Annotated in this window: 102 protein-coding genes, 1 tRNA gene and 1 riboswitch (2 of these 104 cut by a window edge); of the genes, 54 read left to right on the forward strand and 49 right to left on the reverse strand. The window is 62.6% G+C overall.

Translation table 11 applies throughout. The features are described 5' to 3' along the window. Both ACODTY_RS00250 and ACODTY_RS00255 read right to left on the reverse strand, forming a co-directional pair. Positions 1-713, reverse strand: partial view of a hypothetical protein gene (locus ACODTY_RS00250; RefSeq protein WP_488992293.1) — the beginning only. It extends 1,114 nt beyond the left edge of the window; 713 of the gene's 1,827 nt are visible here — the first part of the coding sequence; its start codon is at positions 711-713; its stop codon lies off the left edge, out of view. Position 714: 1 nt separating this feature from the next. Then, positions 715-3,087 carry a hypothetical protein gene (locus ACODTY_RS00255; RefSeq protein ID WP_488992294.1) on the reverse strand — a complete coding sequence of 791 codons (2,373 nt, stop codon included), beginning with the start codon at positions 3,085-3,087 and terminating at the stop codon, positions 715-717. 338 nt (positions 3,088-3,425) lie between these two features. On the opposite strand from ACODTY_RS00255, the gene ACODTY_RS00260 reads away from it, so the two are divergent. Then, complete coding sequence (locus tag ACODTY_RS00260; protein WP_488992295.1) at positions 3,426-4,109, forward strand: Crp/Fnr family transcriptional regulator; 684 nt, start codon at positions 3,426-3,428, stop codon at positions 4,107-4,109. Between the two features lie 11 nt (positions 4,110-4,120). On the opposite strand, the gene ACODTY_RS00265 is transcribed toward ACODTY_RS00260, so the two are convergent. After that, positions 4,121-8,389 carry a cytochrome P450 gene (locus ACODTY_RS00265; RefSeq protein ID WP_488992296.1) on the reverse strand — a complete coding sequence of 1,423 codons (4,269 nt, stop codon included), beginning with the start codon at positions 8,387-8,389 and terminating at the stop codon, positions 4,121-4,123. 75 nt (positions 8,390-8,464) lie between these two features. Next, positions 8,465-10,243: an adenylate/guanylate cyclase domain-containing protein gene (locus tag ACODTY_RS00270; protein WP_488992297.1), complete on the reverse strand. Its 1,779-nt coding sequence runs from the start codon at positions 10,241-10,243 to the stop codon at positions 8,465-8,467. A gap of 417 nt (positions 10,244-10,660) precedes the next feature. Here ACODTY_RS00270 and ACODTY_RS00275 point away from each other — a divergent pair, with 417 nt between their 5' ends. From ACODTY_RS00275 to ACODTY_RS00315, 9 genes are all read left to right on the forward strand, one after another. Continuing rightward, positions 10,661-11,770 carry a transporter substrate-binding domain-containing protein gene (locus ACODTY_RS00275; RefSeq protein ID WP_488992298.1) on the forward strand — a complete coding sequence of 370 codons (1,110 nt, stop codon included), beginning with the start codon at positions 10,661-10,663 and terminating at the stop codon, positions 11,768-11,770. 25 nt (positions 11,771-11,795) lie between these two features. Beyond that, positions 11,796-12,467 (forward strand): ANTAR domain-containing response regulator, encoded by a 672-nt coding sequence (locus ACODTY_RS00280; protein ID WP_488992299.1) that lies wholly within the window; start codon positions 11,796-11,798, stop codon positions 12,465-12,467. Between the two features lie 314 nt (positions 12,468-12,781). Next, positions 12,782-13,819, forward strand: a complete 1,038-nt coding sequence (locus tag ACODTY_RS00285; RefSeq protein ID WP_488992300.1) for an alpha/beta fold hydrolase — start codon at positions 12,782-12,784, stop codon at positions 13,817-13,819. An 89-nt stretch (positions 13,820-13,908) separates the two neighbouring features. Then, positions 13,909-15,147, forward strand: a complete 1,239-nt coding sequence (locus ACODTY_RS00290; protein ID WP_488992301.1) for a transporter substrate-binding protein — start codon at positions 13,909-13,911, stop codon at positions 15,145-15,147. A 73-nt stretch (positions 15,148-15,220) separates the two neighbouring features. Continuing rightward, positions 15,221-16,087, forward strand: coding sequence for a branched-chain amino acid ABC transporter permease (locus ACODTY_RS00295; protein ID WP_488992302.1), 867 nt, complete (start codon positions 15,221-15,223; stop codon positions 16,085-16,087). Further along, entirely contained in the window at positions 16,084-17,118 is a 1,035-nt protein-coding gene (locus ACODTY_RS00300) for a branched-chain amino acid ABC transporter permease (protein WP_488992303.1), read from the forward strand. The genes ACODTY_RS00295 and ACODTY_RS00300 overlap by 4 nt, the downstream gene beginning before the upstream one ends. Beyond that, positions 17,115-17,828 (forward strand): ATP-binding cassette domain-containing protein, encoded by a 714-nt coding sequence (locus ACODTY_RS00305; protein WP_488992304.1) that lies wholly within the window; start codon positions 17,115-17,117, stop codon positions 17,826-17,828. Before ACODTY_RS00300 ends, ACODTY_RS00305 begins: the two co-directional genes overlap by 4 nt. Beyond that, positions 17,821-18,513, forward strand: coding sequence for an ABC transporter ATP-binding protein (locus ACODTY_RS00310; protein ID WP_488992305.1), 693 nt, complete (start codon positions 17,821-17,823; stop codon positions 18,511-18,513). The genes ACODTY_RS00305 and ACODTY_RS00310 overlap by 8 nt, the downstream gene beginning before the upstream one ends. Before the next feature lie 48 nt (positions 18,514-18,561). Beyond that, positions 18,562-19,014 carry an urease accessory protein UreE gene (locus tag ACODTY_RS00315; protein ID WP_488992306.1) on the forward strand — a complete coding sequence of 151 codons (453 nt, stop codon included), beginning with the start codon at positions 18,562-18,564 and terminating at the stop codon, positions 19,012-19,014. Between the two features lie 25 nt (positions 19,015-19,039). On the opposite strand, the gene ACODTY_RS00320 is transcribed toward ACODTY_RS00315, so the two are convergent. Continuing rightward, positions 19,040-20,896 (reverse strand): DEAD/DEAH box helicase, encoded by a 1,857-nt coding sequence (locus ACODTY_RS00320; protein ID WP_488992307.1) that lies wholly within the window; start codon positions 20,894-20,896, stop codon positions 19,040-19,042. A 423-nt stretch (positions 20,897-21,319) separates the two neighbouring features. Between ACODTY_RS00320 and ACODTY_RS00325 the strand changes: the two genes are divergently transcribed. Next, on the forward strand, positions 21,320-22,354 hold the full coding sequence (locus tag ACODTY_RS00325; protein ID WP_488992308.1) for an aspartate-semialdehyde dehydrogenase: 1,035 nt from the start codon (positions 21,320-21,322) through the stop codon (positions 22,352-22,354). A gap of 258 nt (positions 22,355-22,612) precedes the next feature. Here the strand turns inward: ACODTY_RS00325 and ACODTY_RS00330 are convergent, their stop codons facing one another. The 4 genes from ACODTY_RS00330 to ACODTY_RS00345 all read right to left on the reverse strand — a co-directional run bounded on the left by ACODTY_RS00330 (position 22,613) and on the right by ACODTY_RS00345 (position 26,407). Next, the gene (locus ACODTY_RS00330; protein WP_488992309.1) at positions 22,613-23,911 is read right to left on the reverse strand and encodes a L,D-transpeptidase family protein; all 1,299 of its coding nucleotides are present in this window, start codon (positions 23,909-23,911) and stop codon (positions 22,613-22,615) included. Positions 23,912-24,263: 352 nt separating this feature from the next. Continuing rightward, entirely contained in the window at positions 24,264-25,214 is a 951-nt protein-coding gene (locus ACODTY_RS00335) for an acetyl-CoA carboxylase carboxyltransferase subunit alpha (RefSeq protein WP_488992310.1), read from the reverse strand. A 95-nt stretch (positions 25,215-25,309) separates the two neighbouring features. Next, the gene (locus tag ACODTY_RS00340) at positions 25,310-26,227 is read right to left on the reverse strand and encodes a site-specific tyrosine recombinase XerD (protein WP_488992311.1); all 918 of its coding nucleotides are present in this window, start codon (positions 26,225-26,227) and stop codon (positions 25,310-25,312) included. A gap of 30 nt (positions 26,228-26,257) precedes the next feature. Next, entirely contained in the window at positions 26,258-26,407 is a 150-nt protein-coding gene (locus ACODTY_RS00345; RefSeq protein WP_488992625.1) for a histidine kinase, read from the reverse strand. A 142-nt stretch (positions 26,408-26,549) separates the two neighbouring features. On the opposite strand from ACODTY_RS00345, the gene ACODTY_RS00350 reads away from it, so the two are divergent. The 3 genes from ACODTY_RS00350 to ACODTY_RS00360 are packed head-to-tail and all read left to right on the forward strand — an operon-like array spanning position 26,550 to position 29,169. Further along, the gene (locus tag ACODTY_RS00350; RefSeq protein WP_488992312.1) at positions 26,550-27,161 is read left to right on the forward strand and encodes a shikimate kinase; all 612 of its coding nucleotides are present in this window, start codon (positions 26,550-26,552) and stop codon (positions 27,159-27,161) included. Continuing rightward, a complete protein-coding gene (aroB, locus tag ACODTY_RS00355; protein WP_488992313.1) occupies positions 27,158-28,273 on the forward strand; it encodes a 3-dehydroquinate synthase in 1,116 nt (371 codons plus the stop codon). The genes ACODTY_RS00350 and aroB overlap by 4 nt, the downstream gene beginning before the upstream one ends. Continuing rightward, the gene (locus tag ACODTY_RS00360) at positions 28,270-29,169 is read left to right on the forward strand and encodes a transporter associated domain-containing protein (RefSeq protein ID WP_488992314.1); all 900 of its coding nucleotides are present in this window, start codon (positions 28,270-28,272) and stop codon (positions 29,167-29,169) included. The genes aroB and ACODTY_RS00360 overlap by 4 nt, the downstream gene beginning before the upstream one ends. Here the strand turns inward: ACODTY_RS00360 and ACODTY_RS00365 are convergent. Next, on the reverse strand, positions 29,126-29,827 hold the full coding sequence (locus ACODTY_RS00365) for an aquaporin (protein ID WP_488992315.1): 702 nt from the start codon (positions 29,825-29,827) through the stop codon (positions 29,126-29,128). The two genes, ACODTY_RS00360 and ACODTY_RS00365, sit on opposite strands and share 44 nt — an antisense overlap. 4 nt (positions 29,828-29,831) lie before the next feature. Next, positions 29,832-30,134, reverse strand: a complete 303-nt coding sequence (locus tag ACODTY_RS00370; protein ID WP_488992316.1) for a BolA family protein — start codon at positions 30,132-30,134, stop codon at positions 29,832-29,834. A 146-nt stretch (positions 30,135-30,280) separates the two neighbouring features. Here ACODTY_RS00370 and ACODTY_RS00375 point away from each other — a divergent pair, with 146 nt between their 5' ends. From ACODTY_RS00375 to ACODTY_RS00390, 4 genes are all read left to right on the forward strand, one after another. Beyond that, the gene (locus ACODTY_RS00375) at positions 30,281-30,898 is read left to right on the forward strand and encodes a J domain-containing protein (RefSeq protein ID WP_488992317.1); all 618 of its coding nucleotides are present in this window, start codon (positions 30,281-30,283) and stop codon (positions 30,896-30,898) included. 181 nt (positions 30,899-31,079) lie between these two features. Beyond that, on the forward strand, positions 31,080-32,066 hold the full coding sequence (cobS, locus tag ACODTY_RS00380) for a cobaltochelatase subunit CobS (protein ID WP_056239510.1): 987 nt from the start codon (positions 31,080-31,082) through the stop codon (positions 32,064-32,066). 11 nt (positions 32,067-32,077) lie between these two features. Beyond that, the gene (gene cobT, locus ACODTY_RS00385; RefSeq protein WP_488992318.1) at positions 32,078-33,976 is read left to right on the forward strand and encodes a cobaltochelatase subunit CobT; all 1,899 of its coding nucleotides are present in this window, start codon (positions 32,078-32,080) and stop codon (positions 33,974-33,976) included. Then, positions 33,973-34,995 carry an esterase-like activity of phytase family protein gene (locus tag ACODTY_RS00390; RefSeq protein WP_488992319.1) on the forward strand — a complete coding sequence of 341 codons (1,023 nt, stop codon included), beginning with the start codon at positions 33,973-33,975 and terminating at the stop codon, positions 34,993-34,995. The genes cobT and ACODTY_RS00390 overlap by 4 nt, the downstream gene beginning before the upstream one ends. A 21-nt stretch (positions 34,996-35,016) precedes the next feature. Here ACODTY_RS00390 and ACODTY_RS00395 read toward each other — a convergent pair whose 3' ends face one another. Both ACODTY_RS00395 and ACODTY_RS00400 read right to left on the reverse strand, forming a co-directional pair. Beyond that, positions 35,017-36,147, reverse strand: coding sequence for a CobW family GTP-binding protein (locus tag ACODTY_RS00395; protein ID WP_488992320.1), 1,131 nt, complete (start codon positions 36,145-36,147; stop codon positions 35,017-35,019). An 11-nt stretch (positions 36,148-36,158) separates the two neighbouring features. After that, entirely contained in the window at positions 36,159-37,274 is a 1,116-nt protein-coding gene (locus ACODTY_RS00400) for a D-alanyl-D-alanine carboxypeptidase family protein (RefSeq protein ID WP_488992321.1), read from the reverse strand. 218 nt (positions 37,275-37,492) lie between these two features. Between ACODTY_RS00400 and ACODTY_RS00405 the strand changes: the two genes are divergently transcribed. The 7 genes from ACODTY_RS00405 to ACODTY_RS00435 all read left to right on the forward strand — a co-directional run bounded on the left by ACODTY_RS00405 (position 37,493) and on the right by ACODTY_RS00435 (position 44,111). Beyond that, on the forward strand, positions 37,493-38,656 hold the full coding sequence (locus ACODTY_RS00405; protein WP_488992322.1) for a M20 aminoacylase family protein: 1,164 nt from the start codon (positions 37,493-37,495) through the stop codon (positions 38,654-38,656). A 92-nt stretch (positions 38,657-38,748) separates the two neighbouring features. Beyond that, positions 38,749-38,825 (forward strand) — tRNA-Arg (locus ACODTY_RS00410). A 203-nt stretch (positions 38,826-39,028) separates the two neighbouring features. Continuing rightward, complete coding sequence (locus ACODTY_RS00415; RefSeq protein WP_488992323.1) at positions 39,029-40,303, forward strand: flavin-containing monooxygenase; 1,275 nt, start codon at positions 39,029-39,031, stop codon at positions 40,301-40,303. A 216-nt stretch (positions 40,304-40,519) separates the two neighbouring features. Next, positions 40,520-40,936 carry a RidA family protein gene (locus tag ACODTY_RS00420; protein WP_488992324.1) on the forward strand — a complete coding sequence of 139 codons (417 nt, stop codon included), beginning with the start codon at positions 40,520-40,522 and terminating at the stop codon, positions 40,934-40,936. A 5-nt stretch (positions 40,937-40,941) separates the two neighbouring features. Then, on the forward strand, positions 40,942-41,616 hold the full coding sequence (locus tag ACODTY_RS00425) for a DUF1028 domain-containing protein (RefSeq protein WP_488992325.1): 675 nt from the start codon (positions 40,942-40,944) through the stop codon (positions 41,614-41,616). A gap of 21 nt (positions 41,617-41,637) precedes the next feature. Further along, positions 41,638-43,128, forward strand: coding sequence for an aldehyde dehydrogenase (locus tag ACODTY_RS00430; protein ID WP_488992326.1), 1,491 nt, complete (start codon positions 41,638-41,640; stop codon positions 43,126-43,128). A 50-nt stretch (positions 43,129-43,178) separates the two neighbouring features. Further along, positions 43,179-44,111 carry a LysR family transcriptional regulator gene (locus ACODTY_RS00435; RefSeq protein ID WP_488992327.1) on the forward strand — a complete coding sequence of 311 codons (933 nt, stop codon included), beginning with the start codon at positions 43,179-43,181 and terminating at the stop codon, positions 44,109-44,111. 3 nt (positions 44,112-44,114) lie between these two features. Here ACODTY_RS00435 and argE read toward each other — a convergent pair whose 3' ends face one another. Then, positions 44,115-45,281, reverse strand: coding sequence for an acetylornithine deacetylase (gene argE, locus ACODTY_RS00440; protein ID WP_488992328.1), 1,167 nt, complete (start codon positions 45,279-45,281; stop codon positions 44,115-44,117). Positions 45,282-45,548: 267 nt separating this feature from the next. Between argE and ACODTY_RS00445 the strand changes: the two genes are divergently transcribed. Beyond that, entirely contained in the window at positions 45,549-47,618 is a 2,070-nt protein-coding gene (locus ACODTY_RS00445; protein WP_488992329.1) for an oxidoreductase, read from the forward strand. Between the two features lie 69 nt (positions 47,619-47,687). Here the strand turns inward: ACODTY_RS00445 and ACODTY_RS00450 are convergent, their stop codons facing one another. The 6 genes from ACODTY_RS00450 to ACODTY_RS00475 form a co-directional block, all read right to left on the reverse strand. Beyond that, complete coding sequence (locus ACODTY_RS00450) at positions 47,688-49,289, reverse strand: GMC family oxidoreductase (RefSeq protein WP_488992330.1); 1,602 nt, start codon at positions 49,287-49,289, stop codon at positions 47,688-47,690. A gap of 75 nt (positions 49,290-49,364) precedes the next feature. Beyond that, positions 49,365-50,402 (reverse strand): extracellular solute-binding protein, encoded by a 1,038-nt coding sequence (locus tag ACODTY_RS00455; protein ID WP_488992331.1) that lies wholly within the window; start codon positions 50,400-50,402, stop codon positions 49,365-49,367. A 128-nt stretch (positions 50,403-50,530) separates the two neighbouring features. After that, on the reverse strand, positions 50,531-51,232 hold the full coding sequence (locus ACODTY_RS00460; protein ID WP_488992332.1) for an ABC transporter ATP-binding protein: 702 nt from the start codon (positions 51,230-51,232) through the stop codon (positions 50,531-50,533). After that, a complete protein-coding gene (locus ACODTY_RS00465) occupies positions 51,225-52,010 on the reverse strand; it encodes an ABC transporter ATP-binding protein (protein ID WP_488992333.1) in 786 nt (261 codons plus the stop codon). Before ACODTY_RS00465 ends, ACODTY_RS00460 begins: the two co-directional genes overlap by 8 nt. After that, positions 52,007-53,182: a branched-chain amino acid ABC transporter permease gene (locus tag ACODTY_RS00470; RefSeq protein WP_488992334.1), complete on the reverse strand. Its 1,176-nt coding sequence runs from the start codon at positions 53,180-53,182 to the stop codon at positions 52,007-52,009. The genes ACODTY_RS00465 and ACODTY_RS00470 overlap by 4 nt, the downstream gene beginning before the upstream one ends. A 1-nt stretch (position 53,183) precedes the next feature. Continuing rightward, positions 53,184-54,101, reverse strand: a complete 918-nt coding sequence (locus ACODTY_RS00475) for a branched-chain amino acid ABC transporter permease (RefSeq protein WP_488992335.1) — start codon at positions 54,099-54,101, stop codon at positions 53,184-53,186. Positions 54,102-54,320: 219 nt separating this feature from the next. Here ACODTY_RS00475 and ACODTY_RS00480 point away from each other — a divergent pair, with 219 nt between their 5' ends. The 4 genes from ACODTY_RS00480 to ACODTY_RS00495 all read left to right on the forward strand — a co-directional run bounded on the left by ACODTY_RS00480 (position 54,321) and on the right by ACODTY_RS00495 (position 58,321). Continuing rightward, complete coding sequence (locus ACODTY_RS00480) at positions 54,321-55,427, forward strand: branched-chain amino acid ABC transporter substrate-binding protein (protein ID WP_488992336.1); 1,107 nt, start codon at positions 54,321-54,323, stop codon at positions 55,425-55,427. A gap of 106 nt (positions 55,428-55,533) precedes the next feature. Then, complete coding sequence (locus tag ACODTY_RS00485; RefSeq protein ID WP_488992337.1) at positions 55,534-56,625, forward strand: ABC transporter ATP-binding protein; 1,092 nt, start codon at positions 55,534-55,536, stop codon at positions 56,623-56,625. After that, positions 56,622-57,536, forward strand: coding sequence for an ABC transporter permease (locus tag ACODTY_RS00490; protein WP_488992338.1), 915 nt, complete (start codon positions 56,622-56,624; stop codon positions 57,534-57,536). Before ACODTY_RS00485 ends, ACODTY_RS00490 begins: the two co-directional genes overlap by 4 nt. Then, a complete protein-coding gene (locus ACODTY_RS00495) occupies positions 57,533-58,321 on the forward strand; it encodes an ABC transporter permease (RefSeq protein ID WP_488992339.1) in 789 nt (262 codons plus the stop codon). Before ACODTY_RS00490 ends, ACODTY_RS00495 begins: the two co-directional genes overlap by 4 nt. 20 nt (positions 58,322-58,341) lie before the next feature. Here the strand turns inward: ACODTY_RS00495 and ACODTY_RS00500 are convergent, their stop codons facing one another. Beyond that, positions 58,342-60,498 carry an Ig-like domain-containing domain gene (locus ACODTY_RS00500; protein ID WP_488992340.1) on the reverse strand — a complete coding sequence of 719 codons (2,157 nt, stop codon included), beginning with the start codon at positions 60,496-60,498 and terminating at the stop codon, positions 58,342-58,344. Between the two features lie 579 nt (positions 60,499-61,077). Between ACODTY_RS00500 and ACODTY_RS00505 the strand changes: the two genes are divergently transcribed. Beyond that, a complete protein-coding gene (locus tag ACODTY_RS00505) occupies positions 61,078-62,280 on the forward strand; it encodes an aromatic ring-hydroxylating oxygenase subunit alpha (protein WP_488992341.1) in 1,203 nt (400 codons plus the stop codon). Positions 62,281-62,404: 124 nt separating this feature from the next. On the opposite strand, the gene ACODTY_RS00510 is transcribed toward ACODTY_RS00505, so the two are convergent. From ACODTY_RS00510 to ACODTY_RS00540, 7 genes are all read right to left on the reverse strand, one after another. Then, positions 62,405-62,926 carry an RNA pyrophosphohydrolase gene (locus ACODTY_RS00510; RefSeq protein ID WP_488992342.1) on the reverse strand — a complete coding sequence of 174 codons (522 nt, stop codon included), beginning with the start codon at positions 62,924-62,926 and terminating at the stop codon, positions 62,405-62,407. A gap of 21 nt (positions 62,927-62,947) precedes the next feature. Next, positions 62,948-64,126 (reverse strand): divergent polysaccharide deacetylase family protein, encoded by a 1,179-nt coding sequence (locus ACODTY_RS00515; protein WP_488992343.1) that lies wholly within the window; start codon positions 64,124-64,126, stop codon positions 62,948-62,950. Between the two features lie 88 nt (positions 64,127-64,214). Then, positions 64,215-65,540 carry a S41 family peptidase gene (locus ACODTY_RS00520; RefSeq protein WP_488992344.1) on the reverse strand — a complete coding sequence of 442 codons (1,326 nt, stop codon included), beginning with the start codon at positions 65,538-65,540 and terminating at the stop codon, positions 64,215-64,217. A gap of 1 nt (position 65,541) precedes the next feature. Continuing rightward, a complete protein-coding gene (locus tag ACODTY_RS00525) occupies positions 65,542-66,825 on the reverse strand; it encodes a murein hydrolase activator EnvC family protein (RefSeq protein WP_488992345.1) in 1,284 nt (427 codons plus the stop codon). A 112-nt stretch (positions 66,826-66,937) separates the two neighbouring features. After that, positions 66,938-67,420 carry a 23S rRNA (pseudouridine(1915)-N(3))-methyltransferase RlmH gene (rlmH, locus tag ACODTY_RS00530; protein ID WP_488992346.1) on the reverse strand — a complete coding sequence of 161 codons (483 nt, stop codon included), beginning with the start codon at positions 67,418-67,420 and terminating at the stop codon, positions 66,938-66,940. A 121-nt stretch (positions 67,421-67,541) separates the two neighbouring features. Continuing rightward, positions 67,542-67,913, reverse strand: coding sequence for a ribosome silencing factor (gene rsfS, locus ACODTY_RS00535; protein WP_488992347.1), 372 nt, complete (start codon positions 67,911-67,913; stop codon positions 67,542-67,544). 160 nt (positions 67,914-68,073) lie between these two features. Further along, entirely contained in the window at positions 68,074-68,457 is a 384-nt protein-coding gene (locus ACODTY_RS00540) for a fimbrial protein (RefSeq protein WP_488992348.1), read from the reverse strand. Positions 68,458-68,483: 26 nt separating this feature from the next. Between ACODTY_RS00540 and ACODTY_RS00545 the strand changes: the two genes are divergently transcribed. After that, positions 68,484-69,524, forward strand: a complete 1,041-nt coding sequence (locus ACODTY_RS00545; RefSeq protein ID WP_488992349.1) for an RluA family pseudouridine synthase — start codon at positions 68,484-68,486, stop codon at positions 69,522-69,524. A 298-nt stretch (positions 69,525-69,822) separates the two neighbouring features. Further along, entirely contained in the window at positions 69,823-70,734 is a 912-nt protein-coding gene (rpoH, locus tag ACODTY_RS00550; RefSeq protein WP_488992350.1) for an RNA polymerase sigma factor RpoH, read from the forward strand. 116 nt (positions 70,735-70,850) lie between these two features. On the opposite strand, the gene ACODTY_RS00555 is transcribed toward rpoH, so the two are convergent. The 3 genes from ACODTY_RS00555 to ACODTY_RS00565 form a co-directional block, all read right to left on the reverse strand. Next, a complete protein-coding gene (locus ACODTY_RS00555) occupies positions 70,851-71,510 on the reverse strand; it encodes a peroxiredoxin (RefSeq protein WP_488992351.1) in 660 nt (219 codons plus the stop codon). A gap of 214 nt (positions 71,511-71,724) precedes the next feature. Then, positions 71,725-72,090, reverse strand: coding sequence for a cell division protein ZapA (locus ACODTY_RS00560; protein WP_488992352.1), 366 nt, complete (start codon positions 72,088-72,090; stop codon positions 71,725-71,727). A gap of 16 nt (positions 72,091-72,106) precedes the next feature. Then, positions 72,107-72,379: a DUF4164 domain-containing protein gene (locus ACODTY_RS00565; protein ID WP_056237915.1), complete on the reverse strand. Its 273-nt coding sequence runs from the start codon at positions 72,377-72,379 to the stop codon at positions 72,107-72,109. Between the two features lie 249 nt (positions 72,380-72,628). Here ACODTY_RS00565 and tkt point away from each other — a divergent pair, with 249 nt between their 5' ends. From tkt to ACODTY_RS00605, 8 genes are all read left to right on the forward strand, one after another. Then, positions 72,629-74,623 carry a transketolase gene (gene tkt, locus ACODTY_RS00570; RefSeq protein WP_488992353.1) on the forward strand — a complete coding sequence of 665 codons (1,995 nt, stop codon included), beginning with the start codon at positions 72,629-72,631 and terminating at the stop codon, positions 74,621-74,623. Between the two features lie 143 nt (positions 74,624-74,766). Next, positions 74,767-75,777 carry a type I glyceraldehyde-3-phosphate dehydrogenase gene (gap, locus tag ACODTY_RS00575; RefSeq protein WP_056237920.1) on the forward strand — a complete coding sequence of 337 codons (1,011 nt, stop codon included), beginning with the start codon at positions 74,767-74,769 and terminating at the stop codon, positions 75,775-75,777. A 197-nt stretch (positions 75,778-75,974) separates the two neighbouring features. Then, positions 75,975-77,927, forward strand: a complete 1,953-nt coding sequence (locus ACODTY_RS00580; RefSeq protein WP_488992354.1) for a potassium/proton antiporter — start codon at positions 75,975-75,977, stop codon at positions 77,925-77,927. A 100-nt stretch (positions 77,928-78,027) separates the two neighbouring features. Continuing rightward, positions 78,028-79,224 carry a phosphoglycerate kinase gene (locus ACODTY_RS00585; RefSeq protein WP_488992355.1) on the forward strand — a complete coding sequence of 399 codons (1,197 nt, stop codon included), beginning with the start codon at positions 78,028-78,030 and terminating at the stop codon, positions 79,222-79,224. A gap of 132 nt (positions 79,225-79,356) precedes the next feature. Continuing rightward, complete coding sequence (locus tag ACODTY_RS00590; protein WP_488992356.1) at positions 79,357-80,247, forward strand: fructose bisphosphate aldolase; 891 nt, start codon at positions 79,357-79,359, stop codon at positions 80,245-80,247. A gap of 438 nt (positions 80,248-80,685) precedes the next feature. Further along, entirely contained in the window at positions 80,686-81,819 is a 1,134-nt protein-coding gene (locus ACODTY_RS00595; RefSeq protein ID WP_488992357.1) for an efflux RND transporter periplasmic adaptor subunit, read from the forward strand. A gap of 9 nt (positions 81,820-81,828) precedes the next feature. Then, the gene (locus ACODTY_RS00600; RefSeq protein WP_488992358.1) at positions 81,829-85,002 is read left to right on the forward strand and encodes an efflux RND transporter permease subunit; all 3,174 of its coding nucleotides are present in this window, start codon (positions 81,829-81,831) and stop codon (positions 85,000-85,002) included. A gap of 98 nt (positions 85,003-85,100) precedes the next feature. Continuing rightward, entirely contained in the window at positions 85,101-85,259 is a 159-nt protein-coding gene (locus ACODTY_RS00605; protein WP_488992359.1) for a DUF3309 family protein, read from the forward strand. A gap of 15 nt (positions 85,260-85,274) precedes the next feature. Here ACODTY_RS00605 and ACODTY_RS00610 read toward each other — a convergent pair whose 3' ends face one another. From ACODTY_RS00610 to ACODTY_RS00620, 3 genes are all read right to left on the reverse strand, one after another. Beyond that, positions 85,275-86,456, reverse strand: a complete 1,182-nt coding sequence (locus tag ACODTY_RS00610) for an MFS transporter (protein WP_488992360.1) — start codon at positions 86,454-86,456, stop codon at positions 85,275-85,277. Positions 86,457-86,564: 108 nt separating this feature from the next. Continuing rightward, positions 86,565-86,873: a DUF1244 domain-containing protein gene (locus ACODTY_RS00615; protein ID WP_488992361.1), complete on the reverse strand. Its 309-nt coding sequence runs from the start codon at positions 86,871-86,873 to the stop codon at positions 86,565-86,567. 15 nt (positions 86,874-86,888) lie between these two features. Then, positions 86,889-87,686 carry an N-formylglutamate amidohydrolase gene (locus ACODTY_RS00620; protein ID WP_488992362.1) on the reverse strand — a complete coding sequence of 266 codons (798 nt, stop codon included), beginning with the start codon at positions 87,684-87,686 and terminating at the stop codon, positions 86,889-86,891. A 288-nt stretch (positions 87,687-87,974) separates the two neighbouring features. Between ACODTY_RS00620 and ACODTY_RS00625 the strand changes: the two genes are divergently transcribed. Both ACODTY_RS00625 and pyk read left to right on the forward strand, forming a co-directional pair. After that, positions 87,975-88,421 (forward strand): DUF1036 domain-containing protein, encoded by a 447-nt coding sequence (locus ACODTY_RS00625; RefSeq protein WP_488992626.1) that lies wholly within the window; start codon positions 87,975-87,977, stop codon positions 88,419-88,421. Then, a complete protein-coding gene (gene pyk / locus ACODTY_RS00630) occupies positions 88,418-89,833 on the forward strand; it encodes a pyruvate kinase (RefSeq protein WP_488992363.1) in 1,416 nt (471 codons plus the stop codon). The genes ACODTY_RS00625 and pyk overlap by 4 nt, the downstream gene beginning before the upstream one ends. On the opposite strand, the gene ACODTY_RS00635 is transcribed toward pyk, so the two are convergent. The 5 genes from ACODTY_RS00635 to purE form a co-directional block, all read right to left on the reverse strand. After that, entirely contained in the window at positions 89,830-90,894 is a 1,065-nt protein-coding gene (locus ACODTY_RS00635; protein WP_488992364.1) for an alpha/beta fold hydrolase, read from the reverse strand. The genes pyk and ACODTY_RS00635 overlap by 4 nt on opposite strands. A gap of 71 nt (positions 90,895-90,965) precedes the next feature. After that, a complete protein-coding gene (locus ACODTY_RS00640; protein WP_488992365.1) occupies positions 90,966-91,565 on the reverse strand; it encodes a tetratricopeptide repeat protein in 600 nt (199 codons plus the stop codon). A 109-nt stretch (positions 91,566-91,674) separates the two neighbouring features. Beyond that, positions 91,675-91,800: a type B 50S ribosomal protein L36 gene (gene ykgO / locus ACODTY_RS00645; RefSeq protein ID WP_035022199.1), complete on the reverse strand. Its 126-nt coding sequence runs from the start codon at positions 91,798-91,800 to the stop codon at positions 91,675-91,677. A 144-nt stretch (positions 91,801-91,944) separates the two neighbouring features. Continuing rightward, complete coding sequence (locus ACODTY_RS00650; protein WP_488992366.1) at positions 91,945-93,027, reverse strand: 5-(carboxyamino)imidazole ribonucleotide synthase; 1,083 nt, start codon at positions 93,025-93,027, stop codon at positions 91,945-91,947. Beyond that, positions 93,027-93,524 carry a 5-(carboxyamino)imidazole ribonucleotide mutase gene (gene purE, locus ACODTY_RS00655; RefSeq protein WP_488992367.1) on the reverse strand — a complete coding sequence of 166 codons (498 nt, stop codon included), beginning with the start codon at positions 93,522-93,524 and terminating at the stop codon, positions 93,027-93,029. Before purE ends, ACODTY_RS00650 begins: the two co-directional genes overlap by 1 nt. A gap of 170 nt (positions 93,525-93,694) precedes the next feature. Continuing rightward, a riboswitch (cobalamin riboswitch) is annotated at positions 93,695-93,890 on the forward strand. 171 nt (positions 93,891-94,061) lie between these two features. Between purE and ACODTY_RS00660 the strand changes: the two genes are divergently transcribed. From ACODTY_RS00660 to ACODTY_RS00675, 4 genes are read left to right on the forward strand one after another with little or no spacing between them, the layout of a single operon-like run. Further along, positions 94,062-95,957, forward strand: coding sequence for a TonB-dependent receptor plug domain-containing protein (locus ACODTY_RS00660; RefSeq protein ID WP_488992368.1), 1,896 nt, complete (start codon positions 94,062-94,064; stop codon positions 95,955-95,957). Positions 95,958-96,001: 44 nt separating this feature from the next. Beyond that, on the forward strand, positions 96,002-96,868 hold the full coding sequence (locus tag ACODTY_RS00665; protein ID WP_488992369.1) for an ABC transporter substrate-binding protein: 867 nt from the start codon (positions 96,002-96,004) through the stop codon (positions 96,866-96,868). Further along, positions 96,865-97,866: a FecCD family ABC transporter permease gene (locus tag ACODTY_RS00670; RefSeq protein WP_488992370.1), complete on the forward strand. Its 1,002-nt coding sequence runs from the start codon at positions 96,865-96,867 to the stop codon at positions 97,864-97,866. Before ACODTY_RS00665 ends, ACODTY_RS00670 begins: the two co-directional genes overlap by 4 nt. Continuing rightward, positions 97,863-98,654, forward strand: a complete 792-nt coding sequence (locus ACODTY_RS00675) for an ABC transporter ATP-binding protein (protein WP_488992371.1) — start codon at positions 97,863-97,865, stop codon at positions 98,652-98,654. The genes ACODTY_RS00670 and ACODTY_RS00675 overlap by 4 nt, the downstream gene beginning before the upstream one ends. Before the next feature lie 3 nt (positions 98,655-98,657). Here ACODTY_RS00675 and ACODTY_RS00680 read toward each other — a convergent pair whose 3' ends face one another. Beyond that, entirely contained in the window at positions 98,658-99,785 is a 1,128-nt protein-coding gene (locus ACODTY_RS00680; RefSeq protein WP_488992372.1) for a patatin-like phospholipase family protein, read from the reverse strand. A gap of 23 nt (positions 99,786-99,808) precedes the next feature. Then, positions 99,809-100,591 carry a 3-hydroxybutyrate dehydrogenase gene (locus ACODTY_RS00685; RefSeq protein WP_488992373.1) on the reverse strand — a complete coding sequence of 261 codons (783 nt, stop codon included), beginning with the start codon at positions 100,589-100,591 and terminating at the stop codon, positions 99,809-99,811. Positions 100,592-100,825: 234 nt separating this feature from the next. Here ACODTY_RS00685 and ACODTY_RS00690 point away from each other — a divergent pair, with 234 nt between their 5' ends. The 3 genes from ACODTY_RS00690 (at position 100,826) to ACODTY_RS00700 (ending at position 104,644) form a co-directional block, all read left to right on the forward strand. After that, entirely contained in the window at positions 100,826-101,830 is a 1,005-nt protein-coding gene (locus tag ACODTY_RS00690; RefSeq protein ID WP_488992374.1) for an iron ABC transporter substrate-binding protein, read from the forward strand. 145 nt (positions 101,831-101,975) lie between these two features. Beyond that, positions 101,976-103,559 carry an ABC transporter permease gene (locus ACODTY_RS00695; RefSeq protein ID WP_488992627.1) on the forward strand — a complete coding sequence of 528 codons (1,584 nt, stop codon included), beginning with the start codon at positions 101,976-101,978 and terminating at the stop codon, positions 103,557-103,559. After that, positions 103,556-104,644 (forward strand): ABC transporter ATP-binding protein, encoded by a 1,089-nt coding sequence (locus ACODTY_RS00700; protein WP_488992375.1) that lies wholly within the window; start codon positions 103,556-103,558, stop codon positions 104,642-104,644. Before ACODTY_RS00695 ends, ACODTY_RS00700 begins: the two co-directional genes overlap by 4 nt. Before the next feature lie 69 nt (positions 104,645-104,713). Here ACODTY_RS00700 and ACODTY_RS00705 read toward each other — a convergent pair whose 3' ends face one another. Continuing rightward, the gene (locus ACODTY_RS00705; protein ID WP_488992376.1) at positions 104,714-105,931 is read right to left on the reverse strand and encodes an argininosuccinate synthase; all 1,218 of its coding nucleotides are present in this window, start codon (positions 105,929-105,931) and stop codon (positions 104,714-104,716) included. A 257-nt stretch (positions 105,932-106,188) separates the two neighbouring features. Between ACODTY_RS00705 and ACODTY_RS00710 the strand changes: the two genes are divergently transcribed. Next, positions 106,189-107,454, forward strand: coding sequence for a Glu/Leu/Phe/Val family dehydrogenase (locus tag ACODTY_RS00710; protein WP_488992377.1), 1,266 nt, complete (start codon positions 106,189-106,191; stop codon positions 107,452-107,454). 118 nt (positions 107,455-107,572) lie between these two features. Further along, complete coding sequence (locus tag ACODTY_RS00715) at positions 107,573-108,214, forward strand: LysE family translocator (RefSeq protein ID WP_488992378.1); 642 nt, start codon at positions 107,573-107,575, stop codon at positions 108,212-108,214. Here ACODTY_RS00715 and ACODTY_RS00720 read toward each other — a convergent pair. The 3 genes from ACODTY_RS00720 to ACODTY_RS00730 all read right to left on the reverse strand — a co-directional run bounded on the left by ACODTY_RS00720 (position 108,195) and on the right by ACODTY_RS00730 (position 110,701). Further along, complete coding sequence (locus ACODTY_RS00720) at positions 108,195-108,674, reverse strand: hypothetical protein (protein WP_488992379.1); 480 nt, start codon at positions 108,672-108,674, stop codon at positions 108,195-108,197. The genes ACODTY_RS00715 and ACODTY_RS00720 overlap by 20 nt on opposite strands. Further along, positions 108,674-109,909, reverse strand: coding sequence for a dual-specificity RNA methyltransferase RlmN (gene rlmN / locus ACODTY_RS00725; protein WP_488992380.1), 1,236 nt, complete (start codon positions 109,907-109,909; stop codon positions 108,674-108,676). The genes ACODTY_RS00720 and rlmN overlap by 1 nt, the downstream gene beginning before the upstream one ends. A gap of 75 nt (positions 109,910-109,984) precedes the next feature. Next, positions 109,985-110,701 carry an HAD family hydrolase gene (locus tag ACODTY_RS00730; protein WP_488992381.1) on the reverse strand — a complete coding sequence of 239 codons (717 nt, stop codon included), beginning with the start codon at positions 110,699-110,701 and terminating at the stop codon, positions 109,985-109,987. Between the two features lie 117 nt (positions 110,702-110,818). Between ACODTY_RS00730 and ACODTY_RS00735 the strand changes: the two genes are divergently transcribed. Beyond that, complete coding sequence (locus ACODTY_RS00735) at positions 110,819-111,130, forward strand: DUF1294 domain-containing protein (protein WP_488992382.1); 312 nt, start codon at positions 110,819-110,821, stop codon at positions 111,128-111,130. A gap of 11 nt (positions 111,131-111,141) precedes the next feature. On the opposite strand, the gene ACODTY_RS00740 is transcribed toward ACODTY_RS00735, so the two are convergent. The 3 genes from ACODTY_RS00740 to ACODTY_RS00750 form a co-directional block, all read right to left on the reverse strand. Beyond that, the gene (locus ACODTY_RS00740) at positions 111,142-111,645 is read right to left on the reverse strand and encodes an invasion associated locus B family protein (protein ID WP_488992383.1); all 504 of its coding nucleotides are present in this window, start codon (positions 111,643-111,645) and stop codon (positions 111,142-111,144) included. Positions 111,646-111,890: 245 nt separating this feature from the next. Then, the gene (locus ACODTY_RS00745) at positions 111,891-112,253 is read right to left on the reverse strand and encodes a YkvA family protein (protein WP_488992384.1); all 363 of its coding nucleotides are present in this window, start codon (positions 112,251-112,253) and stop codon (positions 111,891-111,893) included. 89 nt (positions 112,254-112,342) lie between these two features. After that, a complete protein-coding gene (locus ACODTY_RS00750; RefSeq protein ID WP_488992385.1) occupies positions 112,343-112,639 on the reverse strand; it encodes a 4a-hydroxytetrahydrobiopterin dehydratase in 297 nt (98 codons plus the stop codon). Positions 112,640-112,692: 53 nt separating this feature from the next. Between ACODTY_RS00750 and ACODTY_RS00755 the strand changes: the two genes are divergently transcribed. After that, complete coding sequence (locus ACODTY_RS00755; RefSeq protein WP_488992386.1) at positions 112,693-113,211, forward strand: low molecular weight protein-tyrosine-phosphatase; 519 nt, start codon at positions 112,693-112,695, stop codon at positions 113,209-113,211. Here the strand turns inward: ACODTY_RS00755 and thpR are convergent. Continuing rightward, on the reverse strand, positions 113,115-113,435 hold the 3' portion of the coding sequence (gene thpR, locus ACODTY_RS00760; RefSeq protein WP_488992387.1) for an RNA 2',3'-cyclic phosphodiesterase. The gene runs 276 nt beyond the window's last position; 321 of the gene's 597 nt are visible here — the last part of the coding sequence; its start codon lies beyond the right edge, outside the window — the gene reads right to left on this strand; the stop codon is at positions 113,115-113,117. The two genes, ACODTY_RS00755 and thpR, sit on opposite strands and share 97 nt — an antisense overlap.

The following is a 113,435-nucleotide window of genomic DNA, read 5'->3' on the forward strand; positions in this document are numbered from 1 at the left end:
GCCAGCGCAAGACGGCGGCGCAGCACCGCATCGTCGGCAAAAGGCTCGCCGCTCAACTGTTCGCAATGGAACGGCGAATGCGTCCCGGAGATGGCCGACAGGAATGCGGCCTCGATGGCGTCATAGCCGACGCCTTCGGCCAAAAGGTAGGCAGGCGCGCTCGCCTGCAAAAGTGTGGCGACCACCGCAAGCTCGGCGCTGACCAGCACCGGCAAGGGTTGTTCGAGCCCCTCGTAACGTGCCTCGACCTCGACTTCGATATCGCCGGCATCCGATGACAGAAGCGCGTCGAGCATCTGCGCCGTGTTGGTGTCAAAGAGATGATCCTCGACCAGCAGCGTGCGGCTGGAGAGCCTGGCCTCGCTCCACGGTCCCAGCGGGCTATCGTCGGTAAGGCCGGGGACATGGCTTCGCAGCCGCGCCCTTGCCGCGCTGAAACCGGCAAGCCTGAGGTCCCAGCCATCGGTCGCGGCAGCGCCGATCAATTCAGGATCGAGCGTGGCGAAATCGAGCTCCAGATGCATCATGCCGCCAGCTGCGCCGATGGTCGTGTCCCGGAACCGGCTGAGCGCAAAGCGGGCCGTGCCGTCGGCCTCGCGCACCGGGGCAAGACCGCGCGGCAGCACATGCAACAGGCGCGCCGCCTCGTGATCGGGGAAGCCTTCTCCAGGCAGGATCGGCGCAAGCGGCGGAGGGTCGATGAACATGATCACGTCACGCCCCCGCCGGAACGATTGCGAGCGCGCCCGCGCCGGACCCTTCGATCCACGCACCGACGCTGCCGGTGACGTCTGCGCCGGCACCGAGAAGATTGGTGACGCGGTAGGAATAACGCTCGGATTCGGGCTGCTTCAAAAGCCAGCCGAGGATCGGCAGCCTGAGATCGATCTCGTCGGTCGGACCAGCAGCGTCGAGGACGACGGTGGCGTCGTCGGCAAACTCCACCAGCACGGCGGTCAACGCCTGCGCATCCCCCGGCATGGTCTGCCCGAAATAGATCGGATCGACCGATAGCGAGATCCGGAAGGTCTTGCTGGCATAGCCCTTGTTGACCATGATCTTCGGCAGCAGCGCCGGCAGGTCGGGATCGATCGTCATGCGCAGGACGGGGTCGATGTCGGTGACGACGAGGCTCGGCGGATCGAGCCGATAGTCGATGTCGGCCAGCGCACCCGATGCGATCTGCAGGCCGGGCGCAGTTTCGGGAAAGGCGAAGCCCGTCCCCGCCGGCGTCGCCAGCAACTCGCCGATCCTGAGCGGGCTTTCGATCCGGTTGCGCAAGGTGATGCGCACGCGTCCGTCACTGATCGAGCCGCGATAGCTGCGGTCGAGAATGGTGCCGTTGGCATCGTGCAGCGACAGGCGGATCGGGATCGACGTGTCGGCCTGCCCCGGCAGCGACGCCTTGACCTGTCCGGTCAGGCCGCCGGTCTGGAGCGCGGTGATGACCGCCGCCAGCGCTTCCGGCGTCAGCTGCACTTCATCGACGATGCCGTCGTCGAGGTTGATGGTCGCCTCGGGCCGCTCGACATCGACAAGAGCCGATCCGGCCTCGTCGGGCAGCCGCAGCCGAAGTGTGGCCTGTTCTGGAACCAGTGCCGAAAGCACCGCATTGCCGCCGCCAGCTTCCAGCGATTGCCTTAGCCTAGCCAGCACGACGCGGTCGAGATAGGGCACGGCGCGGTAGGCCAGATGCGCCCGGTAGAGGATCGCGCCGTCGCCGGCATCTGGAGCCTGCACCACGTCGAAGAAGGCGATGTTGAGCGCCGGCAGATAGGGTGCCTCGTCGCGGCGCGGGATGCGGAATTCCTGCGGCTCGTAGTAGTAGTGATTGGGGAAGGCCGAGTCCTGGTAGTAGACCACCGGCGGGCGTCCCTCGCCGGCATCGAACTCCGCCCGCAAGAGCACATGCGTCATGACGTGACGCAGGTCTCCCGGGACATCGAACATATAGGCGTTGAGCCCGACATCGAAGCCGAACGGGACCGACTGGACGGCCTCGGCGTTGATCCGTATCAGCGCTGGCCTGCCCTTCTTGTCGATGATGGCGCGGATTGGCAGCACGCGCTTGCGGTCAACCAAAAGGTCGCTGACCTGAACCGCTTCCGCCATCTCCGGGCGAAACACGTCGTGCAGGGCGCGGCGGGACGCAACGGGCGTCAATTCGACCGCCGGGCTATCCGCAAGCACCGACAGCGGCGTGGCGACATCGCGCAGCATCATCGCGGTATCGAGCGTACGGACCGCCCTCATGCGCATCGGCCCTGCATTGATGACCAGCGGCGACGCCGGCTCCGTCAGCACGCCGCGACGAAAATCCGGCCTCAACTCGCGCACCGGCGGCCTGCGCCAAGGTGGCCTTTGCGGCTCGACCTGGATCAGCGGCGGCGGCTTCACGATATGGGTCAGCAACACGCCGCGCTCGTTCAGCAGGCTCATCTGGTCGAGCAGCCCGACGCGGTCTGGAATGACCTGCCGCCACGTCCGCCGGCCGATGGTTGCAAAGCACCGCAGCTCCAGCCTGCCCTTTGCCGCGGGGTTGGTCATGGCCGACCAGAGCCGGTCGAACTCCGCCTTGGTGTTGACGTCGAGCGCAAGCTGCGACGCCTGTTCGTCGAGACGGTTGACCGCGCCAAGCGGGATCGACAGCCAGCTCTCGCTGGCATCGCCGGCGGTACTCTCGACCGGAACGGCATAGACCAGCCGGGCTGAAATCTCATGCGCGATTTCTTCGATCGACCCCCCTGTCGGGGCCACCGGCAGGGTCCGCGAAAGGCCGATGGTGAGCCGTGCGATCGCGCCGCCGGGCTGGGTGGTTTCCAGCCATTTGAGGCTGGTCGCGTAGCGGCCGGCGGTTTCCTGCAAAGTGTAGGTTGGAAGCGCGAAGCTGCGCGCGGACCCATCCGACGCCGAATAGGCGACGCCTGCCTCGAGCGTGCCTGAGGGGCTTAGCGCAAGCGCATCGTCCTGCGTCTCTTCGACATGAGGAAGCGGGAACGGCAGCACCTTGAACGGGCGCACCGCGTCCTTCAATGTCCTGACCGACATATCCTTGCTGATGACGTATAGTTCGTCCGCCCGGGGCATTGATCAGCGTCTCCATCGCCGTCGAATGACCGACCATGGTTGCTATCGGGCGCACCCACCGTGATCTAGCTCACAGTATCAAGGTTAACGGGCAACGATTTACGCCGGACGGGTTATGCTCGGCGTTCATCATCTTCAAAGACAGGGGTCCATACCGGGCAATGACGGCTTGTCTGGCAGGGTCATCGTCTGGCAATGTTACCTTGGGTCAGCTCCTGCTTCGTCGGGCTGCGGCTCAATCGTCAGGAAGGACCGCGCCTTTTATGGGCAAGAAGAATTTCACTGCCGACAAGATTGTCTGGCTGGATTCCCACCGGCCGGCATCGAGGCGTGCAAGCATGACGAAACAGAACCGTCCGGTCGAGGCAGCCGCCGCGTTCGACCAGAGTTTTTCCGACCGCGACCTGTTCGAGCTTCTGTTCGACAATTGCGTTGCCGACCGTGTGCCGGCGGGTCGCCATCTGTTCCTGCAGGAAGACCGCTCAGACCGCATCTTCGGCCTCGTCGATGGCTCGGTCGAGATTTCGATCTACTCGATCGACGGCCAGAAACTCGTCGCCAACATGCAGACGTCGCCTAACATCATCGGCGAGATCGGCGCGCTCGACGGCGGCCTGCGCACCGCCACCGCGATCTGCCGCACCGACTGCATGATCGTCTCGCTCGACCGCACGCAGTTGATGCGGCGCATCGAGGAAAGTCCGCTTCTGGCCCGCTCGATGCTGCGCCTTATCTGCCGGCGGGTGCGCTGGGTGAGCGAATCGCTGGGCGACCAGGCGTTCCTCAACGTCGAGGCGCGGCTTGCCAAGCGCCTGCTGCTGCTCGACAGGCTTCTCGCCGACGACGCGGGCTGGATCGCCATTTCACAAAGCGAGATCGCCGAATTCCTCGGCGCGACGCGTGAGTCGGTCAACAAGCTCATCAACGCCTGGCGAAGCCGGTCGCTGATCGACATCAAACGCGGCCGCATCAAGGTCGCCAATGCGCGCAGCCTGCGCCAGATGGCGACCGACGAAAGCTGAGGTAGCAATCGTCATCCCATTCGGGACAGCATGTAGCGCAGGGCCGATTTGCTCGGCAAAAAGAAATAGCCGCCGCCGCGCGTGGTGATGAACGACGGCATGCCCTGCAGCGCAAGCGAGCCTTCCCATCTGGGGATCGCGTAACGCCCAACTGGATCGCCGGCCTCATCCACCGTCTGGCTGCCGATCAACGGGTCCTTCTCACCGCGCAATCCGTGGAAACTCCCCGATGCCATCCAGGTCTGCTGGATGAATTCATACTGGCGCTCGATGCTGGCGTTGACGCACATGAAGAGCAGCCCCTTCTCGGCCTGCCCGTCTTCGCTAGGTGCCGAATAGGTCCGCCCCACCCGCAAGATGCGGTGGCGCTTGGTGATACGGATCTGCGTGTCGAGATCGGGGCTGAGCGACGCGCGCGGATTGGAGCGGCGCACATGCGCGCCGAGCGGGCAGCGAAGGCCCTGCGGGTCTTCCGCGCCAAAGGTGAACTGGTTGTCGGGAATGCCGCCATCCGGCCGATGCGGATTGCGGATCAGGGACGAGCCATCCTTCCAGCGCCCGACGATGCGCGCGGCCACCCAGTCGGGCGTCACCGCATCGCGCGTCAGCTTTGAAACATCGTTCGCGGCGCTGCGGCAATAGTCGTTGAAACGCTCGATATGCTGCTGCAGCTGCCGAACCACGACGAAGGTGCCGTTGCGGCCGAAATCGTGCTCCGGCGAATCCCCGACGGTTATGCTGCCGTCAGGTCCGATGGCGCGCAGTATGCCGAGCGGATCGGCCTTTCCCGGCACGGTCGGCGTCGGCGGATAAAAGCCATGCTCGTCGCGGTAGCCGAACAGGAATTCGCCCGGATTGAGCAGGTGCATCGAATTGGCCGCGCCGCTTGATTCCCGTCCGCTGCCGCGGATGATTGGCTGCGAAATACCGTCGGCGAAACCGAACTGGTCCTGCGCCTTGGCGCGGCGACCATCCGGATTGGCTGAAGATGCGGGAAGGATCGAAAGGTCGAGTTTGTGGATGATGGCGACGCCGGCATCCTGCGATGCCTGCTCCAGCGCTCCCACCATTCCCGCCAGAAGCTCGGGCGTATCGGCATAGCAATTGACGATCACATCGACCGGGTTTTGACCCGAGCCCCAGAGCCACGCCTCGGGATCGTTCGAACCGGAATCGTCGAGGATGCGGCTGCGATAGGGGTTCGACATGCCTTGCCTGAACGCCAGCGGAAAGCTGGCGAGCGGATCGCCACCACCGGCTTCGTCCAGCCCAAGGCGATGCAACCCGTCAGGACCGAACAGCGCGATCATGGCGCTGCGGGCTGGCGGGCTGTCGCCGAAGGAAAGGTTTCCCGCGACATAGCTCAGCCATTGCTTGCGGCGGGCCGCGTCGAGACCGTCCGGTATGTGGAAAGCCAGCATCCGGGCTTTCGACAGCCGCCCCATCGGGCCGAACACGATCGACTGGATTTCGCCTTGCTCCAGCATTTCGGATGGAGCCTCGTCAGGCAAAAGCAGCCGCTGCACGGCGTTGAGCTTGGTCCATGGCTGGCGCTCGGTGGAGGAGAATAGGCTGACCCAATCGCGCGCCTCGCTCAACCTTGCCGAGCAGATGCCCTGCCGGATCAGCGCGTTGGTGCGGATATGCGCGGTGGAGAGGTGCGGATAGGCGCTGTACCAGAAGTCGGTCGGCACCTGCTGCGTCCGTGCCCAGCGCTTGAAACGGTCGCCGTCACGGGCCCCGTGGAAGAACAGGAACTTGGTCGATGGAAAGCCTTCGGTGTTGCTCCACACACCGGTCAGGCCCTTCGAGGCCTTGGTGATGAAATCCTCCAGATAGCTTTCCCAGCTGCCGCCGTAGTTGCTGAAGAACACGACCTTGCTGGTGCCGGGAATACAGACCCAGCGCGCGAAATGAATGGTGCCGATGCTGGACAGGAACCCCGGCCTGAAGATGTGCGTGGCGGCAATCGAGATGACGTAGAAGGTGAAGCGCAGCAACCCGCGCCGAAAGCGCCCCTCCTTCAGTGTGGACACGGCAGTCATATGGTTTTGCAGCCCGCGATCCTCGCATTTCTGCAACGCCGCCAGACGATCGAGCGAGATGGAGTCGGGCGATGGCAGCGATGCCGTCTCGATCTTGCGCAGCCAGACCAGCGCCAGCCCGACCGCGAACGACAGCAAGGTCAGGATGCCGAGACCGGAAAGCACGAAGGCGGTGCCGAGGCGCAGCAGGAACTGCGGCCATGTTTCGGTTGGATAAAACAGCAGGTAGTATGTCAGCGCCCAGCAAAGCGCGTAGATAATGCCGGCGGTGAGATAGACGGGCTTGGCCAGAAGCGTCCGCTTCAGCGCGCTCCAGCCGCCCTTGGGCGGATCGTCCAGTGAGTTGGCGGCAGGGATGAACGCCCAGTCGAACGACCTGTCGAGTCTCAGCCTGTCGCGCACTTCCTGCAACACGGCGGCGGCATCGCTGCCGGGTTTGGCCGAATGCTCCTCGACAACGCGCATCGCGGTCTTGGCCAGCCGATCCTCGCGCAGGATGCGATCGACGGTGTGGCCGGGCGTGCCGCTGAACACCAGCCCGTTGAGGCTTCCGAAATAGGGCGAAACGTCCTGCGTATGCCTGTCCATAAATTTGACGAGATCGATCCCGAGCGGATCGGCGGAAGCCTCCTCGAGGATTTGCCGTGCCTCGACGCCGAGCGCCCGGTCGAATGCGGCGAGAACGCTTTGCCGGTTACCGTCGCCGCTCATCTCGATGACGAGATGATGGCTCGCATTTCCATCCGCGCCGACGCCGGTTGCGAGGATCGACAGGGTCGCGAAATGGATGGTGCGCACCGCATCGAATTTCTGCCTGATCTCGGCGCGGGACGGATTGCCGAGCGCTTCGATCTGCTCGCGCACGGCATCCTTCTGCACCCCCGGCTTGACCGGCACGATGACGGTGACCATCGACTGCTGGCCGGCCGGATCGAATTCGACCATGAGTTTATCTGGATAAGGGCCAAGCCTTTCGAGCTTGCCCTTCTTGCCCGCCGCACGGCGGAAACCGGGCCGCGAAAACAGCGCTCGAAAGCATTCGGCCGTTTGCACGCGCGCCAGCATCGCGCCGATGCATTTATGAATGCCGTGGCCGAAAATCAGCGATTGCTGGTCCGGGCGATCCGGGCGGAAATCCCACGGGTCTTTCACCGCGCGATTGTCGAACATTGCCGAGCGCGTTGCCGGCCAGATAACCGTGTCAGCTTTGATCGTGTAGGGCTTGCCTGAGCCGGCGCCGATCTTCTGCTCGTTGCGTGCATAGCGCCAGGGACTGATCCAGATCGGCTTGAACCGCATCGCCTCGACGATGGCCCTGTCCAGCCTGTTGCCGTCATTATCGGCAATCGCTGCCGCTACTTCGTCGAAGATCTCCGGGCGGGAAAGCACGACGTCGAGACAATTGCCGCCGCCAAGCAGCGTCGTCGGCCCAAAGCCAGTAATCATGCCGAGCATGATGGCGTGGATGTCGCCTTTGCCGATGCGCCCCTGCTGCATCGCCCCGACCAAACGGTCGAGCGGCCTGTCCTGAAGCGCGCCGTCGGCAAGCACGGCATCGATCGACTGATCGATTGCCGCGCGCATGTTCCGCGATGCGGAAATCGCCAGTTGGCGAACCGTTTCATTGGCGGTCGGATCGCCGAAGAAAAGCGTGCTGAGCGCAAGCCCCCAGTCTGCGAAGGCGCCTTCGTCATAGACCTTTACGCCGTAATATTCACGGCAGATGGTCGACGACACGATGCGGAAAAGATCATGCGCTGCGTTGAGCTGCGTATCCGCCGCATCGACGATTTCCTTGGCGCGCCGCTCTGCAATCGAGCGCACGCGCGCCTCGACCTCCAGCGGCGGAAAAGCACCGAGGACGACCGACTTCAGCCGCCTGTAGTCTTCGCCATCCGTCATTCCGAGAATGAAGTTGGCGCCGCCGGCAAACTCGATCATTTCGGGTCCGTAAGGAGTTTCGAAATCTGCCTGTCGCTCGAGCACTTCGCGCACGTCGCTGTCGCGTGTCAAAAGCACGAACCGCCCGCAATGTGCTCGCGGCAGAAATGTCCTGAACAGCGAAAGCCACCAGTCCGGATGTTCGAATAGAAACCCAACCGCGCGCGCGGCAAATCCTTTCGAGCGTATTCGCTCGAGATCGAAGGCCGGAACCTCGCCATCGACGGGAAGCGAGGCCTGAACCTGCTTGATACGCTGAAAGTATTTCGGGCTGCACTTGAACACTTTCGACACCCCATGGATCCTGACTGGCCTAGCAATCAGCTTTCCGTCGTCCCGCCTCTGTGAAATGCTTCACAATCGATCCATTCACCTCGCGGCCAAGCTGAAATTCTCGATCATTCCTTCGTTGACCGACTTGTCGCGGAAGGGAATCCACTCGATCCACTTGCTCTCGAATTCCGGATGGCGGGCGCGGAAAAGTTCGACCTCCTGCCGGGCTTCATTGCTGCGCCCGCTGCGTGCCAGCGCTCCTGCCTTGAGGTAGCTGGCGTAGAAATAGTTGGGCGCCAGCGACAGCGAGCGATCCGCCGCTTCGATGGCTGCCGGCCAGTTTCCGTCAACGGTGTAAGCGGCGGCAACCTCACCCAGATTGTGGAACAGATAGGCCTCGAACGGGCTGAGCCGCATGCCTTCCTTCAGCTGCAGGATGGCCTCGCGCGTTTCCAGCAACAATCCGTTGGCGCTGCCCAGTCCGGTGCGGGCGAGCGAGAAAGACGGATTGATGTCGATTGCCTGGCGAAACAGGTCGATGGCCGATTGCGGCCGCGCCTCGAGGATCTCGACAAAGCCGAGGTAACAATAGCTGCGCGCATCGAGGCTATCCATGAGCGAGGACCGCCTGGCGTAGTTGGCCACGATCTTGAGTTCGTCGCGGTCGGCGAAGTTCAGCCACGCCTTCCACAGATGCCACCAGGCCAGTTCGTTCAGCACCGCGCTCGAATTGGGGTCCTCGTCATAGGCCTGCTTGAAATAGGCGAAGGCCTTGGCGGTGTCTTCGGACGAGCGCCGCTGCATGTGCCAGCGCCCGCGCCGCAAAAGCTGCCATGTCGAGAGCGCTTCCGGCGGCACCTGGAATGTCCTGATCTGCTCGACGCGGTCAACCTCGCGCTCGAGACGCGTTACGATCTCGCCGCCAAGCTCCCGTTGCAGGCGCTGCACCTCTTCGAGGTCGCGCTCGAATCGCCCCGCCCAGATGACGCGCGAATTGGAGCTGTCGGCAAGAGAGGCGTTGAGGATGATCCGCCTCGGATCGCCCGATACCGAGCCGGAGACGATGTAGCGCGCGCCGAGAAGATGGCCGACGGTGGCGGTGGTGAAGGAGGGTTCGCGGAACTGAAAACTGGAATCGCGCGCAATGACCGGGACCGAGCGCGTATTGGCAAGCCCCAACAACACGTCGTCGGCAATGCCGTCGCATAGGTAGGCAAGCGCAGGGTCGCCGGTCAGGTTCTGGAACGGCAGCACGGCAAGGGCTGGAAGATCGCCCTCGGCGGCCAAGACTGACGGGCCGGCATGGCTCGCCCGCATGTCCATCAGCGCGGTAGGCGCAAGGCTGCGCCCAAGCCGGTCCGACACGAACACGCGCACCGGCACCGAAATGTTCTTGAGCTGGAAAGGCCCAAGGTCGGTGAAGTGAAGCTCGAACTGTTCCTCGAGCTGGGAATAGGCGGTCTCGGCAAGCGCCACGCCGCCATAAGGCGAAAATTCCTGCACCCGCGCGGCGATATTGACCGCATCGCCGAACACGCCGTCGCTGCGGATCACCACCGGGCCGGAATTGATGCCGGTTCGAAACGGCATGACCTGATGCGGCTCGACCGCTGCGTTGACCTCGGCAATGGCCTCCTGGAACTGCAGCACCGTGCGCAGCGCAATGATCGGATTGCCGAACACCGCCATGATGCTGTCGCCGGCTGCGCCGAAAATGTTGCCGCCCGCCCGGTCCACCGCCTCCACGATCAGGGCGCGGCGCTCGTCGAACAGGCGCAGCGCCGCCCGGTCATCCGCATGCATCAGCTTGGAAAAGCCGACGGCATCGGCGGAAACGACCGTCGCGATCTGCCGTGGATGGTGTTGTTCAAGCATTAGAACAAGCTCATGCCCGTGCCCCAAAATCGAATGTAGCGAAAAATGTTTCCGGCCGCAGTATACAGATCGACCTTTTGCGTTGATGCTGGTGAAGCACTATGGATTGCAGGCAAAATGCTTTGATCGTTAATTTTTCCCGTATTGTTATGTATGGCGTTTACCAGCGCGCGGATATGGGTAGAGTTTGCGATGGTGACGTCGCTACCGCAATTGTCTAGCCCCGGTTAGCCGGTTTTAATGTTGTGCGGCAAAGGTTCCATGTTACATTAGCAGTTCGCATTTTACCTGAAGGGTGATTTCTGGCAGCAGCAGGATAGGCCGCAGCATCGATAACGGCCATAAGGTGTCGGCAACCGAACCAGACCGTGGAGAATCGCATGTTCGCATTCAATGCTGGCTTGGGCTGTAGGTGAGATGGGATCGACCTGCGAACCCTGGCGCGTCGGCGTCCTCTTTTCGCAATCGGGCGTGACCGGCGCTATCGAGGAAACCCAGCTCAAGGGCACGATGCTTGGCATTGCCGAGATCAATGCGGCCGGCGGCATCAACGGGCGCGAGATCATCCCGATCATCTATGACCCGACATCGAGCACCGAGCTTTATTCCCACTATGCCCGGAAGCTTTTGATCGAGGATCGCGTCACCACCATCTTCGGCTGCTATACCTCCACCAGCCGCAAGGCGGTGCTGCCGCTGGTGGAGCGCGTGAACGCGCTGTTGTGGTACCCCACCCGCTACGAAGGCTTCGAGTTCTCGCCCAACATCATATATACCGGCTCTTCGCCGAACCAGAACACGGTCGAGCTGATCAACTATCAGGTGGCGACGCACGGCAACCGCTTCTACCTCATCGGCACCGACTACTGCTACCCGCGCCGCACCAACCGCATCGTGCGCGACCTTGTCTGCGGCCAGGGCGGTTCGATCGTGGCCGAGGAATACCTGGATTTCGATGCTGGCCCCAACGAAATCCGGCCGATCATCAACGCCCTTCGCGACCGCAAGCCCGACGTCATCTTCTCGACCGTCGTCGGCCAGGCCATCTCGCATTTCTACCAGGCCTATGCCGATGCCGGCTTCACCCCGGACAACATGCCGATCGGCAGCCTGAACACCTCCGAAGCCGAATTGAGCCTGATGGGCCGCGACGTCGGCGCCGGACACATCACCGCCGCAGCCTATTTCGACAGCGTCGCCAACGAGGAGAACACGCGCTTCGTGCGTCTGTTCAAGCAGCGCTTCGGCGAAAACGAGACCACCAACATGTGCGCCGAGGCCGCCTATTTCCAGGTCCACCTGTTCGCGCAGGCGGTCGCCGAAACCAATACGATGGAGACCGACATCCTGCGTCCGGCAGTGCTCGGCCGCGAGATCGCGGCTCCGCAGGGCAGGATCGGCATCGACTACAAGAACAGCCATGCCGAATTGTGGACCCGCATCGGCAAGGCCACGGATGCCGGCAACTTCGACATCGTGCGTGAATCGATGGTCGCCTTGCGGCCCGATCCGTTTCTGGTCACCTGATGCCGTCTGATATCCAGGAGCATGCATGAACAGCTCGGATCCACCTCGCGGCTTGAGCGGCAACAACGCCGACAGCCTGAACCGGGCGAGCAGCGCGCCGCCGCGTTCGGCGCGCGCCCGCGCCAAGGCGATGACCGAGCTACGCCAGTCGACCGTCCTGCTCGCTCATCCCAATGACAGCCAGGGCGAGGCGCTGTTGCGCGAGGTCCGCCGCACCGGCTGCCGCGTCGAGACGGCATGGCCGCCGCCGGTGCTGCCGCCGCTCGGCTTCGATTTCGCCATCGTTGCCATCGATACCGATGCGCTTTTGGCAGCCCCCTGGCTGTCGGGTGCCCCTCCCGTCCCGGTCGTTGCCGTGGTCGATGGCGAAAGGGGCCTGCCGGACGACGTGCTGAGGCTTTCCAATGCGCAGGCCGTGCTGGTCAAGCCCTGCCAGCCTGCGGCGATCCTCACCAACCTTGCCCTGGCGAAGCAGATCTTCAACTATGAGCGACGGCTCCTGAACAAGGTCGCCAAGCTCGAAGAAACGCTGCACGCCACGCGGCAGATCGAACAGGCCAAGCTCATCTTGATGCAGCAAAAGAAGCTGCGTGCCAACGAGGCCTACGACTATCTGCGCCAGCAGGCGATGAGCAAGCAGAAGTCCGTCGCGGCAATATCGGCAGCCCTGGTTGACGCCTACGGCTTGATAGAGTAACCTTTGCAATATCCGTGACAGTTAATGGTCACGTTGGTTCCTAGGGAACCGGAATTCGCGGCAAAATTGCTGCGCTCCATAGAGGATCGAAATTGAGCCTCGCGCAAACTCAGGTTTCCTGAGTGCGCGGGGCTTTTGCTTTTCTGCTGCCTGCAACAATTCTGGGAGGAAATACAGGCTCGGAAGTAACTGACATCCAACCGACCCCTTTGGGAGCGGACGGGTAGTCTTTGCCCAAAGTACAAAACGACACAACGGCAAGTCCAAATGGATTCGCCGAACGCCAGACCCATGTCTAACGGAGGATATAAGCTGTGGCACCGTGGAAAATCAACAAGGAAGTCGATTACGAAATCTTCGAGCTTGGCGATCTCAAGCTGCAGAAGGGAATGACGCTTCCTAACGCAAAGCTGGCCTACAAGACTTTCGGCAAGCTGAATGCCGATAAGAGCAATGTCATCGTCCTTCTGACCTACATGGCCTCCACCCACTACGACAACCAGTGGGTCATCCGCGAGGGCGGCGCGCTCGACCCGAGCAAGTATTTCATCGTCATCCCGAACATCTTCGGTAACGGCCTTTCGTCGTCGCCGAGCAACCAGCCCCCGCCCTACAACAAGGCGCGGTTCCCGCTCGTCACCTACTACGACAACATCAAGGCCCAGCACCGCCTCCTCACCGAGAAGTTCGGCATCAAGAAGATCAAGCTGGTCACCGGCTGGTCGATGGCCGCGGCGCAGACGTTCCAGTGGGCGGCAACCTTCCCCGACATGGTCGAAAACATCTGCCCGACGGCGGGATCGGCCAAGACGGCGCGGCACAACCACGTCATGCTCGAAGGCGTCAAGGCCGCCCTTACCGCCGACGACGCCTTCAAGGAAGGCTGGTACGACGACCAACCCTACAAGGGCCTGCGCGCCATGGGCCGCGTTTATGCGGGCTGGGGTTTTTCGCAGGAATTCTTCCGCAAGCAGGAGTATCTTGAGATCGGCTACCAGTCGGTCGAGGACTTCATCGTCGGCTACTGGGAAGACTGGTTCAACATGCGCGACGCCAACAACATGGTGGCGATGATCGCGACATGGCAGGCCGGCGATATCAGCGACAACGAGCTCTACAAGGGCGATTTCGTCAAGGCGCTGAACGCAATCAAGGCGAAAGCCATCGTCATGCCGGGCAATTGCGACCTCTACTTCCCGCCGGAAGACAGCGAGTTCGAGGTTGCGAACATGCCCAACGCCGAGCTTCGCCCCTTCATCTCCAGCCACGGCCACTTCGCCGGCGGTTCGGGCCTACGGAAAGCCGACGTCGATTTCCTCGACAAGGCCTGGCGCGAACTGCTGGGCGACTGAAACACCGACACAGGACAACTTTCTCGCATGAAGCAACGGCCGATCGATCCCGGTCGGCCAAACAAAAAGGGGATCTGAAAATGACAATAATGACGAACATGAATCGCAGGTCATTTCTGAAAACAAGCGCCGGCGCGGCCACCAGCCTCGGCCTTATCGGCGCGGGAGGAAAAGCATTCGCGTCTGACGAGACGATCCGCATCGCCAGCCTGCTCGACCTGTCCGGCGGGCTCGACGCCCTCGGCAAGCCGATGCAGGACACCATGACCTTTGCCGTCGAGGAGATAAACGCTGCCGGCGGCCTGCTCGGCAAGCAGATCGAACTGGTCACCTACGACACGCAATCCGACATGCGGCTTTACCCGCAATATGCGCAGCAGGCCGTAATGAAGGACAAGGTCGCCGCTGCCTTCGGCGGCATCACCTCGGCATCGCGCGAGGTGATGCGCCCGGTCTTCCGGCGCCTGAACACGCTCTATTTCTACAACACCCAGTACGAAGGCGGCGTCTGCGACCGCAACATCTTCTGCACCGGCATCACGCCCGCGCAAAAGCAGTCCAAGCATGTGCCCTACGCCATGAACAAATGGGGCAAGAAGATCTACACGCTGGCCGCCGACTACAATTACGGCCAGATCACCGCCGACTGGACCCGCAAATACTGCATGGACAATGGCGGCCAGATCGTCGGCCAGGACTTCTTCCCGCTCGACGTCACCAATTTCGGCTCGACCATCCAGAAAATCCAGGAAGCAAAGCCCGACTTCATCTACACCGTTCTGGTCGGCGGCGCGCATCAATCCTTCTATCGCCAATGGGCTGCGGCCGGCATGAACACGCGCATTCCTCTGGCCTCGACCACGATGACCATCGGCGGCGAGCAGAAGTTCCTGGCGCCGGAGGAAACCAACGGCATCCTGCTCTGCTTCAACTATTTCGAAGAGCTGGACACGCCCGCCAACAAAGCCTTCCTTGAGCGGTTCCACAAGCGCTTCGGCGCGGACTACCCCTATGTGACCGAGCTGGCGATGGCGACCTACCAGTCGGTCTATCTGTGGGCCGAAGGCGTCAAGAAGGCCGGCACGGCCGAACGGATGCCCGTCATCGAGGCGTTGGAATCCGGCATCAGCCTCGACCTGCCGAGCGGCAAGTTCTCGATCGATCCGCAGACCCATCACGTGATCATGGATATCAACATCGGCCAGATCCAGGATCGCAAGATCAACATCCTCGAGAGCTACCCGCAGCAGCATTCCCTCGACACTTCGGCGGTATGCGATCTCAAGAAGAACCCTGACGACAACACCATGTACGTCATCAAGGTTTGACGATCCGGAAAACGGCGAGGGCGTTCGGCCACAAACGGTACCGGACGCCCCGCAACCATCTCGAGGCTAGACCATGGACCTGCTCGTTGTACTTTCCATTGAGGCCCTTCGGGCCGTTGCCAGCCTGGCGCTGATAAGCGTCGGCCTGGCGATCATTTTCGGCATGATGCGGGTCATCAACCTTGCGCATGGCGAATTCCTCATGCTCGGAGGTTATGCCGCAATCGTCGCGACGAAGGCCGGCATCAACATCTGGGTGGCAACCCTGATCGTCGCCCCGCTGGTGGTCGCAATCATCGGCATCATCATCGAGCGGACCGTGATCCGCTTCCTCTACGGACGTCCGCGCGACACCATGCTCGCGACATGGGGGCTGAGCCTGTTCCTCGTCGGCATCACCACGACGATCTTCGGCAACACCACCGAAGGCATTTCCGCGCCAGCCGGCTCGCTCCAGATCGGCAACTACTACATCGCGGCCTACTCGCTGATCATCGTTTTGATCGCCATTGCGGTGTTCGCCGCGATCTGGGCCGTGTTCCGCTTCACCCGCTACGGCCTGATCGCGCGCAGCACCATGCAGAACCCCGAAATGGCCGCCGCACTGGGCGTCAATCCGCCTGCCGTCTATGCCGCCACCTTCGGTATCGGCGCAGGTCTTGCCGGCCTGGCCGGCGGCGTGATGGCCCCGATCACCGGCATCGTGCCCACCATTGGCGCGGCCTATGTCGCCAAGGCCTTCATCACCGTCATCGGCGGCGGACCTGCCGTGCTGGCCGGCACCGTTTCGGCATCCGTCCTGTTCGGCGCGATCGACCAGATCATCACCTACCTATCCACCCCGGTCATCGGCGAGGTCGCGCTGCTCGCGGCTGCCGTCATCCTGTTGCGGTTCATGCCGCAGGGCGTCACCGGAAGTTTCTTCAGGAGAGCATCATGACCGCGGCCTGCAACGGAGCCGGCGGCATCATAGCCGCCATCATCATCGGCCTCGCGCTCTTGATCGTCGTGCCAATGCTTGTCGATTCGATCTTCCTGATCGAGCTGACCTCCTATGTGATCCTGGCCATCCTGGCGCTCAGCCTCGGCCTGATCTGGGGCTATGGCGGCATCCTCTGCTTCGGCCAGTCGGCCTTCTTCGGCATCGGCGCCTATGCCTACGCCATCGCAGTCATCAACATGGGCGACAGCACCATCCCGCTGATACTGTCCATCGTGGTGCCGGCCCTGTTCGCCGCGCTGCTGGGCTACTTCCTGTTCTATGCCCGCATCACCGACGTCTATTTCGGCGTCATCACGCTGACCGTAACGCTGATCCTCTACAAGTTGATGGGCACGACGTCGGGGTCGGCCTACACGATCGGCAATGCGGCCATCGGCGGCTATAACGGCATCCCCGCCATTCCCCCGCTCAATCTGCCCGGTTCGCCGACCACCTTCCTGTCGCTCGACGGACTTTTCTACGCCGCCGGGCTGACGCTGCTGGCAGTTTATGTCGGCCTGCGGCTGATGTTGAAAAGCCGGTTCGGGCAGGTCGTCGTCGCCATTCGCGAGAACGAGCGCCGCGCCGAGCTGCTCGGTTACGATGCCCGCTTCTACAAGCTGGCCGCCTTTACCATCGGCGGTGGCATTGCCGGCCTGTCAGGCTGCCTGTTCGCCAACTGGGGCATGTTCATCAGCCCCGATGTGTTCGGCCTCGCCCAGTCGGCGCAGGTCATCATCTGGGTCATCGTCGGCGGCACCGGCACGCTGCTCGGACCGATCGTCGGCTGCTTCCTCGTGCAGTGGATCGCAACCCAACTCGGCACCCAGCAGGTGCTCAACGCCAATCTCGTCCTCGGCACTATCCTGATCGGCTTCGTCCTGCTGGTTCCCAAGGGCATTACGCCGACCGTTCTCGATCTCATCGAGCGAACCTGCCAGCGCCGTTCCTATGCAAAACCGCTGGTCGAAAAAAGGAGCGTCTCATGAACGCCGAATGCGTCCTCCAGACCAAAGGGCTTGAAAAGCGGTTCGGTGGCGTCGTCGCGATCTCCAGCGTCGACTTCAACCTGAAGCAACGTGAACTGCGCTGCCTGATCGGCCCCAACGGCGCCGGCAAGAGCACCTTCTTCAAGATGCTGACCGCGCAGATCAAGCCGACGACCGGCCAGATTCTGTTCGAAGGCGTTGAGATCACCAAGGCGCAGCCGCACCAGGTCAGCCAGATGGGCATCGGCATCAAGAACCAGGTGCCGGATGTCTTCAACAACCTGACGGTGCGCGAAAACATCTCGGTCGCGGCACGTTCGCGCCACGGCAAGGCGCGCGCCGCCTCGATAGCCAGCGAAGTGACGGAGCGTCTCGGTTTGACCGGCCTCGTCGGCGAGCTTGCCCACGGCCAGCGCCAGTGGGTCGAGCTCGCCATGGTGGTGGCGCTGGAGCCGAAGCTGATCCTGCTCGACGAGCCGGCCGCCGGCATGACGGCGGACGAGACCAACCGCACCGCCGAACTGATCCGCGAGGTCAACAAGAGCGCCGCCATCGTCGTGGTCGAGCACGACATGCAGTTCATCAAGCAGATCGCCCACACCGTCACCGTTTTCCACCAGGGCCGCGTGCTGGTCGAGGACACGATGGAAAACATCCAGGGCAACGAACTGGTTCGCGAAATCTATCTTGGGAAGACCGACGATGATTGAGGTCACGAATCTTCATTCCGGCTATGGCCGCATCCCGATCCTGCACGGCATCGACTTCAAGATGAAACCCGGTGAAGTGGTCGGCATCCTCGGCCACAACGGCATGGGCAAGACCACGCTGCTGCGCACGCTGGTCGGCAACATCAAGGCGACCAGCGGGCGAATCGAGTTCGCCGGCCACGACATCACGCGCGCCAGCACCGCCGAGCGTTCCCGCACCGGGATCGGCTATGTGCCGCAGGGCCGGGACATCTTCCCGCAGCTCTCCGTCATGGAGAACCTGAAGATGGGCGAGATCATGCGTGGCGGCGAAAGCGCCGTGCCGGAGATGCTCGACCATTTTCCTGTGCTGAAGGATTTGCTGGAACGGCCGGGTCGCGGCCTGTCCGGCGGCCAGCAGCAGATACTGGCGCTTGCGCGCTGCCTTGCCGGGCGGCCGAAACTGATCCTGCTCGACGAGCCGACGGAAGGCATCCAGCCGTCCATCGTGGACCTGATTGCCGAAAAACTGGGTGAGCTCAGGGCCGCGCTCAACCTTGGCATCATCCTCGTCGAGCAGGACATCCGCTTCATCCGCCAACTCGCCGACCGGGTGCTGATCATCCAGAAGGGCGTGTTCGTCGCCGAGATTTCGCCTCAACAGCTCTATGACCGCGAGGCCGTCGACGCGCATCTCGGAATTTGAGGCAATAGCCCGCCAGCCTGTCCAACCTCTCAACCGGTAGGGAATTCGATGCTCAGATTGAATGCCATTGTGGGCTTGTCGGCCGACAGGGAAATCGCTGCGCGGCTTCATCTGCTCGACCACGAAGGACGCATCGAATTCATCCTGCTCGATACGGTCGAGATCGCCCGCCGCCGCATTTCGGTAACCACCGACCGCGGCACCGAATGCCGGATCGAGCTGCCGCGCACCCAGCGCCTGGTCGACGGGGCCGTGCTTCTTCTGGAAGACAAGCGCGCCATCGTCGTCAAGGCTGAGCCGGAACGGTGGCTGGTGTTTGACGCGGCAGATGCCGCGGCCGGGCTTGAGCTGGGATATTGCGCCGGCAACATGCACTGGCCGGTGCGTTTTTTGGGCAACCGGCTTTATGTCATCGGCGAACTTGGATCGGGCTACGTGCTGGATCGTCTCCAGCACATCCTGCATCGTGGAACCGTCAAGTTCCTCGGAGAAAGCAAATAGGCTTCTCGCTTCCGAAGCACGGGCGTCAGCCGGGTTTCTTGCCACCCTTCTTGGGCTTCGGTGCCCAAGCCTTGTCGGACTTGGGCTTGTCCTGCTTCGCCGCCCACGGCTTCTGGTCGGCAAACTGTCTGTCCGCCTTCGGCTTGTCACGCTTTTCGAACTTGCGCTTCGGCGCGTTGGCCTCGAACCCGCCCTTGCCACGATGCGGCTTCTTGTCCGGCTTGGGCGGATTGTAGCCGGCTCGCGACAAATCGGGCTGCCCGTCAAGGCGCTTCACCGCGATGTTGCCCTGTACCTTGTGATCCGGTCCGATCGCCGCAAAGAAGCGATCGGCGCTGTCGGCGGCGATCTGCACGAAGCTTTCTTCCGGCTGCATCCTGATCGCGCCGATCTCGCGCTTGGTGAGGTTGCCGGTGCGGCACAGCATCGGGATCAGCCAGCGCGGCTCGGCGTTCTGGCGACGGCCGACCGAAAGCGAGAACCAGACGCTGTCGCCAAAGTCGTCGCGTCGGCTGGGCTGTTCGTCTCGATGACCGCGCTCGCCCCTTTCGGTTGAAGGCTTGAACGGCACCGGCTCGGACAGGTATTCCGGCGCGGAGCGCCCTGCGCGGGCAAAGCGCAGGAAGGCGGCCGCCACCTGCTCCGCGCCGTGCTTTTCAAGCAGGGTGGCGACGAAGGTCCGCTCTTCGTCATTGATCGGCTGGGCGAAGGCGGGATCGGCCAGCATGCGTTCGTTGTCGCGCTGGATGACCTCGTCCGCCGAAGGCGGGCTTGCCCATTCGGGCTTGATGCCGGCGTTCTGCAGCAGGCGTTCGGTGCGCCGCCGCGCGTGGTTTGGAATGATTAGCGCGCTGACGCCCTTGCGCCCGGCACGGCCCGTTCGCCCGCTGCGATGCAAAAGCGTCTCCGGGTTGGTCGGCAGGTCGGCATGGATGACCAGTTCGAGATTGGGCAAGTCGATGCCGCGCGCCGCAACGTCGGTCGCGATGCACACCCGCGCGCGTCCGTCGCGCATCGCCTGCAGCGCGTGGCTGCGCTCGTTCTGGCTGAGCTCGCCAGACAGCGCCACGACAGAGAAATTACGGTTGTTGAAACGGGCTGTGAGATGGTTGACGGCAGCGCGCGTGTTGCAGAATACGATGGCGTTGCGGGCCTCGTAGTAGCGCAGCACGTTGATGATGGCATTTTCCCGGTCGGCAGGGGCGACGCAAAGCGCGCGGTACTCGATGTCGTGGTGCTGCTTTTCCTCGCCGGACGCGCTGATGCGCACGGCGTCGCGCTGGTAGCCCTTGGCGAGCGTCGCGATTGCGCGCGGCACCGTTGCCGAAAACATCAGCGTGCGGCGTTCGACCGGGGCCGCGTCGAGGATGAATTCCAGGTCCTCGCGAAAGCCGAGATCGAGCATCTCGTCGGCCTCGTCCAGCACCACCGCCTTCAACTCAGCCATGTCGAGTGCATGACGCGTGATGTGGTCGCGCAGGCGGCCGGGCGTGCCGACGACGATGTGGGCGCCTCGTTCGAGCGCCCGCCGCTCGCTGCGCATGTCCATGCCGCCGACGCAGGTTGCAACGGTTGCGCCGGTGAATTCGTAGAGCCATTCAAGCTCGCGCGCCACCTGAAGCGCGAGTTCCCGCGTCGGTGCAACGGCCAGCGCCAGTGGTGCCGAAGCCTGCGCGAAGCGCTCCGAATTTCCCAAAAGCGTCGGCGCCAATGCGAGGCCGAAAGCAACTGTCTTGCCCGATCCGGTCTGTGCCGAAACCAGGGCGTCGGCCTCTCCGAGCTCAGGTCCGAGTACCGCCTTCTGCACCGAGGTCAGTTCGGAATACCCCCGCTTTTCCAGCGCTTCTGCGAGCGCGGGAACGATACCTTTGAACATGGTCATTTTCGTCTTTCGGAGTTTGGGGTCCGGGCGCGCAAGGTGCGCGGCCACGCCGCTGCAATTTCGCCGTCGGCCTTTTGGTTGCGCGTTCCTACTTCGCCAGACCTTTGTTGTACAGCCTGCGCGATTGACTCTTCGGCGAAACCGCGTAAAAGCCGGCACCGAACAGGACGTATCCGATGCGCGGCCTCTTGATGGCGCTCTTTGCATTCGACTTCCCCGGCCATGGAACTGACGTTCCGGGCGGGCGTCGGCGCTCGCTCCTGTCCTCGACCAAAACCACGGCCAAAAAAACGACCGCTACCACGGTCTGATCTCCCTTGGCCTCTCCGCCCTCTCCCCGGGTTCGGCCCGAGGGAGGCGGGACCCGCACCGGCCGGCGGGTTCTCCAGAAAACAAGCGGAGAGCGACAGGAGAATGATTTCGATGGGTTTCAAGGTTGCGGTAGTCGGCGCCACGGGCAATGTGGGCCGCGAAATGCTGAACATTCTGGAAGAGCGCGGTTTTCCGGTGAGCGAAGTGGTGGCCTTGGCCTCGCGGCGCAGCCAGGGCACCGAGGTCTCGTTCGGCGACAAGACGCTCAAGGTCAAGGCGCTCGACACCTATGACTTCTCCGATACCGACATCGCACTGATGTCGGCCGGCGGCAACGTTTCCAAGGAATGGTCGCCGAAGATCGGCAAGCAGGGCTGCGTCGTCATCGATAATTCGTCGGCCTTCCGCTACGACCAGGACGTGCCGCTGATCGTGCCGGAGGTGAACCCCGATGCGATTTCCGGCTACACCAAGAAGAACATCATCGCCAATCCGAACTGCTCGACCGCGCAGATGCTGGTGGCGCTGAAGCCGCTGCATGATGCCGCCACCATCAAGCGCATCGTCGTCTCGACCTATCAGTCGGTTTCGGGCGCCGGCAAGGAAGGCATGGACGAGCTGTTCACGCAGACGCGCGCCGTGTTCGTGGCCGACCCGGTCGAGGCCAAGAAGTTCACCAAGCGCATCGCCTTCAACGTCATCCCCCATATCGACGTGTTCATGGAAGACGGCACCACCAAGGAAGAATGGAAGATGGTGGCCGAGACCAAGAAGATGCTCGATCCGAAGATCAAGGTGACGGCGACCTGCGTGCGGGTGCCGGTGTTCATCGGCCACTCGGAAGCGATCAACCTCGAGTTCGAAAAGCCGATCACCGCCGACGAAGCACGCGAGATCCTGCGCGAAGCGCCGGGCTGCCTCGTCGTCGACAAGCGCGAGAACGGCGGCTACATCACCCCGATCGAATCGGCGGGCGAAGACGCCACCTACATCTCGCGCATCCGAGAGGACTCGACCATCGACAACGGCCTCAATCTCTGGGTTGTCTCGGACAACCTGCGCAAGGGCGCAGCGCTCAACGCCGTTCAGATCGCCGAACTGATGATCGAGCGCGGCCTGATCAAGCCGAAGCAGAAGGCGGCCTGATCTCGCCCGAGCACGGAGAACGGCTCGTCTCTACGGGCCGTTCCAGAGCGTTTCATGGATGTCTTTATACTGAAATCGGACCCACTTTCGGGAAAGATGCACTAGCGGAAACTGCCGCCAGAGCGAAATGCCGTTTCCTTGAATCGGGCATCTCGCTCTAACTCCTTGTTCTGTCGCATAATGTTTTCCGAAAAGTCCGCAACTTTTCGGCATCCTGCTCCAGGCGCGGAAAAGGTTTGGTATACGAGCGCTGGAAACTCACCCGCCGAACATGCCGAGCAGGCGCTTCTTCAGCTTGGACACCGTGCCGTCCGACTGCGCGGTCTGCACCTCTGCGGCGGGCGCTGCTTCGGCCGGCGGCTGGGCAGCCACCGCGGCGGGCTGTTCCTTGGCAGCCTTGGCTGCGGCCTTTTCGGCGGCGAGCTGCTGCTGCGCCAGCTCCTTGGCTGCCTTCGCCGCTGCGGCTGCTGCTATCTTTTCTTCCTCGGCCTTTTGCTTTGCGGCCTTCTCGGCGTCGAGTGCTGCCATCTTTCGCCCTGCCGGTGAATCGATGCGCCCCATGCGCGTTGTCGTTTCCGTAATCGAGCCGTCGGAATTCAGCGACGGCGGCTCCATCGTCACGCGCTCGCCGCGAGCCCGCTTGCGCGTCCAGTCCGAGACGATGTTTGCTTCCTTGATGCCGGCAATGGTCGGCTTCGGTGCCGGTATCGACGAATTGACGGCGCTGTTGAAGGCTGCCTCATAGGTGCTCTGATAAGCGCCGTAAGCCATCTTCAGCGAATCGGGCTGCGTGCTTGCGGGGCACGTGCCGGAGGGATTGAAGCTCTGGCCTTCCGCCGCCACCTGATTGAAGACGTAGCGCTTCTCGCACACGTCCACTTTCGGCGGCACCTTGGTCACTTCGAAATTGTCGTAGCCAACCTTCAGCATCTTCCAGAACTCGTAGTTCGGGTCGCTGCGGTAGCGCGCCATGTTGGCGGCGGTCATGCGGAACGGAAACGCCTGGATCTGGAACTCGGTCTGTCCGCCCTTGAAGGCGTCGCGGCCGAACGCATAGATCTCCTCGATCTGCGGATCGGTCATCGAATAGCAGCCGGACGACGAGCAGGCCCCGTGCACCATAAGGTTCGAGCCGGTGCGGCCGTTGGCGCGGTCATAGGCGTTGGGATAGCCGATGTTGAAGGCCAGGTGATATTGCGAGTTCGGCATCATCTGCGCCGGACGCACCGTGTAGAAGCCTTCCGGGGCCTGGCGGTCGCCCTCGGTGTATTTCGGCCCGAGCTTGCCCGACCATTTGCAGATGTCGTAGCTGGCGACGATATCGTAGCGCCCGTTGCTCTTCTGCTTCCAGATTTCGAGCTTGCCCTCTTCCTTGAAGATGCGGGCCATCACCGGCGACGTCCGGCTCATGCCCTTCTTGCTCATCTCGGCAAGGATTTTCGGCGAAAGCTGGCGGTTGGCGTGCTGGGGTGCGAAATCGCCGACGGACGATTCGGTGCAGCCGGCCACGCCGAGCGCTGCAACCAGAAGTCCAGCCTGAGCAATTTTGGCGAACAAGGATGCCGTTTTCGTCATTTTTCCCATGCCCCGGCTTCAAGCCGGGCCGACCCACTGAACATTGGCGGACCCTAAGCCCGTTAACCTTGAAAATTCCTTACCGCAAGTGGGGCGAAAAACCTCTCACTGCTTTGTCACTGGGCCAAACCGGCGGCATTTTTGTGGCGCAACTGCGCCGAAGGCTTTGGCGCTCTCGACGTATTTACGGTGGAGACCGTTTGGAAATTCGCTCTGGCGAGGCAAATGGTGCGGTTTTTGAGAACCGGAGCGGAGCGTACGTTAAGGTACGTGAGCACCGGAAGCGCAGAAAGCCGCATCAGTTGCCCGCCGGAGTAGAATTACCGAAGGTCTCCTAGAGGCTGCGGCCCATCGCCAGATACTTCTCCCGCCGCTGCTCGCGGAAGTCGGTGTTGGTGCCGGCAAATTCCTTCATCGTCTTCGCGATCAGGTCGCCGGTCGAGGCGATCACCGTCTCCGGCGCGCGGTGCGCCCCGCCGAGCGGTTCGGGAACGATGGCGTCGATGATCTTGAGGCCAAGCAGATCCTGCGCGGTGATCTTCATGTTGGTGGCGGCATCCTTGGAGCGTGTGGTGTCGCGCCACAGGATCGAGGCGGCGCCTTCCGGCGAAATCACCGAATAGATCGAGTGCTCCAGCATGTAGACCTTGTTGGCGGTGGCAATGGCAATCGCGCCGCCCGAGCCGCCTTCGCCGATCACCACCGAAATCGACGGCACCTTGAGCGCAAGGCAGGCCGAGGTGGAGCGGGCGATGGCCTCGGCCTGGCCGCGTTCCTCCGCGCCGACGCCGGGATAAGCGCCCGCCGTATCGACCAGCGTGATCAGCGGAATGGCGAAGCGGTCTGCGAGCTCCATCAGGCGCACCGCCTTGCGGTAGCCTTCCGGCCGCACCGAGCCGAAATTGTGCTTCAGCCGGCTTGCTGTGTCGGAGCCCTTCTCCTGGCCGATAATGGCCACCGGTTCGCCCTTGAAGCGGGCAAAGCCGCCGACGATGGCCTGGTCCTCGCCGTAGAGGCGGTCGCCGGCCATGGTGGTGAAGTCGGTGAAAAGGGTCTTGATGTAGTCGAGGCAGTGCGGCCGGTCGGGGTGACGCGCCACCTGCACCTTCTGCCACGGGGTGAGCGCCTTGTAGGCGTCGCGTAGCGCGTCGCGGGAGCGCTTTTCCAGCCGGGCGATCTCGTCGGCGACATCGACCGCCTCGCCGCTTTCCGCCAGTTTCTTCAGTTCGAGGATCTTGCCTTCGAGATCGGCAACCGGTTTTTCGAAGTCGAGATAATTGTACATTCGTGAGCTGACCAGTGCGCCGGAAACGACGAGGGTTGATGCCCGCCGCTGGATGAGCGGGCGCTAAACATCGTCCTCACATAGCCGCATGAGGGCTAGTCGGCAAGCGGATGGTGGTCATTGACCAGCCGCACAAGCCGCTCTTCCAGCACATGGGTGTAAATCTGCGTGGTCGAGATGTCGGCATGGCCAAGCAATTGCTGGACGGCGCGCAGGTCGGCGCCATTCTGCAAAAGATGGCTGGCAAAGGCATGGCGCAGCACGTGCGGCGAGACTTTCGCAGCCGATATGCCGGCGCGCGCGGCAAGCCCCTTGAGGTCGCGGGCAAACACCTGCCGGGCCAGAAATCCGGTATCGGACGCCGCTGGAAACAGGAACGGGCTGTCGGCGAAGGCGGGCAATTTCCTACGTTCCGCCAGCCACGCCTGCATCGCTTCGCGCGCCTTGCCGGACAGCGGCACCATGCGCTCCTTGTCGCCCTTGCCGCGCACGACGAAAAAGCGCTCGTCGCGCAGCGCCACCGTCACCGGCAGGCTGACCAGTTCGGAGACGCGCAGGCCCGTCGCGTAAAGCACCTCGACCAGCGCATGCAGCCTCTGCGCCGCCAATTGGCCGGCTTTGCCCTGCGAAGCGTTGGCAGCTTCGGCTGCTGCGCGATCCAAAAGCCGCCCCGTCTCGGCCTCGCTCATCGTCTTGGGCAGAGGTCGGCCCCTTTTCGGGCTGTCGAGCGTGCCGGTCGGGTCGTCGCCGCGCAGGCCCTCGGCATAAAGGAACTTGAAAAACTGGCGCAGTACCGAAAGCTTGCGCGTATGCGAGGTCGGCGCAAAGCCTTGCGCGGCCACGCCGTCGAGATAGGCGCGTATGTCGGAAGCTCCCGCTTCGGCCAGTCTGCCAGTCATCTCGCCAGAGGCGTCTTCCAGGTCGCGGCGATAGGAGTCCAGCGTGTTTTTCGCTGCGCCCCGTTCGGCGCTCATCATCTCGAGGAAGGCTTCGATGCGGGCCGCGCTGTTCATTCGATCTAGGTCCCGACCCTCGGTTCCGCGCTATTTTTTCGGCAACAGCTTTTCCGCCGGAACGCGCACGCTCAATTCCGCCTGCTTCGGCTCGACGAAAATCACCAGCGCGAACATCGCGCCGTAGACGATGCCGGCCAGCACGGCGATGGTAATGATGAAGCGGAACAGTGTCGGCATGAGCTCTGGTGAATCCTGACCCTGTTTTTGCTTGCCGCCCGAATCTGTCTCCTTATGGGACGCCGTTTCCGGCATTTCAAGTCTACAGCAAAGCAACACGCAAGCTTGACGCAACCGGGCTTTTCATGTCGATACGCCAGCAATGAACGCTCAATCCGCAGTCGAAACCGATGTCGACCAAGCCGCCTTGCTGGAAAAGCTGGGGCAACGCTCCATCGTGCTGGTTGGCCTCATGGGCGCCGGCAAGACGGCGATCGGCCGCAAGGTCGCAACCGCCCTTGGCCTGACTTTCATCGACAGCGACCAGGAGATCGAGGACGTCTCGCGCATGTCGATCCCCGAGTTGTTCGAGCTTTACGGCGAGCCGGAATTCCGCGCGCTGGAGCAGCGCGTCATCGCCCGTGTGCTCGAAGCCGGTCCGCAGATCCTGTCCACAGGCGGCGGCGCCTACATGAATGCCCACACGCGCGAGGCAATTGCGTCCAGTGCGGTTTCGGTCTGGCTGAAGGCCGACCTCGACCTGTTGATGGAGCGGGTGTCGAAGAAGCAGAACCGGCCGCTGTTGAAGAACGACAACCCGCGCGCCGTGCTGGAGCGCCTGATGAACGAGCGCTATCCGGTCTATGCCCTTGCCGACCTGACGGTGGTGACGCGCGACGAGCGCAAGGAAGTCATCGCAGCCGAAGTCATCGAGGCGCTCGACAGGCATCTTTCCGCGGCCAATGAAGCCGAGCCCAACGAGATCAGACCATGAGCGCAGCCGTCACCGTCGAAGTAGGTCTGGGCGAGCGCGCCTATGACATTCTCATCGGCCCCGGCCTGCTCGGGCGTGCCAGCGTGGAGATCGGCAAGCGCCTGCCGGGAACGCGCACCGCCATCGTTACCGATGAAAATGTTGCGGCAGCTCATCTCGACACGCTGAAAGAAAGCCTTGCGGCAAGCGGCGTCACGCCGGCGGTCATCACGCTGCCGCCCGGGGAAAAAACCAAGAGTTTTGACGCCCTGCAAGAGGTGGTCGACGGCGTTCTGGCGGCGAAGCTGGAGCGCGGCGATGCCGTCATCGCGCTTGGCGGCGGCGTCATCGGCGACCTTGCCGGCTTTGCCGCCGGCATCGTGCGGCGCGGCATGAATTTCGTCCAGCTTCCGACCTCGCTGCTGGCGCAGGTGGACTCCTCCGTCGGCGGCAAGACCGGCATCAACAGTCCTCGCGGCAAAAACCTCGTCGGCGTTTTTCACCAACCCAAGCTGGTGCTGGCCGATACCGCCGTCCTCGACACGCTGCCCTTACGCGAATTCCGCGCCGGCTATGCCGAGGTGGCCAAATACGGATTGATCGACCGGCCTCGGTTCTTCGCCTGGCTGGAGGAAAACTGGCAGGACATTTTTGCCGGCGGTCCCGCCCGCATCGAGGCGATTGCCGAAGCCTGCCGCGCCAAGGCAGACGTGGTGGCGCGCGACGAGTTCGAAACCGGCGACCGGGCGCTGCTCAATCTCGGCCACACCTTCGGCCACGCGCTCGAGGCCGCAACCCGCTACGACAGCGCCCGCCTTGTCCACGGCGAGGGCGTTGCCATCGGCATGGCGCTGGCGCACCGGTTCTCCAGCCGCCTCAACCTTGCCAGCCCCGACGACGCGGCACGCGTCGAGGCCCATCTCAAGGCCGTCGGCCTGCCTTGGCGCATGGCCGATATTCCGGGCGATTTGCCGGATGCCGAGGCCCTGCTCGGCTTCATCGCCCAGGACAAGAAAGTGCAGCGCGGCGCGCTCACCTTCATCCTGACGCGCGGCATCGGCCAATCCTTCATCGCAAAGGACGTACCGACCTCCGAAGTGCTCTCCTTCCTCAAGGAGAACCATCCGGCATGAGCGAGGCTGGCTGGATCGTTGCAGGCATGCTCGCGGCCACCGGCCTCGCCGCTTTCCTCTTGCGCGACCGGCTCGCACGCGCGGCAGGCTATGTTCCTGTCGGGCAAACCACGACAGCCAATGGCGAACGGCGCGAGGAAATCCAGCGCACCGTCAACGGCAACCGGAACGAAGAACGCAAGCTCGACGACCGCTTCGAACTCGATGAGCTCGAAGTCTCGGACGTTATGGTCCACCGCACCAACATGCGCTCGGTCAACGCCGACAACGCGCCTGAGATCGTGGTGCGCGAGATTCTGCAAAGCCCGCACACCCGCATGCCGCTCTGGAAAGGTTCGCTCGACAACATCGTCGGCGTGCTGCACGCCAAGGACCTGCTGCGCGCGCTGAACGACGTCGGCAACGACTTCACCCGCATCGACGTGATGAAGGTGGCCGACAAGCCGTGGTTCGTGCCCGACACCACCACGCTTCAGGAACAGCTCAACGCTTTCCTGCGCCGCAAGGCGCATTTCGCCATCGTCGTCGACGAATATGGCGAGGTCGAAGGGCTGGTGACGCTGGAAGACATCATTGAGGAAATCGTCGGTGAAATCGCCGACGAGCACGACATCGACATGCAGGGCGTCAAGCAGGAGGCCGACGGTTCCGTCGTGGTCGAAGGCACTGTGGCGATCCGCGACCTCAACCGCGCGCTGGACTGGGACCTGCCCGACGCGGAAGCGACCACCATTGCCGGGCTCGTCATCCACGAAACGCAGTCGATCCCGGAGGAGAAGCAGGCCTTCACCTTCCACGGCAAGCGCTTCGTGGTCATGAAGCGCGACAAGAACCGCATCGCACGGCTGAGAATCAGGCCGGTGAGCGTTGAGGCCGAGCCTCCGCGGAAAGAGTAGTCCGCGGCCAGAAGTAGCGCGCCGCGGCGATCGCGACCGCCGCCCCGATCAACTGGGCGATGACGAAGCCGACGACATGCTGCGGCAGTATGCCGGCAGGCGTCGCAGTGAATGCGCGCATCACCGTCATCGCCGGATTGGCGAAGGCGGTCGAGGCGGTGAACCAGTAGGCCGCGCCGATATAGAGGCCGACCGCCACCGGCACCACCGTCGGAGCGCGGGCAACGCAGCCCAGGATGACGAGGATCAGGCCGAAAGTGGCGATCCCTTCCGCCAGCCATTGGCCGGACCCGGAACGGGCCGTGACCGCAATCTGCAGGACCGGCAGCTCGAACATTGCGTGCGCCGCCCATACTCCGACCAGGAAGCCGGCAAGCTGGGCGATGCAATAGGGGCCGACATCGCGCCATTTCAACTGGCCGTTTGCCGCAAAGGCGAGGCTGACCGCAGGGTTGAGATGCGCGCCCGACACCGGGCCGAGCAGCCAGATCAGCACGACCAGCATCGCGCCGGTCGAGGTCGAGGTGACGAAAAGGGCAAGCGCCGCCGATCCGGGCGACAGTTCAGTGCCCATGATGCAGGAGCCGACTATGGTGGCGAGCAGGAAGGCCGATCCGAGCGCCTCAGCGACCAGCCGTTTGAAAAGCGGTTCGCTCATCGCCTCACCACCTTGTCGCTTCGCCGGGCGTCGCCGCCTCGACGGCCAGCGCATGCAGACCTGCCTTGAATTCGGCATCAAGGGCAGCGTTGACGGCGCGGTGGCGATCGACCCGGCTCATGCCGGCAAAGGCGGGTGCGACAATTCGTACCCTGAAATGCGTTTCGCCCTCGCCGTCGAACTCGGCGACGTGGCCATGCTCGACATGGTGATGGCCCGCATGCAGGTGGCTTTCGTTGATCACCACCAGCCGATCCGGCGAAAAAGCCTTGGCCAGTTTCGCTTCGATGGTCGCCTGTATGGACATCGCCGTTATCCCTCACCACATAGGCGTTACCGCCAAAAAAGAATCCGCCGCTGCCAGCATTAAGCCGTGATTCAGCGGTTAGGGGGAACAATCGCGAAAATGTCAATTCTTGTTTCGCACCGGCGATCGGCTCATACATCGGTCAAATGAAAGCGTACCCGAAATATTTCGAGAAGATTCGAATCCGCCCCGAGAAGGATGCGGAATTGAAGTCTCGCGCGCCGGCCTGCCAGTGGGACGGCTGCAAGGAGCCCGGCACCCATCGCGCGCCGGTCGGACGCCTCAAGGAAGGCGAATATTTCAAGTTCTGCTTCGACCACGTTCGCGAATACAACAAGGGTTTCAATTACTTCTCCGGCGTCACCGACAACGAGATCGCCCGCTTCCAGAAGGAAGCGATGACCGGCCATCGGCCGACCTGGAAGATGGGCGCCAATGCCGGCGCGCGCTCGGCGCCGGATTTCGCGCAGGCCCGTTCCGGCCGCGCCGGTTACCACAACCGCATGCGCGACCCCTTCAACCTGTTCAACGACCCGCGCGACCACGGCGCACCTCGCGAGCGCAAGACCAAGCCCTTGGAAACCAAGGCGCTCGAAACGCTCGGCCTCGACGCGAAGGCGACCGGCAAGGATATCAAGGCGCGCTACAAGGAACTGGTGAAACTCCACCATCCGGACGCCAATGGTGGTGACCGGGGCTCGGAAGACAGGTTCCGCGACGTGCTCCAGGCCTATCGCGTGCTCAAGCAGGCGGGCCTGTGCTAGGCCGTTGACGCGGGTCGGGCTGAGCCGCGCCGGCCCGTATCGCGGGCACAGTCGAGCCTAAAATGCGGTCCAGCCCCATTTCCAACTTTCATCCGGTTGGAAAAGGCTCTAAACCCGCCCGCGAGGAAAATTTGTTGCCGGCGAAGCGCGCGCATTCGCCTTCGGGAGACTATAAGACGTTATGAACAAGGTCGATCGCGATATTGCCAACCTGCCGGACACGACGGTGTCGGTGAAGGACAAATTCGGCTTCGATTCGAAGATGGTCGTGCCTGCCTATTCGGCCGCCAGCGAGCATGTGCCGGACATTGATCCCGACTACCTGTTCGACAAGGCCACCACGCTCGCGATCCTGGCCGGCTTTGCCTACAACCGCCGCGTCATGGTCTCCGGCTATCACGGCACCGGCAAGTCGACCCACATCGAGCAGGTCGCCGCCCGCCTCAACTGGCCGTGCGTGCGCGTCAACCTCGACAGCCACGTCTCGCGTATCGACCTCGTCGGCAAGGACGCCATCGTGCTGCAGGACGGCCAGCAGGTCACCGAATTCCGCGACGGCATCCTGCCCTGGGCTTACCAGCACAATGTCGCGCTGTGCTTCGACGAATACGATGCCGGCCGCCCCGACGTGATGTTCGTCATCCAGCGCGTGCTGGAATCGTCCGGCCGCCTGACGCTGCTCGACCAGAGCCGCGTCATCCGCCCGCACCCTGCCTTCCGCCTGTTCGCCACCGCCAACACGGTCGGCCTCGGTGACACCACCGGCCTCTATCACGGCACCCAGCAGATCAACCAGGCCCAGATGGACCGCTGGTCGATCGTCACCACGCTGAACTACCTGCCACATGACAACGAGGTTGCCATCGTGCTGGCCAAGGCCAAGCACTATCGCGACGCCAAGGGCAAGGACATCGTCAACAAGATGGTGCGTGTCGCCGACATGACGCGCTCGGCCTTCGTCAATGGCGACCTCTCCACCGTCATGAGCCCGCGCACGGTCATCACCTGGGCCGAAAACGCCGAGATTTTCGACAATGTCGGCATGGCCTTCCGCCTGACCTTCCTCAACAAGTGCGACGAGCTTGAGCGCGCCCTTGTGGCCGAGTTCTACCAGCGCGCCTTCGGCGAGGACCTGCCGGAAAGCGCCGCCAACGTCGTGCTCGGATAGTCAAGACGCCAATGGCGGGACCGGGCGACAACACACGCAGCAAGCCGAAAACGGGCTCTGAGGCAGACAGCTTCAAGCGCGCCATAACGGTGTGCATGCGCGCCATTTCCAATGACAAGGAGATGGAAGTCGCCTTCGCCAAGGACAAGCCAGCCCTGGCCGGAAACCGGGCGCGGCTGCCGGAACTGCCGAAGAAGGCCTCGAAGACCGATATTGCCGTCACCCGCGGGCTTGGCGATTCCATGGCGCTGAAGCGCGCCTGCCACGACCAGCGCATCCACACCCGCCTTGCCCCGGAGGGCAAGCTTGCCCGCGCCATCTACGATGCCGTCGAGCAGGCCCGCGTCGAGGCGATCGGCTCGCGCGCCATGGCCGGCGTCGCCGACAATATCGGCGTCATGCTGGAAGACAAATACGCCAAGGCCAATCTGGCCGAGGTTCGCGAACAGGCCGACGCTCCGCTTGAGGAAGCGCTGGCGCTGATGGTGCGCGAAAAGCTGACCGGGCGCGCGGTGCCGAAGAGCGGCGAACGCATGGTCGAGCTGTGGCGCGACTGGGTCGAGGAAAAGGCCGGCGCCGACCTCGAGGGGCTTTCCGACAAGCTTGGCGACCAGCAGGCTTTCGCCCGCGTCGTGCGCGACATGCTGGCCTCGATGGAGATGGCCGAGGAACTCGGCGACGACCAGGAAACCGAGGACACCGAAGACAGCGACGACGACCAGCCGCAGGGCGAGGACCAGAGCGAGGAAGGCGGCGAGGACGATTCCGGTTCCGAGGAGTCCGAACCCGAGGATGCGGACTCGTCCGACGACGACGATGAGGCCTCGGAGACCGAAGCGTCCGACGCAACGTCCGAAGACCTGTCCGATGAAGACGAGGACGACGCCGAGACACCGGGAGAAGCGCGGCGCAACGACAACCCCTTCAACAATCTGTCGAAGGATGTCGACTACAAGGTCTTCACCACCACTTTCGACGAGACCGTCGGCGCGGACGACCTCTGCGACGAGGAGGAACTGGACCGGCTGCGCGCTTTCCTGGACAAGCAGCTTGCAAATCTTTCCGGCGTTGTCGGCCGCCTCGCCAACCGCTTGCAGCGGCGCCTGATGGCGCAGCAGAATCGCTCGTGGGATTTCGACCTCGAGGAAGGCTATCTCGATCCGGCCCGCCTCGTGCGCGTCGTCATCGATCCGATGCAGCCGCTTTCCTTCAAGCAGGAGCGCGACACCAAGTTCCGCGACACGGTCGTGACGCTGGTGCTCGACAATTCCGGTTCCATGCGCGGCCGCCCAATCACCGTTGCCGCCACTTGCGCCGACATCCTTGCCCGCACGCTCGAGCGCTGCGGCGTTTCGGTCGAAATCCTCGGCTTCACCACCCGCGCCTGGAAGGGCGGGCAGGCGCGCGAGAAATGGCTGAAGGACGGTAAGCCAGCCAATCCGGGCCGCCTCAACGACCTGCGCCACATCATCTACAAATCCGCCGACGCACCATGGCGCCGCGCCCGCCGCAACCTTGGCCTGATGATGCGCGAAGGGCTGTTGAAGGAAAACATCGACGGCGAAGCCCTGCTTTGGGCGCATCAGCGCCTCATTGCCCGGCCCGAGCAGCGCAAGATCCTGATGATGATCTCCGACGGTGCTCCGGTCGATGATTCGACGCTTTCGGTGAACCCCGGCAATTATCTGGAGCGGCATTTGCGCGCCGTCATCGACCTGATCGAGACGCGCTCGCCGGTCGAACTGCTCGCCATCGGCATCGGCCACGACGTCACCCGCTACTATCGCCGCGCCGTCACCATTGTTGACGCGGAAGAGCTGGCGGGCGCCATGACCGAGCAGCTTGCGGCGTTGTTCGAGGAAGAACATTCGCACGACCGCAGGGGCGGCGGCCTCAGGCGGGCTGGATGATCAGGGTGCAACGGCTGCTGGCAGCCGCATTGCTGTGTGTCTTTGTCGGTTTCCATTGCCAGGGTTCGGCATTTGCAGACGAACGCACGCCCGTCGAAGCCATCAAGCTATCCACCCGTCCGGTAACGCAATTCCGCATCGGGCGCGACGAGAAGAATTTCGGACCGCTGGAATTTGTCGGTGGCCTCGAGATGACCGCGCCGGCGCGGATCTTCGGCAGCATGTCGGCCATGCGTTTCCTAACGCCGGGCAGCGATTTCATCGGTGTCGCCGACACCGGTTTCTGGTTCTTTGGCAGCGTCGTCCACGATGCCGAAAAGCGTCCTTCCGGCATCGGCAACTTCCGCATGCAGCAGATGGTCGATCGCAACGGCAACCCCGTCGACATCAAGTGGGAAGTCGATGCGGAAGGCCTCGGCGTCAAGGATGGCGTGGCGACCGTCGGGTTCGAGCGCGATCATCGCGTCAGCCAGTTCAAGATCGCGCCTGACGGCATGGGCCCGTCCTTTGCGGATCTCGATTTCATCGTTCCGGCACGCGAACTGCGCCAGAACCGCGGCTTCGAAACCGTGGCATGGTCCAGCCCGACCAGCCCTTTGCAGGGCGCGCTGGTGGTGGTCTCGGAAAAGAGCCTCGACAAGGCGGGCAACATCTTCGCGGCGGTGCTCTCCGGTCCGCGCAAGGGGGTTTTCACCGTCAGCCGTGAAGGCGATTTCGACATCACCGACGGCGCTTTCCTGCCCGGCGGCGACCTGCTTTTGCTTGAGCGCGGTTTTTCGATAGCCAACGGCGTCAGGATGCGGCTGAGACGCATCGCAGGCGACAGCATCGCCAAGGGCACGCTCGTCACCGGAACCGTGTTGCTGGAGGCTGACATGTCCTACCAGATCGACAACATGGAGGCGCTCGACGTGTGGACCCGCGATGACGGCGCGACCGTCATCTCGCTGATGTCGGACGACAACCAGTCGATCCTGCAGCGCAATCTCTACCTGGAATTCGTCCTGCACGACGATTGAGTGGTCGCAGCTTTCTCGCTGTTACCGGCCGGCGATGGCGAGTGGGTTGTTTTCCAGCGCAGCGCGGTCCGGCGTGTCGATGGCCGGCTTGTTGGTGAGCGCCGCGAAAAGCCGCTGCACATAGTCCTGCGGCATATCCATGGTGATCAATACCAGACGGGTGCCGCGCCGGTCGTCCGGCCACGCGGGCAGGCGGGCCGGCGGATGCAGGATCTTCTGGACGCCATGCACCACCAGGGGTTGCGACGGGTCGTCGGTCAGCTCGATGATGCCCTTCATGCGCAAGAGATGCTCGCCATGGGTGGAGCGCAACAGGTCGAGGAACATTTCGATGGACGAGAAAGGCAGCGGGCCGTCATGGACCAGTGTATCGGTGCGCACGCGCGAATCATGGCGGTGATGGTGGTGCGCATGATCGTGGTGCTCGTGGCTATGATGATGGTCATGGCCATGGCCATGGTGGTCGTGATCACGGTCGTGTTCGTCGGCGGCCTCGCCCAGCCAGCGGCGCACGTCGGCTGACTTGGTGGCCGGGTTGTAAAGGCCGCAGTCGAACAGTTCGGCAATGCCGGCCTTGCCGACATCGAGCAGCGGCGCGCCGGGATTGAGCTGGCGCAGGCGGGCGTGCAATGCCGCCAGTTCGCTCTTTTCGGCAACAAGATCGGTCTTGGTGATGACGATGCGGTCGGCGACGGCAGCCTGCTTCACCGCCTCCATATGGGCGTCGAGCGTGGCTTCGCCATTGACGGCATCGACCATGGTGACGACGCCGTCCAGCCGGAACGCCTGCACCAGAACGGGGTGCGCCATGATCGACTGCAGGACGGGCGCGGGATCGGCAAGTCCGGTGGTTTCGATGATAACGCGCGAAAGCCGGGTGATGCGGCCGGTCTGCAGGCGGTCGATCAGTTCGGCCAGCGTGTCGACCAGTTCGCCGCGCACCGTGCAGCACAGGCATCCGTCGGACAGTTCGATGATGCCGTCCGATGCTTGCTCAACCAGAAGATGGTCGATGGATACATCGCCGAACTCGTTGATGATGACGGCGGTGTCGACAAGCGCCGGATCTTTCAGCAGGCGGTTGAGCAGTGTCGTCTTGCCGGCGCCGAGGAAGCCGGTGATAACCGAGACAGGTATCGGGAAAGTGGCCATTTCAATGATGCTCAGCCGCCCTGCGCGGTGGTTTCAGTGCCTGCCGGCGGCGGCAAGTCGGGTCGCCAGCTCGGCACCGGTACGTCGGAATACTCGACCTTGCCGATCATGGCCTTGGGCAACGGGCCGGTAGCGCCGCCCAGCCCGACCGCGACCAGCGTGGGGTTGACGAGCTTTTGCCGGAAGACCGACTTCGGCGCGTCCTTCTTCTCGGCGGGCGCGGCCTCGGAGAGCTCCGCCGCCGGCTTCTTCTCGCAGATTTCGGCGCGCATATCGGTAAACGAGGTGGTGTCACCATAGCTCGGCAGCGCGGCAAGCGTGGTGGTGCCGCCCTGTGCGGCAAAACCGTCGTCGAGCATTTTGGCGACCTTCTCAGCGCGGGTAATACCGGACTGTTCGCCCAGCACCACGGCCACCAGGGTGCGGCCGTTGCGGGTGGCGGAGCCGATCAGGTTGAAGCCCGATTCGCAGACAAAGCCGGTCTTCATGCCATCGGCGCCGGGGTAGCGGCCGACCAGCAGATTGTAGTTGGGGATGGCCTTCTTGCCGACGGCGAGGCCCTCGATGCCATACCAGGAGGTGTATTGCGGGAAATCCCGGCGCAAGGCCGTGACGAGCATGCCGAGGTCGTGCGCGGTGATGTACTGGTCGGGCGAAAACAGGCCGTTGGGATTGACGAAATGGCTGTTGACCATGCCGATGCGGGTGGCTTCCGCGTTCATGCGCTGGGCAAACTCGGCCTGCGAGCCGCCGATATTTTCGCCGATGGCCATGGCGACGTCATTGGCCGACTTGACCAGCATCATCTTGAGCGCGTTGTCGAGGCGCATGACCTGGCCAACCTTGAAGCCCATCTTGCTGGGCGGCTGGTTGACGGCGGTCCTGGTCATCCTGATCGGCGAATCCAGTGCCACTTCGCCCGCTTCAAGCGCCCGGAAGGTGACATAGGCGGTCATCAGCTTGGTCAGCGAAGCCGGATACCAGCGTTTGAACGCATCCTCATGCTTGAGGACATGGCCGTTGTTCAGGTCGAACAAAAGGGTGGGATTGGCGAGTGCCGGCGCAGCGGACGCAGCCAGCACAAGCGCGCCGAACAGTGCGCGTTTCAGGAAATGCGTGCTTGTCATCGTGAAATTCGAAATCGCCTCTTGCCGTAGCCGCCTGCGGCTTCCTAAGATTTCCGTGCGGAACTGCCAGCCTGCCGTTGGAGCCGCCCGGCAGCTTTCGCGCAGTTGCTATTTAGCCTATGTGACATCAACATGGCAAAGGTTGAGCCTTTCACAATTATGGCAGGCTCCTCCCAACTGTTTAAAACTCGCTAAAACCACCAACGAGTGTGACAATCATGCCGATCCTGAACCGCGCCGCCGAACTGCAGGACGAAGTCGCCGGCTGGCGCCGGCACCTGCACCAGACGCCCGAACTGAACTTCGACGTTTTCGAGACGGCGGCTTTCGTTACCGCCAAGCTGAAGGAATTCGGCTGCGACGACGTGGTGACGGGGCTGGGCAAGACCGGTGTCGTCGGCATCATCAGGGGAAATCTCGGCAACGGCTCCACCATCGGTCTGAGGGCCGACATGGATGCGCTGCCGATCAGCGAGATCACCGGCAAGCCCTATGCTTCGACCGTTCCCGGCAAGATGCATGCCTGCGGCCATGACGGGCACACGGCTATGCTTTTGGGTGCGGCCAAGTATCTTGCCGAAACGCGCAATTTCGCCGGATCGGTTGCGGTGATCTTCCAGCCGGCGGAGGAAGGCGGCGGCGGCGGCAATGAGATGGTCAAGGACGGCCTGATGGACCGTTTCGGCATCGCCAAGGTGTTTGGCATGCACAACATGCCCGGCCTGCCGGTCGGCCAGTTCGCCATCCGCCCCGGCCCGATCATGGCGGCAACGGCGGAACTCACCATCCGCATCAAGGGGCGTGGTGGTCACGCGGCGATGCCGCACGGCACGCTCGACCCCATCGTCATCGGCAGCCAGCTCGTCGGCGCGCTGCAGACCATTGCCTCGCGCAATGTCGATCCGGTCGAGGCGGTGGTGGTGTCGATTACCAAGTTCCATGCAGGCGACGCCTATAACGTCATTCCGGAACAAGCTGAGCTGGCCGGCACGGTACGCACTCTGAAGAAGGAAGTAGCCAAGCTTGCCGAGGCGCGGGTGCGCGCCATCTGCGACGGCGTGGCGGCGACCTATGGCGTGACGGTGGAGCTCGATTTCGACGCCAACTACCCGGTGACCTTCAACCACCCGGACGAAACGGCCTTTGCCAGCGACATCGCCGCAAGCGTCGCCGGCGAAAGCCAGGTGCACCGCGCCATGCCGCCGGTGATGGGCGGCGAGGACTTTTCCTATATGCTGGAAGCGCGGCCCGGCGCCTTCATCTTCATCGGCAACGGCGCGACCGCCGGCCTCCACCATCCAGCCTACGATTTCAACGACGAAGCGATTGCGCATGGCGTGAGCTATTGGGTGAAGCTGACGGAGACGGCGCTGGCGGCGTAAGGCGCGGCCGTTTCATTTTTTAGAGTGGCCGGATTTTTCGGCCGGCTTCGGCTTGGCGAAGCGGCGTGAAGCCGCTATGTGTCTGGCCGAGTGGTCCCGTAGCTCAGTAGGATAGAGCGGCAGATTCCTAATCTGTAGGTCACAGGTTCGATTCCTGTCGGGATCACCACTTTCCGCATTTGAAAGCGATGCAGTCCCGTCTGGCCGTAGTCGGGCAGTGCGTCTGCGCATGCCCGATCGCCCGCGTTTAGGGACAAGCTAAGCAGTGCAACATGAAATCGTAATTTTCGCATTCCGGCCCCTCGGCTAAACCAGCGTCAGACCTCCATCGGACCCGCAGGAGCCCGTGGAGAGCCAAAAAAGGACGCAAAAATGCCGGTTGAAAAAATAGACACGCTTGTTGTTGGTGCTGGCCAGGCAGGGGTGGCTATGAGCGAGCACCTGACCAAGGCAGGCGTGCCGCACCTTGTGCTGGAGCGGGCGCGCATCGCCGAGCGCTGGCGCTCCGAACGGTGGGATTCGCTGGTCGCCAACGGGCCGGCCTGGCACGACCGCTTTCCGGGCATGGAGTTCCAGGGCGACGGGCCCGACGACTTCGTCGCCAAGGAAAAGGTGGCCGATTATTTTGTCGCCTATGCCGACATGATCGCAGCCCCCATCCGCTGCGGCGTGGAGGTGAAGGAGGTGCGCAGGCATGTTGGGCGTCCCGGCTTCCGCGTCGAGACTTCCGAAGGCGTGATCGAGGCCAACAGCGTCATTGCCGCGACAGGTCCGTTCCAGCGACCGGTCAGCCCGGCGCTGGTTCCGGAAAATTCCGGTCTTTTGCAGATGCACTCCAATTCCTATCGCAACCCGGAGCAACTGCCTGAGGGCGCGGTGCTGGTGGTGGGCGCCGGATCGTCCGGCGTGCAGATCGCGGACGAACTCTTGCGCTCCGGCAAGCGCGTCTACCTTTCGGTCGGGCCGCACGACCGGCCGCCGCGGGCCTATCGGGAACGCGATTTCTGCTGGTGGCTGGGCGTGCTCGGCAAATGGGACGCCGAAACGCCGGGACCGGGCACCGAGCACGTCACCATTGCGGTGAGCGGCGCGCGCGGCGGCGAGACGATCGACTTCCGGCGGCTTGCCGCGCAAGGCATGACGCTCGTCGGCCGGACGCAATCCTACAAGGACGGCGTGATGAGCTTTGCGCCTGACCTTGTCGAAAACGTTTCGCGCGGCGATGCCAATTTGATGTCGCTGCTGGACGAGGCCGACGCCTATGTGACCCGCAACGGCCTCGATCTTCCGCTGGAGCCCGATGCGCGCAAGATATTGCCGGACCCGGACTGCATGACCAATCCGATCCTCGAGCTGCACCTGCTCGATGCCGGGATCACCTCGATCATCTGGGCAACCGGCTATGCTGCTGATTATAGCTGGCTGAAGGTCGATGCCTTCGACGACAAGGGCAGGCCGCAGCATCATCGCGGCGTGTCGGCGGAACCCGGTATCTATTTCCTTGGCCTGCCGTGGCAGTCGCGCCGGGGCTCGAGCTTCATCTGGGGCGTCTGGCACGACGCCAAGCACTTGGCCGACCGCATTTCGACGCAGCGCAAGTATCTCGCCTACCACGCGGCCGCCAAACGCCAGACCGAAGTGGCATAGGTCGCTGAACTGGATTACAGGCAGCGCCGCCCGGCCTGCCTGTTGTGCTTCGTGCTCCGATTAGGAGCGTCCTTAGCAGCGATGAGAAAGACACTTCTTTCAAAGCCTGCCCGCCTTATGAAAACATGACTTCACATGCAGCCTGCGGTCCTTGCGCCATCGATGACAAGTGGTGCAGGGGCCGCATGCCGTAGCCTGACCCGATGGAGACCAAAGATGGCGCATACCCGTATCCGCAAGTTCAACACCAAGGACACCTATCCCGAGCAGAAGCTCGACAACGATCTGTGTCAGGCGGTGGTGACGCAGGGCGGCAGGACCATCTACCTGCGCGGCCAGTGCCCACAGGATCTCGACACGGCCAAGGATATCGGCAGCCACGACCCCGTGGAGCAGACCCACAAGGTGATGCAGAACATCAGGCAGCTCATCGAGGAATGCGGCGGCAAGATGGAGCATCTTGTGAAGGTAGTGGTCTACATCACCGACGTCCGCCATCGCGAGGCGGTGTACCGGACTATGGGCGAATATATCAAGGGCGTGCACCCGGTTTCGACCGGACTGGTGGTAAGCGCGCTGGCCCGTCCGAGCTGGCTGGTCGAGATCGACGGAACAGCCGTCATTCCGGACTGAGAGCCATGACATTCTCCATCGTCGCGCGTTGCGCGAAAACAGGCATGTTCGGCGTTGCGGTGTCGTCTTCTTCACCGGCGGTTGCGGCACGTTGTGCCTATGCGCAGGCCGGCGTCGGCGCGATCGCCAGCCAGAACGTCACCGATCCGACGCTTGGCACACGCGGGCTGGAACTGATGGCGCGCGGCGCTTCCGCTGCCGAAGCTGTCGCCATCCTGAAACGGACCGGCGCCTATCCCGAATACCGGCAAGTGCTTGCCGTCGATGCCAAGGGCATCACCGCCATCCATTCCGGCCCGAAGGCGCTCGGCACCTGGGCCGAGGCGCGGGCGGAGAACGTCGCCTGCGGCGGCAACCTGCTCGCCAATGACGGTGTTCCGCAAGCGATGGTCGACGCGTTCCTGTCGTCCGAAGGCCATCTCGGCGACCGCATCATCGCCACCATGCGTGCTGCGCTGAAGGCCGGCGGCGAGGCCGGGCCGGTGCGATCCGCGGGGATGAAGCTGGTGCGCGAGGTGGCATGGCCGGTGGCGGACCTGCGCTGCGACTGGACCGAAGAGTGCCCGATCGAGCATCTGGCCTCGGTCTGGCAAATCTACAAGCCGCAGCTCGACGCCTATGTGACGCGCGCACTCAACCCGACCGATGCGCCGAGCTACGGCGTGCCGGGCGACGAATAGACAACCAAGCAGGAGCCGATGATGAGCGAACTCAGCCACAAGGACTGGATCAGCAAGGCATCGGCGATCCGCTTTCGCGACAAGGCGTTTATCGACGGCAAGGCCGTGGCTGCGCGCTCGGGCCGGACGTTTGCCAGCATCAATCCGGCGACCGGCGAGACGCTTGCGCAAGTGGCGCTGGGCGGCGAAGAAGACATCGACCTTGCGGTCGCCGCCGCTCGGCGCAGCTTCGAATCCGGCGCATGGTCAAGGGCCAGCCCGGCACACCGCAAGGAAGTGCTGTTGCGGCTTGCCGGCCTGCTGCGCGAAAACCTGCACGAGCTTGCGCTTTTGGAATCGCTCGACATGGGCAAACTGGTCAACGATGCCGTGACCGTCGATGTGCCGGGCTCGGCGGCGATCTTCCAGTGGTACGCCGAAGCCATCGACAAGGTCTACGACGAGGTTGCGCCGACGGGCGAAGGCGACCTCGTGCTGGTGCGGCGCGAGCCGCTCGGCGTCATCGGCGCAGTGGTGCCGTGGAACTTCCCGCTCGACATGGCGACGTGGAAATGCGCGCCGGCGCTGGCGGCAGGCAATTCGGTGGTGCTGAAGCCGGCGGAGCAGTCTCCGTTCTCGGCGCTCCGGTTGGCCGAACTGGCGATGGAGGCCGGCCTGCCGGCGGGCGTGCTCAACGTGGTGCCGGGTCTCGGCGAAACGGCCGGGCAGGCGCTTGGCCGCCACATGGACGTGGATTGCCTTGCTTTCACCGGCTCGACGGCCGTCGGCAAGATGTTCCTGCAATATTCCGGGCAGTCGAACATGAAGCAGGTGTGGCTGGAGACAGGCGGCAAGAGCCCGAACCTCATCTTTGCCGATTGCTCCGATCTCGACGCGGCAGCCGACATGGCCGCCTTCGGCATTTTCTTCAACCAGGGCGAGGTCTGTTCGGCCAATTCGAGGCTTCTGGTGCAGCGCGAGATCAAGGACGCGCTGGTGGAAAAGCTGGCCGAGCGCGCTGCCGCCACCCAGCCGGGCGATCCGCTCGACCCGGCCTCGAAGATGGGCGCCTTGGTCGATGCGAACCACACGGCCAATGTCATGCGCTTCATCGAGGCGGGCAAGAAATCGGCGCGGCTGGTGGCAGGTGGCGGGCAGGTTAGCGTCAACGGACGCGGCAGCTTCGTGCAGCCGACGATCTTCGACAATGTCGGCCATGGCGATCCGCTGGCGCGCGACGAAATCTTCGGCCCGGTGCTTTCGGTCATCGCCTTCGATGACGAGGAGCAGGCGGTGCGCATGGCCAATGACAGCATCTACGGGCTGGCCGCATCGCTGTGGACCGACAGCCTGTCGCGCGCGCACCGCATTGCCGGACGCCTGCGCGCCGGCACGGTTTCGGTCAATACCGTCGATGCGCTGAGCCCGATGACGCCGTTCGGCGGCATCAAGCAATCCGGCTTCGGGCGCGACCTGTCGCTGCATTCGTTCGACAAGTACACGGCGCTCAAAACGACCTGGATCAAGTACTGAGAGGCGGCGGAGACTTGATCCAGACCTTCAAACGGGCAACATAGCTGCCCATGCCGCTACGCTTCACGCTCAGACAGCTGGAATATTTCGTTGCCGTGGGCGAAGCCGGCTCGATTGCCAAGGCCGCCGAGCAGGTCAACGTGTCGCCGCCGTCGATTTCGGCTTCGATCGCGCAACTGGAAGCGGAGTTCGGCGTCCAGCTTTTCGTGCGCAAGCATTCTCATGGACTGTCGCTTACCGCAGGCGGCCGGGTGTTCCTCAAGGAAGCGTCGCGGCTGCTCGCCAATGCCGACGCGCTGCACGACATTGCCGGCGATATCGCGGAAAAGGTGCGCGGTCCGCTTGCGATAGGCTGCCTTTTGACCTTCGCGCAGATCGTGCTGCCTTCCCTCAGGCGGAAGTTCGAAGCGACCTATCCGGACGTGCGGGTTAGGCAATTCGAGCGCAACCAGGGCCAGTTGCTGGAAATGCTGCAGCGGGGCGAAATCGATGTCGCGCTGACCTACGATCTCGAACTCTCGCAGGATTTCGCGTTCGAGCCGCTGATGCTGGTTCCGGCCTATGTGATGCTGCCGCAGGATCACAAGTTTGCCGGCAAAGCAGCGATCACGCCGGAGGAACTGGTCGACGAGCCGATGGTGCTGCTCGATTTGCCGTTCAGCCGCGAATACTTCCTGTCGGCCTTCCACCAGCGCGGCATCCGGCCCAACATCGCCGAGCGCACGGGCGATATTGCGGTGATGCGCACGATGGTGGCGAACGGGTTCGGCTACGGCATCGCCAATATGCGCCCGCTAAATACACTCGCCCCCGACGGCAAGCCGATGGCATTTTTGCCGCTGGCCGGCGATCTGCGCCCGCTGACCCTTGGCATCGCACTGCCACACGCCGAGCACCGGACGCAAACGGTGCAGGCCTTCATCGAGCATTGCCGGCGCTTCGTCGTCGAACAGGGCGTGTTCGGTACCGAGCGCCTGGCTTAGCGGCTATATCGCCAAAGGCGCGGCCTCGGTCAGCCGCTGCAGCAGCTTTTCAAGCATGTCGTCGCAGCGGCGAAGCTGTTCGATGCTGACGAATTCGTCCGGTTTGTGACCCTGCGCCATCGAACCCGGTCCGCACACCACGGTTGGCGTGCCGACGTCGCGGCTGAAAAGCCCGCCCTCGGTGCCGAAGGCGACCTTGATGGTGCCGTTGGCGCCGGTCAGCGACTTGACGAAGGCGACCGCTTGCGAGGCAGCGGGCGTATCGAGGCCGGGATAGGTGTTGAAGACCTCGATGTCGATCGCCGCTTCGGGCGCGATGGATTTGGCCGCGTCGGCGATGCGGGCAGCTTCGGCGCGCAAACCGTCCAATATGTGCTCCGGGTTGTCGGCCGCGACGTTGCGGATTTCGAAATCGATCTGGCAGAGGTTGGGCACGATGTTGAGGGCTACGCCGGCATTCATCTTGCCGACGTGGACGGTGGTGTAGGGAATGTCGTAGTCGCCGTCGCGCGCGCCTTCGCTAGCCAGCCTGTCCTGTTCGCTGCGAAGGGCCGAAACGAAATCGCAGCCGAGATGGATGGCGTTGAGCGCGAGCGGGGCCAGCGCCGAGTGACCTTCGCGCCCTTTGCAGAAGGCGCGCGCGCCGATCTTGCCCTTGTGGCCGGTGGCCACCTGCATGTTGGTCGGCTCGCCGACGATGCACAGAAGCGGCTTTTGCGGCGCGCCTTGCAGCATTTCGACAAGGCTGCGGACGCCGATGCAGCCGATTTCCTCGTCGTAGGAAATGGCAAGATGAAGCGGCGTGCGCAATTGCATCGTCGATGCCTTGATGCAGGCGGCAAGCGCCGAAGCGATGAAGCCCTTCATGTCGGCTGCGCCGCGGCCATAGAGCTTGCCGTCGCGCTCGGTCATGGCAAAGGGCGGCAATGTCCAGTCCTGTCCGTCGATCGGCACGACATCGGAATGGCCGGACAGCATGACACCCGGACGGTCGGCCGGACCGACGGTGGCGTAGAGGTTCGCCTTGTGGCCGTCCTCGCTGTGGATGATGGTGGAGGCTATACCGTTCTGGCCGAGCAGGTCGGTGACGAAGCCGATCAGGTCGAGGTTGGAGTCACGGCTGACCGTTGCGAAGCCGAGCAGTTTTTCCAGGATCGGGATAGTGTTCATTGGGGGTCTGCCTCATCGTGTTGGCGCTTGATAACACCCCAGGTCCGTTGAGTAGAAGTCGCATTTGGCTTTGCCTTGCATCGGTTCTTTGTGGGTCTTTGGCAAGGCTGGTTAGGCGGCTCCTAATCGGTGGAGAAGAAATCAGTAATTTTCCAAGCCGAGCTTCGACCTATGACTACAAGCACGGCACCAACCCAATGGCTGAGGGCCAGACCGCGTGTGCGCCCGTGAGGCGCTTCAGGATGCGGTCGCAGGAAGGGGACTTGAATGCGCGATCCACGCTACGACATCCTGTTCGAGCCGATGAAGATCGGCCCTGTAACGGCCAAGAACCGCTTTTACCAGGTGCCGCATTGCAATGGCGGCGGCTATCGCGATCCTTCGGCAGCAGCGGAAATGCGGCGCACCAAGTCGGAAGGCGGCTGGGGCGTTATCTTCACCGAGCAGACCGAGATGCATCATACCTCGGAGATCACGCCGTTCATTGAACTCAGGCTCTGGGACGACGCCGACATTCCGGCATTGGCCAAGATGGCCAAGGCGATGCACCAGCATGGCGCGCTGGCCGGCATCCAGCTTGCCTATTCCGGCATCAACGGCCCGAACCTCTACACCAAGGAAGTGCCGCGCGGGCCGTCGGCGCTGCCGATCCGCACCTTCACCAACGATCCGGTGCAGGCGCGCGCGATGGACAAGGAAGACATTCGCGACCTGCGCCGCTGGCACCGCAACGCCTTCAAGCGGGCCAAGCAGGCGGGCTTCGACCTCGTCTGCCTCTACGGCGCACATGGTTTCGGCATCATCCAGCATTTTCTTTCCACCGCCACCAACCAGCGCACCGATGAGTATGGCGGCTCACTGGAGAACCGCTCGCGGTTGATGCGCGAGCTGATCGAGGAAGGGCGCGACGCCATCGGCGAAACCTGCGGGTTGACGCTGCGGCTTTCGCTGGACGAGATGATCGGCGAACTCGGCTTCGCCAACTCCGAAGTGCGCGACATGATCGAGATGCATGCCGACCTGCCAGACCTTTGGGACCTGGCGCATGGGGCGTGGGAGGACTGTTCGGGGCCGTCGCGGTTCAAGGAGGAAGGGGCGCAGGAAAGCCTCGTCTCCGGCATCAAGAAGCTGACTTCGAAGCCGGTGGTCGGCGTCGGCCGCTTTACCTCGCCCGACGTGATGGTGAAGATGATCAAGTCCGGCACGCTCGATTTCATCGGCTGCGCTCGCCCTTCGATCGCCGATCCGTTCCTGCCGAAGAAGGTCGAGGAAGGCCGCATCGAGGACATTCGCGAGTGCATCGGCTGCAACATCTGCATCACCGGCGACATGACCATGTCGATTTCGCGCTGCACGCAGAACCCGACCTTCATGGAGGAGTGGCGCAAGGGCTGGCACCCGGAGCGGATGCAGGCGAAGGGCGAAAGCGAGAGCGTGTTGATCGTGGGTGCCGGACCGGCGGGACTGGAGGCGGCGCGGGCGCTTGGCGTGCGCGGCTACCAGGTGGCGATTGCCGAAGCCGGCACCGAACTTGGCGGGCGCGTGGCGCGCGAATGCCGCCTGCCGGGGCTTTCCGCCTGGGGACGGGTGCGCGACTACCGCCAGTACCAGATCAGCCAGATGCCGAATGTCGAGGTCTATTTCGACAGCCGGTTGTCGGCTGACGATATCCTCGCCTTCGGCTTCGAGAACATCGCAATCGCAACCGGGGCGACGTGGCGGCGGGATGGGGTAGCCCGCGCGCATGTCGTGCCGATGCCGATGGACCAGGCGATGCCGGTCTACACGCCGGACGATTTGATGGCGGGCAAGGTGCCATCCGGCAATGTCGTGCTGTTTGATGACGATCACTATTACATGGGCGGTGTGCTGGCCGAGCTGATGGCGCGGCAGGGTGCAAAGGTGACGCTGGTGACCGCGTCGGCCTATGTGTCTGACTGGACGCGCAACACGCTGGAGCAGGGCGCGATCCATCGCCGGCTTGCGGAACTCGGCGTCGAGATCGTGCTCAACCGCGCCGTCACCAGCATTCGCGCCGATGGCGTGGTGACGGCCTGCGCCTATACAGGTGCGGAGCAGGTGCTTGGCGCGGATGCGGTGGTGCTTGTCACCTCGCGCAGCCAGGACGACGGCGTGTGGCAGGAACTGAAGGCGCGCCGTGCTGAATGGGCCGATAATGGCATCCGCTCGATCAAGGTGATCGGCGACGCCGAAGCGCCGGGGCCGATCGCCTGGGCGACCTATGCCGGCCATCGCTTCGCGCGCGAACTCGACGAAGCCGATATCGGCGATGCGCTGCCCTTCCGGCGCGAGGTGACGGCGCTGGCTGCGGAGTGACGGCCTGAGCAACAAGGGCGAACCCGTTGGACAGGTTCGCCCGCTTTTGGTGCCAAATCAGGCGACCGGTCAGCCCTTGAGGATCATGTCGGCGGCGCGCTGGCCGATCATCATGGTCGGCGCGTTGGTGTTGCCGCTGATGAGCATCGGCATGATCGAGGCATCGGCAACGCGCAGCCCCTCGACGCCGCGCACTTTCAGCGTGGCCGGATCGACGACCGCCATCACATCGGTGCCCATCTTGCAGGTGCCGACCGGGTGATAGACGGTCAGCGCCTCGGCCTTCAGGTAGGCGAGGATTTCGTCGTCGGTGCGTACGTTCTTGCCGGGCAGCATTTCCGCGCCACGGATTTCATCGAACTCGGATGAGGCGAAAATCTGGCGGGCGATCTTGATGCCTTCGACCAGGACCCCGGCATCGTGATCGTCGGAGAAGAAGCGGTGGTCGATGAGGATGTTGCGGTGCGCGGCATCGTTCGACAGCCGGATCTCGCCGATGCTTTTTGGCCGTAGCACGCAAGTGTGGATGGCGTAGCCGTGGCCATATTCGACCAGCCGGCCGCGATGGCTGCGGTAGCCGGGGACGAAGTGGAACTGGATGTCGGGCTGGCCGTCCGAATATTTCGTCCTGGCGAAGCCGCCGGCCTCGACATAGTTGGTGGTGAGCATGCCTTTGCGGCGCGCAAAATACTGGAACGGGGCGGCGATCATGCTGGGCAGGTTCGGGAGAGAAAGGCCGAGCGTCTTCGTGCTGGACGAGCGCACCGTGATCATGCCGTCGACGTGATCTTGCAGGTTCTTGCCGACGCCGGGGAGGTCGATGACGGGATCGATGCCGATTTCTTTCAGTTCGGCAGCCGGGCCGATGCCGGAACTCATCAGGATCGCCGGCGAGGCGATGGCGCCTGCCGACAGAACGATTTCGCGCGCTGCGCCAAGCGTCTTTGTGGCGCCTTCATGGCGGACCTTGACGGCTGATGCGCGGCCTGCGGTAACTGCAAGGTCGATCACCTCGCAATTGCTGAGCACGGTAAGATTGGGGCGGTTTAGCACCGGGCGGATGAAGGCGCTGTAGGCGCTGAAGCGCTGGCCGCGATCCTGGGTGACATTGTAGATGCCGAGGCCGAACTGGCTTTCGGCGTTGAAATCGCTGTTGGCGGGAATGCCGGCATTGGCGCCCGCCTTGACGAACATTTTCGACAGGATGTTGGGATCGCGCGGATTGTCGACCAACAGTTCGCCGCTGGCGCCGTGGTAGCGGTGGTCCTGGCCGAGCCGATTGCGTTCGAGTTTTTTGAACACCGGCAGCACGTCTTCATATGACCAGCCGTTGCAGCCGAGCGCGGCCCACTGGTCGTAGTCCTGTGCAGAGCCGCGAATATAGACCATCGAATTGATCGAGGTCGAACCGCCGAGCGCCTTGCCGCGATTTACCGGAATGCGGCGATTGTTGAGGTTGGGCTGGGGAACGCCGACATAGCAATAGTCGTAGTTCGGATTGCCATAGAGCGAGAGGATGCCGGCCGGGACCCTGACGCGCACGCTGTCGTCGCTGCCGCCGCCTTCGACAAGGCAAACGCGGACGGACGGATCGGCGCTGAGGCGATTGGCAACGACGCAGCCGGCTGAGCCGGCTCCGATGACGATGTAGTCGAAGCTGTCTTGCGGCATGGTCACTCTGCGATGGGAGAAAGGAGCCGGGACGCGAACGCCCCGGCTGACATGGTGACTGTTACTAGGCGGCTGTTACTGGAGTAGCTGCGTCCAGACCTTGGTGACGAGTTCCTGCGCCGCCGGCGAGCAGGCCTGGCCCATCTTGACCGGGACGGTCGGGAACAGCTCAGGCGCGTTTTCCTTGTTGTAGAGGGCCTTGGTCTCGTCGATCTTCACCGGCGAGGAATGGCCGTAATAGTTGTACTGGTCGGTGGCGTTTTCGAGTGAGGCCATGAAGTTGATGAACTTCTTGGCGTTGTCGATGTTGGCCGCACCCTTCGGCACGACATAGGAATCGAGCCAGCCGACGAGGCCTTCCTTGGGCATGGCGTATTCGACGTTTGCCTTGTCGTTGCGGCGCACGCGCATGGTGTTGCCGTCCCACCAGAAATGCGCTGCGACTTCGCCGCTGCCGATGCGGTTTTCGATGTTGTCGCTGGAATACACCGCGACATAGGGTTTCTGGGCGAGCAGCAGGTCGAGAACCTGCTTCATCTTCTGTGGGTCTTCGCTGCAATATTCGATGCCGAGATAGTTCTGGGCGGCCGGGATGACTTCATCGGGCTGGGCCAAGCTGGCGATCTTGCCCTGCAGTTCCGCCGGCGGCTCGAAGTAGGTTTTCCAGCTGTCGACCGGGCCCTTGTAGATGTCGCGGTTGACCGTGTAGCCGGCGTTGCCGAAAGCGAGCGGGATGGAGTAGTTGCCGGTCGGGTCCCACCATGGCTTCTGCCATTCGGGCAGGATCTGCTGGTAGGCTTCCATCGATGTCGCGCCGATGTCCTCGAGCAGGCCCGAATCGATCATGATCTTCACGAAGTGCTGCGACGGCGTGACGATGTCATAGCCGGACGATCCGGCCTGCAGCTTGGTTAGAAGGTCTTCGTTGGAGGAAAAGGCATCGACGGTGACCTTGATGCCGGTTTCTTTCTCGAATTTCGCGACCACGTCGGGCGCGATTGAATCGGCCCAGGCGTAGATCGACAGACTGCCGTCGGCATGTGCCGACACGGTCAAGGCCAGACCGAGAGCGCACGCGCCAGCAAGCGCCTGCATGCGGTTTTTTATCGACATAGCATTCCCCTGTGAGTTTTTCCCGGGGGCAACGATAACAAACCACTGTCGGGGATAAATTTGATTCACCCGACGCGCTGATTAGGAAAAGCCTTTTCCTGCACGGATACGTCCGGCAGGTGACGCCGCTAAAGGTAAAGGCTCTTGGCCGCCTTGGAGGACAACAGTTCCTTGGCGTCGCCTTCCTGCGCGACCTTGCCCTTGACCAGCACATAGCCGCGGTCGGCGATGCCGAGGCCCATTTCGGCGTTCTGCTCGATCAAAAGGATGGTGGTGCCGCGGCGATGGATTTCCTGCGTGATCTCGAAATACTCGCTGATCAGCTTCGGCGACAGGCCGAGCGAAGGCTCGTCCATGACGACGAATTTGGGTTCGCCGATGAGCGCGCGGGCCAGCGCCACCATCGCCTGCTCGCCGCCGGAAAGCGTGCCGGCAACCTGGCGCAGCCGCTCGCGGATGCGCGGGAACAGGTTGGACATCTTGTCGAGCTGGGCTTCGAAGTTCGGCCCGCGTCCCGAAACGGCGTCGTAGCCGAGGCGCAGGTTCTCGATGACAGTCAGACCGGGGAAGAGGCGGCGGCCTTCGGGGACGAGGCCGACGCCGAGTGCGGCAAGGTTCTCGGTGCCCAGTTTGCCGATGTCCTTGCCCATCACTTCGACTGCGCCGCGCAAGGCGCGGACGACGCCGCAAACGGCCATGAAGGTGGTGGTCTTGCCGGCGCCGTTCGGGCCGAGCAGGCAGACCAGTTCGCCCTGCCGCACGCTGAGGGTGAGGCCGCGCAGCATCGGCACGGAGCCGTAGGCGGTATCGACGTCTTTCAGCTCAAGCATGGGCGGCCGCCTTTCCAAGATAGGCTTCCTGCACACGCGGATTGGCCCTGACCGAGGCGAAATCGCCCTCGGCGATGCGGCTGCCATAGTCGATGCACATGACATGGTCCGGGAAGGCGTCGACCACCTGCATGTCGTGCTCGATGAGAATGACGGAGAGATCGGGATGGACATCGCGCAGGCGCACGATGTCGGCGATCAGCGCCTGCGTCTCGGTCTCGTCCATGCCGACGGAAGGCTCGTCGAGCAGGAGCAGTTTCGGTTGCGAAGCCAGCGCGCGGGCGATCTCCAACCTGCGCCGGTCTGCCTGGGCGAGCGCACCGGCCGGGCGATAGCGCTGTTCGTAAAGGTCGCCGGAACCGCTCTTCAAAAGGGCTTCGGCCTTTTCGACGCAAGCGGCCATTTCGCGGCGGGACTTGCCCGGCCGGAACAGCGCATCCAGCACGCCGGTGGTGGTGCGGGTGTGCATGCCGATGATGACGTTGTCGAGGACGCTCAAGTCTGAGAACAGGCGCGACGACTGGAAGGTGCGGCCGATGCCGCGTTCCACCACCTCGTAGGACGGCTTGCCGGTGATGTCGGCTCCGTCGAACAGAACCTTGCCGGATGTCGGGCGGTAGACGCCGGTGACAACGTTGAACAAGGTTGATTTGCCGGCACCGTTCGGGCCGATGACCGCAAGGACCGAACCCTTGTCAATGGAGAAGCTCACATCGTTCAGCGCGACCAGTCCGCCGAAGCGCATGGTCGCGTTCTCGACCTTGAGGAGGACGCTCATGGCTCGCCTCCATAGCGGCGCATGCGCTGCGGGAACAGTCCCTGCGGGCGGATCATGAGGAAGCCGATGATGACGACGCCGAAGAACAGCAGGCGGTAGTCTGCGAAGGCGCGCAGCTTTTCCGGCAGGACGGTGAGCAGGAAGGCGCCGACGATGACGCCGAAGATGTTGTCCATGCCGCCGACGATGACCATGGTCATGATGGTGACGGAGACGAGGAAGGTGAAGTTGTCGGGCGAGATGTAGCTGACATAGAAGGCGTAGATGGTGCCGGCGAAAGCGGCGAGAAAGGCATCGACGGCGAAAGCCAGCACCTTGTACCAGGCGACGTTGATGCCCTGCGCCTTGGCCGCGATTTCGTCGGCGCGCAGCGCGTTCCATGCCAGCCCGATACGCGAGCCGTGCAGCCGGTGCGCGGTGATGATGGCAACGACGACGAGCGCCGCCGACAGATAGTAGAAATTCGCCTGGCTCGGCAGCTTCCAGCCGAAGACGACGAGCGGGTCGGCGAAGGAGTGGCCGAACAGGCTGGGAGCCGGAATGCCGACGAGGCCGTTCGGACCGCCGGTCCAGTCGAAATTGTTGAGCAGTTGCTGGACGACGACGCCGAAGGCGATGGTGACGAGCGCGAGATAGGTGTCGCGGGTGCGCATCGAGGGAATGCCGATGACGAAGCCGAACAAGGTGGCGGCGAGTGCGGCGAGCGGCAGCGTCAGCCAGAAGCTCAGGCCGAAATTGATGGCCAGCAGGGCCGAGACATAAGCGCCGATGCCGTAGGAAGCGCCGGTGGCGAAGTTCGGGATGTTGGCGCTGCCGAGCTGGAAGTTGAGCGCCAGCGCGAGAACGGCATAGAGCTGCGCCACGATCAAAAGATGCAGGACATAGGTGTTGGAGCCGACCACAAACGGGAAGCCGAGTACGACGACGGCTGCGGTAACCAAGGTCACCAAAGGCACGCGGGCCATGCTGGCCATTGCGTAGTCGGTGATCCAGGGCAACCGCTCCAGCAGGTAGAAACCCGCGCCAAGCAGGGCAAGCAGGCCGACGATCTGCCAGCCGCCTTCGGCTTTCAGCACGAAATAGAGGAAGGCCGCGCCGGCAAGTTGCGACAGGACGGTGAAGGCGATCGCCTGCCCGATGCCGGGCGCTGCTGATGATGCGGGAGCGTGCATGCTACACCTTCTCCATTACTGGCCGCCCCAGCAAACCGGCTGGACGGAAGATGAGCACGACGATGACCAAAAGGAAGACGAAGACCAGCCGGTAGGAAGCGCCGTCCGGCACAAAGGTCTGCGCGAGCACCTCGATGCCGGCGATGATCAAGCCGCCGAGGATCGCGCCCGGCATGGAGCCGAGGCCGCCGATGACAGCGGCGGAGAAGCCGAGCAGGCCGGCCATGACGCCGAAGTCGAACCGCGTGACGCCGGCATAGCTGGCGAACAGGAGGCCGGCGATTGCGCCGATGGCGGAGGCGATGAAGAAGGTAGCGCGGAAAACGCGCGTGTCGCGAATGCCCATCATGCGGGCGACGACGCGGTCTTCGGAGGCGGCGCGAATGCGCAGGCCGAGAGGCGTCATCTTGAGGAAGAAGAACAAGAGGGCGACAAGTGCTGTGGTGAGCAGGACCACCAAAAGCGCGAACCAGCTTATCGGCACGGTGCCGACATCGAAGGCAACGCCCGAGACAAGGCGCGGGAAGGCGTGCGGATTGGAGCCTTGCGGATAAAGATGGCGGATCAGCTCGCGGATGACGATGCCGAGCGCAACCGTTGCGACCAGCGCCATCATGGCAGGGGCATCGCGGAAGCGGCGGATCACCACCTTGTCCAGCACGATGCCGATGATGCCAACCGCCAGCACCGCTGCCAGAACGGCGATAATCAGCCACAGTGGCCCGGACACGCCGACGGCGGTCGCCAGTAGTTGGGCCAGCGCCAGCGAGATGAAGGGTGCGGTCATGGCAACATCGCCATGGGAAAAGTGGATGACGTTGAGCACGCCGAAGATCAGGCTGAAGCCGATCGCCAGCAAGGCGTAGATGCAGCCAAGGGTTATCCAGTTCACCAATTGCTGGACAAGCAGTTCCGCCATCTGACCCTTCTTTCGATTGGAGCGGCACGATTTACCAGCGCCTTCCGGGCGCGCACATAATGAATCTCCGAAGTCACAGATAGCAATTTCCGAATTTCGTGAGCAGTCACGCATAAATACACTTCAAGTCAGCCGACGATCGGGATCGGCCGGGCCGCTACGACGGCGGCAGACAATTCTATTGAGGTGGAACCAATGCTAAACAGGCGCACAGCATTCATGCGCGTATCGTCAATCTTGGCCGGATCACTGCTTGCCGTCGCGCTCGGCGCTGCCCAGGCCCAGGCCGACCAGATCAAGCTCGGCTTTATCGGCCCGCTCTCCGGCGGCAATGCGCAACAGGGCCTCGGCGCCCGCAACGGCTTTCTGTTGGCCATCGAAGAGGCCAATGCCAGCGGCTACCCGCATCAGGTCGAAGCGGTTGTGCTGGACGATGCTTCCGATCCGGCGGTCGGCGTTTCGGCAGCACAAAAGCTGATCAACGATCCGGCTGTGATCGCGGCAAGCGGACACTGGAACAGCTCCGTGGCGCTGGCCACCATCCCGGTCTTCAACCGCGCGCAGATGCCGTTCATCGTCTGGGGTGCGGTCAGCCCGAAGATCACAGAACAGAACCTGCCCAACGTAACCCGCGTGACGCCGACGCTGGTCAATGAGAACAAGCCGCTGGCCGAAGCGATTGCCAAGGACGGCAAGGTCAAGAAGATCGCCATCATCTCCGACACGACCGACTATGGCGTGGCCAACACCAAGTGGTTCGGCGATTTCTTCAAGGCAGCCGGCGGCGAGATCGTCGCTTCGGATGCGGCTGCTGTCGGCACCACCGACTTCCGCGCCATGCTGACGACGGCAAAGGCTGCATCGCCGGATGCGATCTATTTCGGCGGCGTGGTGACCGAAGCCGCGCTGGTGCGCAGCCAGATGGCCGACCTCGGCATGGGCTCGCTGCCGATGTACGGCATTTCGGGCATCTACGATCCGAAGTTCATCGAGATCGCGGGTGCTGCTGCTGAAGGCACCATCGTCGGCACGCCTTCGGTGCAGAGCAACCCGAAGCTGGAAGAGTTCGACAAGGCCTATGCGGCCAAGGGCTACACCGACCCTGCCGGCTCCTACGCCAAATACGCCTATGAGGCCGCGCAGATCCTTCTCGAGGTCATCAAGGAGAAGGGTACGGAAGACAAGGAAGCGCTGAGCAAGGCGATCCGCGAAATCCATCACAACGGCATTCTGGGCGAAGTTTCCTTCGACGAGAACGGCCAGACCAACATGGCCGTCGATATCGACCTGCACGTCGTTCGCGACGGCAAGTGGGTGGATATGTAAGCACAGGCGAGGATCTTACGCGTCGCCCTTGACCGGGCGGCGCGTTGCCTTTTGGACCGCGGCGTATTTTATTCAAACGACTTCAACGACCCTTCCGGAGCAGCCCATGGATCGCAACAGTCCGCATCGGCAAGGGAAAGCGGTCGAGATCAAGGGTGTCTCGAAAGTCTTCGGCACCTTCCAGGCGCTCAAGCCGGTTACCTTCGACATTTACGAGAACGAGTTTTTCACGCTGCTTGGCCCGAGCGGCTGCGGCAAGACCACGTTATTGCGCATGATCGCCGGCTTCGAGCAGCCGACGACGGGTGAAATCGCGCTGCGCGGCGCGAACATCCAGGGACTGCCGCCGCACCGGCGGCGCGTCAACACGGTGTTCCAGAGCTATGCGCTGTTTCCGCATATGACGCTGGAACAGAACATCGCCTTCGGGCTGGAAAATCTAGGCTGGGAGAAGCAGCGCCGTGAGGCGCGCGTGGCCGACATGCTGCGGCTGGTGCACATGGAGAAGTTCGCGGCGCGCAGGCCGCAACAGCTCTCCGGCGGCCAGCGGCAGCGTATTGCGCTTGCCCGCGCGCTGGCACCGGAGCCTGAAGTGCTCTTGCTCGACGAGCCTTTGTCGGCGCTCGACCTGAAGCTCAGGCAAGCGATGCGCGATGAATTGCGGACGCTGCAAAGGCAGACCGGCATCACCTTCGTCTTCGTCACGCACGACCAGGAAGAAGCGCTCGATATGTCGGACCATATCTGCGTTCTGGGCGACGGCGAAATCCAGCAACTGGGAACGCCGGCCGAAATCTACGAGGAGCCGTCAAACCGCTTTGTGGCCGACTTCATCGGCGAGACCAATTTCCTCGACGCGGATGTCGTTTCTGTCGAAGGCGAGCGAGCGACGGTAAAGGTGTCGCTCGGGATGACGCTTAACGCGCCGCAGAAGAAGGCGGAAACCGGCCGCCCGGCCGTGATGTCGATCCGGCCGGAGAAGATCAGCATTCCCGCGCAAGACGGGCAGATTCCGATGGAAGGCACCATCGTCGGGGTCAACTATCTCGGCGGCTACACCTACTACATGGTGGAGACGGGCAAGACGAAGCTGCGCGTTTCGCTGCGCAACAGCTTGTCTCGAAGCGGCATGTTCGAGGTTGGCCAGCCGATCAAGGTGAGCTTCGCCGCCGATTCCGCCAGGGTGCTGGGCGCATGACGCCGCGCCACGAAACCTCCGGCTGGAAAAATCCGGGCTGGAATGTGTGGGGGCTGTTGCCGACCCATCTGATCATGCTTTGCACGCTGATCATTCCGATCGGCATCATCATCCTCGTCTCGTTTTCGACGCGCGGTCCTTATGGCGGGTTCGACTATGTGTTCACGACCGCGCCCTACAAGCAGATCCTGTTCAATGAGGGCTGGAGCGGCGAGCTCGAGTTCAATCCGCAATACCTGATCGTGGTTGGGCGCACGCTGGTGCTGGCCACGGTGACGACGCTGATCTGCCTGCTGTTGAGTTTCCCGGTTGCCTATTTCATCTCGCTGCAGAAGGCATCGCTGAAGGTGGTGCTGATCTATCTGGTGACGCTGCCGTTCTGGGTGTCGATGATCGTGCGGGTCTATTCGTGGATCATCATTCTGGGCAATGACGGGGTGATCGAGAAGACGTTGCGCTTCCTCGGCGTTATCGATGACATGGACAGCCTGCTGCATGGCGACTTCGCCATGCTGGTCGGGCTGGTCTATAGCTATATCCCGCTGATGATCCTGCCGATCTTCGCCTCGATCGAGAAACTAGACGGCGCCTTGGTGGAGGCCTCGCACGACCTTTACGGCAGCCGGTGGACGACCTTGCGCCGGGTGATCGTGCCGCTCAGCCAACCCGGCATGCTCGCAGGCTCGATCCTGGTCTTCGTGCCCTGCCTTGGGGCGGTGCTCGAACCGATGATTCTCGGCGGCGGCAAGACGATGATGATGGGCAATCTGATCCAGCTGCAGTTCGGCCCGGCCCGCAACTGGCCACTGGGCGCGGCCATCTCCATCGTGCTGATGGCTTCGGTGCTGATATTCCTGTTGTGGCGCGGCCTGCGGGCGGTGCGCAAGGAAAGCCGGGAGCTCGCGGCATGACGGCAAAAAGCGATGTCAGGCGCTATCCGGGCTTCGGCCTGTTCAGCATCCTGTTCTTTGTCTATCTCTATCTGCCGATCTCTGTGGTGGTCTTCTATTCCTTCAACGCCAACCGGATCGTGTCCAACTGGGGCGGGTTCTCCCTGCACTGGTATACGGCGGCTCTCTCAAACGCGGCGCTGGTCAATGCCGTCAAGACCTCGCTGTTCGTTGCCACGATCGCCACGGTGGTCTCGACCATCGTGGCGTTGATGGCGGCGCTGGTGCTGGTGCGCGGCAAGCAGGTGCGCTACCGGCGCGTTTCGGAAACGGTGGTGAACCTGCCGCTTTTGCTACCCGAAATCGTCGTTGCCGTGGCGGTGCTGATCCTGTTTTCGGAACTTGGAATTTCCAACGGCCTGCTGAAGCTGACGATCGCGCACACCACCTTCTGCATTCCGTTTGCCTTCCTTCCGATCCGGGCACGGCTGCAAGGCATGGACAGCGACCTCGAGGACGCCGCCCGCGACCTCTACGCGTCAAGCTGGACGGCCTTCCGGCGGGTGACCTTTCCGCTGATCCTGCCGGGCGTGTTCAGCGGCGCGATGCTGGCCTTCGTCATCTCGATGGACGATTTCATCACCAGCAATCTTTTGAACTCGGGCGGCGCGACGACCTTGCCGGTCTATATTTTCTCGCTGATCAAGCAGGGCGTCTCGCCCCAGCTCAACGCCATTTCAACGCTGATCATGATCGCGTCTGTGGTGCTGGCGACAGCGGCGTTCCTGGTCCAGCGCAAGAAGTGATCCAAGAAACGCTCCGGCCGTCAGTTCGAAGCCGACGTCTGCGAATAGACGGCGCGGTAGCGGCCAGAGGTGCCCGGGAATAGGGCGTACTCGACGCCCTTGCGGGTTTCCGCCGTGAAGGCAATTTCCTCGCCGTTGTGCCGCAGCTCCACCAGCCGCCCGCTTGCCGAGTGCAGCGGTAGCATGCCCTGCAGCATGCCGGCGGTGCGTCCGTCCGCCTTCAGGTCGAAGGCTAAAACACCACCCTGCCAGCTCGCAATGTTGAAGGAGGAGGCATAGCGGCCATCGGCCCAGTCGAGCATCTGCTGGACGGAGACCATCGGAACGCCGCGCTTGGTGGCGATCTCCATCAACTGGATGTCGAAGTCGTTGTGAAAGTCGTAGTGGGTGCCGAATGCGCCATAGTAGCCCTCTGGGCCGGTGGCGCGGTCGAGCAAGGCGGCAACGGCGTCCGGCGCGGACGCGAAGACCTCGTCAACCAGATGGGTCTCCTGCTGATAGACGTTGATCAGTTCGCCGTCGGTGTCGCTGAAGCGCATCGGCAGGCCGGAGCCGGTCATGAAACCGGTCTGGCCTTTTATCCAGTCCGTGGGCCAGTAATAGTAGTTCATGTCATAGCGGATGCCCCAGCTGCGGCCAATCTTCGGCTGGCTGGCATAGTCGCTCCAGACGATGCAATGCAGCCGGCTTCCCTGTTGCGGCGACAGGCTCGGGAAGGTCTGGCGAAATTTTTCAAGGTCGCGCGAAAAGGCCAGGTTCAGCGACTGTTCCGACCAGTTGTGGCAGTAGGTGCTGACGTGCGAGCCGATGTCGAAGCCTTGGGCCGCGTAGTTCGCCGCCTGGCGATCCACCATGCCCGATGTCTCGTACATCCATGACGTCGCGCGGACGCACTCCCATTTTGTGGGGTCGCACCCCCTCGGGCTCAAAGCCAGCATGCGGTCGAACGAATCCCGCGTTCCGGAACCCGTGCCGTGATCGTCGGCGGCCATGACCAGCACCGCCTTGGCGCCCTTCGGGAAATACCAGAATTTCGGCAGAGGTGCGGCGTCGTAGGTCAGGTAGGCGATCAGGTTCGACAACAGGCGCATGTTCTCATCCGCCTGCGGAATGGCGATCTTGTCCAGGTTGACGAAATCGGGCTGCGGGTCTCGGGCGGAGGCCCCATAGAACAGGTCGTTGGGCCGAACCGGCTCAAGGCCGTCGCGATCCTGGCCCGCCCAGTCCGGATTGCCCTGGCGGGTCAGAACGGTCGATCGAGCGAGATCGAAGGTGAAGGCCGCTACCTGTCCACCGAGGTCACCTACGCTGCGCACCGTGACGGCGGGTGCATCGGCCGACGAGTCAGCGTTGCGGAAAAGCGCAGCAACGGTACGGACGCCTTCGGACGGCGTGACGATATCGGCGGTACCGTGGAACTGGATCGTCTCGGCGACAAGGCCCTTTGCCGGCGCCGCTGCCGTATCCATTTTCAGATAGCCGTCCTTGATTACGCCTGAGGGAGTGGAGAGGCCGGCAAGTGCCGCAAGGCTGCCCGAGGGCCGCATTGCTATGAGATTGCCGCCCTTCATCACCCACGGCTGCAGTATTGCAAGCTTGCCGGGATCGGAAACCGGGCCCGATATGATTACAACCGAATGGGCGTCGAGCCGGGCATTGTCCAGCTTGGCAATGTCCATACTCAGGAAATTCGTCAATCCTTCGGCGCGAAGGATCTCGCTGTAGAATGTCTCGAATGGGTTTTGCCCCGTCGTGACGAGCAGGATCGGTCCGCCATGGCCTGTAGCTAGTGGCAGCTTTTGCGGAACGGAGAAGTGCCACGCCATCTGCTCGCCCCGGCCAATCTTGATGCCAACCTTGATCTGACCAGGGCTGAGAGGCTGGTTTGGCGTAAAGGTGGCGGTTGTTAGCAGGTCGTCGAATCTGACCGAGCCATTGACGGGGTTGCCGTCGTCGTCGCTGAGGTGAAAATCGACCGTCTCTGCCGATCTGCCGAGCTGGCGGTCGAAACGCACTTGTATGTTGGTGCCTGCCGGGACTTCGATGGTGCCGTTGGCCGGGAACACGGCCGTGATCGATGGTGGCCCGTAGTAGATGCTACGGGCGAAGCGGATGGCGCGTGGGGCCACGGCGAACATGGCCAAGGCGAGAACGCAAATTACTGCAAGGCCAGCCACTTTTGTCCAGGGGCGGGCATTTCGGCAGGACTTCAAAAAACCAAAACCCATCCACCGCGATTCAGACATGAAATCGCCAATCCGATCAGTGAGGCATTGAAAAATTATCTGACGTGCCAGAGAAAGTAGCATCTATGAATGGCGACGCAACAAAGGCGAGATGCCTGCTGCCGCCACCTTATGGCTGTGTTTCGTGCATCGTCTGGAAATATCTGCAAGATTTGGTTCGGACCTAGTCCGGGACTACTCCTTTTTACGTAGACACGAGTTTGCCGCGCCCTGTGGACAGTGTGGATTGATTACAGCGACCCCGCTCTCCCATTAGGCGTCGAAGGGGTGGCGGCAGACTTGCAGATCGGCGCTGATTTGACGGGGCGAAATCGATCTACGCTCGCCTGCGCCAGACATGTGTCTAAGGCACGGAAACCTTGAGGTTTTTCCTTGCGCGAGAGCCATCAAGAGTACGCTTCCAACCCTGCACAAACGGCGTCGCAAAATTCGTCCAAACTCGCAAGCCATTGCATTTCAATGGCAAATATGTTTATATTGAATGATTATTCAATAACAGATGAGCTTGCCATGAACCCGCACATTCGTGATGTGGCCGTTCCAAACGATTGGGACCGCAGGGGTCTGCCGGGCTGGAGTTACCATTCCAACGCATTGTTGGAACTGGAGAAAGAGCACGTCTTCCGCAACCATTGGCAGATCATCGGTCATGTCAGCGACATGCCGAATGCCGGCGATTACCTGACCATGGACGTGCTTGGCGAGCGCGCCCTGGTGGTGCGCGGCAAGGACGGCGAAGTACGCGGGTTCCACAATATCTGCCGGCATCGGGGATCGCGGGTCGTTGCCGACACGCAAGGCACCTGCAAGAACGCGCTGGTGTGCCCGTTCCATGGTTGGGTCTACAATCTCGACGGCACGCTGCGCGGCGCGGCGCGGCCGCGCTCCTTCCCCGATCTCGACAAGACCGAATTCGGCCTGATGCCGATTGATCTGGAAATCTGGATGGGCTTCATCTTCATCCGCTTCCGCAATGACGGGCCGCAGCCGTCGGTGGCGGAACTCTTGAAGCCGATCGAGGCTGAGCTGTCGCATTACGGCGTTGCCGACATGGTGCCGTCGTGGGGGATCTGGACGCAGAAGAGCCAGGTCAACTGGAAGTCGGTGCGCGACGTGGACAATGAAGGCTACCACGTCGCCATGGCACACCCCGCGCTACAGGATCTCTATGGAGCGACCTACTATGACGAGCCGTTCGTCAACGGCGTTTCGCGTTCGTTTGCCACCTACAACCCGCATGCGGGGCGGCGCTGGAGCGTGAAAAACTACATCAAGATCGCGCCCGAGCCAAAGCACCTGCCCGAACACCTGAAGAAGGCATGGATCTACTACGGCATATTCCCGAACGCGGTGATCGCTGCCATGCCGGAATCGGTGCAGTTCTACCAGGAGTTTCCGCTGTCGACGGGCGAGACGCTGCTGCGCGGGGCCATCTACCGCTATCGCGACGAGACGAGGGAACAGGCCGCTGCCCGGTATCTGGCCTTCCGCATCGACCGCGACACGATGGCGGAAGACGTGCAGCTTTCTGTATGGTCGAATGAATCCATGCTGTCGGAAGCTTTTGGCGGGTTCTTCCTCTCCGATCTCGAATACGGCGTGCGCACCCACCACGACCACTTGCGTAAGATGCTGCCTGTTCTCGACCTCGAGACCGCGCCGGACGAGAAGGACATGTGGGGCATCAACGACGCATTGCGCTCGAAGAGCTAAAGCGTGTCGCGATCTTTCAGATTCGCTTCACACGCTTTCGGCCCTTGATTTTATGCGTGTCTCCCGAAACCGGTTCCCACTTTCGAGAGACATGCACCAGACCGCGAAAATCTAAGTTCAGGAGCTAGCGAACAAGGTGGCTGAAGGCGGCCACCACCTCTTCGTATACCTTGCGTTTGAACGGCACGACGAGGCCAGGCAAGTCGGCCATCGGCCGCCAGTCCCATTCATTGAACTCGGCCTTGTGACCGCCCGGAGGCGGGTTGATCTGGATTTCGCTGTCGTCGCCCTCGAAGCGGAAGGCGAACCATTTCTGGGTCTGGCCACGGTAGCGACCCTTGAAGGCGATGCCGACGAGATGCGACGGCAGGTCGTAGTTGATCCAGTGCGGTGCTTCGGCCAGAAGGGTCAGGCTCTTCATGCCGGTTTCTTCAAAAAGCTCGCGATGTGCCGCCGGAAGGGGTTCCTCGCCCTCGTCGATGCCGCCTTGCGGCATCTGCCAAAGCAGGCTCGTGCCGGAAAACTCGCTGTCGGGCTCGGCGATGCGGTGCCCGACCCAGACCCGCCCTTCGCCGTTCAGAACCAGCAAGCCGACACATGGCCTGTAGGGCAGCGTTTCGGGATCGACGGGCTTCCTCTTGGACATGTCCGGATTTTTCCTGCAGGCTCAGCGCTTGTTGGGATCAGCGGCGACAGCCGAGATCGGCACGATTTCGATGCCGCGCATCTTGGCTTCGTTGGCCCATGAGGCGACGGCATCGACGGTGACGTCAAAGGCCGAGCCGGTGCCGATGGCAAAGCCCTTGGCGCGGGCGGTGGCTTCCAGCTCGTCGAGCTTCTTCAAGATGGCGGCCTTGTCCTGCGTGGCATCGATCTGGGTGTCGGCGACGGCCAGCGGTACGCCGTCCTGCGTTGCGAGGTCCGGCGCGCGGCTTCGCGACGAGGAGCCGTCATCAATGTAGCCGAGGCCGCGCTTGGCGAGTTCGGCCATGATCGGCGCCATGGCTCTGTCTTCGGCGGTAAAGCGGGCACCCATGTAGTTCATCACGGCTGTGTAGTTGGTGGTGCGCGAGAGCACGCGGCGCAGGCTTATGAGGTTCTGTTCCGGCGTGGCATCGACAGTTAGCGTGTTGCGGCCCGGATTGATGGTCGGGTAGTCGAACGGCTCCATCGGCATCTGCATGACGATTTCATGGCCGCGGCGGCGTCCTTCCTCCATCCAGCGGCCAATGCTGTTGCCGCCGGACGCAAAGGCCAGCGTCACCTCGGGCGGCAGCTTGGCGATCGCCGACTGGGTGCCGGTCTGCGAGACGGCAAGACCGCCGATGACGATGGCGACGCGCGCACCGCGCGCACCGGACCAAGGCCGGGCGTATACGTCGAAGGGCCGCCTGCCGTCGGCGGCGCGGATGGGCAGCGGACCGGTTTCGCTCTGTTCGATAAGCGCCTTGTCGGGAAGATGCGCGACGCGGAGGTCCTGGCCGACGGCGGAAGGGTCGCGGATGACAATGCCGCCCGAACCGGCTTGGCCCGGGTCAGGTTGGAGGTGGATGATTTGCGGGCCGTCCGGCTTCGATGCCGTCTCGACCTTTGGCGGTGCCGGCGTCTGCGGAGCGGCAGCAGGTTCAGCCGGTGCAGTCACCTTGGGCGTAGTCGTCGCGACCGGTTGGGGATTGCGCAGCGCGGGTTCGCGCAGCGCAATGGCTGCGGACACGCCGACAAGGGCGACTACGGCGAGCCCCGCTATGATCGAACCGCGACTGAGGCTGCGCGACCTGGAAGGCGCACGAGGCCCATCCAGGTCCTGTCCCAGCGGCCGTTCGATATCCTTGATGGCGTCAGGCAAGCAGTATCCCCGAATCAAACTGCCGGAACCTTGCGGTCCCGGCAGAATGGCATTGCTTCGATCGGGTCACCAGACCCTGACGGAGCTTCTACTGGTTGAGCACAGCCTTGTCCGGGTTCGGCGGGAAGGCGGCGTCGGTCTTTTCGCCGCGCAGCAACTGCTCGGCATAGATGAGCTGCAGGTCGTCCTTGGGCTCCGGCGGCACATAGGCGGCCGAGCCGGACCCGGTGTCGCTCTCGTCGGCGCCCTTGATGTGGCCCTTGAGATCGGATTCGCCGCGGGTCAGGTCGCGGCCCTGCAATTCGGCCGGCACCGGCTGGTCTACCTTGATGTCGGGCGTGATGCCCTTGCCCTGGATCGATTTGCCCGATGGCGTGTAGTAGAGCGCCGTGGTGAGGCGCAGGGCCCCGTTCTCGCCCAACGGGATGATGGTCTGCACGGAGCCCTTGCCGAAGGACTGCGTACCGACCACGGTGGCGCGGCGAAGATCCTGCAAGGCGCCCGCGACGATTTCGGACGCGCTGGCCGAACCGCCGTTGATCAGCACGATCAGCGGCTTGCCGTCGATGTCGTCGCCGGCCTTGGCGTCGAAGCGGGTCACGTCCTTGGGGTCGCGGCCACGGGTGGAGACGATCTCGCCGCGGTCGAGGAACGCATCGGAGACGCTGACCGCCTGGTCGAGCAGACCGCCGGGGTTGAGGCGCAGATCGAGCACGTAGCCCTTCAGCTTGTCCTTCGGAATCTGCTTCTTGATCGTCTGGATGGCCGTTTCCAGATCGTCATAGGTCTTCTCGGTGAAGGAGGTGATCTTCATGTAACCGATGTCGTTTTCGACCCGGTACTTGACCGCCTTGACCTTGATGATGTCGCGGACAACCTTGATCTCAAGCGGCTTGTCGGCGCCTTCGCGCAGGATGGTCAGCGTGATCGGCGTCGAGACCGGGCCGCGCATCTTCTGCACGGCGTCGTTGAGGGTAAGGCCCCTGACTTCCTCGCCGTCGATCTTGGCAATGAAGTCGCCGGCCATGACGCCGGCCTTGGCGGCAGGCGTGTCGTCGATCGGCGTGATGACCTTGACGAGGTCGTTTTCCATGGTGACCTCAATGCCGAGGCCGCCGAACTCGCCCTTGGTCTGGACGCGCATGTCCTGGGCTGCTTCGGCATTCATGAAGGACGAATGCGGATCGAGCGAGGTCAGCATGCCGTTGATGGCGTTCTCGACCAGCGACTTGTCGTCGGGCGGGGTCACATATTGCGCCCGCACGCGCTCGAAGATGTCGCCGAAGATGGCCAGCTGCTTATAGGTCTCGGAACCCGCTGCATTTGCCGCAGAGCCGGGTGCGCCATAAACCAGGCTCATGGCAGATGCGCCCATCAGCGCACCGGCAAACAGAAGCGAGAATTTCCGCATCATTTCACGTCCTTCCAGAGAAGCGGTCCGCCCACCACGGGGTCGGATCAACGGGTTTTCCATCCTTGCGGAACTCTACATAAAGTTCCGGCGTGGCATCTACATTTTGTGTCGCCGAGGTGCTTGCCACCCTTGCTTCACCCATCGCGCCGACCGGCTCTCCCGCGAGCACGGATTGACCCGACGCGACGGTTAACCGGTTCATCCCCGCCAGCACGACATGATAGCCGCCGCCGGCATCGAGGATCAAGAGTTGTCCGTAGGAACGAAACGGCCCCGCATAAAGTACGCTCCCGTCCGCCGGGGCGGTTACAATCGCGCCCGATTGTGTCGCAACCATGTCGCCCTGCATCACCGAACCGTTACCGTCGCCGCCGCCGAACCGGCGCTTGATCTTGCCGGTCACGGGCAAGGCAACCTGGCCGCGCAAGGCCGAAAACGGCACCTGATCGAGCAACTGGTTGGCTTCGGGAATGGGCAAGGCGGCTGTTTCCGACTGGTCGACGGCAGCCTTGCGCTTGGCGTCGGTTTCCAGCGAGGCGATCAGCTCCTTCAGGCTCCTCGCCTTGTCGGCGAGGTCCTTCGCCCGCTCCTGCTCGGCTGCGATGGCTTGTTGGGTTTCGGCCTGGAATTTCTTCTTGGCCTCCAGAAGCAGCGTCAGGCGCTGCTTTTCGGCGATCTGGTCGGTTACAGATTCAGTCAGCTTGACCCGTTCGGCATCGATGGAGGCGGTGATGCGCGAATGTTCCTTGAGGTCGGCCATGAGGTCTTCGGTTTGCTCGCGCAGTTCCGGCACCACGGCGCCAAGCAAAATGGCGCTGCGCACGGAAGCGAGCGCATCCTCGGGCTTGACCAGAATTGCCGGCGGCGGGCTGATGCCCATGCGCTGCAGGGCTCCCAGCACTTCGGCAAGCACGTCGCGGCGTGAAGCCAGCGAGGCGCGGATCTTGGCGTCCTGCTCCTTCAGGCCTTCAAGCTTGGCACCGATATCCTCGATGTCCTGGCCGAGCTTCTGCTCGGTCTTGGCGGACTGGATGAGGGCTGCGGTGATGCCGGCGTAATCCTTGCGCACGGAGGCGATATCAGCGGCTAGCCTTGCCATGCGTTCCGACGACAGGGTGATTTCCCTGGTGACGCGCTCATATTCGGCCTGGTTGCTTTGCGGGTCGGGCACGCCGTCGGGAATTGCCTGCGCATCGGCGCGCCCGGCGAAAAGCAAAAGCGCCGAAGCCACGGCGAGGTGGCTGGCACTGAAGCGGGCCTGCTTGACTTGTGCGCGATCTGACATCCGGTCCGACACTAGAGCGATTCTGGTTTCGAATGAATCCCGGGAACCGCTTTCTTCCCGCGCAAATTGATGGAGATTGGGGCGAAAATCCGGGCGACGGTCAATTCCGCCGTCAGGCGCGGTGGTAAGGGTGGCCGGACAGGATGGTGGCGGCGCGGTAGAGCTGTTCGCCCAGCATCACGCGGACGAGTTGATGCGGCCAGGTGAGTTCTCCGAACGAAACCACCAGATCGGCCTGATCGCGCAAGGACTGGTCGTGGCCATCCGGCCCGCCGATGGCAACCACCAAAGCCTTGCGGCCGCCGTCGCGAAACAGGCCGAGACGGCCGGCAAACTCTTCCGATGAGAAGTTCTTGCCGCGTTCATCAAGCAGGACAAGCGCGCTGCCGGCCTGCAATTGGCCTTGCAGCTTCTGGCCTTCCTCGCGCCGGCGCTCGCTGGCGGTCTGGCCGCGGCCTTCGGGGATTTCGGCAATGCCGGTAAATTCCAGGCCAATCGCCGGCCCAGCCTTGGCAAACCGCTCGAAATAGCGGTCGGCAAGTTCCTTTTCGGGGCCGGTTTTCATACGGCCCACGGCATGCACGGAGATTTTCATTCCACGTCCTGGCCAATGACGATTGCGGAAATTGAAACGCAACCTTCACTCGGTGCGAAAACCGGTCCGGTTTTCGACAAGGTTATCCGCGTCCTGCGCTAGAGCGGCTTTGCGAGCACTTCTAGTGCAGCGTTTCTTCCTCCAGGTCCGGCGCCTGCCACATCTTTTCAAGATTGTAGAAGTCGCGAACCTCTGGCCGGAAGACATGGACGATGATATCGCCGGAATCGATCAGGACCCAGTCGGAGCTGGCCAACCCCTCGACGCGCGCATTGCCGTAGCCGGCATCCTTGAGCGCCTTGAGCAGGTGATCGGCAACAGCCGCGACATGGCGGTTCGACCGGCCCGAGGCGATGACCATATAGTCGCCCAGGCTCGATTTTCCCTGAATGTCGATTGAGACGATATTTTCGGCCTTGGAGTCTTCCAGACTGACAAGGACTGTATCGAGGGCGCGGGTATCGCTTGCGCTGATCCCGGCCGGCGAAGGCACGATATCGGCCTTCTTCCGCAGTGCTGTTCTCAGTGTCTTTCCTTTCGCAGCAAGAACAACCAAATCACCAATCAAATCAGGTGACACTGCTTAGATAGGCAGAGTTCCAATACAGTTTCAAGACGCAGATCACATCCCTTTGAACAGTTGATCGTGACGGTTACTTCGTCCTTACGGCGAAGCGCCCGACCAGTCGCTGCTCGGCGATGTCATAGATGAAGATGGCGCGGCCGCCTTCGGCAAGCTCGACGTCCAGCGAAATGCGGTTCCCGGAGATCGATTGCGAGACGATCCTTGCGCCGAGCGGCAAAACGATGTCGCCTTCAATGGGCTGGCCGGCCGGCACCTGGATGTCGCCGGCGATCACCGGGGCGGGTGTCTCGGCGGTGCGCGATTTGTAGACAAGGGCGACGATCACCACCATAAGGGCGAGGAACAGAAGGCCGAGATTGATGCCCATGAAGCGGATGAGCTTCTTGCGCACCTTTTCGACCGACGGATCGAGCGGCTTTTCTTCCTCTTCATCGGCATAAGGCCGGGTCATGGCAACGTCCGGAACAGTTTGAACAGATGAGCGCTCATAGCGAACAGGCCAAAAGATTGATAGGGGGCGCTTCGATCGAACTGGAAGCCGGCCCCGATGCGGCCGGGCAGCGGCTCGACCAATGGCTGGCCGCTGTGCTCGGGCCGGAGCTTTCGCGCAGCCGCGTGCAGATGCTTATCAAGCAGGGCGCGGTGCGGCTGGGCGGGACGGTCGCGACGGAAGCCAAGCGCAAGGTGGCGGCAGGTGAAGTGGTTTCGGTCGAGATGCCGGAGCCCGAGCCTGCCGAACCGCAAGGCGAGGCAATCGCGCTCGACGTGCTTTACGAGGATGACGAGTTGATCGTCATCAACAAGCCGGCCGGGCTGGTCGTCCATCCGGGCGCGGGCAACTGGACAGGGACGCTGGTCAATGCGCTGATCCATCACTGCGGGGCAAGCCTGTCGGGAATAGGCGGGGTCAAGCGCCCGGGGATCGTGCACCGACTGGACAAGGACACAAGCGGCGTCATGGTGGCGGCCAAGACGGACAGGGCCCACAAGGCGCTGTCGGAAGCCTTTGCCGACCATGGCCGCAGCGGCGACATGCAGCGCGCCTATGTCGCCCTTGTCTGGGGCATTCCGCAGCGGGTGACGGGGACGATCGATGCGCCGCTCGGCCGCGCTGCCGACCGAGTGCGCCGCGCCGTCGTGCCTGAAGGCCGCGACGATGCCCGCCATGCCGTGACGCATTACACGATCGAGGAACGGTACGGCGAGGACCAGACGCAGTTCACGACGGCCAGCCTTGTCGAATGCCGGCTCGAGACCGGCCGCACGCACCAGATAAGGGTGCACATGGCGCATATCGGCCACCCTGTCGTGGGCGATCCCGATTATGGCCAAGCCTTCCGCACCAAGGCCAACCGGCTGCCGGAACCGTTGCGCGGGCAAGTGCAGGCATTTCCGCGGCAGGCGCTGCATGCGCGCCTGCTTGAATTCGTCCATCCCGCTACCCATATTGCGATGACATTCGAAGCGCCGATGCCGGGGGACATGGAGGAACTCGTCAGCGGCTTTCGGTCTCTCTAGGATCTGGATGATGGTGGCCTGCAACGGCGGTTTGGTGCGGTTGCGATACTCGTTTCTCCCCGGCTTACCCTGATCTCGATCCGCGCATCCCGCGTACCCATCAACAATCCTGATCCTGCCACCAGAAAACCTGACTCGCATTGTTCACTTCAGCGTGACAGTCTGTTTCGACTTGAACAAATGCTGTCTTTTCTGGTTTTGTTCCTGTATATTGCCGATTGCGGATGTGCGCTCCAGGCATCCGCGCCATATGCCCGCCGCGTTTTGGGGGCATTACTCGAAGAGAGGAGGGCGCTTTATGGCCCAGTCATTGCCCAGTATCGTTTCCGGAGAAGGCGGCCTTACCCGCTACCTGGAAGAAATTCGCCGCTTTCCCATGCTGCAGCCGCAGGAAGAGTACATGCTTGCCAAGCGTTATGGCGAGCATGACGACACGTCCGCGGCGCACAAGCTCGTCACCAGCCATTTGAGGCTCGTGGCCAAGATCGCCATGGGTTATCGCGGCTACGGCCTGCCGATTGGCGAAGTCATTTCGGAAGGCAATGTCGGCCTGATGCAGGCCGTCAAGAAATTCGAGCCGGAGCGTGGTTTCCGGCTGGCTACCTATGCGATGTGGTGGATCAAGGCCTCGATCCAAGAGTACATCCTGCGCTCGTGGAGCCTTGTGAAGATGGGCACCACCGCCAACCAGAAGCGCCTGTTCTTCAACCTGCGCAAGGTGAAGGGCAAGATCCAGGCGCTGGACGACGGCGACTTGAAGCCCGAGCAGATCACCGAGATCGCCACGCGGCTGAACGTGTCCGAAGCGGAGGTGGTGTCGATGAACCGCCGCCTGTCGGGCGATGCCTCGCTCAATGCGCCGATCCGGGCGACCGAAGGCGAAAGCGGCGAGTGGCAGGACTGGCTGGTCGACGACCATGACAGCCAGGAAGAGATGCTGATCGAGCAGGACGAACTCGACAACCGTCGCGGGATGCTGGCGGGTGCGATGTCGGTGCTGAACGATCGCGAACGGCGCATCTTTGAGGCGCGCCGCCTCTCCGAAGAGCCGCTGACGCTGGAAGAACTGTCGGCAGAGTTCGATATCTCGCGTGAACGCGTGCGCCAGATCGAAGTGCGCGCCTTTGAAAAGGTGCAGGATGCGGTCAAGGCCGCAGCCAAGCGCCAGGCCCAGTCGCTGAGGACGATCGACGCCCATCCTGCTAACTAAGCAAATCGATTACGAATGAAAAAGGCGCCGCCGGAAATTCCGGCGGCGCCTTTTCTATTGGAAGTGCGTGCCGCGTTTCATGGGCGGATCAGGATCGATCCGCCGCTCGCCCTGCATCACGCAGACGGCTGCTTGGCCTTACGGATATAGGGCAGGATGGTTTCGAAGGCGCCGAAGCGCTTGAGGGCATCCTCGTCCGAGACCGAGCCGGCAATGACGATATCCTCGCCCGGCTTCCAATCGGCCGGCGTCGAGACCGGGAACTTGGCGGTGAGCTGGATGGAATCGATGGCGCGCAGGATTTCCTGGAAGTTGCGGCCGGTCGACATCGGGTATGTGAGGATCAACTTGATCTTCTTGTCCGGGCCGATGACGAAAACCGAGCGGACCGTCTGGTTATCGGCCGGGGTGCGACCTTCGGAGGTCTCGCCCGCCGTTGCCGGCAGCATGTCATAGAGTTTGGCGACCTTCAGTTCGCGGTCGCCGATCATCGGATAGTTTACCGCGTGGCCGGTGGCCTTCTGGATGTCGCCCTTCCACTTGTTGTGGCTTTCCACCGGATCGACCGAAATGCCGATGATCTTGGCGTTGCGCTTGTCGAACTCGCCCTTGAGGCCGGCCATGGTGCCGAGCTCGGTGGTGCAGATCGGGGTGAAATCCTTGGGGTGGGAGAAAAGTACGGCCCAGCCGTCGCCAATCCACTCATGGAAATGAATAGGCCCATCGGTCGTGTCGGCGTTAAAATCCGGAGCGATGTCGTTGATACGGAGGGTCATGGTACTTGCCTGTCCTGACTTTGTTGAAAATTGAAAGCCGTGCCAGGCGGGCCTGAGTATTTTATTCCTATGCAAGCTCGCCCGTTGCCACGTTTATAGCACCAGATTGCGCCGGGCTCAAAAACGACGTAGGCGTGCCGCCCGCGTTGGCGAGCAAAATTATTCTCCATATCGAGGAAATGGCGATACGTTCGTTCCGTGAACGAGCAGACGATCAATCCTTGCGGATTACCAGTGTGGAAGCCAGGTCTTCCATGCGCTGCGCCAGCGCGCCCAATGCGCCGGTCAGGGCGGAGTCGTTCTTGTCAGCCTTGGTCAGGGCGTCGTCGCGGGTCTTGCGCAAGGTCTGCACCTCGCTTTCCATGCCCTTGATGCGCTTTTGCAGTTCGGAAAGCTCGTCCATGACCATGATGCCGGCCATGACGGTGAGGCGCTGGTCGCCAATCTCGCCGAACGAATCCTTGAGATGCAGGACGTAGCGGTCGAAGCGTTCGGCCAAGTCGATGAGATGCTCTTCCTGGCCCTCGTCGCAGGCCATGCGGTATTGCTTGCCGTCTATCGAAACCGTCACCTGGGCCATTTCGACACTCTCAATCCTACCTGTCCAGCACCGCGCGGATGGTTTCCATGGCTGTCACCAGCCGGCGCGACACCTCTTTGTTGGCGTCCTCGAGCCGCTCGGCGCGGGCCTCCGAATTGTCGAGCTCCTGGGCCAGACGCGACCGATCCGCGTTCATGCGCTGCACTTCGGCCTCGGCCTCGGAGTAGTCCCGTTCGTGCTCCAGCCTTGCGGCAACGGCACTCTCCAGGCTCTCCATGGCCTTGCCCAGCCTGGCGATGACTTCCTTGAGCGTGGTGTCCCCGGTCATGGCTGTTATCCTGTCTTTTGCCCATCACCGAATCGTGCGCGTTCAGAACGCGTTATCCTTGAAACATTAGGCACCGGGTGAAGCATGCGTCAATAAAGCTCTCGCGCTGTCCCCCGCTAACGGCGCGGGAGAATGATGAAAGCTGCGGCGAATCCGCTGAAATGCACCGCTTTTGTTGACTAAAAGCGCGTGGCTGCTATGTGTCGCGCACCTTTTCCCAAGCTCTCAAAGACGCTCCCTGGAGGAACCATGCTCTCGCGTGAACAACATGACCGGATGGCCAACGCGATCCGCTTTCTTTCCATGGATGCCGTGGAGAAAGCCAATTCCGGTCACCCCGGCCTGCCGATGGGCTGCGCCGACATCGCGACCGTGCTTTTCACCCGCTTCCTGAAGTTCGACGCGAAGGCCCCGCATTGGCCTGACCGCGACCGTTTCATCCTGTCGGCGGGCCACGGCTCGATGCTGCTTTATTCGCTGCTTTACCTGACCGGCTACGAGGATATGACCCTCGACCAGATCAAGAATTTCCGCCAGCTCGGCTCGCGCACCGCCGGTCATCCGGAATATGGCCATGCCAGCGGCATCGAGACGACGACCGGTCCGCTTGGCCAGGGCATCGCCAATTCGGTCGGCTTCGCGCTCGGCGAGCGGATCATGAATGCGGCGTTCGGCGACGATCTCGTCAGCCACTACACCTATGTGCTGGCCGGTGACGGCTGCCTGATGGAGGGCATCAGCCAGGAAGCGATTTCGCTGGCCGGCCATCTCAAGCTGAACAAGCTGATCGTCATCTGGGATAACAACAACATTTCCATCGATGGCCCGGTGTCGCTGTCGGATTCGACCGACCAGGTCGCGCGTTTCCAGGCCTCGGGCTGGAATGCCGTGCATGTCGACGGCATGGACCCCGAAGCGCTTGCCTATGCGATCGAGGCGGCACGCCATTCCGACAAGCCGACGCTGATTGCCGCCAAGACCACCATCGGTTTCGGCGCGCCGACCAAGGCCGGCACCAACAAGGTGCACGGCTCGCCGCTCGGTGCGGAAGAAATCGCAGGCGCCCGCAAGTTCCTCGGCTGGAGCTCCGAGCCGTTCGACATTCCGGCCGATATCCTCGACGCATGGCGCGCCGCCGGCAAGGCGGGCGCCAAGGGACGCAGCGACTGGGAAGGGCGGCTGGCCAAGGCCGATGCCGCCAAGCGCGCCGAATTCGAGCGTCGCCAGCGCGGCGAACTGCCGAAGAATTTCGACGCGGTCATCGCCGACTACAAGAAGAAGCTTGCCGCCGACAAGCCGAAGGTCGCCACGCGCAAATCCTCGGAAATGGCGCTTGAGGTCATCAACGGCGTGACGCCGGAGACCATCGGCGGCTCGGCGGACCTGACCGGCTCGAACAACACCAAGACCAGCCAGACAAAGAACATCACGCCCGACAATTATGGCGAGCGCTATGTCCACTACGGCATTCGCGAGCATGGCATGGCGGCGGCGATGAACGGGCTGGCGCTGCATGGCGGCATCATCCCCTATGGCGGCACGTTCATGTGCTTCTCCGACTATGCGCGCCCGGCCATGCGGCTGGCGTCGCTGATGGGTATTCGCTCGATCTTCGTGATGACGCACGATTCGATCGGACTTGGCGAAGACGGCCCGACCCACCAGCCGGTCGAGCATCTGGCCGCACTTCGCGCCATCCCCAACCACTATGTGTTCCGCCCGGCTGATGCGACCGAGGCTGCGGAGTGCTGGCAGATCGCGCTGGAATCCGAAAAGACGCCTTCTACGCTGGCGCTGACCCGCCAGAACCTGCCGGCGGTGCGCACCGAATTTGCCAAGGACAATCTGTGCGGCAAGGGTGCCTATGAACTCGCGGCTGCCGAAGGTGGCGAGGCGGCTGTGACGGTCTTCGCTTCCGGTTCGGAAATCGAGATCGCGCTTGGCGCGCGCAAGCTGTTGCAGGACAAGGGTCACCCGACGCGCGTCGTTTCGGTGCCTTGCTTCGAACTGTTCGAAAAGCAGGGCGAAAGCTATCGCAAGGCGACGCTTGGCAACGCCAAGGTGAAGATGGCCATTGAGGCCGGCATTCGCCAGGGCTGGGATGCGCTTATCGGCACGGACGGCATTTTCATCGGCATGACCGGCTTTGGTGCCAGCGCGCCGATCGAAAAGCTTTATCCGCATTTCGGCATCACCGCGGAGGCTGCGGCAAAGGCGGCTGAAACGCAGTTGAAGGGCAAGTAAGTACAGGGACGAGGCCGATCAGGCTCAAGGAGTTACTAGGCCAGGTTCAGCAAATCGATTTGAAGCGCATGGCGGGTGGTGGATTCCTCCAACGTCCGCCGTTATGAAACGGCGGACGAGTTTTCCGCCCCCAGGAGATGACTATGACTTTGAAGGTTGCCATCAATGGCTTTGGCCGTATCGGCCGCAACATTTTGCGCGCGATCTATGAGAGCGGCCGCAAGGATATCGACGTGGTCGCCATCAACGACCTCGGCCCGGTCGAGACCAACGCGCATCTCCTGCGCTACGACAGCGTGCACGGCCGCTTCCCCAACGAGGTGAAGGTTGACGGCAACAGCATCAGCGTCGGTTCAGAATCATTCAAGGTGTTCGCCGAGCGCGACCCGTCGAAGCTGCCCTGGGGCGATCTCGGCATCGACATCGTGCTTGAATGCACCGGTATCTTCACCTCGAAGGACAAGGCCTCGGCCCACCTGACCGCCGGCGCCAAGCGCGTCATCGTCTCGGCTCCTGCCGACGGCGCCGACCTGACGGTGGTCTACGGCGTCAACCACGACAAGCTGACCAAGGACCACATCGTCATCTCCAACGCGTCGTGCACCACCAACTGCCTCGCGCCGGTCGCCATGGTGCTGAACAACGCCTTCGGCATCGAGAAGGGCTTCATGACGACGGTTCACGCCTATACGGGCGACCAGCCGACGCTCGACACCATGCACAAGGACCTCTACCGCGCCCGCGCCGCGGCGATGTCGATGATCCCGACCTCGACCGGTGCGGCCAAGGCGGTCGGCCTCGTCCTGCCGGAACTGAAGGGCAAGCTCGACGGCGTGTCGATCCGCGTGCCGACGCCCAATGTGTCGGTCATCGACTTCAAGTTCGTGCCCAAGCGCAACGTGACCGTCGAAGAGGTCAACAAGGTGCTGGTGGATGCCGCAAAGGGACCGCTTAAGGGCATCCTGGCCTACACCGAGGAGCCGCTGGTTTCGATCGACCTCAACCACAATCCGGCCTCGTCGACCTTCGCACTCGACCAGACCAAGGTCATCGAGGGCAATCTCGTGCGTGTCATGTCCTGGTACGACAACGAGTGGGGTTTCTCCAACCGCATGGCCGACACGGCTGTTGCCTTTGGCAAGACCATCGGCTGATTTTCAGCTTTCAACATTGTTGCAGGACGCCCGGCTTCAACCGGGCGTTTTGTTTTGATTGGGCTAGGCAAAAAATATACTTCCCAAGCAGATATTTGCCCTGAAAAGCTTGCCCAACGCCATGTCTTCGCCTCACTCTGCCTTATGCAGAAAATTGCACCCTGACAGGGGGACGCAAGCCGAAGGGAAGTGGGGGTATGGAACACGCGATCTATCTGGTGACGCTGGTCGGCACCGGGCTTGTGATCGCGGCGGCGTTCTCCAGCCTGATCGCCTTCCGCTTTGGCGCACCTCTGCTTCTTCTCTTCCTCAGCATCGGCCTGATCACGGGTGGTGACGGCCTCGGCATCCAGTTCGACAATGCTCAAGTGGCCTACTTCGCCGGATCGCTTGCGCTGGCCGTCATCCTGTTCGACTCCGGGTTCGGCACGCCGCTCAACGCGCTGCGGCAGGCGGCCGGTCCGGCAGTATCGCTAGCCACCGCGGGCGTCCTGATCACCACGGTCGTGTTTGCAACCGCCGCGTTCTACCTGCTCGACCTGTCGTGGCTGGAATCGCTTTTGCTGGGCGCAGCGGTAGCCTCGACCGATGCGGCGGCGGTGTTCTTTCTTTTGCGCGCCGGCGAAATCAACCTGCGCGAGCGCGTGCGCTCGACGCTGGAGATTGAATCGGGAAGCAACGACCCGATCGCGATCTTCCTGACCATCACACTGGTAGAAATCATTGCTGCCGGTGCTGACAGCCAGGCCGATCTGGTCATGCTCGACCTTGTCTTCGGGTTCATCCTCAGTATGGGCATCGGGGCGACCGTAGGCATCCTTGGCGGCATGGCCATCGTGCGGCTGGTCGATCGGCTCAACCTGGACCACGGCCTCTTACCGATCTTCGTGCTGACGCTTTCGCTTACCGTGTTTGCCGCTGCTGGCAGCCTTGGCGGCTCGGGATTTCTTGCGGTCTATCTGGCCGGAATGGTGGCCGGAAATTCGGACATCCGCGCCGTGACCATGCTGAAGCGGTTCCAGGACGGCATGTCTTGGCTGGCGCAGATCATCATGTTCCTGGTGCTTGGCCTGTTTGCGACGCCTTCGCAGTTTCCGGCGATCCTGATCCCGGCCGTGCTGCTTGGGCTGTTCCTGGCATTCATAGCCCGGCCGATCGCGGTCTGGCTCTGCCTGATGCCGTTCCGCCTGCCACGTCCGGAGGTCGCGTTCATCTCGTGGGTCGGCCTTCGCGGCGCGGTGTCGATCCTGCTTGCGATAACGCCGCTGCTCGGCGGATTGGAACACGGCCGCTTCATCTTCAACGTCGCCTTCATCGTCGTTCTTGTGTCGCTTGTCGTGCAGGGCTGGACTGTCGGGCCGCTGGCGCGGCGTCTCGGCCTCATCGTTCCGTCAAGACTGGGGCCGCTCAACAAGGTCGAACTGGAATTGCCGGGTTCGGCGCGCCACGAATTGCTGGCTTATAAGGTTGCGCCCGGCAGTCCGGTGGCACGCGGCGAACGCATTCCGCGCTGGGCACGGCCTTCGCTGGTGGTGCGCGAAGGCCGTTCTATGCGGTTCCAGGACATGGGCCGGCTCGCTGCGGGCGACAACGTCTACATCTTCGTGCCCGACCGCTATCCGCGCCTGCTCGACAAGCTTTTTGCCAGCCGCGCCACGGTGGACCCGGAGGATGCGGATTTCTTCGGCGCGTTCGCCGTCGATCCGGGGCGTCCCGCAGCAGAGTTGGAAGCTGCGTATGGCCCTGCGCTCACTGAAGCTGAGCGCAAGCTGACAGTCGGACAGCTGGTGGTGGCCCGGTTGGGCGGGCATGCCGAATATGCCGACCGGCTGTCGCTCGAACCGATCGAGTTGATCGTGCGCGACGTCGATGAAAAGGGTCGGATCATCAGCCTTGGCCTTTCATTCGAGCCGACAGCGCCGGTGGCGCGGGTGCCTGTTTTCCTCAGCGCCGGCGAGATCTACGACCGCATTGCAAGGCTGTTCAGGTCAACCGCACGAAAGACTAACAGCTCCGAGCGACAGGCTGCGGATGCGCAAACGGCACCTGAGGCGAAGCCGGAAGAACCCCGGACCGCTTCGGTAAAGACCGGGCAACAGGGATCTGGCGAGACGGAAGCACCCGAAGATGCGCCGCCGACAGCGGCCTGACGGCTCGCCCTGAAAGATTTTTATTGCGGCTGGTGGCGCGATCTTGCATCGCCAGCCGCGCCGGGTATGGTCCGGCGGCTTTCGCGGAGAAGGAATAATCATGGCAGGTTTCAAGACGCTCGACGATATGGGCACCGTAGCCGGCAAGCGCGTGCTGGTGCGGGTCGATCTCAACGTGCCAATGGCGGATGGCAAGGTTACCGACGCGACCCGCATCGAGCGCATCGCGCCGACCATTGAGGAGCTGTCGAAGAAGGGTGCGAGGGTGATCCTGCTCGCGCATTTCGGTCGCCCGAAGGACGGGCCTTCGGCAGAGCTATCGCTTGAGCCTATCGCCAAGGCGACTGCCAAGGTGCTGGGCCGTCCGGTTGGTTTCGCCGCAGATTGCATCGGTGAGAAGGCTGCCGCTGCCGTGGGCGCGATGAAGGATGGCGACGTGTTGCTGCTGGAGAACACGCGCTTCTACAAAGCGGAAGAAAAGAACGATCCCGACTTTACGAAGAAGCTGGCGGCCAATGGCGATCTCTACGTCAATGACGCATTCTCCGCCGCGCATCGCGCGCATTGCTCGACCGAGGGCCTTGCCCGCCTGTTGCCGGCTTATGCCGGGCGGACCATGGAAGCGGAACTCGGCGCGTTGGAAAAGGGCCTCGGCAATCCGGTCAAGCCGGTCATCGCCATTGTCGGCGGCGCCAAGGTCTCGACCAAGATCGACCTGTTGATGAACCTGGTCAGGAAGGTCGATGCGCTGGTTATCGGCGGCGGCATGGCCAATACTTTCCTCGCCGCGCGTGGCACCAATGTCGGCAAGTCGCTGGCCGAGCACGATCTTGCGGCGACCGCCAAGCAGATCATGATCGAGGCGGCGGAAGCCGGTTGCGCGCTGATCCTGCCCACCGATGGCGTGGTGGCGCGTGAGTTCAAGGCTGGTGCGGCCAACGAGACGGTTCCCGTCAGCGCCGTTCCTGCGGACGCGATGATCCTCGATGTCGGCCCGAAGACGGTCGAGGCGATCAACCAGTGGATCGACCGGGCTGCGACGCTGGTCTGGAACGGCCCGCTCGGCGCTTTCGAGATCGAGCCTTTCGACAAGGCGACTGTGGCAGCGGCCCGCCATGCGGCAAAGCGCACCAGGGAAGGCAAGCTTGTCTCGGTGGCAGGTGGCGGCGACACGGTTGCCGCGCTCAACCACTCCGGCGTGGCCGACGATTTCACCTATGTCTCGACTGCCGGAGGCGCTTTCCTGGAATGGATGGAAGGCAAGCCGCTGCCGGGCGTGGACGTGCTAAAGGCTTAAGCCGGATTGACGCAACGGGCTGATCGTCTAGCCGCATTTGGGTAACGCAAGGTGATTTCCCCTGGCTGCAAAATGCTCTAGAGCACGCCTTATGCATTGGTTTTGTAAATCGGTCGACTTTGGGAGAATGAGATGAACAAGGACATGGCCGCGCAGGCCGCAAACAAGGACGGCTTCATTGCGGCGCTCGATCAGTCGGGTGGCTCGACGCCAAAGGCGCTCAAGCTTTACGGCATCAACGAGAGTGCATGGTCCAGCGATGCGGAGATGTTCGACCTCGTTCACCAGATGCGCGCCCGCATCATCAAGTCGCCTGCCTTCACCGGCGACAAGGTCATGGGCGCAATCCTGTTCGAGCAGACCATGGACCGCGAGATCGACGGCACGCCGACCGCTCAGTATCTGTGGGAAAAGCGCCATGTGGTGCCCTTCCTGAAGATCGACAAGGGCCTTGAAGAAGGTAAGGACGGCGTGAAGCTGATGAAGCCGATGCCGAACCTCGATGCTCTTCTGAAGCACGCCGTTTCAAAGGGGATATTCGGCACCAAGGAACGGTCCGTGATCGACGCGGCGAACCCGAAAGGCATCGCCGCCGTTGTTGCCCAGCAGTTTGAAGTGGGCAAGCAGGTTCTGGCGCACGGGCTCGTTCCGATCATCGAGCCGGAAGTTACGATTTCCATCGCCGACAAGGCGGAAGCGGAAGATATCCTGCTTGGCGAAATCAAGAAGCATCTGGCAGACGTGCCGGCCGGCAAGCAGGTCATGCTGAAGCTGACCTTGCCGACGAAGGCGAACCTCTACAAGCCGCTGATCGACGATCCGCGCGTGATGCGCGTGGTGGCGCTTTCCGGCGGCTATTCCCGCGACGATGCGAATGCCAAGCTGAGACAGAATGACGGCATGATCGCCAGCTTCTCGCGCGCCCTGACCGAGGGTCTCTCGGCTGGCCAGAGCGACGCGGAGTTCAACGCTGCGCTGGGTGCCGCGATCGACAGCATTTTTGAGGCGTCGCGCGCGCGTTGAAAACCGGTAAGCGCCGATAACGACTTCAAGCTCGGGCCTCGCGCCCGGGTTTGTTTTTTGAAGAGCAGGTTCGTCGAACTGCAAAAAATCTGGCCTGTAATGTCGGGCCGACCGGTTCGCTTGCGTCCTTGGGCCGAGGAGGGAAACGAGAAATCGGAATCTGCCGGACATTTCCTGCCGGCCACACCATGCTGACGCCTGCTGCCAAATCTGGCGGGAAAGGCCATCAGGTCAGCTATTCCAGCCGGTTTCGATGCGTTTTAGACGGCACATCAATTCTTTCATCAACTTTTCTGACTATTTCGCAGTGCGAAGTTGATGTAGAAGGCGCGCTCCGTTGCTCACGGCGAATTGAACGCGAAGCGCGCATACCCATATGGACCATGGCGTCTGACAGACGCCGCTTGGCTAGGCCATTGCGCACCCGGAAAGATGACAATGCCAAAATTCAAGTTTCACAAGCTTGCCGCCATTGTTGTGCTCATCGTCTTTGCTGGATGGGTCGCAACCGGCGCCTTTTCGTCGGTTGGCAGCGACGCTCCCTCTGAAGAGGCCAAAACGACAGAACCGCCAAAGGCTGAACCAGCGCCGATCCGGACAGTCAAAGTGGTGGTGCCGCCGAGGCAGGCTCATGCGCGCGCGATCCGGATATCCGGCCTGACCGAGGCCGACAAGCGTGCGGTTCTGGCCACACGGGTCGGCGGCGTCATTTCCGAACTGCCGGTCAAGCAGGGCGACCGCGTCAAGACGGGCGATCTTGTCCTCATGCTTGGTGCGGAAGAGAAGGTTTCAGCAGTGGACAATGCCAGGCAGCTTCTGACCCAGCGCCAGGCCGAGATTGACGCTTCCGAACGGCTCGCCAAGACCGGCAACCTTCCCAAGCTGCAGCTCGATACGGCGCGCTCGGCGCTTGCCGCAGCCAAGTCGCAGCTCGACGCCGCCGAAGCCGAACTTGCCCGCAACGAAGTCAAGGCGCCGTTCAACGGCGTCATCGACCGCGTTGCCGTAGAACTTGGCAGCGCCATCATGCAGGGCGGCGAAGTCGCGACGATCCTCAGCCTCGATCCGATCGTGGCGCGCGGCGAGATCAGCGAACGCGATCTCGGCTACCTCAAGATCGGCGACACCGCCAAGGTGAGGCTGGTGAGCGGCGATGTCGTCGAAGGCAAGGTGCGCTACATCAGCCGCGACGCATCGGCGGCAACGCGTACATTCCGCGTCGAGGTGGCTATTCCCAATGCAGATGGAGCCATTCCCGCAGGCATGACCGCCGAGATTACTCTGCAGACCGCGCCCACCGACGCGATCACCTTGCCGCGCTCGGTGGTGACGCTCAGCAAGGATGGCGACCTCGGCATCCGCGCCGTCGGCCCGGATGGCAAGGTCGTCTTCTATCCGATCGACCTGATCGACGACACGCAAAACGGCTTGGTGCTGGCAGGCATCCCTGCCGATGCGCAGGTCATCATCGCCGGGCAGGATCTGGTCAAGGAAGGCGACGAGGTCAAGGCCGTCGTGGCCGACGAGGCGGCGATCAGGAAACTCGTCCAAGACGCGTCCGGAACGCAGTGAGGCCACGGCATGGATATCGTCAAAATTGCGATCCAGAATGCGCGCCTGACACTGTCGGTCCTGATCTTCCTGGTGATCGCCGGGGCGCTGGCCTATCGGGCCGTGCCCAAGGAAGCCGAACCCGACGTCGCCATTCCGATCATGTATGTCAGCCTGATCTATCAGGGCATTTCGCCGGAGGACGCCGAGCGTCTGCTGCTGCGCCCGGTTGAATCACAGCTCAAGAGCCTCAAGGGGCTCAAGGAGATGAAGTCGAACGCCTTCCAGGGCGGCGCCAACGTCATCGTGGAGTTCGATCCGTCGACGGACCTCAGCGACGCGCTGATCGACACCCGCAACAAGGTGCAGGACGCCAAGCGCGACCTGCCGGCGGGTGTCGAGGAGCCGACCGTCAACGAAGTCAATCTGTCGGAATTTCCTGTCGTCTTCGTGACCTTGTCAGGCGACATACCCGAACGCACCCTGACTGCAGCGGCCAAGACCCTGCGCGACCGCATCGAGGAGGTTCCGGGCGTTCTTGAAGGCGAAATCCAGGGTTCGCGCGATGAACAGGTCGAGGCCATCATCGATCCGGTGAGGCTGTCGTCCTACGGTCTGCAACTCGACCAGTTGATACAAGGCATCGGTGCGTCGAACAGCCTTGTCGCCGCCGGCGCAATCGAGGGCACGGAAGGCAAGTACGCGGTCAAGGTGCCGGCGCTGATCGAGACGCCGGAGGATGTCGCCAACCTTCCAGTGGTTGCAGGACCGAACGCCGTGGTGCGCGTCCGCGACCTCGCCACTGTGCGTTCGACCTTCAAGGATGCGGAGACGATAGCCCGTATCGACGGCAAGAGCGCCATCACCATTGCGGTGAAGAAGCGCATCGGCGCCAATGTGGTCGAGACGATCGAAGGCGCCAAGAAGGTTTCCGAGCTGTTCGTCGCTCAGAACGCGCAGGTGCTGCCCGACCTCAAGGTGACGTACACGCAAGATAAGTCGGTCTTCGTCAACCAGTTGCTGAACGACCTGCAGAACCACGTGATGATCGCCGTCATCCTGGTCTTCATCGTCATTCTCTATGCGCTGTCCGGGCGTGCCTCGATGCTGATCGGCCTGGCTATCCCGTCGTCGTTCCTGATGGGCATACTGGCGCTGGCGCTGATGGGCTACACGATCAACATGATCGTGCTGTTCAGCCTCATCCTGGCCGTCGGCATGCTGGTTGACGACGCCATCATCGTCACCGAATATGCCGAGCGGCGCATGGGCGAGGGCATGCCGAAGGAACAAGCCTTCGAGGAAGCCGCCAAGCGCATGGCCGGCCCGGTCATTGCTGCCACCATGACACGCATCGCGGCCTTTTCGCCGCTGTTGTTCTGGCCGGGCATCGTCGGCGACTTCATGAAATATCTGCCGATCACGCTGATCGTGACGCTGGCGGCGTCCATGGCCTACGCCTTGATCTTCGCGCCGTCGATCGGGGCGATTTTCGCCAAGCCGCCGAAGAACCATGGCGAAGAGCATCGCGACGGCCTCTACATGGCGGTGGTGAAGAAGGCCGTGCACTATCCGATCACGGCGCTGGTGCTGACCGTGCTGTTGCTCGGCGGCTCGCTCTTTTCCTACGTCAAATATGGAAACGGCGTCGAGTTTTTCCCCAATGTCGAACCCGACTACGGCCTGCTCTACGTCCATGCCCGCGGCAATCTCTCGCTTGAGGAGATGAATGCGGCCACGACCGAAGCGGAAAGCCGTATCCTCGGCTGGCCCGGCATCAAGTCGGTGCTCACCAAGGTCGGCAAGACGCGCGGCGGCGAGGATATTCCCGAGGATGTGGTCGGCGTCATCAACTACGAGTTTGTCGACTGGCGCCAGCGCAAATCGGCACACCAGATCCTCGACGATCTGCGCGTTGCCATGGCCGGCATCCCCGGCGTCGATGTCGAGGTCCGCGTCCCGGATGCCGGACCGCCGACCGGCAAGGCGATCCAGGTGCAGCTCGCCGCGACCGACCCGACGGGGTTGAACGACTATGCCAAGGAAGTCGCGGCGGCCGTTGCCAAGGTGCCCGGCGTCATCGACCTGTCGGATGGCCTGCCGCCGCCCGGCATCGACTGGGCGTTGCAGGTCGACCGTTCCAAGGCGGCGCAGTACGGCATCAGCCCGACTTCGGTCGGCACGGTCGTGCAACTGGTCACCACGGAGTTGAAGCTGACCGACTATCGCCCGGCGGGCGCTGACGACGCAGTCGATATCAGGCTGCGTTTGCCAGAGGACCGTCGCACGCTGTCCACGCTGGATGAACTGCGCGTACAGACGGCGCAAGGTTCGGTGCCGATCTCCAACTTCGTCACCCGCAAGCCGGAACCGACGGTCGGCATCCTGAACCGCATTGACGGAAAGCGCACCATCACCATCCAGGCCAATGTGGCGAGCGGCCTCCAGGTCGCTGCCGTGCAGGCCGATGTGGCAAAGGTGGTTGGCGCAATGGCGAAACCCGGCGTGGACTGGAAGCTTGCAGGTTCGAACGAGGACAGCGCCGAGGCCGGAGCATTCCTCATGAACGCTTTCGGCGCGGCGATCTTCATGATCTTCATCGTGCTGCTTGCCCAGTTCAACAAGTTCACCAGCGTTTTGATGGTGCTGTCCTGCGTTGTCATGGCCATGATCGGCGCGTTGCTCGGCATGCTGGCGACGGGGCAGGCCTTCGTCATCGTCATGTCCGGTATCGGCATGATCGCGCTGGCCGGCGTGGTGGTGAACAACAATATCGTGTTGATCGATACTTACGACCGGTTGCGCGAAGAAGGTTGGGACAAGCTGGAAGCGGTGCTGCAGACCTGCCGTGAGCGTGCCCGCCCGGTCGTGCTGACGGCGCTGTCGGCGATCCTTGGCGTGCTGCCTATCGCCTTCGGCCTTGGGTTGGAAATCTTCCACCGCGAGACGACGATCAATGCGCCGTCGACGCAGTGGTGGATCGCGCTTTCCTCCGCGATCGTGTTCGGCCTGGCCTTTGCGACCGTGCTTACCCTGATCGTGACGCCGTCGATGCTGATGATCTTCACCAGAAGCAAGGACAGCAAATTCTATGCATTCTGGCGGCGCGTGTTCCGCCGCGACAAGAAGCAGTCCGCCAAGGAGACTACGGCCGCTGCCGTCAAGGACGATCTGGCGGTTTCCTATCCAAAGGCCGCTGAATAGCGTCTGACATGGATTTCGATGGCAAGGGCCGTCCGGGAACAACCGGGCGGCCTTTTGCATTGTGATGGCATGAGTTTCAACAAAGCGAGGCTGTCGCCATGCCACTCACGACACTGCTGATCATTATTTTGATACTGATCCTGATCGGTGCGATCCCGAGCTGGCCCTATTCTCGCGGTTGGGGCTATGGCCCGTCCGGCATTGTCGGCGTCATTTTGATCGTGCTCTTGATCCTGCTGTTCATGGGCAGGATCTGACGCTGAACTGGTGGCCTATTCGGCCGCTGCGGGGGCTGGGTGGAAGTCGGCGCGCCGCGCGAGACCCGACATCAGGCACACGACGACGAGCAAGCCGGACAGGGTAATGAAGATCGGACCAAATCCAGTGTGCTCCGCTACGAACCCGATTGCCGAGGGGGCTACGAGTATGCCGCAATAGCCCATCGTCGTGACGACGCTCATGCCTGTGCCGGAAGACATGCCTTCCTGATTGCCGCCGGCCGAAAAGGCGATCGTCACCATGTTGGCGATGCCGAAGCCGCAGAAGGCAAAGGCCGCGATGGCGAGCCAAGGCGATGGCGACAAGCCCGCAACCAGCATTCCGGTAGCTGCGACGAGGCTTGAAACGCGCAAGGTGGTGACGGCGCCAAAGCGGTTGCGGACCGCGTCGCCGGCAAAGCGCATGAAGGCCATGACGCCTGAGAAAGCCGCAAAGGCAAGGCCGGCAGTGGCGAGATCGGTACCCAGTTCCTGTTGCAGGTATAGGGCTGCCCAGTCGAGCACCGCCCCTTCGGGGATCATCGAGAATAATGCCATCAGGCCGATCAGGTAGATCACTGGGTTGCGGGGCAGCGTGAAGCGGTGATGGACGCCCGCGGCCGCCTTAGGCTCGGCGATGAGGTGGCGCAACGCCAGCACGACGGCAACGACGGCGACAACCGTCACTGCGGCTGCGTGGGCGAGATGGCCGAAGTTCTGGATGGCGAAGCCGCCCAATGCGCCGCCGGCAAAACCGCCGAGGCTCCAGAAGCCGTGCGACGACGACATGATGGCGCGCGACAGCTTGCGCTCGACGGCAACGGCGTTGGCGTTCATGGCGACGTCCATGCCGCCGATCAATCCACCGAACAGGATCATGGTGACTGCTGCGACCGGGACGTTCGGCGCCAGTGCCACCAAAAGCAGGCCGAACGTCGCGGCGACGCCGAACCAACGCACCACGGAGCGCGACCCGTGCCGTGAAATGAGATGTCCGCAATATGTCATGGCGACGACTGCGCCGAGTCCGAACAAGAGGATCAGCAGGCCGAGCGTGAACTTGCTGATGTCGAGACGGGTGAGAAACACCGGAATCTGGGGCGCCCAGCTTCCGGTCAGGAAGCCGTTGACGAAAAACATGGTTGCAACGGCCCAGCGGCCACGAACAGCGCTCGCGACGGAGCTCGATTCAGTCATCGGGTCAAATCTCACGCGGAAACTGGAGGATAGTGCCTTTTAAATCGTTTTATCCCGCCGTCAAAGTGCAGCCGGCCCGAAGCATTTGGGCCAAGGGCTTGTTCCCGGTCAGTGACCCTTGGGGCGGTTCACCTCAAATGCGGCTTTCTTCGCATCCGATGCCTCGGTCTGGTGAAGCGCCTGCCAATCGGCATAGGGCATGCCATAGATGATTTCGCGCGACTGATCCTTGGAGAGATCGACACCTTCTGCGCCCGCTGCTTCCCGATACCAGTTGGACAGGCAGTTGCGGCAAAAGCCGGCAAGGTTCATCAGGTCGATGTTCTGGACATCGGTACGCTGGCGCAGATGCTCGACCAACCGGCGGAAGGCTGCCGCTTCGAAGTCCCGCTGCTGATCCTGGCTGAGTTCGGTCATGGTCATCTCCTGCGTTCAAAGCGATCCGGTCCGCGAACCGAAATGGCGAACCTCGTGTATATCGGAACGCCGGTTGATGGCGTCAACGATCGGGGCAAGCCGGCCGGCCCAGGCCGCGGCCTCGTCGGGCCTTGCGATCAGGTCCTGCCGGATCTCGATCAGCGCATGGGCAAAGCCGTTGACGATGGCGTGCTTGAACATGGTATCGCCGCGTAGCGCCCCGTCATAGGGCTCGTTGTCGCCAACGGTGAGGGATGCATCCGCAGCCAGCATGTCGATCAGTGGCCGAGGCGCCCTGTCGTCGAGGTCCCACAAGACGCCGACATGCCATGGCCGGGCTACACCCTGCATCGACGGCGTGAAGGAATGGACCGAAAAGATAAACGGAGCGCGGCCCGAGGCATGGGCCACGGAGGCGACCAGCGCGGCGACAGCGTCGTGATAGGGCCGGTAGAAGCGAACCAGCCGCTTCTCGCGCTCTTCGCTTGAGAGCGGGTAGTTGGCCGGAATGACGGTGCCGTCATAGAGTTGGCGAACAAGCGTGGGGTCGTCCTCGCCGCGATTGGGATCGATAAGCAGACGCGAAAAGGTGGCAAGCACCGCCGGCGCGCCAAGCAGAGCCGCCAATTCGCGGGTGACCGTTTCGACGCCGATATCATAGGCGATGTGGCGCTCGAATTCAGCGGGCGGCAGGCCTAGATCGCCATACTCCTCGGGTAAATCGCGGCGGGCATGGTCTGCAACCAGCACAAGGCCTCGCTTGCGATCGCCCTCGATCAGGTCGAAAGGGGCGAAAACTGTGGATCGGGTCATGAGCGGGAAGATTGGTCCGTTTTTCGTTCCGGGCGGGGTGCTACCGTCATTCCACGAAGAGGGCGTCCGCGCAATGCCGTGGTTTGGACAAGGTTTTTACCGAAATCTGCCCCAAGGGCGACCAAACACCGCGCCACCCATTTTTAAATCGATTGGAATTCTGTGCGGCGGCGCGTTGACATGCGCCGGTAGTTTGCCGAAAAGGGGCGTCACCAGATGATGAAAACGATGCTGAGGGGATTGAAGAGGGTATGTACTGGCTCTTTGCGCGTTCGCCGCGTGAGTGCCATGCTGGTGCCGTTTTTCGCAGCGCCCTTCGTCATGCTTGCTCTTGCGGCTCCGGCCCATGCTGATTTTCGCGTGTGCAACGCGACGCAGAACCTGGTCGGGGTCGGCATAGGCTACCGTGCCAAGGCCGGCTGGATCACCGAGGGCTGGTGGCACATCGAGGCGTCGAGTTGCAAGACGCTGATCGAGGGACCGCTGTCATCAAGGTTTTACTATCTTTATGCAGAAGACGCCGAGCGCGGCGGCCGTTGGGACGGCCCGATCAGCATGTGCGTCGCTGAAAAGGAATTCAAGATCGCTGGCGTGACCGACTGCGTCGCACGAGGCTTTCAGCGCGCCGGATTCCAGGAATACGACACGGGCGAGCAGGCAAGCTGGATGGTCCAGCTGACCGAGCAGCCGGCAACGGAAGGCGGCACCACCGCCCCAGGAAGCAACAGTCAATGAGACGCAGCCGCAAGGTCAAGATTCTCGCCACCATTGGCCCAGCCTCCTCCGAGGAGGCGATGCTGAGGAAGTTGTTTGAGGCGGGAGCCGATGTCTTCCGCATCAACATGAGCCATGCGGATCATGACCTTATGCGGACCTTGATCGCCCGCATCCGTTCCGTCGAGGCAGCCGTGGGCCGTCCAATCGGCATTCTTGCCGATATCCAGGGACCGAAGCTGCGCGTCGGCAAATTTGCCAATGGCAAGGAAACGCTCGCGGTTGGCCAGACATTCACGCTTGATGACAGCCAGGAACCCGGCAATTCAACGCGTGTCTTCCTGCCGCATCCGGAAATCCTGTCCTCGGTCGAGCCGGGCCATCGCCTTTTGATCGACGACGGCAAGCTGGAATTGAAGGCCGTCAAGACCAACGGTCATTCGATCGAGTGCGTGGTGGTGGCTGGCACCTCCATTTCCGACAAGAAGGGCGTTTCGCTGCCCGATACCGAGCTTCCAGTCGGAGCCTTGACGGAAAAGGACCGTGCCGACCTCGACGCGGTTCTGGCGGCTGGCGTCGATTGGGTGGCATTGTCGTTCATCCAGCGTCCGGAAGATCTTGCCGAGGCGCGCAAGATCGCACGCGGGCGGGCGCTGATCATGTCCAAGATCGAAAAGCCGCAAGCGGTCGCCCGTCTGGCCGAAATCATGGACCTGTCCGATGCGTTGATGGTTGCGCGCGGCGACCTCGGCGTGGAGATGCCGCTGGAAGCTGTTCCGGGCATTCAGAAGCAGATCACGAGGGCGGCGAGGCGGGCCGGCAAGCCGGTAGTCGTCGCCACTCAGATGCTGGAATCGATGATTACCGCTCCGGTTCCGACCCGCGCGGAAGTATCCGACGTGGCAACCGCCGTTTTCGAGGGCGCCGACGCGATCATGCTGTCGGCGGAATCGGCGGCGGGTGCCTATCCGGTCGAAGCGGTGTCGACGATGAGCCGCATCGCCGAGCAGGTCGAGCGCGACCCGACTTATCCCGACATCATCAATGCCCAGCGCTCGGCTCCCGAAGCGACTGGCGCAGACGCCATTTCACTTGCGGCACGTGAAATTGCCGAGACGCTCAAGCTGTCGGCTATCGTGACCTATACGGCATCGGGCGCCACGGGCCTCAGGGCGGCGCGCGAGCGGCCGCAAGTGCCGATCATCGCACTGTCGCCGATCCTGAATACCGCTCGGCGGCTGTCGCTGGTATGGGGCACGCATTGCGTGGTGTCGCCGGATGCGAGCGATCTTGATGACATGGTCAACCGGGCCTGCCGCATTGCGCATGAGGAGCGCTTCGGCAAGGAAGGCGACCGCATCATCATCACGGCCGGCGTGCCGCTGAGGACGCCGGGTTCGACCAACATGCTGCGCATCGCCAATATCGACTAAGGGCCTTTGCGATTGTCAGTCGGGGCGGGATTGTCGACGCACCTGCCTTCGCCAAATCTGTCGCCTGCGATGCGGGCTTCGACGGCACGCGCGATGGCCTGCAGGTCCAGAGCCTTGCCTGAGACTTTCTCGATTCCCGCCACCGCCAGGTCGGGAGCGATCCAGTCCGGCTTGTGGCCGAGGTTCTTCACCCAGACCAGCTCGGCACCCGGAACATCCTGCGCAAGACCGATGGAGTGGATCTCTTCGTAGACCACGGTGTCGTGGTCGCCGGATATGACGACCGTTGGCGCGTTTATCTCATGGTAGCGAGGCTGCGCCTTCAAAACATAGCGATAAAGGCCCTCGACATCCGTAGCGTTGGCGCGAAATGGAGCCGGGCGCAGGACGAGGGGGATGGAGGCAGCCGCGAGGTAGTCGTCGGGGACCTTGTTGGGCGCAAAGACACACTCGATGCTGGAATTCATCTGGAGCGAGCCGACGGGATAGACAAGCGTTTCGGAAAACAGCCGCCCAATAACGGGGGTCGTCGTCAGGCGATAGTACCATGACGTGTCGCCGCCCGGCCACGGATGCGTTGCGGCCGACAAAAACACCAGTCCGAGCGTCTTTTGCGGGTAGTCGTTGGCGAAGGCTGCAGTCGTTGCCCCGCCGAAGGAATGGCCGACAATGATCGCCTGGCCGATGCCCAGCTTTTCCATGAGCTTGGCCAGTGTTTTGGCCTGCGCGGCCGGGTCGTCGTTGTCGTGTCCGCGCTCCGACCAGCCATGCCCCGGCCGGTCGAAGAAAAGCATTTCGGCCCGCCCTTCGATCAGAGGCCGCAGGGGAAGCATCTGGTCCTTGAGATTGGCGCTGGCTCCGTGGATGAAAACAACGGCCGGCAGATCGGCATTGGCTGGCCGAGGGACATGGACGTAATGGATTCGCGCGCCGTCAATGTCGATGAAGGCGCCTATGGGTGGATTCCTGCGCTCGATCAGCCACGCGCCGCCGCGCGTGATCGCAACGAGCGCGAACAAAATCGCCAGAAGCAGGGCAAGCGCGGCATAGACAAGGTTCATCGGCGGGTGGCAGCTAATGGAAACAGGGAAGGGGAAGTGGACCGGCGCGGGGAAGTCGCGACGCCGGGATATCAAATGTTTTCGCCTGCGAGTTCTTCGGAAATGGTCGATACCTGATCCTGTGCGTTGCGCAGCATGGGATAGATGTCGAGGACGCGCTGCCATGCCCGGAGCGCCGCTTCCTTGCGGTCGGTGTCCATCATGATCTGGGCCAGGCCGGATAGCGCGCCGAAATGGCGGGGCTCCAGCTGCAGGGTGCGGTCGATGTCGGCCATCGACTTCCCGTAGTTCTTCATCAGGTAGTGGACGGTTGCGCGGCGGTTCCAGCCCTCGGCATAGGTCGGGTCGAGGGTCACGACCTGGTCGAGGAAGTCGAGCGCGACGTCGAACTTCTTTTCATCGACCGCCTTTTGCGCCCAACCCATCATCAGGTCGACCGAGGCGCTGCCCGATTGCGACCATTCCTGCCAGATGCGCTGGGATATGTGGGTGGCGATCTTGTCGTTGCGTTCGCGCTTCAATTCGGCAAACAGCCTGTCGAGGCGTTGCGCATGGGTCTCCACGACGGCGCTGTTCTTGCCCGGCTCGGCGGGCACGGTGTCGTCGGCCAAGGCGACGGGTGCGAAGGTACCCGCGAGAAGCACGATAGCGAGGGCAACGAAAATGCGCATGGCAAGAGTCTAGTCTCGCCATGCGCAAGGTCAAACTGAAATTAGCGTGAGCGTGCCGGCCAGCCGGCAATCACAAGAAGACGCAGGAGCAAAAGGCTCCGGCCGCAGCTCAGCCCTGACGGGCCTTGTAGCGCGGGTCGGTCTTGTTGATGATGTAGATGCGGCCCTTGCGGCGAACCAGGCGGTTGTCCCGGTGGCGCGCCTTCAACGCCTTGAGCGAGTTCTTGATCTTCATGGTCTTGCCCGTCAATTTGGCCCTTTGCGGGCGTAACTGAAAAGCGCGCCCCAAGTGCGCGCTCAATTCGTGACAGGCTCATAAACGAGGACTCTTGTTTATGTCAACCTTCGCGTAGTGCCCAAACCGGATGTTGATTGCCAATCAGCCTGCCGATGGCCGCCGGACAAGGCGGGTGAAGTGCCCCATCTTGCGCCCCGGCCGGGCTTCGGCCTTGCCGTAGAGGTGAACCAGCACGTCAGCTTCGGTCAAAAGCGCAGGAACCCGGGCCAGATCGTCGCCGATCAGGTTTTCCATGACGCAATCGCTGTGGCGGCGCGGGTCGCCCAAGGGCAGGCCGGCAACGGCGCGCATGTGCTGTTCGAACTGGGAAATGACGCATGCGGCTTCCGTCCAATGACCGGAATTGTGGACACGCGGCGCGATTTCATTGGCAAGAAGCGAGCCGTCGCCCAGAACGAAGAACTCGACGCCGATGACGCCGACATAATCCAGGGCGTCGAGAATCTTCGCCGTGGCCTCGCGGGCCGCATCGGCGGTGGCGGCTGATATGGCGGCCGGCACGGTCGATGAGCGCAATATGCCTTCGCGATGGATGTTCTCGGCCGGGACATAGGTCACGATGCTGCCGTCGGTGCCACGCGCGCCGATCACGGAGATTTCGCGTTCGAAGCCGACCAGAGCTTCCAGGATCAGCGGGACGTTGCCCATCGTCTCGCAAACGCCGGCAAAGCCGCCGCTTTCCATGTTGCGGAATACGCGCTGGCCCTTGCCGTCGTAACCCATACGGCGGGTTTTCAGCACGCCGCTGCCATTGAAGGCAGCAAGGGCATTGGCGAGGTCGCCGTCATTGTCGACCGGCTGGAACTTGGCAGTGGCGATGCCGATGCCGTTCAAGAATGTCTTTTCGACGATGCGATCCTGCGCAACCTCAAGGGCGCGCGCCGGCGGGTAGACCGGCACGGTCGCGGCCAGGACGTTGGCCGCGGCGACGGGGACGTTTTCGAATTCATAGGTGACGACGGCTGATGCGGCGGCAAGCTCGGCAAGAGCTGCGGGATCGTCATAGGCGGCGGTGATCTGGCGATTGGCGACCTGTGCGGCTGGGCAATCCGCCTGCGGTTCGAGCACCACTGTGCGGTAGCCGAGACGCGCGGCGGCCATCGCCAGCATGCGGCCAAGCTGGCCGCCGCCGATGATGCCGATGGTCGATCCGGCCGCGAGCATCAGCGCTGATCCTCCGGTTCGGCAGCGACTTTGGCCGTCTGGGCCTCGCGCCATGCGTCGAGCCGTCCGGCAAGTGCTGCATCGTTGAGCGCGAGGACGGCGGCTGCAAGAAGAGCCGCATTCACGGCACCGGCCTTGCCGATGGCGAGCGTACCGACAGGAATGCCGGCCGGCATCTGCACGATGGAGAGCAGCGAATCCTGCCCGGACAGCGCCTTCGATTCGACGGGGACGCCAAACACCGGCAGCGGCGTCATGGCCGCCGTCATGCCGGGCAGGTGAGCCGCGCCGCCGGCGCCGGCGATGATGACCTTGTAGCCGGCTTCGCGCGCGCCTTTGGCGAAATCATAGAGGCGGTCGGGCGTGCGGTGCGCGGAGACGATCAGCCGTTTGTGGGGGATGCCGAGCGCTGCAAGCGTCTCGGCGGCGTGCCTCATGGTTTCCCAGTCGGACTGGCTGCCCATGATGATGGCGACATCGGCGCGTTGGTCGCTCAAGGCCTTGCTCCCGTCAACAAAGCGGCGACGTAGCGGAATTCGCCTGCTGTCGCAAGGACGCTCTGCCCGGTTGAGGGCGGATTGCGATTGCCGACCGCCAAGCGGCGCATTGACGCAACCTCGCTATTGGGCAGCGCTGGTGGAATTGACAGCGCGCCTTGGCAACAGATAGCGTTGCTACCGGAACTGGTTCCAAGCACGGATCAAAAGGGAACACGGTTGGCCGAACGATCGGCCGAAGCCGGACTGCCCCCGCAACTGTAACCGTAGAGCCTTCTTCCACGATGCCACTGGCGGTAATGCCGGGAAGGCGGAAGGAAGCGACGACACGGAAGTCAGGAGACCTGCCTGTTCCCGTCACCCATGCATGACCACGGGGTGTGGTCAGGCGCGGCCGTCCGTTGCGGTGACACAAGTGTGTGTTGCCGCGCGCCGGAATGGCCGCAGGGGGATTGTTTGCATTCCAGCCTGCCCCAACCAGCCGCGGTTCGAAATGAACCTTGGGCGAAGCGTCGCCCCGAGACTTTGGGGACTGGAATGAAAAAGACACTATTTGCCGCAAGCGCATGCGCGCTTGCCTTGACCGGCGGGGCGTTTGCCCAGCAAGCCGAGAGCGGTGCCACGACCGAGCTTGAGCGCATCGTGATCACCACGCCGCTGCGTCGGGCGTCGTCGCTCGAGCGTTCGACCTCATCGGTTGCGGTGATCGAGACCAAAGACATCGAGAAATCCCCGGCGGTGGACCTGCCGGCGCTGTTGAAAACCTATGCCGGCGTGACGGTGACTTCGAATGGCGGCCTGGGAGCCGATTCCAGCGTGTCGTTGCGCGGCACCAGCGCCAACCAGACGCTTGTGCTGGTAAATGGCGTGAGGGCGTCTTCCGCCACTTCCGGCACCTTCAACCTGTCCAGCATTCCGCTGGCTTCGATCGAACGCATCGAAATTGCGAAAGGCGGCCACTCCGCGCAGTACGGCGCCGATGCGATTGGCGGCATCATCAATATCATCACCAAACAGGGCGGCGATTGTGACAATGGCAAAAGCACCTGCGGCAGCCTGACGGCGGGCATCATGCATCCTTGGGGAGGCACGCTTTCCGGCGATATCCGAGGAGAGACCGGAAATGGCAGCAGATTTGCCTTTGGCGCCAGCCTGCTCGGCACGCGCGGCTATGATTTCACGCTGCCGACGACCTATGGCCACGAGCCGGATGATGACGGGTTTATCCGTGGAACGGCCAATTTCTCGCTGTCCAAGGATCTTGCGTGGGGAACGATCTACACGGACGGCATTTTTGCGCGCGGCAGAAACCAGTACGACCGGGCTGCAGCCAACGAGGCCGACACAACGAATTTTTCCGGACGGATCGGTGCGCGTCTCAAGCATTCCGATACGTGGGAATCGACAGTGGAGCTAACCACCGCGCTCGACAATTCCTCCAATTTCAGGGGAGCGGTCGATGGCGATGATTTCGATACGAGCCGCTATGGCGTGCTGGCTTCGACCCAGAAGACGTTCGAGACCGATACCGCGAGCCACATTTTCCAGCTTGGTGCTGAAGCCTATCGCGATTCGGTCGATGGCAGTTCCGTTGCAGGCGTCGACTATTCGAAGAAGGAGCGTGATCTGGCGGCGGTGTTTGGCCAGTATTCACTCGAATATGACCGGCTGACTTTCGATAGCGGGGTCCGCTATGACCACGACGGACAATTCGGCGGCCAGACGACCTACAATCTTGGCGCCAGCTACGAATTGCTGGACGGCCTTGTGGCGCGGGCTTCCTATGCCACCGGTTTCCGCGCCCCGACGTTCAATGACTTGTACTATCCCGATCCGTGGACGCCGGGTAATCCGAATTTGCGGCCTGAGCGCTCGCGGTCTTACGAGGCCGGCGTGAATTGGCAGGCAAGCGAGGACACAAGCCTTGACGCCGCCCTTTACCAGATAAAGGTCGAGGACCAGATCAACTGGGCGGAGTCGTTTCCAGGAAGTTTCATCTGGCAACCCTCCAATGTCGAGAACGTAACCATCACCGGCTTCGAGGCGACGCTTCAGCATCGCTTCAGCGACGAATGGTCGGGCAAGGCTTCGGTCGATATCCGCGAGCCGCTCAACGAAAGCCCCGGAGTGCATGGCAAGTACGTTGCCTATGGCGAGCGCTTCAGGGGAACAGCGGGGCTGACCTATACGCCGAATGAAAAGCTGAGCCTGACCGGTGAGTTGCTCTATGTGACGTCACGCTTTGCCAATGCCGGCAATACGGTCAAGCTGCCGGCCTATGTGACCGCCGATTTCAGCGCGCAATACGCCTTTGATGACCAGTCCCAACTCAAGTTCTCGGCCCAGAACATCTTCGACGAGAAGTATGAGACGAAGGCCGGGTTCCGTTCTCCGGGGCGAACGCTTAGCCTGACTTTCACAAGGTCATTCTAGGGGGCGGTCCAGGAGCGCGGACGGCGCAGGCGATGGAGGGGAATGTGAACGGCTCGTGGGCCGGTTTCATCGGTTGCTACTTCGGCGCTGCCCTCTTGGCGGCGCTGGTGGCGTCGCCCGTGGCTGCCGCCGAGCCGGCTCCGCGGCGGGTGGTGTCGATGAATGTGTGCACGGACCAGCTTGCCATGCTCATAGCCGGCGATGGCCAGCTTCACTCGGTTTCCGCACTGGCGCGCGACCCAAATTCCTCGGCGATGGCGAAGGAGGCTGAAGCCTTCGCCATCAACCACGCGCTGGCCGAAGAAATCTTCCTGATGGAGCCTGATCTGGTGCTGGCCGGCACGTTTTCGTCAAGGGCTACGGTCAACCTGTTGCGCGAGCTCGGCGTGAAGGTCGAGGAGTTCGCGCCGTCGCGCTCGTTCGAGGACATTCGCGAGAGTATCCTGCGTGTCGGCGAGCTTTTGCAGCGGCAGGAGCGCGCCGGCGAACTTGTCGGCGAACTGGATGCCGGCCTTGCCGAGCTTAAGGCGCAAAGGCCGTCCGGGCGCTCCATCGCCCTTTACGATGCCAACAGCTACACGACCGGCGGGGGCACGTTGGCCAACGAGATTTTCAATGCCGCCGGCCTCGTCAATATTGCCGAGAAGCTCGGTATCGTCGGCAGTACGCGACTGCCGCTGGAACTTCTGATCACCGAGCAGCCGGACATGATCGCGACCAGCTTCCGATCCTATGGCGGTGCGCCAGCGCTGGCGCAGGAGAATTTCGTGCATCCGGCGTTCAAGGCGCTCGAGGCGCAGAAGCAGGGCGTCGGCGTGCCGGTACCGAATATGATCTGCGGAGCGCCGTTTACGCTGCAGGCGGCTTTCGTGCTGCAACGGGCCGCGTTGCAAGGGCAGGCGCGGCCGTGACCGGGAACTCTTCCTACCGGGTGCTGATCGCCGTGCTTGCGGCTGCGACGCTGGTCCTGTTCGTGCTGTCGCTGACGGTCGGACCGGCCGGGATCGCGTTCGGCGACAGCATCGTGGCGCTTTTCTCGAGCAAGGCCGATGCCGTTGCCCTGATCATGCGCGAGATCAGGTTGCCGCGCGCGCTGCTTGGGCTGATGATTGGCGCGACGCTCGGGCTTTCGGGGGCGGTGCTGCAAGGCTATCTGCGCAATCCATTGGCGGAGCCCGGCCTGCTCGGCATCAGTTCGATGGCGTCGCTGGGGGCGGTGTTGGCCATCTATACCGGGCTGTCCGCTGCTTTTGCGCTCGCCTTGCCGCTGGCGGCGCTGGCAGGTGCCGTGCTGGCAGTCGTCGTTGTGCAGGCGATGGCGGGGACGCGCGGCAATTCGCTTCTCATCATCCTGGCCGGCATCGCGGTAACCAGCTTTGCCGGCGCAATGACGTCGCTGGCGCTGAACCTTTCGCCCAATCCGTTTGCCGCGCTTGAGATCATGTTCTGGATGCTGGGTTCGCTGACGGACCGGTCGATGACCCATGTCTGGCTGGCGGGACCGTTCATGATCCTGGGCTGGGCAATGCTGGGCTCGCTCGGCCGCTCGCTCGATGCACTGACGCTCGGCTCCGAGACGGCGGCCAGCATGGGCGTCGAATTGCGGCGGGTGCAGTTCCTCGCCGTGTTCGGCACCGCTGCCTGTGTCGGCGCGGCGACGGCGGTGTCGGGCGCGATCGGCTTCGTTGGCCTCGTGGTGCCGCACATATTGCGGCCGCTGGTTGGCTCGAAGCCGTCGCGCCTGCTGCTGGCAAGCGCGCTTGGCGGTGCCTGCGTGGTGCTTGCCGCCGACATACTGGTGCGGCTGATTGCGCCCGAACGCGACCTGAAGCTTGGGGTGCTGACGGCAATCGTCGGTGCGCCATTCTTCCTGTGGCTGGTGTTTCGCGCGCGCCGGAGGCTGACATGACGCTTTTGTCGGCACGCGCTGTTTCGGTCAGCCTCGGCGGCAAGCAGGTGCTGCGCGAGGTGACGTTTTCGGTCGGCAGCGGCGAGTTCGTTGGCCTGATTGGCCCGAACGGCGCTGGCAAGTCAACGCTGCTGCGCTCGGTTCTCGGCGTGTTGCCGTCTGACGGCAGGCTCCAGCTCGATGGGCAGGACATAGCGTTAATGAGTGCGAGGCAGCGCGCCGGCAAGGTGGCCTATCTGGCGCAGGAGCGCGAAATCGCCTGGGCGGTGCCGGTCGAAACCGTGGTGGCTCTCGGCCGCTCGCCGCATAGGCCGGGCTTTGCGCCGCTTGGCGATGCGGATCGCAGTATAATCGACGAGGCGATGCGGCGCATGGACGTCGAGGCCTTCCGCAATCGCATCGCAACGGAACTTTCAGGCGGCGAGAAGGCGCGGGTGCTGGCTGCGCGCGCGCTGGCGCAGGACACGCCGCTGCTTTTGGCGGACGAGCCGACCGCCGGGCTCGACCCATCGCACCAGATCGCGCTGATGCGGCTGTTCGGGGACCTGGCGCGCGAGGGCAAGAGCGTGGTCGCCTCGCTGCACGATCTGGGGCTGGCGGCGCGCTGGTGCTCGCGCCTCATCCTGCTCGACCATGGCCGGATCGTCGCGGATGGCTCGCCCGGAAATGTGCTGACCCGCGAGAGCCTGCACGCGGTCTATGGCGTTGAGGCGTTTTTCGGCGAGGCGGATGGCGCGCGCATCGTCCATCCGCTCGACCTTGCCGCACCGCCTCGTGCTGCGAAGTAGGCTCTAGCGGGATGCGACGGCTGGCGGCGTCTTGCGCGTAGCCAGAAATTCGCGAACGCGCTTGCCGAGTGTTGGTCCATCGGTCGGCTTCAGGCCGTCATCCAACTGGCCTGAGAGGTCGAGTGTCGCTCTCTCTCCTATCAAGTCGAAATTCTCTTCCAGCCAGTCGCTGGCGGCGCTGCGGCCAAGGTCGCGCAAATATTCGAGGAAGGCCCATTCTGCGTTGATCTTGGACGAGGCCGACAGGTCCTTGAATGCCTCGTCGGCGTCAATGCGGTGCATGCGGATATCACGGTATTCGCCATGCGGAAGCCGCCCGGCGGCGATCAGTTCCTTGACGAAGGCAATGGCGCGAAATTCGCGCAGCAGGCCGGCATTGAAGGTGATCTCGTCGATGCGGTTCTGGATTTCGTTGGCGCTGGTGGGCGTACCTTCGCGCACCACCGGATTGATCTGCACCAAGAGGACGTCTTCCGTCTGCGCGGCCTTGAAGAAGGGGAACAGGGCGGGATTGCCGCCATAACCACCATCCCAATAGGGAACGCCATCGATTTCAACCGCGCGGAAGAGTTGCGGCAGGCAGGCCGAGGCCATTACGGAATCGAGCGTGATTTCCCCGTCGGAGAAGACGCGCAACTGGCCTGTCTCGACATTGGTGGCCGAGATGAACAATTGCAGGGTCTTGCAGGTACGGACATTGCCGAAGTCGATCTCCTGCTCGACGGCATCACGCAGGGGATTGAGGCCAAGCGGGTTGGCGACATAGGGCGAGAAAACCCGCGACATGGTGTCGAACCAGACGAAGCCCGGCGTGTTTTCGACCGACCAATTGCCCCAGAGCATATCCCAGGGCGTGCGCTGGACCGGGCTGAAGCGACCCTTGCGGGCCACCGCGCGCCAGAAATCGGACAGCTTTTGCCTTGCGCCTTCCACGCCGCCGCGTACGAAGCCGTCGGCAAGCGCGACCGCGTTCATGGCGCCGGCGCTGGTGCCGGATACCGCAACGATGTCGAGCCGCCCGTCCTCCAGAATGCGGTCGAGGACGCCCCAGGAAAAAGCGCCGTGCGAGCCGCCGCCCTGCAGCGCAATGTTGATTTTCTTGCGCGGGCTGGCCTTGCCGTCGATGGTCATGGCGTTGTCTCTTGCGCCCCGCTCTATTCGGCGGTCCAGCCGCCGTCTACGGAGATATGCGTTCCATTGATCTGCGCGGCTGCGGGCGAACACAGGTAGACGGCAGTAGCGGCGATCTGCTCGACAGTGACGAATTCCTTGGTCGGTTGCTTGTCCAGCATGACCTCGCGGATGACCGTTTCGCGGTCCATGTCGTGCGCCTTCATCTGGTCCGGGATCTGCGCTTCGACCAGCGGGGTCAGCACGTAGCCTGGGCAGATTGCGTTGCAGGTGATCTTCTCGCACGCCACTTCCAGCGCCACCGTCTTTGTAAGGCCCATGATGCCGTGCTTGGCGGCGACGTATGCCGATTTGAAGGGAGAGGCGACGAGGCCGTGCGCCGAGGCGATGTTGACGATACGTCCGCCGCCATTGGCCTTCATCAACGGAATCGCCGCCGCAGTGGTGTGGAATGCCGAGGAGAGGTTGATGGCGATGATGGCATCCCATTTGCCGATCGGAAATTCCTCGACCGGGGCGACGTGCTGGATGCCGGCATTGTTGACGAGAATATCCACCGAGCCGAAACGCTCCGCTGTCTTTGCGACCAGAGCGCGGCACTCATCCGGCTTCGACATGTCGGCCTTGATGTAGGCGGCTTCGACCTTGTGCTTTTCTGCAATCTGCTCGGCGATGGCGTGGTCTTGCGGCGTATCGGAAAAGGAATTGACGACGATGTTGCAGCCGTCGGCGGCCAGGGCCTCGGCAATGGCCAAACCGATGCCCGATGTGGAGCCGGTGACGATAGCGGTTTTCCTGGCGGTCATGGTAGGTCCTTTCCAATGCGATGTTGCAGTGCAATATATGCAATGTGCGCTGCAAAACCAGTGTCATGTCCGTTTCGGATGCGGCAAGTTTTGCGGTAGATGTGGTTCCACTCGTTCACAAGGCCGTGACATTCTGGTCCGGCGTGCAGGCGTGGCGATTAAATGTTGACTGGCAAATTCATGTATGACTAGTCCAGCCTGCACTGACAAAAAGCCTAGCCTTAGGAGTCACCCATGAAGTCCGTCCTTTCCACCCTCGCCGGCGTGCTGGCCCTTGCAGCGTTTGCCGCTGCCCCGGCAACGGCACAGGAAAAAGAGATCATCGTCTACAACGCCCAGCACAAGAGCCTTGCCGAGGAATGGGCGAAAGCCTTCACCGAGGAAACCGGGATCAAGGTGACGCTGCGCAATGGCGGCGACAGCGAATTCTCCAACCAGATCGTCGCCGAAGGCGCTGCTTCCCCGGCGGATGTGTTCCTGACGGAAAATTCACCGGCCATGACGCTGGTGGAGCAAGCGGGGCTGTTTGCGCCGGTGAACGCGGACACGCTGGCGCTGGTGCCGAAGGAATACCAGCCGTCGAGCGGCAAATGGGTCGGTATCGCTGCACGCAGCACCGTGTTTGCCTATGACAAGACCAAGCTCAATGCAGACCAGTTGCCGAAGTCGCTGCTCGACCTTGCCGATGCAAGCTGGAAGGGCCGTTGGGGCGCATCGCCTTCCGGTGCCGATTTCCAGGCCATCGTCAGCGCCTTGCTGCAATTGAAGGGCGAGGAAGCCACTGCTGCCTGGCTGAAGGCGATGAAGGAGAACTTCAAGCCCTTCAAGGGCAACGGCACGGTGATGAAGGCGGTCAATGCCGGCGAGATAGAAGGCGGCGTGATCTACCACTATTACTGGTTCGGCGATCAGGCCAAGACCGGCGAGAACAGCAAGAACGTGGAACTGCACTATTTCAAGAACGAGGACCCGGGCGCGTTCGTTTCGGTTTCAGGCGGTGGCGTGCTCGCTTCGAGCAAGCATCCCGAGGAAGCACAGGCGTTCCTGAAGTGGATCGCCGGCAAGGGCGGGCAGGCCGTTCTGCGTGACGGCACGTCGTTCGAGTACACCGTCAGCACCGGGGAAGCGGCGAATGCGAAGCTGGTTCCGCTCGCTGATCTGCAGGCTCCGAAAATCGATCCGGCAACCTTGAACTCGAAGAAGGTAACCGACCTGATGACGGCGGCTGGCTTGCTTTAGCCGTTAATCCTCCTAAAAGGACTCAAGTTCCGCTCCTGCGGGGTGCCCCGCGGGAGCTTTGTATTTCAGGCTCGGCATTTGCCATGACAAAAAGCTCGACCTTGCGGTCGTCGCCCCGGCACAAGAACAGACGGCCCCGCACTTGATGCAGTCGTCGCCGGATTTCGCTCGTCCAGTCGCGCAGGCCTCGCTTGCAGGCCAAAGGATGCGGCTATTCCGGCTGCCGTGGATTGCGATTGCGGCGATCCTGGTTTCCCTGTTTGCGCTTATCCCGCTTGGCTTCATCGTGACCGTCGCCATCCAGATCGGCTGGGCGACGGTGGTCGAACTGGTGTTTCGTCCGCGCGTCGGCGACCTGCTCGTCAACACCTTCTTTCTCGTCGCGTTGACTGTGCCGTTGTCGATTGCCCTTTCGGTGGCGCTTGCCTGGCTGACCGAACGCAGCGACCTGCCCGGTGCAAGATTATGGGCGTGGCTGGCGGTTGCGCCACTGGCGGTTCCGGCCTTCGTGCACAGCTACGCCTGGGTGACCATGGTGCCCGGCGTTCACGGTCTTGGCGCGGGCGTTTTCATTTCCGTCATCGCCTATTTCCCGTTCCTCTACCTGCCGGTTTCGGCGGCCTTGCGGCGTCTCGACCCCGCACTTGAGGATTCGGCTGCCTCACTGGGGCTTGGACCGTGGAGCGTGTTCTTTCGCGTCGTGCTGCCGCAGTTGCGGCTGGCGATTTGCGGCGGGTCGCTGTTGGTCGGCCTGCATCTGCTGGCCGAGTACGGGCTCTACGTGTTCATCCGCTTCGACACCTTCACAACGGCGATCGTCGACCAGTTCCAGTCGACCTTCAACGGACCGGCCGCCAACATGCTGGCCGGCGTGCTGATTGCCTGCTGCTTTGCGCTGCTTGTGCTTGAAATTCTGGTGCGCGGCGAGGAGCGCTATGCGCGCGTCGGTTCCGGCGCTGCGCGGCAAGCGCCGCGCGCGCAACTCGGCCGGGCAACCTTGCCTTGCCTGCTTTTGCCGCTTATGGTTGCCGTGCTGGCAATCGGGGTGCCGTTCGTGACCATCGGGCGCTGGCTTGTCGCTGGCGGTTGGGAGGTCTGGCGACTGGACGAGATTTCGGCCGCGCTTGGCCAGACGGCGTTCCTCGCCATTGCCGGCGCTTTGCTCGCTACCGTCGCGGCGATACCGATGGCGTGGCTTTCCATCAGAAAGCCGGGCCGTCTGCAGCGCGTCCTGGAAGCCACCAACTATACGGTGGGTTCCCTGCCCGGGGTGGTCATTGCGCTTGCGCTGGTCACGCTCACCGTGCGCTTCATGCTTCCGCTCTACCAGACACTCGTGACGATCCTGATCGCCTACGCATTGATGTTCTTGCCGCGCGCCATCATCAGCCTGCGCGCCTCGATTGCGCAGGCACCTGTAGAATTGGAGCGGGCGGCCAGCAACCTTGGCCGCAGCCCGGCAAACGCTTTGTGGTCGACCACCATCCGCCTTTCTGCACCGGGAGCGGCGGCAGGCATGGCGCTGGTGTCGCTCGGCATCCTGAACGAGTTGACGGCAACCCAGATGCTTGCGCCCAACGGCACGATGACGCTGGCGCTTGCCTTCTGGGCCTATAGCGGCGAAATCGACTATGCCGCAGCCGCGCCCTATGCGCTGATCATGGTGGCGGCGTCGCTGCCGCTGACCTGGCTGCTCTACGTGCAGTCGAAGAGGATGGCCGGGCAATGAGCTTTCTCGAACTGCAAGGCCTGCGCAAGAGCTACGGTCCGGTGAAGGCGCTGGACGGTATCGATCTTGCCGTGCCCGCAGGTTCGCGTACCGCAATCGTCGGCCCTTCCGGGTGTGGCAAGACGACATTGCTGCGGCTGATCGCCGGCTTCGAGGCGCCCGACGATGGCCACATCAAGCTCGACGGACAGGTGCTTGCCAATGGAGGCGAGGCCGTGCCGGCGCACAAGCGCGGGATTGGGCTGGTGGCGCAGGACGGCGCGCTGTTTCCCCATCTCAGCATCGCCGACAATATCGGTTTCGGCATGGGCCGCAACGAGGACAAGCGCACTGAGCGGATCGCGGAGCTTGCCTATATCGTCGGCCTCGACAAGACGATCCTCAGGCGGCGACCGCACGAGCTTTCCGGCGGCCAGCAGCAGCGCGTGGCGCTGGCAAGGGCGATGGCCAAGCAGCCGCGGCTTATGCTGCTGGACGAGCCGTTCTCGGCGCTCGATACGGGGCTTCGCGCCTCGATGCGCAAGGCGGTTGCCGAATTGCTGGAAGCGGCGGGTATCGCCACGATTTTGGTGACGCACGACCAGGCGGAGGCGCTGTCGTTCGCCAGCCAGGTGGCGGTGATGCGGGACGGCAGGTTCTCGCAGGTAGGAACGCCGCGCGATCTTTATCTGCGCCCGAAGGACCGGATGGTTGCGGAGTTCCTTGGCGACGCCATCATCCTGCCGGCCAGGATCGCAGGCGGCTTCGCGCAATGCTCGTTGGGCAGCGTCGCGATCGACAGCAAGGAGCGCCGGGACGTGGCCCGCATCATGCTACGGCCCGAACAGATCCAGCTTAGCCGTTCGTCACGCGAAGAACTTGCCGGCAGTGTTACCTCCGGCGTCCTGTTCGGTGAGGTGACGGAAGCGGAATTTGCCGGCTCGACCTGTTCGGTCGCGGTGCGGCTGTTGAACAGTCCCGATCCGCCGGACGCGGCCGCCATCGGAAATTCGCCGCTGATGGTGCGCCAGCCCGGGCTCGGCGCGCCGATGGTCGGCGATGTCATGCGGGTGACCGTTACAGGATCAGCCCATCTTCTGGCCTGACTTCGACTGAAGACAGCATACGAAAGCAAAACGGCGCGGGATGGGTCCGCGCCGTTTTTGGCAAGAGCATCAGCGGTTGCGAGCAGCCAGCGTGCGCAGCCGCAAGGCGTTGAGGCGGATGAAGCCCTCGGCATCCTTCTGATCGTAGGCGCCACGGTCGTCCTCGAAAGTGACGAGGTCGTTGCGGTAGAGGGATTTCTTCGACTTGCGGCCGGTGACGATGGCGTTGCCCTTGTAGAGGCTCAGCCGCACGGTGCCTTCGACGTCGTCCTGGCTCTTGTCGATCAGCGCCTGCAGCATGACGCGCTCGGGCGAGAACCAGAAGCCGTTGTAGATGAGCTCGGCATAGCGCGGCATCAGCTCGTCCTTGAGGTGGGCCGCGCCGCGGTCCAGCGTGATCGATTCGATGCCGCGATGGGCGGCGAGCAGGATTGTGCCGCCGGGTGTCTCGTAGACGCCGCGCGACTTCATGCCGACGAAGCGGTTCTCGACCAGGTCGAGCCGGCCGATGCCGTTGTCGCGGCCGAGATCGTTGAGCGCCGCCAGCATCGAGGCCGGCGACAGCTTCTTGCCGTTAAGCGCAATCGGATCGCCCTTGAGGAACTCGATCTCGATTTCGGTGACCTTGTCGGGGGCATCCATGGGCGAGACGGTGCGCTGGTGGACGAATTCCGGCGGCTCGATCCACGGGTCTTCCAGCACCTTGCCCTCGGAGGACGAATGCAACAGGTTGGCGTCGACCGAGAAAGGCGCGTCGCCCTTCTTGTCCTTCGGCACCGGGATCTGGTGCTTCTCGGCGAAATCGAGCAGGTCGGTACGCGACTTGAACGACCAGTCGCGCCAAGGCGCGATGACCTTGATGTCGGGGTTCAGCGCGTAGGCTGAGAGCTCGAAGCGGACCTGGTCGTTGCCCTTGCCGGTGGCGCCGTGGGCGATGGCATCGGCGCCGGTTTCGCGGGCGATATCGACAAGGTGCTTGGAGATCAAAGGCCGCGCGATCGACGTGCCGAGCAGATAGAGGCCTTCATACTGGGCGTTGGCGCGGAACATCGGGAAGACGAAATCGGAGACGAACTCCTCGCGCACATCCATGACGCGGATGTCCTTGATGCCCATCAACTCGGCCTTCTTGCGCGCCGGCTCAAGTTCGCCGCCCTGGCCGAGATCGGCCGTGAAGGTGACGACTTCTGCTCCGAGTTCCGTTTGCAGCCATTTGAGGATGATCGAAGTGTCGAGGCCGCCGGAATAGGCGAGTACGACCTTCTTGACGTCTTTCAGCTTGGACATGGGTGTTTCCGGTGTCTTTTCGATTGGTGGCGTGACGTGAAATTCGTGCGCACTCATAAGCAGGAAAGCGCTGCCGGACAAGCGTTGCGGACAATTGGCGAAAGGTGTCGCCCCTGTGGTCCAAGCGAACGGCGGGATAAGACGAAAATCGTATGTTCCGGGAAACAAAGTTTCATTGGGCATTGCCCAATTTTTATGCAATGGAAAGCCCGTCCACCCCACCACGCAAGTATCATCAAGCCAGACAGGAACTCATGATGCCCGAAGACAGCCTACTTGATAGCGCCCTTGTTCGTCTCGACGAAGCCGCCCGGCACATCAACGTCGATGCAGATGTTATCGAGAAGCTGAAATATCCGCGAGAAACGACCAAGGCGCGCTTGATGATCCGCATGGACGACGGCTCGCGAAAATCTTTCCTGGCATGGCGATGCCGCTACGACGACACGCGCGGCCCGACAAAGGGCGGCATTCGTTTCCACCCCGATGCATCGGCCGACGAGGTCGAGATGCTGGCGTTCTGGATGACGTTCAAGTGCGCCGTCATGAACCTGCCCTACGGCGGCGGCAAAGGCGCGGTCCAGGTTGACCCGCGCAAACTTTCCAAGGCGGAGTTGGAGCGTCTTTCGCGCTCCTACATGCAGGCATTCTCGCGCATCATCGGACCGGACCGCGATATTCCGGCTCCGGATGTCTACACCAACGCCATGATCATGGGCTGGATGGCTGACGAGTACAGCCAGATCGTCGGCCACGCCTCGCCGGCGGTCATTACCGGCAAGCCGCTGGCTCTGGGCGGTTCGGTCGGTCGCGGCGACGCGACTGCGCGCGGCGGCTACTATCTGGTACGCCACCTGTTCAGCGAACTCGGCCTCAAGGGCAAGCTGCGCATCGCCATCCAGGGCTTCGGCAATGCCGGCCAGCATATCGCCTCGCTGTTTGCGGCGGACGGCCATAGCATCGTTGCGGTTTCCGATTCCGGCGGTGCGGTACAGTCGGCGGGCGGACTTTCGCTTGAAGCGCTGCTTGCGGCCAAGAAGGAAAACAGTTCCGTCATCCAGACCATCGGCAAGGATGGCCACGAGGCCTTGAGCGCTGACCAATTGGTCGGCGTCGATTGCGACGTGCTGGTGCCGGCGGCACTGGAGAACATGATCCGCATCGACAATGCCGACACGATCAAGGCGCGTGTGGTGCTGGAACTGGCCAACGGCCCGGTCACGCATGATGCCGACGAGATCCTCGCCAAGCGCAATGTCGTGGTGTTGCCTGATATCCTTGCCAATGCCGGCGGCGTCACGGTTTCCTACTTCGAGTGGGTGCAGAACAAGCAGGGCTACTACTGGGAACTGCCGGAAATCCACGAGAAGCTGCGCATCATCATGGAGCGCGAGGGTCGTGCGATCTGGGAACTGGCGGCGTCGCGCGGCATCACAGTGCGCACCGCTGCCTATGTTCATGCGCTCAGCCGCCTTGCCGAGGCGATCGAGGCACATGGCACACAGAGCTACTTTGACAGCTAAGCCGCGTATTGGGTAAATAGGGCAGATCGGACGGCGAAAGCCGTCGGTCGAGCTACAACCATCTTAGGGCGTCGTGTTAAGCGACGCCCTTTCCAATGAAAGTCAGGCGGACCAAAAGATGTCCTTCGTTCCAGACCTTTCCGTGCTGATCCAGTTTTCCATCGCCACCATCATCCTGGCGATAACGCCCGGGCCGGACATGACGCTGTTCGTCAGCCGTACGCTCAACCAGGGGCGGGTGGCGGGCTTTGCCTCGATGGCTGGGGCTCTGTGCGGAACGCTGGTTCACACGACGCTGGTCGTCGTCGGCATCTCGGCCCTGATCGTTGCTTCTCCGACCGCGTTTTTCGTGCTCAAGATTTTCGGCGCCGGCTACTTGGTGTTCCTTGCCTGGCAAGCGCTCACCAAGGGCTCGGCCTTTTCGCCGGAGCAGAAGGGCGGACCTCAGGTCTCGCTGTTTCGTGCCTGGGCTGCCGGTCTCGGCGTAAACCTGCTCAATCCGAAGATCATCCTGTTCTTCATGACGTTCCTGCCGCAATTCGTCTCGGCTCATGACCCACATGCACCCGGAAAGCTGTTCTTCCTTGGCTTCATGTTTGTCGTGCTGTCGATACCGGTGACGGCGCCGATGGTGTTTGCGGCGGAAAAGTTCTCGGCGGCGATGAAGGCCAGCCCGAAGATCACGCGCGTCGTAGACTACATGCTGGCAGGCGTGTTTTCCGCCTTCGCGCTGAAGATCCTTACGGCTCAGGCGAAGTAGGCACCTGCGGCGGAGGCGCGGAGCGCCAGCTTCCGGCCCATCGCCCGGCGGTCAGCCAGTAGGCAATGCCACCAACCATGCCGGCTCCGACAATGCCGAGCGCGACCGGGGTCCTGGTCAGGTCGTAGCCGCCATCGACATTGCCCGACGCCGTTGCAATGAAGGCAATGCCGACTGCTGCGCCGAAAAGTGCATAGGAGAGCCAGTCCCTGCGGCCCAGCAATTCCGCCAAGCCGATTGCTACGGCGCCTGGGAAGAAGACGAAGTAGGCCACGAAAAGTGCGACGAAGGGGACTGAAAACATCATGGCGGCCCCTGTTACCGGCCGCACGTCCTGTTCGAGAAATCCGGCTGAGCCGAGAAAAAGCACATGGATGAATGCGCTGGCCGCCAGAACGGCTGCGACATATCCAATGAGGATGACGGCGAAACGGACCAGATAGGCGAGTATCCGCCCCATCATGCCTCGCCGTGGCCGGCGATCATCATCGCTTCCAGCGCAAGACGGTCCACTTTGCGCATGCGTTCCGATTCCGATTTCAACTGGCCGCAGGCGGCGAGGATGTCGCGGCCGCGCGGCGTGCGGATCGGAGAGGCATAGCCGGCATTGTTGATGTAGTCGGCAAACTTCTCGATCGTCTCCCAGTCCGAGCACTGGTAATTGGTGCCCGGCCACGGATTGAACGGGATCAGGTTGATCTTGGCCGGAATGCCTTTCAGCAAGTGCACCAGCGCCTTGGCGTCATCGAGGGAATCGTTGACGTCCTTCAGCATTACATATTCGAAGGTGATGCGGCGGGCGTTCGACAGGCCCGGATAGGCACGGCAGGCGGCGATCAGTTCCTTGAGCGGGAACTTCTTGTTGATTGGCACAAGAAGGTCGCGAAGATCGTCATTGGTGGCGTGCAGCGAGATCGCCAGCATGACGCCGACCTCTTCACCGGTGCGGGTGATTTCCGGCACGACGCCGGAGGTGGAAAGCGTGATGCGGCGCTTCGACAGCGCGAGCCCGTCGCCATCGGAGGCGATCAGAAGCGCCTTCTTCACTGCCTCGAAATTGTAGAGCGGTTCGCCCATGCCCATCATGACGATGTTTGAGACCTTGCGCCCTTCCGAAGGCACGATGGCGCCGGCCGGCGTGTCGCGGTCGGGAAAATCGCCGAGACGGTCGCGTGCCGTGAGCAACTGGGCGAGGATTTCTTCCGCCGTGAGGTTGCGCACCAGCTTCTGCGTGCCGGTGTGGCAAAACGAGCAGGTCAGCGTGCAGCCGACCTGCGAGGAGATGCAGAGCGTGCCGCGCCCTTCTTCGGGAATGTAGACGGTTTCGATCTCGACCGGGCGGCCTGCGCCGCGCGGCGGAAAGCGGAACAGCCATTTGCGCGTGCCATCGGTTGAAATCTGCTCTTCAACGATCTCGGGGCGCGACACGGTGAACTGCTTGTCGAGAGCAGCCCGCAAATCCTTGGAGATGTTGAACATCTCGGCAAAGTCGGACACGCCGCGCACATAGAGCCAGTGCCAGAGCTGGCTGGCGCGCATCTTGGCCTGCCGCTCGGGCACGATGCCGGCGGTGACCAGCGCCTCGGCAAGCTCCGGACGGCACAAGCCGACCAGTGATGGCTTTTCAGGCATGGTGGCGCGTGCAGCCAGAGCGGCGCGGGTCGCGTCAGAGGTCAGATCGATAGATAAGGCCATTACGGTTCGTTTACTCGGTCGCGGGACCGTTACAGATAGGAGTTACCGGCGACATATCACAGGTGTGCCGCGCCGTCACCGCTGCTGCAACGCGGCCAAAAGGTCCGGCAATTCACCGAGATGGGCAAGTTGCCTGAAACGCGGCTCATCGACCGGTGGTTCGGCGTGCTCCAGAACCCAGGTCAGGTCATGCGGGACATAGACACCCCATCCGCCGGCCTGCAAGGCGGGAACCACGTCGGATTTCAGCGAATTGCCGACCATCATGCTCTTTTCAGGGCCGTCGCCATGACGGCTGAAAATGCGGTCATATGTATCGGGCTGCTTGCCGCTGACGATTTCCACCGCGTTGAACAGCTCGCCGAGCCCGGACTGGGCGAGTTTGCGCTCCTGATCGAACAGGTCGCCCTTGGTGATCAGGACCAACCGGAAGCTGCCGGCCAGTTTCTCCAATGTTTCGCGCGCATAGGGCAGCGTCTCGATGGGGTGGGAAAGCATTTCCCGCCCGGCCTTGACGATGCTGGCGATGATTTCTGCCGGCACCTTGCCCTCAGTGACTTCTATCGCGGTTTCGACCATCGACAGGGTGAAGCCCTTGATGCCGAAACCATAGAGTTGGAGATTTCGCCGCTCGGCATCGAGAAGCCGCTGCTTGAGACCGCTTGCCTCGGCGTGATCGGCAAGCAGGGCGACGAAATGGTCCTCGGTCAGCCGGAAGAACTGCTCGTTCTGCCACAGCGTGTCGTCGGCATCGAAGCCAATGGTGGTAAGCTTGGGGTTGGCGAGAGGCATGTTCGTTCGAGCCAGCAGGCTATCGGGTAGCCTTCGCGATATCATGCGACAGTCACCACGTCACGCGATAGGGCGATGTTTGCGGGTTGTTAGTCCGTCGGGCTTTAGGATTGCCCCATGATATCCGTTACCCAACTGCTGGTCGTCCTGCTCGCCGTCAATGGCGCTGCCTTCGCCGCCTTCTGGTGGGACAAGCAGTTGGCGGAGGTTGGCGCACGGCGGATCAGTGAACGGACCCTGCTGGGGCTTGCACTGATCGGCGGCAGCCTGGGCGCTATTTCGGCGCAGCAAATATTCCGGCACAAGACGCGCAAGGAACCCTTCAGGTCGCTGCTTTACCTGATCGTGTTGCTGCACATCATCGTCGGGACAATCTGGCTGGTCGCCCCCGACGCCATGAGCGATTTTGTTCGCGAGTTGGCGAGCTGATCAGGAGATTGCTATTTGCAGCTTGCGATCGAATTCAGCGCCGCCGAAATGCCCTTCAGCGAGAAAACGTAATTCGTGGCATTGCCGCGGCCGGACTTGGCCTGCACCTTCATGTCCGTGCCGCCTTTCATCGCGGCGATCAGCATAGGTTCTTCGGCTGCGTTCTCGACCCAGGCGGACTTGCCGAGCGTGTACATGGTGAACGACTTGTCGCCGACCGATACGGTGACCTTGGATTTTTCCTGGAAATTGTAGCCGGCAATGAATTGCGGCTCGTAGGAGACCTGCTGGCCGGGCCGCTGGCTGACGAAGAAGAACATGTCGCCGTGATCGAGTGTTGGCGGCTGCTTGTCGGTTGGCACCGTCAGTACGTAGCACACCTTGCCGGTGGTTGCCTGGTAGCTGTAGGTGCCCCAGGCATTGTGTTGCCCGATCTTGGTTGCCTGTTGGGCGAGCGCTGGCGTCGCCGCGGCGATCAGCACCAAGCTTGAAACTGTAGCAATCAATCCGCGCATCGTGTTTCCCGTATTCCAAATGGTGCGGGGCAGGCCCGCGTCTCGTCCTGCCCGTTCGCTTTATTTTGATTTAATCTGGGTTACCAAAGGATGAAGTTCTGCAAGAAAGCACTTCGCCATAGGAAACCGCCGCCATCTCGGCACCCTGCCGCATACATTCGTCTCAGGCACCATGTCCCTGGCGCGACTTGGAAAGCAGGAAAAAGGCGAGAATTTGACTGGCGGGATGTGGCGGGCTGCCGTCGTCATCCATTGTCGGCGATTGCCTGACGTGCGGCCAGCCTGTGCGCCGGCGTGATGTGTGCGCGAACCGCGGTAATCGCGGCCGTCAGCACGGCGATATCGTCGGTGAAGCCGAGGCCAAGGATGACGTCGGGAATGGTGTCGACAGGCAAGATGAAATAGCCGAGAGCGGCCAGCAGGATGCCCTTGGCGCGCAGCGGCGTGTTCTTGTCCAGCGCGCAGTAGTATGCGGCGACGACATCTTCCATGAACGGAATCTGCCGCGCGGCCTGCTTGGCCTTGCGCCAGAATTTCGCACGCACTTCGCTTTCATTGCCGGGCTTGTCGCCAAGATCAAAGAAATCGAAGCCGTTGTCCTTTGCCATCGCTTGTCGTCTCCTTGCGGGCCTGCCTTCAAGGTTGCCCGCAGGGGAAATGTGGTAAAGGCTGGGCGCTACTGCAAGATGGAACCGGTTCAGTTGCCGAAGATGCGATTGATCTTCTTCGCCAACTCCATGTCGAGCGCAGTCAGGCCGCCGGCGTCGTGGGTGTTCAAAGTGATGCTGACAGTCTTGTAGACGTTCGACCAATCGGGATGGTGGTCCATCTTTTCCGCCGCGAGCGCCACGCGCGCCATGAAGGCGAAGGCTTCGGAAAAATTCCGCAAGGTAAATGTGCGGTTAATGGATCCGCCGTCCGCGGCGAGCGCCCAGCCTTGCAAACCGGCCAGCGCTTCCTTGATTGCGTCCTTGTCGAGTTTTTCTCGTCCCATGCGGTCCATCCATGCTATCGGCTATTCGTGCACGCAAACATAGCGCGGGATCGATGGACGCGAAGCCCAAAAAATCAATCCTGTTCGTTTGCCTCGGCAATATCTGCCGTTCGCCGCTGGCCGAAGGCGTGTTCGCCGCGGTTCTTCAGGAAAAGCGGCTGAGCGAATTTTTCGAACTCGATTCGGCAGGCACCGGCGGTTGGCATGCGGGATCGGCACCCGATCCTAGGTCTGTCGCGATCGCCGCCAGTCACGGCATCGACATTTCCGGTCAGAAGGCGCGCAAGGTCCACGCGGACGATTTCACGCGCTTCGATCTCATCCTCGGCATGGACCAGAGCAATGTCGAGGAACTGCAGCGCCTGGCGCCGGTAGATGCCCGCGATCGCATCCACCTGTTCCTTGAGTTTGCCGACGGCAAGGTGCGCGACGTGCCTGACCCGTATTACGGCGGTCCCGACGGTTTTGCCGCAGTCTATCGCATGATCCGCGAAGCGTCGGATGTGCTTTCTAGCCGGTTGGCCGAACGCGTGTCGGTGCCCAGCAGCGGCCAGGCTTCCTCGACGATGTAGGGTCCGCCGCCGACCGAATCGCGCGACGACATCAGCACGAACCTGCCGACGCGGAAGGGCGTTGCGGCGAAGTTGCCGCGCGCAGACAGATAGCCTGCGACATCGAGAGGGCTGGAATTGCGCAACCGTGCCAGCGTGACATGCGGCATGAATTTGCGCGGGTCGGCCGGTATGCCCATGCGGTGGCAGATACGGTCGATTTCAGCCTGCAAGGCCGTCATGTC

This window comes from Mesorhizobium sp. FG116, from assembly GCF_057809835.1.

Excerpts from the sequence above, each read along its gene's own strand:
- ACODTY_RS00255 (WP_488992294.1), bottom strand. The coding sequence starts at position 3,087 with ATGCCCCGGGCGGACGAACTATACGTCATCAGCAAGGATATGTCGGTC.
- ACODTY_RS00260 (WP_488992295.1), top strand. The coding sequence starts at position 3,426 with ATGACGAAACAGAACCGTCCGGTCGAGGCAGCCGCCGCGTTCGACCAG.
- ACODTY_RS00270 (WP_488992297.1), bottom strand. The coding sequence starts at position 10,243 with ATGCTTGAACAACACCATCCACGGCAGATCGCGACGGTCGTTTCCGCC.
- ACODTY_RS00275 (WP_488992298.1), top strand. The coding sequence starts at position 10,661 with ATGGGATCGACCTGCGAACCCTGGCGCGTCGGCGTCCTCTTTTCGCAA.
- ACODTY_RS00280 (WP_488992299.1), top strand. The coding sequence starts at position 11,796 with ATGAACAGCTCGGATCCACCTCGCGGCTTGAGCGGCAACAACGCCGAC.
- ACODTY_RS00290 (WP_488992301.1), top strand. The coding sequence starts at position 13,909 with ATGACGAACATGAATCGCAGGTCATTTCTGAAAACAAGCGCCGGCGCG.
- ACODTY_RS00295 (WP_488992302.1), top strand. The coding sequence starts at position 15,221 with ATGGACCTGCTCGTTGTACTTTCCATTGAGGCCCTTCGGGCCGTTGCC.
- ACODTY_RS00300 (WP_488992303.1), top strand. The coding sequence starts at position 16,084 with ATGACCGCGGCCTGCAACGGAGCCGGCGGCATCATAGCCGCCATCATC.
- ACODTY_RS00305 (WP_488992304.1), top strand. The coding sequence starts at position 17,115 with ATGAACGCCGAATGCGTCCTCCAGACCAAAGGGCTTGAAAAGCGGTTC.
- ACODTY_RS00310 (WP_488992305.1), top strand. The coding sequence starts at position 17,821 with ATGATTGAGGTCACGAATCTTCATTCCGGCTATGGCCGCATCCCGATC.
- ACODTY_RS00315 (WP_488992306.1), top strand. The coding sequence starts at position 18,562 with ATGCTCAGATTGAATGCCATTGTGGGCTTGTCGGCCGACAGGGAAATC.
- ACODTY_RS00320 (WP_488992307.1), bottom strand. The coding sequence starts at position 20,896 with ATGACCATGTTCAAAGGTATCGTTCCCGCGCTCGCAGAAGCGCTGGAA.
- ACODTY_RS00325 (WP_488992308.1), top strand. The coding sequence starts at position 21,320 with ATGGGTTTCAAGGTTGCGGTAGTCGGCGCCACGGGCAATGTGGGCCGC.
- ACODTY_RS00335 (WP_488992310.1), bottom strand. The coding sequence starts at position 25,214 with ATGTACAATTATCTCGACTTCGAAAAACCGGTTGCCGATCTCGAAGGC.
- ACODTY_RS00340 (WP_488992311.1), bottom strand. The coding sequence starts at position 26,227 with ATGAACAGCGCGGCCCGCATCGAAGCCTTCCTCGAGATGATGAGCGCC.
- ACODTY_RS00345 (WP_488992625.1), bottom strand. The coding sequence starts at position 26,407 with ATGCCGACACTGTTCCGCTTCATCATTACCATCGCCGTGCTGGCCGGC.
- ACODTY_RS00350 (WP_488992312.1), top strand. The coding sequence starts at position 26,550 with ATGAACGCTCAATCCGCAGTCGAAACCGATGTCGACCAAGCCGCCTTG.
- aroB (WP_488992313.1), top strand. The coding sequence starts at position 27,158 with ATGAGCGCAGCCGTCACCGTCGAAGTAGGTCTGGGCGAGCGCGCCTAT.
- ACODTY_RS00360 (WP_488992314.1), top strand. The coding sequence starts at position 28,270 with ATGAGCGAGGCTGGCTGGATCGTTGCAGGCATGCTCGCGGCCACCGGC.
- ACODTY_RS00365 (WP_488992315.1), bottom strand. The coding sequence starts at position 29,827 with ATGAGCGAACCGCTTTTCAAACGGCTGGTCGCTGAGGCGCTCGGATCG.
- ACODTY_RS00370 (WP_488992316.1), bottom strand. The coding sequence starts at position 30,134 with ATGTCCATACAGGCGACCATCGAAGCGAAACTGGCCAAGGCTTTTTCG.
- ACODTY_RS00375 (WP_488992317.1), top strand. The coding sequence starts at position 30,281 with ATGAAAGCGTACCCGAAATATTTCGAGAAGATTCGAATCCGCCCCGAG.
- cobS (WP_056239510.1), top strand. The coding sequence starts at position 31,080 with ATGAACAAGGTCGATCGCGATATTGCCAACCTGCCGGACACGACGGTG.
- cobT (WP_488992318.1), top strand. The coding sequence starts at position 32,078 with ATGGCGGGACCGGGCGACAACACACGCAGCAAGCCGAAAACGGGCTCT.
- ACODTY_RS00390 (WP_488992319.1), top strand. The coding sequence starts at position 33,973 with ATGATCAGGGTGCAACGGCTGCTGGCAGCCGCATTGCTGTGTGTCTTT.
- ACODTY_RS00395 (WP_488992320.1), bottom strand. The coding sequence starts at position 36,147 with ATGGCCACTTTCCCGATACCTGTCTCGGTTATCACCGGCTTCCTCGGC.
- ACODTY_RS00400 (WP_488992321.1), bottom strand. The coding sequence starts at position 37,274 with ATGACAAGCACGCATTTCCTGAAACGCGCACTGTTCGGCGCGCTTGTG.
- ACODTY_RS00405 (WP_488992322.1), top strand. The coding sequence starts at position 37,493 with ATGCCGATCCTGAACCGCGCCGCCGAACTGCAGGACGAAGTCGCCGGC.
- ACODTY_RS00415 (WP_488992323.1), top strand. The coding sequence starts at position 39,029 with ATGCCGGTTGAAAAAATAGACACGCTTGTTGTTGGTGCTGGCCAGGCA.
- ACODTY_RS00420 (WP_488992324.1), top strand. The coding sequence starts at position 40,520 with ATGGCGCATACCCGTATCCGCAAGTTCAACACCAAGGACACCTATCCC.
- ACODTY_RS00425 (WP_488992325.1), top strand. The coding sequence starts at position 40,942 with ATGACATTCTCCATCGTCGCGCGTTGCGCGAAAACAGGCATGTTCGGC.
- ACODTY_RS00430 (WP_488992326.1), top strand. The coding sequence starts at position 41,638 with ATGAGCGAACTCAGCCACAAGGACTGGATCAGCAAGGCATCGGCGATC.
- ACODTY_RS00435 (WP_488992327.1), top strand. The coding sequence starts at position 43,179 with ATGCCGCTACGCTTCACGCTCAGACAGCTGGAATATTTCGTTGCCGTG.
- argE (WP_488992328.1), bottom strand. The coding sequence starts at position 45,281 with ATGAACACTATCCCGATCCTGGAAAAACTGCTCGGCTTCGCAACGGTC.
- ACODTY_RS00445 (WP_488992329.1), top strand. The coding sequence starts at position 45,549 with ATGCGCGATCCACGCTACGACATCCTGTTCGAGCCGATGAAGATCGGC.
- ACODTY_RS00450 (WP_488992330.1), bottom strand. The coding sequence starts at position 49,289 with ATGCCGCAAGACAGCTTCGACTACATCGTCATCGGAGCCGGCTCAGCC.
- ACODTY_RS00455 (WP_488992331.1), bottom strand. The coding sequence starts at position 50,402 with ATGTCGATAAAAAACCGCATGCAGGCGCTTGCTGGCGCGTGCGCTCTC.
- ACODTY_RS00460 (WP_488992332.1), bottom strand. The coding sequence starts at position 51,232 with ATGCTTGAGCTGAAAGACGTCGATACCGCCTACGGCTCCGTGCCGATG.
- ACODTY_RS00465 (WP_488992333.1), bottom strand. The coding sequence starts at position 52,010 with ATGAGCGTCCTCCTCAAGGTCGAGAACGCGACCATGCGCTTCGGCGGA.
- ACODTY_RS00470 (WP_488992334.1), bottom strand. The coding sequence starts at position 53,182 with ATGCACGCTCCCGCATCATCAGCAGCGCCCGGCATCGGGCAGGCGATC.
- ACODTY_RS00475 (WP_488992335.1), bottom strand. The coding sequence starts at position 54,101 with ATGGCGGAACTGCTTGTCCAGCAATTGGTGAACTGGATAACCCTTGGC.
- ACODTY_RS00480 (WP_488992336.1), top strand. The coding sequence starts at position 54,321 with ATGCGCGTATCGTCAATCTTGGCCGGATCACTGCTTGCCGTCGCGCTC.
- ACODTY_RS00485 (WP_488992337.1), top strand. The coding sequence starts at position 55,534 with ATGGATCGCAACAGTCCGCATCGGCAAGGGAAAGCGGTCGAGATCAAG.
- ACODTY_RS00490 (WP_488992338.1), top strand. The coding sequence starts at position 56,622 with ATGACGCCGCGCCACGAAACCTCCGGCTGGAAAAATCCGGGCTGGAAT.
- ACODTY_RS00495 (WP_488992339.1), top strand. The coding sequence starts at position 57,533 with ATGACGGCAAAAAGCGATGTCAGGCGCTATCCGGGCTTCGGCCTGTTC.
- ACODTY_RS00505 (WP_488992341.1), top strand. The coding sequence starts at position 61,078 with ATGAACCCGCACATTCGTGATGTGGCCGTTCCAAACGATTGGGACCGC.
- ACODTY_RS00510 (WP_488992342.1), bottom strand. The coding sequence starts at position 62,926 with ATGTCCAAGAGGAAGCCCGTCGATCCCGAAACGCTGCCCTACAGGCCA.
- ACODTY_RS00520 (WP_488992344.1), bottom strand. The coding sequence starts at position 65,540 with ATGATGCGGAAATTCTCGCTTCTGTTTGCCGGTGCGCTGATGGGCGCA.
- ACODTY_RS00525 (WP_488992345.1), bottom strand. The coding sequence starts at position 66,825 with ATGTCAGATCGCGCACAAGTCAAGCAGGCCCGCTTCAGTGCCAGCCAC.
- rlmH (WP_488992346.1), bottom strand. The coding sequence starts at position 67,420 with ATGAAAATCTCCGTGCATGCCGTGGGCCGTATGAAAACCGGCCCCGAA.
- ACODTY_RS00540 (WP_488992348.1), bottom strand. The coding sequence starts at position 68,457 with ATGACCCGGCCTTATGCCGATGAAGAGGAAGAAAAGCCGCTCGATCCG.
- ACODTY_RS00545 (WP_488992349.1), top strand. The coding sequence starts at position 68,484 with ATGAGCGCTCATAGCGAACAGGCCAAAAGATTGATAGGGGGCGCTTCG.
- rpoH (WP_488992350.1), top strand. The coding sequence starts at position 69,823 with ATGGCCCAGTCATTGCCCAGTATCGTTTCCGGAGAAGGCGGCCTTACC.
- ACODTY_RS00555 (WP_488992351.1), bottom strand. The coding sequence starts at position 71,510 with ATGACCCTCCGTATCAACGACATCGCTCCGGATTTTAACGCCGACACG.
- ACODTY_RS00560 (WP_488992352.1), bottom strand. The coding sequence starts at position 72,090 with ATGGCCCAGGTGACGGTTTCGATAGACGGCAAGCAATACCGCATGGCC.
- ACODTY_RS00565 (WP_056237915.1), bottom strand. The coding sequence starts at position 72,379 with ATGACCGGGGACACCACGCTCAAGGAAGTCATCGCCAGGCTGGGCAAG.
- tkt (WP_488992353.1), top strand. The coding sequence starts at position 72,629 with ATGCTCTCGCGTGAACAACATGACCGGATGGCCAACGCGATCCGCTTT.
- gap (WP_056237920.1), top strand. The coding sequence starts at position 74,767 with ATGACTTTGAAGGTTGCCATCAATGGCTTTGGCCGTATCGGCCGCAAC.
- ACODTY_RS00580 (WP_488992354.1), top strand. The coding sequence starts at position 75,975 with ATGGAACACGCGATCTATCTGGTGACGCTGGTCGGCACCGGGCTTGTG.
- ACODTY_RS00585 (WP_488992355.1), top strand. The coding sequence starts at position 78,028 with ATGGCAGGTTTCAAGACGCTCGACGATATGGGCACCGTAGCCGGCAAG.
- ACODTY_RS00590 (WP_488992356.1), top strand. The coding sequence starts at position 79,357 with ATGAACAAGGACATGGCCGCGCAGGCCGCAAACAAGGACGGCTTCATT.
- ACODTY_RS00595 (WP_488992357.1), top strand. The coding sequence starts at position 80,686 with ATGCCAAAATTCAAGTTTCACAAGCTTGCCGCCATTGTTGTGCTCATC.
- ACODTY_RS00600 (WP_488992358.1), top strand. The coding sequence starts at position 81,829 with ATGGATATCGTCAAAATTGCGATCCAGAATGCGCGCCTGACACTGTCG.
- ACODTY_RS00605 (WP_488992359.1), top strand. The coding sequence starts at position 85,101 with ATGCCACTCACGACACTGCTGATCATTATTTTGATACTGATCCTGATC.
- ACODTY_RS00610 (WP_488992360.1), bottom strand. The coding sequence starts at position 86,456 with ATGACTGAATCGAGCTCCGTCGCGAGCGCTGTTCGTGGCCGCTGGGCC.
- ACODTY_RS00615 (WP_488992361.1), bottom strand. The coding sequence starts at position 86,873 with ATGACCGAACTCAGCCAGGATCAGCAGCGGGACTTCGAAGCGGCAGCC.
- ACODTY_RS00620 (WP_488992362.1), bottom strand. The coding sequence starts at position 87,686 with ATGACCCGATCCACAGTTTTCGCCCCTTTCGACCTGATCGAGGGCGAT.
- ACODTY_RS00625 (WP_488992626.1), top strand. The coding sequence starts at position 87,975 with ATGCTGGTGCCGTTTTTCGCAGCGCCCTTCGTCATGCTTGCTCTTGCG.
- pyk (WP_488992363.1), top strand. The coding sequence starts at position 88,418 with ATGAGACGCAGCCGCAAGGTCAAGATTCTCGCCACCATTGGCCCAGCC.
- ACODTY_RS00635 (WP_488992364.1), bottom strand. The coding sequence starts at position 90,894 with ATGAACCTTGTCTATGCCGCGCTTGCCCTGCTTCTGGCGATTTTGTTC.
- ACODTY_RS00640 (WP_488992365.1), bottom strand. The coding sequence starts at position 91,565 with ATGCGCATTTTCGTTGCCCTCGCTATCGTGCTTCTCGCGGGTACCTTC.
- ykgO (WP_035022199.1), bottom strand. The coding sequence starts at position 91,800 with ATGAAGATCAAGAACTCGCTCAAGGCGTTGAAGGCGCGCCACCGGGAC.
- ACODTY_RS00650 (WP_488992366.1), bottom strand. The coding sequence starts at position 93,027 with ATGCTCGCGGCCGGATCGACCATCGGCATCATCGGCGGCGGCCAGCTT.
- ACODTY_RS00660 (WP_488992368.1), top strand. The coding sequence starts at position 94,062 with ATGAAAAAGACACTATTTGCCGCAAGCGCATGCGCGCTTGCCTTGACC.
- ACODTY_RS00675 (WP_488992371.1), top strand. The coding sequence starts at position 97,863 with ATGACGCTTTTGTCGGCACGCGCTGTTTCGGTCAGCCTCGGCGGCAAG.
- ACODTY_RS00680 (WP_488992372.1), bottom strand. The coding sequence starts at position 99,785 with ATGACCATCGACGGCAAGGCCAGCCCGCGCAAGAAAATCAACATTGCG.
- ACODTY_RS00685 (WP_488992373.1), bottom strand. The coding sequence starts at position 100,591 with ATGACCGCCAGGAAAACCGCTATCGTCACCGGCTCCACATCGGGCATC.
- ACODTY_RS00690 (WP_488992374.1), top strand. The coding sequence starts at position 100,826 with ATGAAGTCCGTCCTTTCCACCCTCGCCGGCGTGCTGGCCCTTGCAGCG.
- ACODTY_RS00695 (WP_488992627.1), top strand. The coding sequence starts at position 101,976 with ATGCAGTCGTCGCCGGATTTCGCTCGTCCAGTCGCGCAGGCCTCGCTT.
- ACODTY_RS00700 (WP_488992375.1), top strand. The coding sequence starts at position 103,556 with ATGAGCTTTCTCGAACTGCAAGGCCTGCGCAAGAGCTACGGTCCGGTG.
- ACODTY_RS00705 (WP_488992376.1), bottom strand. The coding sequence starts at position 105,931 with ATGTCCAAGCTGAAAGACGTCAAGAAGGTCGTACTCGCCTATTCCGGC.
- ACODTY_RS00710 (WP_488992377.1), top strand. The coding sequence starts at position 106,189 with ATGCCCGAAGACAGCCTACTTGATAGCGCCCTTGTTCGTCTCGACGAA.
- ACODTY_RS00715 (WP_488992378.1), top strand. The coding sequence starts at position 107,573 with ATGTCCTTCGTTCCAGACCTTTCCGTGCTGATCCAGTTTTCCATCGCC.
- ACODTY_RS00720 (WP_488992379.1), bottom strand. The coding sequence starts at position 108,674 with ATGGGGCGGATACTCGCCTATCTGGTCCGTTTCGCCGTCATCCTCATT.
- rlmN (WP_488992380.1), bottom strand. The coding sequence starts at position 109,909 with ATGGCCTTATCTATCGATCTGACCTCTGACGCGACCCGCGCCGCTCTG.
- ACODTY_RS00730 (WP_488992381.1), bottom strand. The coding sequence starts at position 110,701 with ATGCCTCTCGCCAACCCCAAGCTTACCACCATTGGCTTCGATGCCGAC.
- ACODTY_RS00735 (WP_488992382.1), top strand. The coding sequence starts at position 110,819 with ATGATATCCGTTACCCAACTGCTGGTCGTCCTGCTCGCCGTCAATGGC.
- ACODTY_RS00740 (WP_488992383.1), bottom strand. The coding sequence starts at position 111,645 with ATGCGCGGATTGATTGCTACAGTTTCAAGCTTGGTGCTGATCGCCGCG.
- ACODTY_RS00745 (WP_488992384.1), bottom strand. The coding sequence starts at position 112,253 with ATGGCAAAGGACAACGGCTTCGATTTCTTTGATCTTGGCGACAAGCCC.
- ACODTY_RS00750 (WP_488992385.1), bottom strand. The coding sequence starts at position 112,639 with ATGGGACGAGAAAAACTCGACAAGGACGCAATCAAGGAAGCGCTGGCC.
- ACODTY_RS00755 (WP_488992386.1), top strand. The coding sequence starts at position 112,693 with ATGGACGCGAAGCCCAAAAAATCAATCCTGTTCGTTTGCCTCGGCAAT.